Source organism: Streptomyces sp. NPDC048417, from assembly GCF_040651615.1.
GTDB lineage: Bacteria > Actinomycetota > Actinomycetes > Streptomycetales > Streptomycetaceae > Streptomyces.
This window is the reverse complement of the sequence record NZ_JBEZKI010000044.1, coordinates 1-91123: the sequence shown is the minus strand read 5'-3', so window position 1 is coordinate 91123 and position 91123 is coordinate 1. Positions and strand designations below refer to the sequence as shown.

Here is a 91123-nt window from a genome sequence, read left to right as displayed (position 1 = left end):
GCGAGCGCGCAGGAAGCAGCCCACACAGGCCAGGGCGCCGATGGCGACCCAGTAGTTCGGCATGGCCTCGGGACCGTAGAACAGCGTCACCCACAGGGAGGCGAACAGGGCACCGGCCAGGGCCAGGACACGCGGCACGACGTGGCCTCGCCAGACGCGCAGCGCGAAGTAGAGAGCCAGGCCGGAGAGGACGGACAGGTAGACCCGGAGCAGGACGGTGGAGTCGGACCACGACGCGATCGGGGCGACCAGGAGCGAGATGCCACGGGAACGGGGCGCACTGAAGTAGGCGGCGGGAACATGACCGCTGACCTGGCTGACGTAGACGGTCTCGTCCCAGCCGAGACCGAGATCCGGCCGTACGAGGGCGAGCTGGGCGACCGTGAAGACGACCGCGACCGCCGCGAGCCAAGGTTCCCCGCGCAGGCGACGAGGTTCGGCGGACTGCGCCGGAAGACCTGTGCGCGGGGCACCGGTCTTCGTGGCATTCGAGCCGTCGGCCATCTTGCACCTCTCGTCGTCGCACGCCATGGATCCGGAGCCTCCTACAGCTCGTAGGAGAGCACCCCACACTACGGCTTGTAGGGTGAGAGACGGGTGAGAAGACGCCGCCTCCGCGTTTCTCCGCAAAGCGCCCGGCACGGCGTGTTCGGCGCCATGGCCGCAGAGCCGGACCAAGGCCATGACGTACCGTCAGCCCGCTCCCCACCGACGCGATCCGCTACGCGGACTCCACGGTGACCGTGTCCGCACGGCCGATCAAGGTGGGGGCTCCTTGTGGGGTCGTACGGCAGTGCGCTCGCCCGGCGATGGGGGCGAGCGCCCTGCCGGATGGGCGACCGCGACGAGGTGATCGCGATCAACGACCTTGGCGGCGTCAACCTGAACACATCCTGCACGCCGGCCCCGTCCCTGCTCACGCGGCGTGGCGCGCGGTTCGCTGCGGCTGCGCGACGTCCTTCCGGGTCACCGCCAGATACACCACCAGACCGAGGATGACACTGAGGAACAGCGCGCTGGTGACGACTGTGCCCAGGCTAAGGCCGCCGTCACCGGTCGGCTGGGAGAGGTAGTCGCCGATGGAGGCTCCGAGCGGGCGGGTGAGGATGTAGGCGATCCAGAAGCTCCACACCGCGTCCAGGTCAAGCGCGAAGTGCGCGAGGGCGACCGCGGCGATGACCAGGCCGAAGAGGACCGCGGCGAGCCAGTAGCCGAAGTCCACCCGCTCGGAGACCAGGTCACCGGCGGCGGTGCCGAGGGCGAACGTGAACAGGACGGCGAGCCAGTAGAAGGACTCACGGCCCGTGGTGTCGATGCTGTGGATGGACAGCGTGCGCTCGCGGCGGTACCAGACCACGAAGACCACCGCGAGGACGATCGCGAAGACGGTGGTGCTGGTCTCCAGCGGGACGCCCATGTCGTCGGTCAGGTTGTCGCTGACCAGCGTGCCGACGACGCTGATCAGGGCGACGGCGGTCCAGTACACACCGGCGCGGTAGGCACTGGTGCGGAACTGCACGACCAGGACGACCGCCAGCAGGGCGCTCATCAGCACCGACACACCGGTCAGGCCGAGCCCGGCCTTCTCGTTGAGCAGGTCGGCCACGGTCTCCCCGACCGTCGTGCACAGCACCTTGATGATCCAGAAGCAGACGGTGACCTCGGGCACCTTGTTCCAGCGCACCCGGCGGCCCGAGGACGCCTCGGCGCCGGCCGCTGAGGCCGCCGGGGTTTCTGATGTCTCGTGTGCCATGAGGCCCGACCGTGCCACGGACTACCTGAACGCATCCTGACTGCCGTGCGGCATCCGCCGCCCCGCCGTCCGCCGCCCTGGACCATCCCGCCGGCACCGTGCGCCCGTCCTGGACGCGCAGCAGCTCGGGCAGCACCTGGTCGAAGGTGGGCGCGTCGGCGACCATTACGTCACGGATCCCGTGCCCCGAGAGCGTGATCGGCGGCGGTCTCAGGGGAGTCGCCGCCGATCAGGTCCGTCAGCGCATGTCCGTGAGGAGGGTGTTGAGTTCGGCCTCCTGCTGTGCCGGCGACATCGGCGGGTTCGGGTGGTCGATGCCGAAGGTCTTCAGGACCTGGTCCATCTGGGCGTCGAGGAAGGTCCAGCCGGTGTTGTCCAGCGGCTGCAACGAGGCTTGGTCGGCATCCCAGAGGTCTCGCAGCGACTGGGCGGCCGTGTGGGCCCCGGTCGCGTTCCCCGACTGTGCGTCCTTGAGCGAGGTCGATGCGAGTGTCCTCAGTGCGTCTACCTTCGCGGACGGGAACTTCTTCACGGCCTGGCCAGGGGCGAGTTGAACGGTGGAGGTGGCGTCGGTCTCCGGCGCCGGGCCGACGTGCGGCTGGCTGTGGGCCCAGCCCAGCAGTCCCCCGGTGGCGACGGCGAGGAGGCCGAAGCCCGCCAGCGCGATGCGCTCCCTCTTCGGGTTGGCGGTGATCTGCGGGGTGTGCGTGGCGTCGTAGGTCTCGGTCACGTCGGAGCGCGTCACCGTCAGGTAGATGACGGTCGCCAGGATCAGGCCGAGGAAGATCAGGCTGGTGGTGAAGGTACCCAACGCAAGTCCGGTCGGTTCGCCCGGCTGAGCCACCTTCGGGGAGGCGAGCCAGTCGCCGATGTTGGCGCCCAGCGGGCGGGTCAGGATGTAGGCGAGCCAGAAGGACAGCACCGGGTTCGCGCCGAACTTCCGCAACAGCGTGATCGCCGCGATGAGGCCGAGCGGCAGCAGGACCGAGACTCCCGGGCTCCAGCCGGTGAGCTCCAGGGTCCAGTCGCCGGTCGCGGTGCCCAGCGCGAAGGTGACGAGAACGGTGAGCCAGTAGAACGACTCACGCGAAAGCGTCGTGACCGAGTGGATCGAGAGGGTGCGCTCGCGCAGCCACCACACGCCGAAGACCACGGCGAGCAGGACCGAGAACACCGCGGAGCTGATCCACAGCGGCACGTTGAGCTGGTCGGTCAGGATGTCGGTGTACAGCGTGCCCGTGACGCTGACAACGACCACGGTCAGCCAGTACGGGAACGGGACGTACCGCTTCAGCCGCAGCTGGGCGCCCAGAGCCACCACGAACACCGCGGTGAAGATCCATGCCGTGTTCACCAGGCCGACGCCCAGTTTCATGTTGATCCAGTCGGCGAAACTCTCACCGACGGTCGTGCACAGGATCTTGATCACCCAGAACCAGATGGTGACCTCGGGAACCTTGTTCAGCATCAGCCGCCCACTGCGGTGCGTGCGGGCCTCGCTTGTCGTTGTCATGCGGCGAGGTTGGCTCGGCCAACCTGCACACAACCTGACTACGCGATCGCCTCCGGCGCGGGGAAGGTCACCTCGACGCGACCGTGACCATCCGCGATCGCACGGACCGCCACTCCCGCGGACGCGGCGAGACGCTTTACCACGGCCAGCCCCAACCCGTGCCCGTCGCCGCTGGTCACGCCCGCTTCGAAGACCCGGTCGACCTCCGCCGGATCGAACCCCGGGCCGTCGTCGAGGACATCGATCACAACCCCCTGGGGTTGGCTGCGCGCCGTGACCCAGACGCGCGAACTCGCATGCCGCAGGCCGTTCTCCAGCAGGGGGGACAGCACAGCCACGACGAGTTCGGTTGCCACGGCGACGTCGACGTTGGTCGGGACGGCGAGTTCGATGGAGCGGCCGGCGATCGCCTGTCGCGCCGCCGCCCTGAGATCGCAACGGGTACCGCCGTCGATCCGTGTCCGGGCGGTACTCAGAATCGTCGTGATCGCCGCGTTCAGACGGTCGACCTCGGTCAGAACGGACTCCGGTGCCAGATGATGACCGGAGAGTTGCGCCAACTGCGCCTCGCCCCGCAGGGCCGTCAAGGGCGTCCGCAGTTCGTGGGCGATCTCATCGGTGAGCCGGCGCTCGTCCGCGAGCGCGTTGTCCACGCGGTCAAGCAGGCGATCGAGAGTTCGCCCGAGCTCCCCGAATTCATCACGCGGAACACCGAGGTCGAATCGGCGTCCGGGTTCGTGATCGCCCCAGTCGTCGGCGAGAGCGGCCATTTCGTGGACCACCCGCAACGCACGACCCACCACGAGGTGTGCGACGACGCCTGCGAGCAGGATCGAGATGCCGCCCAACATGAGAGACATCGTCAGGCTGCGCTGCTCCGACGTCTCGTACGGCGTCAGATCCACCCTCACGACCGCCATGACGCGGTGGCCTTCGAGCCGGATCGGCTGGGCATACAGCAGGTAACTGCCGACCGTGATGGTTTGGGACTGCCCGGAGCCGACAAGCGCATCGACGCGGCCAAGGACGCTGCCCGGCACGATCCCGTCGATGAGGTGCCCATCGGCATACACCCATGAGACCGTGTCCAGCGCTTCGTTGCTGCTCTCGATCAGTACGACGTGGCCACCGCGTACGGCTACGTTCGCCGCCACCGCCTCCGCACGTGTATGCGCCAGAGCGTTGGCGTCGGCGTCGGTCACCTGGCTCAGCAACACGTGTGAGACCACCACCAGCACTGCGACCACCGCGGTCGCGATCAGAACCGCAAGCGCGACGACCCTTCCACGGAAGCCCGTCACTCCCATCGGTAGCCCACCCCACGGACCGTCGCCAGGTGATCGGCCACGCCCAGCGCACCGAGTTTGGTCCGTAGCCGGCGAACGAAGGAGTCAAGGGTGTTGTCGCTGACCTGCGCGCCATGCGGCCAACCGGCAGCAACGAGGGCGTGGCGGCGTACGGCGTCGCCCTGCGAGGCGATGAGCCTGCCCAACAACCGAAACTCGGTCGGCGTCAGACTCTCGCTTGTCGAACCGTAGATCACGACATGTTTCGCCGGATCGAGAACCACGCCACTTGGTGGGCTCGTCGCGGTCGTTCTGCGGAGCAGGGCGCGGACCCTCACCAGCAACTCCGGGATGTCGAACGGTTTCGTCATGTAGTCGTCGGCTCCCGCCTCGAAGCCGCCCACTTTGTGGTGCATGCCATCCAGAGCGGTGAGCATCAGCACCGGAGCGTCAACGCCACGTGCCCGCAGCGCCAGGCAGACATCGCGGCCATCAGCGTCCGGGAGCCCGAGATCCAGGACGACCAGGTGAGGGACCGGCTCTAGTTGCCGCAGCAGACTGTCCGCCGTAGAAGCGACTGCGATCGTATGGCCGTCGTGCTCAAGTGCACGCTTGAGGACGTCACGTACCGCCGTGTCATCCTCACATACCACAATAAAAGCCACACTCTGCCCCTAGGTACTCCAGTGAGAGTTCTCTCTCCCTGGTCAGCGCCGTGGTGGTACGCGAGATCTGCAACGGCTTCGGCCAGTGCGGTGCACCCGTCGGCGCCCCGCCGCTGCCCCAGGCGCCGATCACCCGCGGCCGTCCCCGGACCTGGCGGCCCGGCGCCCGCGGTACACCTCGGCCATGAGGGGGACCAGCGACACGATGACGATCAGCGCCACCATCGGAAGCAGGTACCGGTCGACGTTCGGGATCGACGAGCCGAGCGCGTATCCCGCGAGGGTGAGGCCGACGCTCCACACGAGCCCGCCGACGACCTGCCACAGGGTGAACGTCCGTACCGGCACCTCCAGCGCGCCCGCCACCGGGTTGAGGACCGTGCGCACCACGGGCACGAAGCGGGCCAGCACGATGGCCTTGGCATACCCGTAGCGCTCCAGGAGCTCCTCGGCGCGTTTCGCCCCTTCGTGCAGTCGCGGGGAGTGACTGCGAGCCAGCAGCGCTCCGCCGGCCTTCCGCCCGAGCAGATATCCGCACTGAGCCCCGACCAGCGCGCCTGCCGCCGCCGCCACGAGCAAGGGGCCGAGAGACAGGTGCAGGCTCCCGTGCGCCGACCCCGTGCACAGCAGTCCGGCGGTGAACAGCAGGGAGTCACCCGGCAGGAAGAACCCGATCAGCAGTCCTGTCTCGGCGAACATCACCACCGCGACACCCAGCACCCCGAAGGCCGCCAGCAGTGAATGGGCGTCGAGCACGTTCACAGCCAGCTGGGACGCCGCCGGAATCGGTGCCGTCATGGGGCAGGGTCCTTTCGGATGGATGAGTTCGGACAAACAACTGCGCGACTACAGCTTTGTAGACACCCTCTGGAACTCTAGACGTTCGTCGGGGACACCCGTTCCCGCACGACACCTCGGGGCAGCTGACGTCAGGCCCGCCGCCACAGAGCGGAGAGGCTGCCCGGCTCCTGCGGCACCCTCACGATACGCCCCACCTCTACATGACGTAGTAGATATTCGCAGATCGTCAGGAACATCACATATCGCCGGGCGATCAACCGCCGGTCATATCATCCTCGCAACCACCCTGACCAGGTCCTTCGGCGAGACGTTCAGGTTGCGGTCAGGTTGACCGCGCGGTGGTGAAATTCATGCACCAGAAGTCCCCAAGCGACGGCAAAACCGTCTGGGGCGACGGGAGATGGCCATGCCATCGTGCGGACCATGACCACAGAGAGTCTCCTCGACGACCGCCCCCTCACCCCCCTGCGCACCATGGCGACCAAGGTGCCGGAAGTGACCGCCTACTTCTGGATCATCAAGGTGCTCACCACCGGGATGGGCGAGACCGCATCCGACCTTCTGGCGCGGGTGCTGGGCCCGGTGCCGGCGGTCGGGCTCGGTGGTCTCGCCCTGGCGGTCTCCCTGGCCGTGCAGTTCGCGGTGCGCCGGTACATCGCCTGGGTGTACTGGACGGCCGTCGTCATGGTCAGCGTGTTCGGCACGATGGCCGCCGACGTGCTGCATGTCGGTCTCGGCGTGCCCTACACCGTGTCCACCCCGCTCTTCCTCGTCGCGCTGGCCGCGGTTTTCGCCCTCTGGTACGCCGTCGAGCGCACCCTGTCCATCCACAGCATCACCACCCGCAGCCGCGAGTCCTTCTACTGGGCGGCCGTCCTGGCCACCTTCGCCCTCGGCACCGCCGCCGGCGACCTCACCGCGACCGCAGGATTGGGCTATCTCGGCTCGGTCGTCCTCTTCGCGGTGGCGATCTGTGTTCCCGCACTCGCCCACCGTCTCGACGCCCTGGCCGCCGTGCCCGCGTTCTGGGCGGCGTACGTCATCACCCGCCCCCTCGGCGCGTCCCTCGCCGACTGGATGGCACTCGGGCACGCCCGTGGCGGCCTCGGGTTCGGCCTCGGCCCGGTCACCCTCGCCTGGACGGTCGCCATCGCCTGCTTCGTCGGCTACCTGGCGGTCTCCCGCAAGGACACGTCCTACGACAAGTAGGAGGCGGACGGGTAGCCTGTGCGCAACGACGGCGAGGGAAGGCGGACGGTGAGGTGGCGGGCCGAGGAGACGAGGAAGCCCACGAGGTATCCGGCAGGCGGGCGCGCGGCGAACTGGAGAGCGATGTGCTCGCCGCGCTCTGGGCGGCCAACGGGCCGCTGACCGCGCGGGATGTCCAGGGACGGCTGCCGGGCGACCTCGCCTACACGACCGTACTGACCATCCTGTCCCGGCTGCACGACAAGGGCATGCTGGCACGGCACCGCGAGGGCCGTGGCTACGCCTACGAACCGGTCCGCGACGAGGCGTCCCACACCGCCCAGCGCATGCACTCCCTGCTGAAGGGCGGCTCCGACCGTGAGGCGGTGCTGGCCCGCTTCGTCTCGGAACTGTCCGAACAGGACGAGCACCTGCTGCACCAGATCCTGTCCGGGCACGACGACACACTCCCCGACAGCCGACGCTCACCTGGGAAGCGGTGAGCCGGTGCTGATCAGCGTCTACATCCCGTTCCTCGTCACGGCGGCGCTCGCCGCGCTCGCGCCCCCCGTGGCGCGTCGACTGCCCCCGCGCCCGGCGGCCCTGGCGCTGGCCTGCGCCGCGGTGGTGACAGCGGCAGGCTGGGCGGGATCACTCGCCCTGCTGGCTTTCACCAGAGTGGCGCAGATCCCGCAGATCGCCGAGGAGGGCCGCTGGTCCGTGTCCGCACTGCGCTCCCAGGACCCCGTCTACGCCGTGGTCGCGGCCATCAGCACCCTGGTGCTCGCGGTCTGCGTCGTCTCCCTCGGCGTGGCCGCCGTCCGGCAGGGCCACCACCTGCTCCGGGCCCGGCGGGAGTGCGCCAGACTGCCCGGGCACACGGAGCTGGCCGTACTTGATGACGACGTCCCGGTGGCCTTCGCACTGCCTGGGGCACCGGGCCGGATCGTCGTCTCCCGGGGGATGCTGCGCCGCCTCGGTGACGCCGAGCGCGAGGCGCTGCTCGCCCACGAGCGGGCGCATCTGCGCAGGCGTCACCACGTCTTCCAGAGCGTATGGCGGCTCACGGCCGCACTGAACCCGTTGTTGCGGCCGGTGGCCGTCGCCGGCGACTTCGTCCTGGAGCGCTGGGCCGACGAGGAGGCCGCCGAGCGGGTCGGTGACCGCAGAGTCGTCGCTCACGCCGTGGGCCGCGCCGCGCTGGCATCCGCCGGTGTGTCCCGTCCCGCCGCGCTGGCCGCGACCGGCGGGGTGGTGCCCCAGCGGGTACGAGCCCTGCTGGCCCCGCCGCCCGCCCGCCGGAGCCTGCCCTTGCTGGTGGGCGGTCTGCTACTGGCGGTCTGCTGCGCGAGCCTGGCCAACGCCGCCTCGGACAGCGACCGGATGCTGGACAGCGCGCAGTGGGCACTGTGCACGGCACATGCCGACCCCACCACCGCCGCGCCGACCGACCACGACGATGACCCTGGGCACGGACCGCACGGCTACTGCGCCGACCCCGATCATCCGGACCATGGACAGCGGCACTTCTGACCTGCCCCGCGCCGCACCTGTTGTGACGCTGCGCTGCCGGACGGGCAGTCATAGTGGATCCCCGGTCGAAGCGGTTTGCCGGGCCGGCTGTGTGGCGGCGATGGGCTCGGTCGTCAGCAACGGGCGCAACACCCCATGACTCAGGGAGCCGACCAGCGGGGCGGCCCAGCGGCGCAGTGCCGAGCTGATGAGGAAGGCGACGGGGAGGGCGAGGGCAGCGGAGCCGAGGACGTCGTGGGGGTAGTGGGCGCCGACGTAGACCCGGCTGAAGCCCTCCAGTACGGCGAACACGGCGGCGACGGCGCTCAGCCGGCGGTCGAGCAGGAAAAGCGCTGCCACGGTCGCGGCGGCGACGGTGGCGTGCCCGCTGGGGAAGGCGTAGTCCGAAGGTGCTGGGCAGGTGTCGACGAGGTAGGCGTGGGGCATCGACCGGCAGGGCCGTACCTCCGCGACGAGCTTCTTGACGACCTCGGTGGCGGCGAAGGCGGTCAGGACGGCGACCGGCGAGGCCAGCGCGACGGTCATCGCCTGCGGGCCACGGCGCCGTGCGGTCCACCACCCCGCGATCATGAGGATCGCGAAGACCCCGAGACCGAGATTGGTCCACATCTCCATGGGTGCGTTGAGCCACTTGGTGTCACGGGCGAAGTCGGTGACCGAGGTGAACAACGAGCCGTCGATGCCGGATCCGTCGAAGGCCAGTTGCGCGGTGGCGGCCGCGGCCATAGGGAGACGTCCTTCCGTCCTGATGAGCGGGTTGAGTGCTCATGGGATGAGCGAGCGGCAATGGGGTTCGGGCTGAGCCACCGGTCGCCCCGCACGTGCGGGGTGACATTTGGATGACATGGCGACGACGCCAGAGTGACCGCCCGCCAAACCTACTACATCTTGTAGATTCCAGGATCTGGGCCACCGCCACACTGTGCGGCCAGGGTCGGGCGACGGTGCGTCCACCGGGTCGGATCGGTCCGATCAAGGGCCAGACCTGACGCCATCGACGCCCCTCCCCTCGGTGAACCATCACTGGCTCTACATCTCGTAGTAACTTGACCGGCATCAACCGGGATGCCGGAGCCCGGGTCACCGCCGGATTCCCGTCCAGCGGCGATCGTTTCCCAAGTTCTACATCATGTAGTAGCTTCGCTTCTCAGCACCCCAGCGGTCGAGTCGTGGCCCTGGCCCGCGCGCAGACGCGGCCTCGGCCTGCCCGCAGCGCCGTCTGGGCCGGGGCATGCCCGGCGTGCCCCGTAGCCCATCAGGAGGCTGATCCACCGTGGTCCACCGTGACGACCTGGTGCCGGAGTCGGCGCCCTCGCTGTCCGCCGCACCGCCGCAGGGCGGTGCCGGGCGGATCGCGATCATCTCGGCCGGTGTCGGCGCGGGACACGACGGTGCGGCCGCGGGGCTGGCCGAGCGGCTGGCCGAGCACGGGTACCTGGTGGACCGGCACGACTTCCTCGACCTGCTGCCCACCGGTACGGGCCGGCTGCTGTGCGGTACCTACCACCGCATGCTGACCTGGATACCGGACGGCTACCAACGCCTGTACGCGGCCACCGACCGGGCCGCACGCCCCGGCGCGGTGTGGCGGGCGCTGTTCCGCGCGGCCGAGCGGCGCACCCTGCGGGCGCTCGCGCCGGACACCTGCGCCGTCGTCTCCACCTACCCGGGAGCCAGCCAGGTCCTCGGCGCGCTCCGTCGGCGCGGCCTGCTGACGGTTCCCGCCTTCACCTACCTCACCGACTTCTCCGTCCACGCCCTGTGGGTGGCCCCCGGCATCGACGCCCACCTGGCCGTCCACCCGGTACCGGCGGCCCAGGCCCACGTACAGGGCGCGGCCGCCGCCACCGTCGTCGGTCCGGTCACCGACGCACGCTTCACCCCCGCGACCGCCGGGCAACGGAGTGCCGCGCGCGAGCGGTTCGCCCTGCCCGCGGACGCGCCCCTGGCCCTGCTGGTCGCCGGATCGTGGGGGGTCGGGCCGGTGCGACGGGCCGCCGCCGAGATACGGGAGACCGGGGTCGCGGTGCCCGTGGTGGTGTGCGGGCGCAACCAGGCCCTCGCGGAGGAGTTGCGCCGGGACGGCGTCGAGCATGCCTTCGGCTGGGTGGACGACATGCCCGGGCTGATGCACGCCTGCGACGTCCTGGTGCAGAACGCGGGCGGACTGACCTCGCTGGAGGCGTTCGCCGCCGGGCTGCCGGTGGCCAGCTACCGCTGTATCCCCGGTCACGGCCAGACCAACGCGGACGCCCTGGAGGAGGCGGGCCTGGCGGCCTGGATCCGCGACCCGGCGGACCTCGGCCCGGTGCTGGCCGAGCTCCTCCACGGACCGCGCGGTCGGGCCCAGCGCACGGCAGGCCTCGACCTGCACCGCCTGGCTCCCGGGCCGGTGACCGCCATCGCCGCCAGAACCGGGCCGCAGCCCACGCCGGACGCACAGCCTTCGGCGAGGCGCTTCCCCGGCCGACGACGGATCGCCCTGACGGCCGCCACCGTGGCGGCCACGGTCTGTCTGGGCGTGGCCGCCCCACTCGCCCACGCCTACAACGAGACGCCCGCCCGCTTCACCGCCGTCGCCCACTACCTGGACGGAGACGGACGATGACCCCGGCCCGTCTCGCCCGTGCCACCGCGCTCGCCTCGGCAGCGGCGGTGCCCGCGCTCGCGGCGCTGCACGCGGCACCGGTGATCTCCACGTTCGGGCCGCTGCGCAACGCGGCCATGCCGCGCCTGGCCGGCCGAGGCCGGCCGGATCACGTCGCGCTCACCTTCGACGACGGCCCCGACCACCTGTCCACCCCGCACTTTCTCAGGCTTCTCGACGCGCGCGGGGTGCGGGCCACCTTCTTCCTGCTCGGCTCGATGCTGGCCCGCTCACCTGGGGCGGCGGAGGAGATGACCGCGGCCGGGCACGAGATCGCCGTGCACGGCTGGCACCACCGCCCCCTGCTACTCCGCGGACCCCGTGCCACCTACGACGACCTCGCCCGCGCCCGCGACGCCGTGGCCGACGCCACCGGCAGGCCACCCACGCTCTTCCGGCCGCCGTACGGGGTGATGAGCAGCGCCGCGCACCTGGCCTGCCGACGCCTCGGCCTGACCCCGGTCCTGTGGACCTGCTGGGGCGAGGACTGGCGCAGGCGGGCCACCCCTCAGTCCGTCCAGGACACCGTCCTGACGGACCTGCGCGGCGGCGGTACCATCCTGCTCCACGACTCCGACTGCACCTCCGCCACCGGCTCCTGGCGCACCACCCTCGCCGCGCTGCCCCGCATCCTCGACACCTGCCAGGAACGCGGCTGGCAGGTCGGCCCCCTGCGCGAACACGGCATCCCCGGCCTGCCCCGTCGGTGAAGCTCGCCACTCGGCGAGGCGGTGTCGCTACGGCGAAGCTCCAGCCGCCTCGGCCGGGCCCTGCACACTGTCCAACGCCACGCCCGCATGCCCGAACCCCCGGCCCTGCGCATCGCTGCGCCTACCGGCCGACCCTCGTCGACTCCTATCGCGACTGTCTGCGTGCCCACCGTGCGGCCGACCCCGCAGTCCCCGTCACCCAACTGCTGTGCGAGATCCGGGAGCTTGGCTACACCGGCAGCGCCAACCTGTTGGTTCGCCACCTCAACCGCGACCGTGCCGAAGGGCGACCGCCCCGCCACCACCCGGCGTCACCACCGGCCACGAGCCGGACCCAAGACCGTACAGACCCCCTCCCATTGGCCAGTTGGGCGGCGCCGGACCGCCATGAGACGACTCAAGGCCCGCCGCGGACGTTTGCCGGCGTCGGCGTACTGGTCGTCGGTGCGGGTGAGGGGGAGGTGTTTCCGCCGGTTGTGCCGCCGAGGAGGCCGCCGCCAGTACCGGCGGTGGTTCCGGTGGTGTCGGTCGGACTCGGGCTGACACAGTGCTTCCCGTGCCCGCGGCACGGTGCGGTGGTGGGGGTCGGGGTGGCCGGCGCGGTCGGGGTGGCCGGGGGTGTGCTCTGGGCCGCGGTGGCGGAGGGGGTGGGCGAGGGCGCGCCGTATTCGTCCGTGCTCTGGCCCAGTTGCGGTGCGGGCGGGAACTGCTGAACGGGTTGTCCCCGAAGGGCGGCTGTCATGTAGCCGGTCCATACCTCGGTGGGCATGTCGGCGCCGAAGACCTTGGCGTAGCCGCCGACACCCTGCATCGACTGGAGGCCGGCGTTCTTCGGGTCCTCCTTGAACATGCTCACGGCCGTGGTCAGCTGCGGGGTGTAGCCGATGAACCAGGCGGACTTGTAGTCGTCGGTCGTTCCCGTCTTGCCGGCCGCAGGGCGCCCCAGGGCCTGGGCGTTGGTACCGGTGCCGTGTTCGACGACGCCTCGCAGGACGTCGGTGACGGTGTCGGCGGTCGAGGAGGGCATGGCCGTGGTGCCCTTGGGCTTGTCGAAGCCGGGCAGCTGCCGACCGTCGGCGACAACCTTGGTGACCGAGTACGGCTCGTGCTGGATCCCGCCGTCGTCGAAGGTGGCGTACGCGTCTGCCATCCGGATCGCCGACGGTGTGGAGGTGCCGATGTAGAAGCCCGGGGTGTCGTACTGCAGGCTTGTGCGCAGGAGCCCCGCCTTCAGGGCCTCGCCCTCCACGTTGTCGTAGCCGACGTATTCGCCGAGCTGGACGTAAGGGGTGTTGACCGACTGCTCCATCGCCTTGCGCAGGGTGATGTAACCCCACTTGGTGGACACGTCGTTGCGCTGGTGCAGGAGCCCAGTGGGGTCCTTCGAATCCGGTAGTTCCTGGCCTTGCCGGTTCTTGACGGTGATGCCGTCGTCGCCGTCGAACTTCGACTCCGGGGTGATCGGTGAGGCCGGCTGCCCCGGGGAGAGGACGGCGCCGTGGTCGAGGGCGGCGGCCAGGTCGATGGGCTTGAAGGTGGAGCCGACCGGCACGCCGGTCGCGTCCGCGTTGTCCGTCCAGTGCCCCTTGTTCCAGCCGGGCCCTCCGTACAGCGCGACGATCGCGCCGGTGGACGGATCGATCGACGCCGCACCGACCTGGACGTCCTTGTCGGCAGAGCGGTGGTGCGGGTCGAGGTGCTTCCGCTCCATCGCCGTGACGGACGTCGACAGGGCGCTGACCCTCTTCTTGTCGAAGGTGGTGTAGATCTGGTAGCCGCCGTGGCCCAGCTGCTGCTCCGTGAGGGAGGTGTGGGCCTCGACGTATTTCTCCGCGGTCTGCACCAGGTAACCGGTCTGCCCGGCCATCCCCGCCGACGGCGTGTACGGCTTGGGCGTGGGGAACCCGGCCGCCAGGTACTGCTGTTCCTGGGCGTCGGTGAGCTTGTGGATCTTGACCATGCGGTCCAGTACGTACGTCCAGCGCGCCTTGGCCTGAGCCTTGGCCTGCGGGTCGGTGTCGGCGTGCATGAGCAGGCTCGGCTCGTTGACCGTTGCGGCGATGAAGGCCCCCTGGCTGACGGTCAGCTGGAAAGCGTGCACGTGGTAGTAGGTACGGGCCGCGGCCTCGATGCCGTAGGCGTCCCGGCCGTAGTAACAGGTGTTGAGGTAGCCCTGCAGGATCTGCTGCTTGGACATCTGCCCGCCGATCTTCAGAGAGATCATGATCTCCCTGAGCTTGCGGGTGACCGACTGGTCCTGACTGAGGTAGGTGTTCTTCACGAACTGCTGGGTGATGGTGGACCCCGACTGCACCTCACCGCCCGTGGCCATGTGGTAGACGGCGCGGAGCATGCCCTGCGTGTCGACACCCGGATCGGAGTAGAAGGTGGCGTTCTCCGCGGCGAGGAAGTCCCATTGCACCAGCTTCGGCACCTGGGCGAGGTCGACGTTCTGCCGGTTGGTCGACCCCTGCGTGGTCATCACCGAGCCGTCCGACCAGTAGAAGGTGTTGCTCTGCGCTTGGGTATTGGGGTTCGCACCGGGAATGGTCGTCGTGGCGTAGGCATAGCCGAACAAGCCCAGCAGGCCGCCGACGAACAGCAGGAAGGTGCCCGACACCAGCTTCCACGACGGCAGCCACCGCCGGAGACCACGTCGGCCGGCCCGCGGGTAGTCGATCAGGCCCCGCCGACCGGACCGTGTGGAGTCCGCACGTCGCGTGCCCGGGGTTCGGCGGGCACGCCCGTCCCGGGACCGCGCAGCCCTGCGCGCCGCGGCCCGGCCACCGTGGTGCACACCGTCAGAGCCGGACGGTATGGTCCTCCCCGACGATCGGCGCCGGTGTTCGCTCATTCTCGCCACTCCTCAGCCAAGGACCCGGCTCCGTCGGCGCCGAGAGGCCACCCACGGAGTGCCCCCTTGGGGTCTGCCGGGGCGCGCTTGCACCCCCCGACAACTCCTACATGTTGTAAGAGTAAGGCGCGCCAGCAGTACGCGTGCAGGCGCCCCCCTGGTCAGAGGCGCAGGGCAGCGGGTCGCCTTTGCTTGAGAAGAGGGGCCGCAGTGGGCAAACCCTGCCGGACACTGGCCGCAACCGACTTGACCTCGAAGGCTGCCGCCCCGGTCGCGGTATCTGCCGGCAGGCCCTCGACCCGCACCGCCGGCGGCGACGACCGAATGCATCAGAGGTCGGGCTGCCGCTCTCCTCTCGGCTGGGCTGAAGCAAAAGGTGAGCTGGTCACAGGTGTCGGTTCCGTGATGCGGATACGCCGTCGGCTTCGGCTTCGGCTTCGGCTTCGGCTTGCGAACGAGACGGAGAGCGTGAGCGCGGTGATGAGCGATATGAAGCCGCCCAGGATCAGACTGGAACGGGAGCCGAGCGTGTCCGACACCAGACCGACCAGCGGGGCGCCGACGGGGGTCCCGCCGAGGAGGACGAGGAAGTAGACGGACAGGACGCGGCCCCGCACATGTGGGTCGGCGTGGAGCTGGATCAGCGCGTTGGCCGTGGTGGTCACGGTCACCGCGGCACATCCGGTGAAGAACAGCAGGGCCAGGAACGAGCCGTAGCTCGGCATGAGGCCCTGCGCGACTTCCAGTGCACCGAAGCCCATCGTGGTGGAGGTCAGACGGCGGGCGGTGGGGGGCTTGCCGTGGTTGGCCCAGTAGATCGCGCCGAGGAGGCTGCCCAGAGCGTAGGCGGCGGAGAGGCAGCCAAAGGTGGCGGCGCCCGTGTGGAAGACCGTGATGGCGACGAGCGAGATGGTGACCTGGAAGTTGAGGCCGAAGGTGCCGACGAAGGCGATGAGGCTGATCGGCAGGAGCAGCTCCGGGGTGGTGGCGATGTGGCGGAGTGCCTCGCGCGCTCGGGTGGGGCCAGGTCGCGGGCGGACAGGGGCGTCCGGTGCGTCGGTACGGATGGTGCTCAGGCCGTAGAGGACGGCCAGGTACGAGGCGGCGTTCAGGAGGAACACCGGGCCGGTGCCGAAGGCTGCGACGGTCAGGCCGGCGAGGGCCGGGCCGACGGCGCGGGCCACGTTGAACTGGGCGGCGTTCAGGCTGACCGCGCCGGCCGTGCGCTCACGGGAGACGAGTTCGCAGATGTAGGCGTTGCGGGCGGGACCGTCCACGGCGGTGGCCGTGCCGAGGGCGAAGGCCAGGGCGTAGACGGACAGCAGGTTCACCGCTCCGGTGACCGTGAGCAGTCCCAGGAGAAGTGACTGGGCGGCCATCGCCGTCTGGGTCAGGAGCAGCGTCCGTCGCTTGGGGTACCGGTCGGCCAGAACGCCTCCGGTCAGGCCGAGCAGGGTCTGCGGCAGGAACTGCAGCGCGGTCACGATGCCGACCGCGCTGCCGCTGTTGCCGGTGGTGTGGAGGACGAGCAGGTCCTGGGCGGCGCGCTGCATCCATGTGCCGATGTTGGAGACCAGCTGTCCGAGCAGGTAGCGCCGGAAGTTCCGGACGGCGAGGACGTGCGTCACCGGCATGCGAAAGACGGCGCTCATGACGTCTGGCGGGCGTACGTGTCGCCTGCGACGGGCGCGTCGGCGTCGTCGAGGTGATGGAAGGTCGGGTGGGGGTGCATGAGGAACGCGTGGTGGGAGATGTTCCATGCGTAGGCGCCGGCCATGGCGAAGGCGACGCGGTCGCCGACGCGCAGCCGTTCGATCATGATCCGTCTTGCCAGTACGTCCTTGGGCGTGCAGAGCTGTCCGACCAGCGTCACCGGCTCGTCTCGGACCTCCGGACGGTTCCAGGGCCGGAGCCAGATGTCGTCGGGGATCACCTCGAAGGGCTGGTCGTGCTGTTTCGCGGCCGGCGTGCGCAGGTGGTGGGTGCCTCCGCGCAGGACGGCGAACGCGTGCCCTCGGCTGAACTTGATATCCAGGACCTGGGTGACGTACCAGCCGCAGTAGGCGGTGACCGAGCGGCCTGGTTCGATCCGGAGCGTGAGGTGGGGGTGGCGGGCGAGGATCCGGCGCAGTCCGGCGCCGAGGGCGGGCCAGTCGAACACTCTGGGCGGATGCGTGTAGTCGACGCCCATTCCGCCGCCGACGTTGACTTCCCTCAGGTCGATTCCGCGATCACGGGCCCAGTTCTCGGCCCAGGCAAGGATCTTGTCGACGAGCAGGAGCTGGGGCTGGGCCTGGAGGCCGCTGGCAAGGTGGAGGTGGAGGCCGCGCAGCCGGACGCCGGGGGCCGACTCCATCACCTTGAGGCAGCGGTCCAGTTGTACGGGATCCATGCCGAACGGCCCGCCGCCCATGGCCAGGGCGACTCGGCCCACGTCGACGGGCAGGTTGACGCGCAGCAGTACCTCCACGGTCCGGTCGCCCAGCACAGTGGTGAGCAGGCGGAGTTCGTGTTCGCTCTCGATGTGCAGGCGCTCGGCTCCTGCGTCCAGGGCGCGGGTCAGCTCCTGCTGCGTCTTGCCAGGGCCACCGAAGGCGATCGGTGCGTCGGGGACGATGGCGCGGACGTGGTCCAGTTCGCCGCCGGAGGCCGCCTCGAAGCCGTGGACGTGTCCGGCGAGGGTTCGCAGGATCCCGGGGTCGGAGTTGGCCTTGGCCGCGTACAGCAGCTCGACGCGTTCCGGCAGTGCGGCCCGGATCGTACGCACGTGCTCACGCAGGTCCGGCAGGTCGTAGACGTAGGCGGGCAGATCGTCGTCGGGCAGTGCGGCGACGAGGTCGGACACCTCGGGCCTCACCGGACCACCTCGCGGGGGAAGTCCTTGCCGAGCGGGCTGGGCACGGGCACGTAGGTCGCGTGCCGGTCGGCCTTGCGGGACCAGCGCAGCAGAAGGTTGGCCTTGGCCGGCAGCGGTACGCCGGACAACAGAGCACGCAGGCGCGGCGGTTCGGCGGCGGTGCGGGCGTAGGCGGCGAGGTGGTCGCGGACCAGGCCCCAGAGGGCGGGTTCCAGCGTCGGGTCGAGGTCGGCCAGGGCGCTGAGCATTTCGGCGGTGTGGTTGACCAGGAGGCAGTACGCGACCCGGTTCCAGCCGTGTTCGGGATCGTAGGTGAGCGGACCTCGCACGTCGGCCGGGAGGTCGGCGAGGGCCTCGCGGTGGCGGCCGGGCAGGAGCTTGGTGCCCTCCAGGTCGCGGAAGAGCATCTGTGCGGGTGTGCCGTCGGTATCGACGCCGACGACGACGTTCTGCAGGTGGGGTTCGAGCACGACCCCGTGTTCGAAGTAGGCGGCCAGCACCGGCGGCAGCAACAGCCGGAGGTACGCGTCCCACCAGGCCAGGACATCTCCGTCGCCGCGGGCGAGCAGGTGCGAGACATGGGCCGCACCGTTCGGGTACTCGTCCGCCACCGCGGCGGCGAGCAGGGGGGTGACCCCGGGACGCAAGTGGTGGCGCAGACCGGAGCGGACGACGACAGCGAAGCCCTCCAGGAGAGCGGTGTCGCCGGCCGTGTCGAGGGTCCGGTAGCCGGGCTCGGCCAGGAGCGCGCATCCCGGGAAACGGCCGGCGAGTTCGGCGAAGACGGGCTGGAGCAGCCGGGTGAGGGCGACCGCGCCGGACAGTTCGTAACTGGCGTGCTTGCGGACGCAGTTGGTGAGGCGGACGTTGAGGCTGAACTTCAGGAACGCGTCGGTCTCGGGGTCGTACAGAGTCCGCACCGACGCGGTCGGCACCAGCTCCGGTCCGCCCGTGCCGGTGTCCACGACATCTCCGGCGGCGACCGCTTCGCGCAGCCGGTCGTGGTCCTTCAGCAGCCGGTACTGCCAGGGGTGCACCGGAAGGACGGCGAACTCCGGGTCAGCCACCGGATGCAGCATGTCCAGCGCGTGCGGCTCGCCCTCCTCACGCACGAGGTCGCGGCGTACGGCCAGATAGCGCAGACGGAAGCGGTTGCCGGTCTCCGGGCCGAATGCCAGCCAGTCCGCGGGGTCGCCGGTACGGGACTTGGGAGTGGGGTGGAAGCGGTGGCCGAACACCAGGGACTGCTCCGAGGCCACGTACGGGTCCGCGTGCGGCTGGGCGGCCGCCCGCTTTTCCAGTACGACGCGGATCGTCTCCCGGCTGTCGGCGACCTGGCTCAGGAACTCCTCGTTGCCGAGACCCGTGCGCTGTTCCAGTTCGTCCTGGATGAGGCCGGCCAGCTCGCGCCAGTCCACGGTCACCCAGGCGTCGCCGTCGAGCCGTCGCACCGAGCCCTGGAAGCGGTGCGCTCCGATCAACGAGACCCGGCGCAGCGCCGTGCGCAGCAGGAGGCCCCGGCGGGGCAGTCGCAGCAGGAGGTGGTCGTCGACGACCGTCACCTGGTGCTCGGGGGCGGACACCTCGCGGATCAGGCAGTTGAGCAGCGTGTGGGTCGTGACGATGTCGGCTGTCCGCGACGGCTCCGCGATCTGGGCAGGTACGGTGGTGGCGATGTCGGTGTGGGGGGCTGCGCTGGTGGTCATGTGGTCGCTCCAGTGGGACAGCGGTCGGTGCCAGAGGTCAACGGCACAACGCCAAGGGGTTGGGAACGGACGTCCATTGCGCGGCGCCCGGGTTCTCGGACAGCCGCATGGCGATGGTCGCCTTCAGCGGCATGGTGTCCGCGAAGAACGCCGCCGCGTCCTCCTGATCCGGCAGGCCGGCGAGAACGCGGCGTCCGACTTCGGCGACCGCGCCCCACAGCGCCCGTGGATCAGCAGCCCGGGCCCGGCCGAGGACGTCGACCAGTTCGCTGAAGACCCCGCTGATCAGGCCGCCGAAGAGCTTGGTGTGCAGGGCGCCCACGTCGTCGCCTGCGCGGGTGCCGAGCAGCGGCGGCAGCGTGAAGCCGTATCGGGCCAGGCGGTGCGGGCTGACCCGTACGCCGTCCAGGTCCCGGTAGAGCACCCGCACCGGCCGCCCGTCTCGCAGGACGACCAGGGTGTTCTGGCCGTGCGCCTCCAGTGCCACCCCCATGGACAGCAGCGTCAGGGCCGGGGGCAGGACGAGGCCGGCCAGGTCCGCCAGCCAGCGCAACGGGTCCCCCGACACCATGGCGGCCCCGGTCGCGTGCACGGCGGTGAGCGGTACCGCGATCTCGTCGGCGTCGAGGTGGCGTTCGGTCGATTCGCGGATCATGGCGGTCAGGCTCGCGGAGGGCTGTCCGTCCACGCACACCGAGCCGCCGCCCAGCTCCCGCAGGACCCGCAGGCTGCCGCTGTGTCCGGCCTTGTCGATGACGGCCGCGACCAGGTCGGACAGTGGGGGCCCGTCGGCGGCCTCGGCCGGGGAGATGGTGCGCCGGTAGTTGGTGACCTGAACGTCGAGCGCGGTCTTGATGTGGCGGCCCGACAGGACGCCCAGCGGTGCAAGGGTACGCAGCGACAGCAGCGGGCGGGCCGGGATCGTCTCCTCCACGACGGCCAGGTCGGGGTGGTGCCCGAGCACGTGGTCCCGCTGCCAGGGGTGCATCGGCAGCAGGTACGCGTCGCCGTCCCGCAGTGTTCGCGGCCAGTCGCCGACGCCCTGCCAGCGGTCGGCCGGGACCCGGAGCAGCGCGAGCCGGACGACCGGGTGGTGCTCGGGCGCGTAGGCGAGCACGTCGGCGACGGACATGCCGGTGCGCGTCCGGCAGCAGGGGTGCTGCGGGTGGCCGTCGACGACCGCCTGCTCAGCATCCGCCGAGTCGGCCGGAGGGACCTTCCGGTCCGCGTTCGCGGCCCTGGCCAGGGCCAGGTTGACGACGCTGTTGTCGAGCTCGGCCGCCAGCCGCTCCGCCGCCGGGGTACGCAGGCCGAGCTGCGCCAGCAGCTCGGCCGGACCGCTGATCGGCCCCTCCGGTCCCGAGACCGCGAAGTCATCGGGGACCTCGGCGAACGGCCGCGCGCCGGCTTCGGCCGCCGACAGCGTCCCGCCCCGCCACAACTCGACGACCAGGGAGTCGGACTCGCGTCGATGCGCGGTCACACCGGGCAGGGGTTCTCGTACGAAGGCGCCCCACAGACGGCTCAGCACGGTGGCGCGTGCTCCTGGGAGTGCGGTCGCGAAGGGCTCCGCCAGGTCCGGGCGGAGGCGGCGTAGTTCGTCAATGGGCATACGTTGTCCCTGGCTCTTGCGGTGTCGGGTTGTCCGGTGGTGCGCCGGTGGCACCGACCGCAGAACCGACGCTACGGGAAGACGATCAAGCGAATTGCCAGAGCAAATACAGTGAGAGGTCCCGGACTCCCCCGAAGCAGCGTTTCGCCTCCCTCGTTTCCGGCCGGTCCAGCCGATCCGACCGAGAAGGACGATGGGACCCGCGGACTGACCTTGGATCAGATTCCGACTGTCACCTGGGAGACCGAGGGCCGACGCCCGACGTCTTAACTCTTGGCTTACGCCACGCTGGCCAGGTCCTTGATGTGGTCAACACTCCGCGCCTCAGTGAATGAGCCGCGCGTGGAAGATCACCGGCTCGGGGGAGCTTGCGGCGTTTGTGCCACGCGCCGTGGCCGTCGTCTGTGAGCCTTTCGGCATGCGTGTCTTGCTGATCGAGGACGACGACCGGGTGGCCGGGCCGTTGGCGGAGGGGCTGCGCCGTTTCGGGTTCACCGTGGAACACGCCAGAACGGGAGCCGAGGGTCTCGCCGCGCCCGAAGTGGCGATGGTGCTGCTGGACCTGGGACTGCCCGACATGGACGGCATCGACGTCTGCCGAGAGCTGAGGTCCCGCTCGTCAGTGCCGATCATCATGATCACGGCCAGAGACGACGAGGTGGACCGTGTCCTCGGGCTCGAACTGGGTGCGGACGACTACGTCTCCAAGCCCTTCGGCGTACGGGAACTCGTCGCCCGGATCCGTGCCGTGACCCGCCGCGCCCGCCCCGCGGTTCCGGACACCCAGTGTGGATCTTCGAAGCCCTCGGACGGCCTCAGGCACCCCGGGACGCCCGACATCCAGCGGATCGGCCCTCTGACCATCGACTGTCGCACCCGGCAGGTGCGCCTGCACCAGTCGTCCATCGCCCTCGCGCCCAAGGAGTTCGACCTGCTCAACTGCCTCGCCGAGGACCCCGGTGCCGTCTGCTCCCGCCGGCAGATTCTCGACACGGTCTGGGAACCGAACTTCTTCGGCCCCACCAAGACCCTGGACGTCCACATCGCCGCGCTGCGCCGCAAGCTCGGCGACGCATCCTGGATCGAGAACATCCGCGGAATCGGGTTCCGCCTCGTCCTCCCGGCATACCTCGACGCCACGTCCGCCGCGGTGCAGGCGCGCGGCGGAGAGATCCGGTGACTCGTCGCCTCCTGCTCAGCCATCTGAGCCTGATACTGCTCGTCCTGCTCGCACTCGAAGTGCCCTTCGGCGTCTTCTACGCCCGAAGCGAGCTGTCCCGCTTCTCCCACACAGCGGAGCAGGGGGCGATGACGCTCGCCGAGGTCTGCGAGGACAAGATGGAGCACGGACTGACAGCCGACCTGCCCGAACTCGCCATCGCGTACGGGCAGCGGACCGGCGGCACCGTGCTTGTCACCGACCGCCGGGGCGTCGTTCTCACCGACACCGCTGCCCACGCCATGGTCGGCAAGGACGTGTCCGGCGAGCCGGACATCTCCTCGGCCCTGCACGATCACCCCGCTGTCGGCACGCGCAGGGCCCCGCCCGCAGACGGTGAACTCCTCTTCGTCACGGTCCCCGGCGGGTCCAACGCCGCCGTCGCATGCGTGGTGCGAACGGTGTACGCGCTGGGCCCGCTGAAGGCAAGGGTGCACACCACCTGGTTGGTCCTCGCCGCCGCCGGGCTCGGGGTCCTCGCCGCCGCCTCCCTGATCGGGTTCGCTTTCGCGCGCTCGATCACCCGACCCGTACAGGCCCTGGAACGCGCCACCGCTCAACTCGCCGAAGGCCGGATCACCGATCCACCGGCCACCGACCACGGGCCACCGGAACTGCGCCGGCTCGCCGCGTCGTTCACGCGGACCGCGACCCGGCTGCAGCACCTGCTCCAGGCTCAGCAGGCGTTCGCCTCCGATGTGTCACACCAGCTGAAGACACCCCTGACCTCACTGCGCCTGCGCCTGGAGAACTTCGAGCCGCACCTCGCCCCCTGCGCCCAGGACAGCCTCGACAAGGCACTCGGGGAGCTGGAGCGCCTCAGCCGCATGGTGCAGGGGCTGCTCGCTCTCGCACGGCTGGAGAACACCGAGATCCGGGCAGAGGCAGCCGACCTCCATACCGTCGTCGCCGATCGCGCGGACATCTGGACCGCCTTCGCCGACGAGCAGCAGGTCGACATCATCGTGTCCGCAGGCACGTCCGTGCCGGTGCTGGCAGTCCCCGGCGCACTGGAGCAGATCATCGACAACCTGCTCTCCAACGCGCTCCGCGTGTCCGCACCGGGAACCGCCGTCACCATGGCCGTCATCACCACCCCGGCACAAGGCACCCGCACCCCGCCCATGGCCGAGCTGCATGTGATCGACCAGGGCCCCGGCATGACCGAGGCCGAACGGCACCGGGCCTTCGACCGCTTCTGGCGAGCTCCCCATGCCGACCACGACGGCACCGGCCTCGGGCTACCACTGGTCCGGCACCTGACCCGCGCCGGAGGTGGCGAGGTCACCCTGGAGGCAGCCCCCGGCGGCGGACTCGACGCCGTGGTCCGCCTCCGTACTGGGTTCTCGGGTGCCCCTTCGCTATCGCCCTAATGACCATCGTATGTACCAGTTTGTACGTCATCTTCAAGCGGCGGGATCGGCTCTGAGCAATCAGCCGCGCGAGCGTGTGCCCCGCGGTTCAGAAGCAACGAGGACGCGCGTCACGGCCTCTCTCGGGCCGCTGCGGAGAATGAGATGCGCTCCGCTTCGGCCGGTTCTACCCGCCGCGGGCCAACGGTCTTGTTGAATCTTCGGGCATCAGCATCAAACCCGGTTCTGATGCCATTTCATCAATAACGACGCGTCAACAGGGATCCCCCCTAAAAGGAGTGGTACAGGCGCTCGCGTCGCAGGATCGCGCCGTTCTCGCTCTTGGGTGCGGCGTCGTATTCGGCCACGATCCCCACGCCCGCCTCACTCGCGGCGGACGCCGCCTCCGCCTGCGGATCTCGGCGACCTGGCCCTGGAGACACGAACTGGCCACGGCCTTCCAACGGTCACGGCCTGCCGTGCCTGGACCTCGGAAAGAACGCGGTCCATTGCGCTGTCGCCCGACGGGCAGGAACACGTCAACCACCTTCGCGCCACAGGGCTGGGTCAGCGGCGTGTCGAGGCCGATGACGGCGGCGGTCAGTTGCTGCCGCACCGGTTGCGGCAGCGGGTCTCCGTGGACCGTGTCCGCCAGGTTGGCCCTGTGAGCGAGTTCAGTGCGCGGATTCTGCGCGGCCTCGCCGGCCGCGGTGCCCTCCCTCAGGGGGTGGCGGCCTGTGGCCGACGCGAGCGAAGACCTCTCACCGCTCTCGTGCTGCGCAGAAGGCGCACGCTCTGACATGTCCGCCGCTCCCCAGGCATCCACCCGACTCTGACCCCATGAGCGTCCGCGCCCTACCGTTCACCCGTCAAGAGATACCGGAAAAACTTTTCACTCTTTTGCATACGTGAAAACTGCGTCTATCCTGAGGTGATGCGTGGAGTACCCGAGTCACACACCGGCTGGACGTTCCTGACCAATCACGCCCGCGTGCTGGCCGCGATCGCCGAGGACCGCACCACCCGCATCCGCGACATCGCCGCGCGATGCCAGCTCACCGAGCGGGCCGTCCAGAAGATCATTTCGGATTTGGAGGAGGACGGGTATCTCACCCACACCCGCCAAGGACGCTCCAACAAGTACCGGATCGAAGAGGGGACCAACCTGCGGCACCCGGCAGACTCCGGGCCGACGGTGGCGGATCTCCTCGCCCTCCTTGCTCAGCACGACGCCGAACACGGCAGCCGGAACCAGCAGTTGCAGACGACACCCCCGCACGCACGAACAACGGAAGGTGACCGGTGACGACATCGGCCCGACCGCCGGGTGACTGACACACCGCAGCGCCGGACCGGCTTTCGCAGCCGGCGTGACGGCGCCGAATTCCTGGGCAGGAGATGAATCGAACTGACGCCGGACTCCCGATACCCCGGAGGCGACGTTGACGTCCGAAGCGGACACGACACAGCAACTCCCCCAGCTCCCCGCGCACCCTGAGACCTCCATGGACACCGTGCTGCGACTGGAGGACGAAAACCTCCAGCTCAAAGAGGCAGTGCGCTCACACGCCGTCGTCGATCAGGCCATCGGGGTCGTCCTGGCAGTAGGACAGCTGACTCCCGACCAGGGCTGGGACGTGCTGCGGAGCACCTCCCAGAACACCAACATCAAGCTGCGGCACGTGGCCGAACTGATCGTCGACTGGGCGCGAACAGGCCAACTGCCCACCGAGATTCGCAGCCAGTTGGAGCACCAGCTCGGCCTTGAGAGCGCCGTGGGTGAACGTGAGTAGCCGCTCGTTTGCACCGCGCGGCGGCCCCGCTTGGCTCACGCTGTTCGAGAGACACCGAGCGGTGATCGTGAGGCCACACAAAGAGGTGCAGGAGCTCATCAATGCCAAGAAGAAGGGCGAGACCGTCGAAAGTGCCGAGCAGCCCGCCGAGTCCACCAACGTGGTGGACCTGATGGACGCGCTGCGGGCGAGCGTGGACCAGGCCAAGTCGAAGGAGCCCGCGTAGGCTGCCCGAGCAGACCGCGGCGCGCGGCCGCTCAACTCCCTCGCTCGAGTCACTGACCAAGGCGGAGCTCTACGAACTGGCGTCGGACGCCGACATCGCCGGCCGTTCGTCGATGAAGCGGGAGGAGCTGATCAAGGCCCTGGCGGCGGAGCAGAGGCAGCACCAAGCCGCCTCTTGAACGACGGACGTGGTGGGTTTCGGGTCCCTGTCGGGTCCTGGACGACAAGGGACGCGCGTTGGGCACGGCACGGCTCAACACATCCGGACGGCGAGGAGTGCTACATCGTCGTGGAACGCGACCTCCCTGCGGCTCAGGAGCCCGTCGCACAGCTCCGCGAGGGGTTCGGTGGCGAGCAAGGCGGCGACGGCGACGGCTTGGTTCATGCCGTCGTCGATGTGCCACGTACGGTGTTCGACCAGGCCGTCGGTATGCAGCAGAAGGGTGCTTCCTGGCTCCAGCACGTCCTCGTGGTCGGGGCGGGGCATGTTCGGGTCGACTCCGAGGGGCAGGCCGGTCTCGGCGGTGAGGTAGCGGGCCTGGTGGTCGGGTGTGCTGACCAGGGGTGGAAGGTGGCCAGCACTTGCCCATCGCAGACGCCAGGCATTCCCGTCGGGTTCGAGCCGGGCGATGATGACGGTGGCCATGGGGCCGCCGTGCAGTTCGTGGAGGACAGTGTCCAGGCGGCGCAGGATGCTGCTGGGCGGTTCCTGTTCGTCGAAGGCGATGACGCGGAGCATGTTGCTGATCTGGCTCATGACGGTGGCGGCTGCGATGCCGTGTCCCATGACATCGCCGAGCATCAGGCAGGGCACGCGATCGGGCAGCCGGATCAGGTCGTACCAGTCGCCGCCGATCCGCGGTGCCTCGGAGGAGGGCAGATAGCGGGCCTGGAGCTCCAGGCCCTCGATACTCGGCATCTCGGGCAGGAGGCGCCGCTGGAACTGCTCGGTAGCCTGCCTCACCTGCTGGTAGAGGCGGGCGTTCTCGATCGCCACACCTGCGGCGCCGGCCAGCGCGGTCAGCAGGCTTCTGTCGTCGGCGTCGAACGACTCGCCGGTGGTCTTCTCGGCCAGGTACAGATGGCCGTAGAGCTTGTCGCGGACCCGGATGGGCAGCCCAACGAGCGTGGCTGTCGGCAGTGGCTCCTCAGGGCCGCTGCCCGTGTGGCGCTGCCCGGCGTGGTTCTCCACGGGTAGCGGGCGTGGGGCACGCAGGAGCCGGCTCAGAAGTGCGGCCCCGTGCGGGGACCCGGATCCGGCGTCGGGCGCGTTGTCCTCGAATCCGGACCTGATCACTTTGGTGAACCGCCCCGTGCCGCCCAGCACGCCGAGTGCGGCGTACCGAGCCCGAACCAGCTCCCGGGCAGTATCGATGATTCGTTGCAGGACCGCATCCAATTCCAGTTCCTTGCTGACCTCCAGGACTGCGTCCAAGAGTTCCTCGGCCCGGCCGGGCGTCCGGGCGGCCTGCCGAAGTCCCTTCTCGATCCGGTCCAGATGTTCGTAGGTCAGCTGAGGAACCGGCGGCACTGTCTCGAAGCCGCGTAGCGGCCCATCCTCAGGGAGTCGCGTCATCGTCGCCGCCCTTCCAGACTTCCTCGCCGCGTTGCTCAGGTCGCTGGGCAGACCCTCAGCGCCCTGGCCGACGGTGGCCGGATCGTGCTCTCCAGGATTCTCCTGAGCCGCGCCGTCGTAGAGGTCGTATGACTCTGCTCTCGGCAGAGGCGATCCTCCATGCACATGACGTCATTGATTTGCACTTACTTGCAGCGTATTCCCCCTGTTACACACATCCCACTCGGCTTCCGTACATCCCACTCGGCCGTGTTCCGGAGGCGACTCACGCAGGCTTCCCCGCGTCCGGTCGATCGACGGCACGCGGCCGGACCCGCAGCGGCGGGTCGGGCGGGAGCGGGTGGGTACTCGGTCCACGTCACCGTGCGCCCCGGCGAGCGCGTCGTGCCGGGGCCGCGTCCCCTGGAAGGCGCGGAAAGGCGGCTCGACGTGGCTGACAAGGACCCGCTGCGAACGTATCGCGGCAAACGCGACTTCGACCGCACGAAGGAACCCCGCGGCCGGCCGGGAGCCGCTGACGAGGAGCCGCGCTTCGTGGTGCAGATCCATGACGCGAGCACGATGCACTTCGACTTCCGTCTCCAGGTCGGCGACGTGCTGAAGTCCTGGTCCGTGCCCAAGGGACCGTCCACCGATCCCGGCGACAAACGGCTCGCCGTGCCCACCGAGGACCATCCGCTGGAGTACGAGGAATTCGAGGGAGTGATCCCCGCGGGCGAGTACGGCGGCGGCACCGTGATCGTCTGGGACCACGGCACCTACCGGCCACTGAGCCATGACCGGCGCGGCCGGCCCGTCCCGTTCGACGAAGCGCTCGAGCACGGACACGTCACCTTTCGGCTCAACGGCTCGAAACTGCGCGGCGAGTACGCGCTCACCCGGTTCCGGGGCGGCAAGGACGCCGGAGCGGACGGCAGCAAGGGTGAGGCCTGGCTGCTGGTGAAGGCCAAGGACGAACGGGCCCGCACCGACGGCCGCGCGACCCCCGATCCGCGCCGTGCCCGCTCGGTGCGCAGTGGCCGTACGCTCCACCAGGTCGCCGCCGAAAGCCACGGAGCTGAGAGGCGATGACCGATCTGCTGGGCACGCTGCCCGCGGCGGAGGCCGCACTGCTGCGTGAGGCACGGCCGGGCTGGGAACTGGCCGCGGATCCCATGCTCGCCACGCTCAGCGACAAGCGGGACTTCCCCGGTGAGTGGATCTTCGAACGGAAACTGGACGGTATCCGTGTCCTCGCCGTCCGCGACGGGGACGGTGTCAGGCTGCTCTCCCGTACCGGCAGACGCCTCAACGCCACGTATCCCGAGATCGTCGACATACTCGCCGCGCAGCAGTGCACGGACTTCACCATCGACGGCGAGATCGTGGCCTTCTCGCAGGGCCGCACGGACTTCGCCCGCCTCCAACAGCGCATGGGGCTCACCAGGCGCCGGGACATCGAAGCGAGCGGCGTCGCCGTGACGTACTACGTCTTCGATCTCCTGCGACTGGAGGGCGCGGACACGAGGTCGCTGCCGCTGCGCACCCGCAAGTCCCTGCTGCGCCGCGCCCTGACCTACCGCGCCCCGCTGCGCATGACCACCCACCGGAACCAGGGCGGCGCCGAACTGCTGGCCGACGCCTGCGCCCGAGGCTGGGAAGGCCTGATCGCCAAACGCGCGAACAGCCGCTACCGGCCGGGCCGTTCCACGGACTGGCTGAAGCTCAAGTGCTCGCTCGGCCAGGAGTTCGTCATCGGCGGATTCACCGACCCGGCCGGCAGCCGCGTCGGGTTCGGTGCGCTGCTGCTGGGCCACTACGAGGACGATCGCCTCCGCTACGCGGGCAAGGTCGGCACCGGCTTCGACCGCCGTACCCTCCTTGGCCTGCGCGCCCGGCTCGAGGAACTGAGCACCCCTGAGCCGCCGTTCGCCGACCGCGTCCGCGAAGCGCGTTCCCACTGGGTCCAGCCGACTCTCGTCGCGCAGATCGCCTTCACCGAGTGGACCCGAGACGGCATGCTGCGCCACCCACGCTTCCTCGGCCTGCGCGACGACAAGGCCGCGCGGGACGTCGTCCGTGAACGTCCCGCCGCACTCACCGCGGAATGAACGGACTCACGGCGGGCCCGCCGACGCCCGGTCCGTTGTGCGGGGCAGTTCGCGATATCGGTGGCACGGCGCACCATTGCCGATGGCCGCCGCCGTACCGACGATCCCGATCTCGCCGATCCTGCTGTCCATCGGGCTGAGATGGAGATCGTCTGGCGGATCTGTCAGGCTGCCTTGGCTGTGGCGAGCACCTCGTCGGCCAGCGGCTTGTCGAGGGCCGCGTGGACCAGGCCGTCCGCCAGCCGCGTCATCTCGCGGCCGGGGACGAGGCCGCCCAGCTTCTCGGGTGAGGTCGGCAGACCGAGCCGTCGGGCACCGTCCAGGGCCTTGCGGTCGATGTACGGCGCGAACTCCGGCCACACGCCCTGCACGTCACGCAGGAAGATATCGGCCCCTGTGGGCCCGATCCCGGGAATGTCCAACAGGGCCTGCTTCGGGTTGGTTTCCTCGCGCAGCCGGCGCAGATCGCCGCCGTAGCGTTCCAGCAGCAGCTCGGCTCCCTTGCCGAGCATCGTGGAAGTCCGCTCGTCGTAACGCCGATAGCCGCCTTCGCCGAGTGCGTCGACGCGCTGTTGCCAGGATGCGCCCGCCATCGACCGCGGGGTACGCATTCCGGCGTCGAACAGCGCTCTGGCCGCTGCCACCGCAATGTCGGCCTTGATACGGGCGCTGAGGAGTAGAGCAAGAACGAGCGTCTGGTACAACGGCGCCGGGGTGTTGCGCAGTCGGATGCCGGCCTGCGCCGTGTATGTGCGCTGCTGTTGGTCGAGCAGCGCACGGACCACTGATCTGTCCGTTACACCGGCCGTCTTCCTGCCGGACTTCCTATCGGCCTTCGTAGTCATCGCCTAATCACCGATTCAACGTTTCCGGTGTCCCAGAGGGCGTCACGTCCTGCCCGTTTCGTCTACCCCCACGGGACCGGTCGATACATCAATTTGCCGCCAACGATCTCGAGAACGCCGGCAACGATGCTGGTAACAGCGGCAAGGTCCGGAGAGTCCGCATCCGGTCGCTCGTCAGGGAAGCACCGTGGCAAGCGCAACAGCGGACGCAAGCCGGAGTCCTCGGGCGGTGCGTCACCCAGTCGGCAAGCCACGTTTCGTGGTCCAGAAGCTTTCGGCCACCGCGCTCCATGACGAGTTCCGTCGAGGTGATTCTGGTCGCCGATCCCCGCGATGTGCGAGGGCTGCGGTATCCGGCCCTCGCGTTGCTGTGCGCCGTCTTGGCGGTGCCGGCCGGGGCGCGCTCGCTCGTCGCGATCAGCAAGTGGATCACGGATGCCCCGCAGCATGTGCTGGGCGTCCTCGGCTTCGCTGCCGATTCACTCACCGGTCTGCGGCCGGTGCCGCATGCCGCAACCGCGCGGCGCCTGCTTGCAGCGTGTGGACGGTGATGCGCTGGACGCGGCGATCAGCCCGTATCTGCAGGCCGGAAAGCCGCCCCCGGTCGAGCCGGAGACGGAGGAAGGGCCGGTGCGACGGGTGATCGCGGTCGACGGCAAGGCGGTCCGCGGATCGCGAACCGCAACGGCCGCGGCGATCCAGCTGCTGGCGGCGATGGACCACCACGGCGCGGTCCTGGCCCAGCCGCAGGTCGCCTCCAAGAGCAACGAGATCCCCTCCTGCGCGCCGTTGCCGGACGGTCTCGAGCTGCGGAGAACTCGGTGGTGACCGCCGACGCCCTCGTCCTACACACCCAGCACGGCCACGGGGCCTGTCTGACCAGTCGCGGCACGCACTACGTGGCCGTCGTGAAGAAGAACCATCCGGGCCGGTATGCCCAGGTCAGAAAGGGCCCCGGCGGGACATCCCGCTCGGGCACCGCACTCGCGATGCCGCACCTCCTCGCTGCTGCCTGCATGCGAGCACGTCCAAGGGGCACTCGCAAAAGCGACTGACAGTCCTTCCAGAGATAGGGATGGAAGGAGGAGCTTATGAACGCCACGGCGAAGACCAGGGACGAGATACGCGTCGGGGACCGGAAGGTGGCGCTGTCCAACCCCGACAAGGAGCTGTTCCCGGACGACGGGATCACCAAGGCCGAGCTGATCGACTACTACCGGACCATCGCGCGCCCCATGCTCTCCCACCTCAGGGACCGGCCCCTGGTGATGGAGCGCTATCCCGACGGGTATCGGGGAAAGTCCTTTTTCCACAAGGACGTTCCTGACTACTTCCCCGACTGGATCCGTACCGTACGGGTGCCCAAGGAGGGCGGCAGCCTCACCATGGCGGTGTGCGAGGACACGGCCACCCTTGTCTACCTCGCCAACCAGGCGTGCATCACCCCGCATCCGTGGCTGAGCCGCGCGGACTGCCTGGACTGCCCCGACCGGCTGGTCTTCGACCTCGACCCGTCCGAAGAGGACGGCCACGGCTTCGAGACCGTTCGGTGGAGCGCCCGCCAGTTGGGCGACCTGCTGACCGAACTCGGGCTCCGCCCGGCCCTGATGACGACCGGGTCGCGTGGGCTGCATCTGCTGGTCCTGCTCGACCGGCGCACCGACTTCGACACCGCGCGGCACTTCGCCCGGCGCGTCGCCGACCTGCTCGCCGCCCGCCACAGCGACCGGCTGACCACCGAGCCCCGCAAGAACAAACGTCGGGGCCGCCTCTACCTGGACACGCAGCGCAACGCCTACGCCCAGACCTCGGTCGCCCCCTACGCCGTACGCGCCCGGCCGCACGCCCCGGTCGCCACACCGCTGACGTGGGACGAACTCGGCGACCCGGAACTGGGCCCGCGCCGGTGGACGCTGCGCACCCTCCCCGAACGTCTCGACAAGTACGGTGACGCCTGGAAGGGGCTGAGCCGCTGCCGACGCTCCCTCAGCGGAGCGGAACGGCGCCTCGACGCCCTCACGTGAGGTCACCGAACATGTCGAGTGCCTGCGGAGGACATGCGGGCGACGACCTGCCCGAGACAGCGACAGGGTGCCTGGGTACCGCGGCCGCGGATACCCCGGACAGGGGGCTGGTCAGCCGTGCCGCATGTCGTCCGGGTCAGCCGGAGGCGCGCCCTGGAGGCCTTGCGAGGTGTCATGGCGCGTGTCCTCGGGACCGACCGGCGCCCCCTCACTGGTCATCCGGGACTGCGGTGTCTCCCCGATCGGGGCGTCGCCGGCGGACGGGCCGGTGTCGGTGCCGGCGGGGGTGATCCGGCCGCGCCAGCCGCCGGTCTCCTGCTCACGCTCTTCGATGAAGCCCTTGAACCGCCTCAGGTCACCCTTCACCTGCCGGTCGAGCACTCCGAGCATGGCCCCCGCCTTCTCCGCCATGCCATGGGGTTCGAACTCCATGGCCAGGCTGATGCGTGTGTGTGCGTCGTCGAGCCGCTGGAACGTGACGAGGCCCATCTGCTCGGTCTCGCCGCCCACAGTGCGCCAGGAGATCCGCTCGTCGGGCAGCTGGTCGACGATCTCGGTGTCGAACTCGCGCCGGGCACCGGCAACCTTCGTCGTCCAGTGGCAGTGCTCGGCGTCGATCTGACGGACCTCCTCGACGCCGTCCATGAAGAGGGGGAACGCCTCGAACTGCGTCCACTGGTTGTACGCACGGTGCAGCGGGACCTCGACGTCGATGGATTCCTTCACGGTGCTCACGGCATCCTCCTTGCATCCGAACAGTCCGTATTCCAGGTCAAAGCGCGCGTTCCCCAGCCGGTGGTCCCTAATCCCGGCGGCCTTGGCGAAGGCCCCCGGGCGGCATCCGCACCTGCAGACGGCAGGTTCCCGCCCTACTTGCCGAGTTTCTGCTTGAGCTGGGCCTTGTTCATGGACGAGCGCCCTTCAATGTTGCGGCGCTTGGCCTCCTCGTACAGCTGGTCGTAAGTAGGGCCTTGAGAGCCGCTGTGCGAGCGCTGACCGCCCCGCTGGGACGACGACTTGTCCTGCGTGGACGTCCTGCTCGCGGTCTTCGACTCACCAGTGCGGGCCCGTTCCTTGTTGACCGTGCGGGAGGCGATCTCCTTGGCCCGCTTCGCGCTCTCGCCGCGCTGCTCGGCACTTTCCTTGATGTGTTCGTACTGCCGTTCCCACTTGGGGCTCGACCCGCGAGGCATGACCACTCCCTGAATGAGTACATGGACGAGGTGCCTTGCTCATCGTGTGCGGCGCCGAGGCGGCGCTGCCACACGGACGTACTCCGTACGGGCCATCCGCACCACCTGTACGGCTGCCGGGTGCCCCGCCGAAGCGTCTCGACGACTTGGTTCCCCTGTCGATACAGACGGATCGGTCGACAGCCGCTCCATCGTGGGTGCGGCAGCGCGCCCGGTCGAGCCTTGGCTCTGCCGGACAGATCCGCGTCACCTGGGTCCTTGTCGCGCGGGCCCTCCTACGCACCGCTGCCGCCCGCATGACCACCTCCGACAACCACGAGCCGACGACATCCCCGGTGCTCCGGGGCCAGAGGCGGGTCACGGAGTCCTGCGCCGACAGCGCACACCTCGAGGAACCGTCACGGCGTGGGACTGTCGCCGCTTGGTGGCACAGGCCCGCTGGAAGGAGGGGTCCAGTCATGGCGTCGGTGGTTCGGGGAGAGCGGGTTGAGTGTTTCGGTGACCGCCGCGTAGACCTGCTGCCGCAGCCGGTCGGGCAGTGGAGCGCCGTTGACCGCCCCGACCATCTCCCGCGCCAGGTGGTGGAGTTTGGTGTTGGTGCGCTGGGAGGTCTCGACCAGCACGCTCCAGGCGTCCTCGGAGTTCAGACCGAAGGAGGCCATCAGGACCCCGCGGGCCAGATCGATGACCGGCCGGGTTTGCATGGCCCGTTTGAGCTGGCCGATCTCGGTGCGCAGGCCCTCCTCGACATCCTCCGGCAACCCGCCCTCCTCCACGGGACTGGAGGTGACACCGGTACGCACGCCCTGGCCGACGGCGGCCAGGCCGGGACCGACGTCATCCGGGTGCGCGAAGAGCGGCCCTGTGCGGGTGAGCGTGAGCAGGCGCTCGACCGCGATCCCCGCGGTCTGGATGCGGGCCGTCTTGGCCTCTGCCAGGGCCAGGCGTCGGATGTGCAGCAGGACGTTGAGGCCGGAGCAGTCACAGAAGTCGACCCCGGCGAGGTCGAGGTCGAGGCCGTGGACGGAATGGGCCAGCGCTTCGCGCAGGGCATGCTGCAGTGCCTGCTCGGTGTCGATGTCGAGTTCACCCGCGACCACCACCACCGTCCGCTCACCGGCCGGGTATGCGGCGACCTTCAGGAACGGCGAGGTGTGGGCTCCAACCGTGCCGTCCGCCAGTGTTTCGTGGACGGCTTCGTCACCGCTTCTCGCCTGGGAAGAAAGGTGTTCTGGCATGGGAGTCGCTCCCGGGGCGTCCACCGGTCCTTGGCTCCTCCAGCGTCGACCTTCCTCACCTCGCACGTCAAGTGATACATGAAAATACTTTCGCCCTTTTGAATGCGTGAAACGCCAGTATTACGCTGAGGCTATGGACGGAGTAGCTGAGGGATACAGCGGCTGGACCTTCCTGACCAACCACGCCCGGGTGCTGGCCTCGATCGCCGACGATCCGGGCACTCGTATCCGTGACATCGCCGCACGGTGCCGGCTCACCGAGCGTGCCGTCCAGAAGATCATTTCCGATCTTGAGCAGAACGGCTACCTCACCCACACCCGGCAGGGCCGCTCGAATCGCTACCGCATCGAACAGGGCACCGTCCTCCGGCATCCGGCCGACGCCGGCCTCACCGTGGCGGGCCTGCTTGCCGCCCTCGACCAGCACGAGAACTCCCACGAAACCCGGCCCGGGCAGCGGGCAGGCCATCAGGGCAGCGACGGGGCGGAAAAGGCGAACGGCGACGAACTGGCCGACAAAGAGCTCGCCGACCACGGCTCGCGTGGAACAGCTCCTTTAGTCGCTGACGAGCCCGTCCCGTCCCGGGTCGAGCAGACCAGGAACGACAACGGGTGGATCTTGAAATCGCGCCCGGCTTGCACCTCTTCAAGCTGGTTGGCAATTACGCAACACGGGGCGATCTGGACGGCAAGAGCAAGATCTTCAGCAGCTTTTTAGCCCACTTTGCGAGCCTTGAGCGGCTCCGTCTCCTCGCCGGCTCCCCGTTGCAGCCCCTGCAGGAACTCCTCCAGGACCTCTCCGGCCGTCCGCTCCGGCCGCCACTGAAGGTCTGCCTGGGCCCGTGAACAGTCCATGAGCGGCAGGCGCAGTACGGCGTCGAAAAGGTGTGGCGAGGCGGGCAGCAGATGCAGTCCCCACGCGGCGGCGATCGCCGAGCGGGCTGCCGGACGCGGCAGCCGCACCGGACGGGCTCCGAGCATCTCGCCCAGCATCTCCGCGTCGACGGGTGGCTCGCCCGCCAGATTGAACGCGCCCTGGACCTGACTGTGTATCGCGAGCTGGTACGCCTTCGCCGCGTCGTCCGTGTGCAGAACCTGGATCCGCAGGCCGGGGATGTCTGGCAGGAAGGGCAGCAGCTCGGGACGTGCCAGCGGACCTGGCAGGAAGCGCCCGCCGAAGATGCGGCGCTGCTCACTGGCCGACTCCCGCTTGAAAAGGAAGGCGGGCCGCATCCGCACCACCCTGACCCCGGGGTGCTCATGCTCGAAGGAATCCAGTGCCCGCTCCAGGTAAGCCTTCTCACGGCAGTACGCGGCATCCGGCCAGCCGTGTGTGGGCCACGATTCGTCCACCGCGTGCTCCTTGGGCCCCGGCGAGTAGGCGCCCACCGACGAGGCGTACACCAGTGCCGACACCTTCGCCGCGGCCACTGCCTCGAACACTCGGATGCTGCCGAGCACGTTGGTACGCCAGGTCGTGGCCGGATCGTGCGTGGGCTGGAACGCCCAGGCCAGATGGACGACGGTGTCGGCTCCCTCGAAGTCCTTGACCAGGTCCGCGTCCTCGGATGCCAGGTCCACCACGGACCACTCGGACTTGGCGGGCGACCAGTCGGGAATCCGGCGGGCCAGACCCCGAACGGATCCGACCTCCGCGTCCTCCGCGAGCAGACGCACCAGGCTGGTGCCCACATTGCCGGTAGCGCCCGTGACGACGATCCTGCCGCCGGACTCGCTGCTCATGATCGGCTCCTCCCTGAGAGGGTCTGGTCCACGCGCCCCAAGGGCGTGGTCTCGTCGAGTACCCAGAGCCTGGGGAAGAAGACGATGCTCACCGCGGCCGGCGTACACCGGCCAGACGGACGAGGTCGCCCAGAGGAGATCTTCGGACCGCTCCTCGCCGACCGGACGCGGCGGCCCGGTGCGGCCGGTGGCGCCGGACACGGCCGCCACCCGGGCGTACTCAGCGCAGCGCGCTGACGGCAGTCGCCGAAGCCGCGTACACCAGCCCCGACGGGCCGCCGCCGGAAGAGCGGCTCACGAAGAAAGAGCAGCACCGGGATGGCCCGGTAGAGCAACCAGCCAGAGGTGGCCGCGCGAGGCGTCGTGCCATGCCGCCGACCACCCGCACCGCAAGCAGTACTACGGCGGCGCGACCACGGTGGCGCCGGTCTGGGCCAACCGCCTGGTCCCCCGCCCTGCTCGACCGATACCTGGCCCGCACCGGCTTCGACGCCCAGCAGACCGACCGGCGGCCGCCGAGAGGCGAGAGCAACCTCTTCGAACCGGCCGACCAGCCGAAAGGCGCCGCCCATGGCACCCACGGCGCCTTCGACCACGCGTCCCACAGCCGGTCCTTCGAGGCCACGCTCTCTCGCCGCCGGACCTGCGTGAAGACCGGCGAACCCACCCACGAGACGGGTCTACGTGCGGACCGACCTGACCAGTCGCCAGGTTCCCCCGAGCGTCTCGCGATGATGTGCGCTCGCAGTGGACCACTGGGAACCGGCTCCACTACGTCCGCGACACCACCTGGGCCGAGGACGCTTCGAGAGTCCGCACCGGCCACGGACCGGAACATGGCCACCCTGCGCAGCTTCGCGATCAGTCCGTGCGACCGCGCGACGGCCACGCAAACGTCGCCGCCGACCTCCGCGAGATGTCCTACGAACCCGTCCGCCGCCCGCCGCTGCGCACGGTGACGCCCCACTCGGTGGCCGGACTGTCACCGCGTATCGGGCCGGGACTCGTAGTGCAGGCTGTGGAAACGACCGTCCTTCTCGCGCCCTGCGGGGTCGCCTCCCAGCGCCCGTACCGCCTCGATCGCATACCGCTGTTCCCGCTCGTCGGTGAAGAGACGCTGCGGATAGGTGTGGGTGACGTCGACGGTGGTGCTCAGACCGTGCGCGGCCAGTGCCCGGACGATCGGGTGGTACGACACGGTCCGCAGAACGAACGCGCTGACCCACACCGGCCTTCTGACGCTGCCGAGCAGGGCCCTGAAGGTGCGGGCGGTGATATAGCTGCCGCCGCCTGTCAGCGTGATGAGACCGACCTCAGCGAGCGCGCGCCTCAGACCGGGACTGGGTGAGCTCTGTTCCAGGTCATCGGTGAAGGCGGCGTCCAGCAGTCCCACCCCGAGCGCGTACTGCACGGCGGGTGCCGCGACGTCCAGGCCGAAGACCGGTACTGCGTCCGGTCGGCGTCGCTCGGCATAGAACTCCTTGTCCCCTGCGGCGAGCTCCGCCGTCGACAGCGTCCGGCAAGCAGGGGAGGTGTACCGCTCGCACATCTCCGCCAGCGTGACGTCGTGGTTGAGCAGCGCGGCGTTGATCCCGTACGAGCAGCACACGTCCAGCATCGCCGGCCTGTCGTGGGGTCCGCCGTCGAGCGCCGCCCGGTCGGTTGCTGCCTGCCGGAAGACCGGCTGGGCATGATGCGGGATCTCGTACTCAAGCGGGGCCAGCCGCTGGAAGTACGCGCGAGGGTCCGGACGGGAGTAGATGTCATCGAACCGCGATTTGCCACCCGTCACACCGCCGGTACCACCAGGGCCGGATTCGACCATTTCGTGCCCTTCCTCCGGAACGGGGATTTACATCCATCATGTCCCGTATTCCGCGCCGGTGGCCGTCCGCCGCGCACGGCGCAGCCCAGAGCACACCGGCTCGCCATGCATCCGCTGCCGGCGCCACAGGGGGATAATCCGTAGCACCACGATCGCCGCTCAGGCGCAATCGATGCTGCGGACCTACGGCGGTCGCATGGGCGCCGACACACCGGGCCGACGTAGCGGAGGAGGGCGAGATGGAGGAACACTCGGCCCGCCCCCAGGATTCCCTGATCTTGATCTTCACGCGGGGAATGTCCTGGTCCTCGGTCCAGTGGCGCAGTTGACGATCCAGCTGGCGCTGGTCGTACGTCGTAAAACCGCCGCTGCCGTACACGGGCACGTCGGTGCGGCTCACGCCGAGCAGCCGTACCAGAGGCAGTTCGAGGAGGCGGGCCTTCAGATCCCACAGGGCGATGTCGACGGCCGCGACGGCGCCGGCGATCAGACCGGGCCGGCCGGCGTCGCGGACCGCCCTGTTCATCGCCTCGTTGGCGGCGGGGGTGTCCAAGGCACACCGGCCGGTCACAACCTCGGCGAGTTGCCGCTCGACGACCTGGGCGGTCGCCGCCGAACCATAGGCGTACCCGAGTCCCGTGGCGCCGCCACCGCTGACCTGAATCACGATCATGGTGGTCGATTCCCAGGTCAGCGTGCCGTCGCCCGCCGGGGCGTCGGTCGCAACGGTGTACACGGCGGTCTCGACCCGGTCCACGAGCGGCTCGCTGTCCCCGGCGGTGTGCGGGACCAGCACTCCTCCGGCTTGTCCTGGCGCTGCTTGCCGCCGGGGAGCATGTCCTGGACCTTCGCCTTCAGCCCCTGCCGGATCATGCCGACCCGGTCGCTGGCGCCCTTGACGACGGCCGAGGCCGCGGCCTCGATCTGGTCGAGACTGGCGTGCGGCGGGATCGGCGGTACGGCCGGGTCGGTCCGGAAGTCGATGACGAACGGACGGTCACCGCCGAGTACCTGATGCCCCGGCGGGTACCCGCCACTGACATCCATCCAGCCGTAGACAGACCAGACCCCGGAGGCCTCCATGTTCCGTGCCATCGCAGACGTGCTCCGCGGTATCGGCAGTGCGATCGCCACCGTCGTGACGCTGCCGTTCAGGGCACTCGCCCGGCTGTTCGGCGGAGCGTCGCGTTCCGCGCACTGACGACCTCCGCGAGTGGGCCGGAAGCCGCTTCGTGACGACCCCTGCCGAACACCTCGCCGAACCGCCCACTGCCGAGCCCTTTGAGAGGATCGCAGTGCGGGACCTGTTCATGAGCCGCTGTGAACAGCTCACGGAGTTGGTCGCGGCCGCCGCGCAGGACCTCTGCCCGGACACGGAGGTGAGGTGGACCGGCCGGTCCGTGAAGGTCCCCTTCTTCGCGGAACACATGCGCGAGGAGCTGATCCTGCATCGCTGGGACCTGACCGGCGACGACCGGCCAGCGGTGCAAGCCCTCAGCGAACCGTGGATGAAGGAGCACAGTGTGGTGTCGGTCGGTCTGGTGGCGTGCCGGGGCGAGGCCGGCTCGGGTCTCGGCCCTGGGTCAGGCCGTTGCGGCCGTCCCGACGGCTGCGATGACGTTGTCCCAGATGGCCAAGCGGGTGGCCGGCTCGGTGGTCGAAGGCTGTCATCAGGTGCCGATGGGGCCGGAAGTGGGGCGAGATGCCGGTGAACGCGGACAGGAACCGCTGGGCCGCGCCCACGCTGCGGGAGCCCTTCATCGCGCGTTCACGCTGCCGCGTGGGCTGGGGGCTGTTCTCCGCCCGCCCGGTTCAGTGAGGGCTTCCGTACTGGACCTCCGGCCTGACCGAGGTGATCACGAAGCCCCTTCTTTGCCCCGTTGTACGAACGCTGCAGCCGACCCGTCCTCGCGCGACCCGATCGCCGCCACAGCGATGGCGGACGCCACACCGGCCCACGCCAGCGGGCCCAGTGGCGTACAGCCGAAGAACTGGCTGACGCCGGGCGTCTGCACGAGGGCGACGAGTGCGACGGCGGAGCCGATGACGGTAAGCATCACCAAGGGGCTGTGCCATCGCCCCACGGCGGTCTGTGTGAGCTGGGCGCCCACGACGCCGCACAAGGCCATCGTGCTGGTGCGGCGCACGGAGCCGGGCGTGACGGTGCCGATCAGCCAGGCCGCACACGCACCGAGTGCGGTGACAACGCCACGGCGCCGGATCTGGCGCATCAGCGGGGCGCCCAGCGTGCCCGGCCCCACCGGCGCCGTGCCGACGCGTCCCACACCCGGCCGGCTGTCCGACTCCTGTGGGGTGACCGCGACCGCCATCGCGGGGAACATGTCGGTCAGCAGATTGACCAGCAGTAGTTGCCGGGTGGACAGCGGTGAGCTGCCGCCGAGCAGGGTGCCGAACAGCGAGAAGCCGATCTCACCGGCGTTGCCCCCGATCAGCACACTGATTGCGTCGGCGACGCTGTGCCAGAGGGCCCGTCCCTCGGCGACGGCCTCCAGCAGCACGGCGAGCGCGTCGTCAACGATCACCAGATCCGCGGCGTTGCGGGCCGCGGCCGAACCATGGGCGCCGATGCCCACGCCGATGTCGGCCGCCCTGATGGCGGCGGCGTCGTTCGAGCCGTCCCCGACCATGCCAACGACCCTCCCGGCCTCCCGGAGCGCCTCGATCACCTGCAACTTCTGCTCCGGTGCGACGCGGGCCACCACGCCGCAGTCACGTACGTGTTCCGCCCGCTCGCCGCGGTCGAGCGCGGCCAGGTCGTCGCCGGTCACCACGCCCGCATCCTCGGGCCAGCCGAGTGTCACGGCTACCGCGCGTGCGGTCTCGGGGTGGTCTCCGGTGAGCATCACCGGCCGTACGCCCGCCTTCTGGAGGCCGGAGACAAGTGCCGCGGCGTCGCTGCGCGGAGTGTCAGCGAGGGCGACGAAACCCACGATGCCGAGCCCCGGCTCGTCCAACGGCCGGTCCATGGCTTCCTCGGACTCGTCGTGGTCCAGGCGCCGCATGGCGACGGCCAGGACACGCAGCCCCTCGGAGGCCAGCCTTCGTGCCGTGTCAGTAGCGGCGGCCTCATCCCCCCGGCACGCCGGCAGGACGACCTCCGGCGCTCCCTTGACCACCAGGAGCCGCGTGCCCTCGGCGTCCTCGCCCGTCGCCGAGGCGTATCCGCGGCTGGCCTCGAACGGCAGGGCGTCCCGAGCCGTCCACCGCAGGTCCTCGGGTGCGGCTTCGATGATCGCGGCGTCCGTGGCGTGGGCGTGCCGCCCACGGTCGTCGGTGTCGCGCGGACAGGTGCGCGCGGCTGTTCGCAGGACCGCGGCAGCCTCGGGAGCGTCCGGGGGGCGGATGTCGCCGTCGACCGCGACCCGTACGACGCGCAGCCGGTTCTCGGTCAGGGTGCCGGTCTTGTCGAAGCACAGGGTGTCCATGCGGCCCAGCGCCTCAAGAGCGCGGGGGGTGCGGGCCAGCATGCCGTGGGCGGTGAGCCGCCGCGCGGCCGCCAGCTGGGCGACCGTCGCGGTCAGCGGCAGGCCCTCCGGGACGGCGGCCACCGCGACCGCCAGCCCGCCACGCACGGCCTCCCGGACCGGGGTGCCGCGGAGCAGCGACACCGCCGTGACCGCCGCGCCGCCCGCCAGCGTCAGAGGCATGACATGGCCGGTCAGTTCGCGCAGCCTCGCCTGGACGCCGGCCGCGGGAGGGGTCCTTGAGGCGAGGTGCGCGGCCCGTCCGGCTTCGGTGTCGTCCCCGGTGTTCACCACGACGGCTCGACCGTGCCCGGCCACCACGGTGGCTCCCTCGAAGACCATGGAACGGCGGTCCGGCACCGGCGCGCCGGGGGTGGCGTCGACCTGCTTGAGGGTCGGCAGCGACTCGCCGGTCAGGGACGACTCGTCGACCTCCAGGTCCTCCACCTTCAGTACCCGCGCGTCGGCGGGCACCACGTCACCGGTCTGCAAGTCGACGACGTCGCCGGGGTGGAGCCGGCCTGCTTCCACGGTGCTCGTGGTACCGGAGTCCATGTCCTCGACGCGGCGGGCCTTTTGACGCTGGCCCATTGCGAGCTCTTCCAGGGCGAGTTCCGCGCGCAGCCGCTGTACGCCTCCGGCGAGCGCGTTCATGCCCACGGCACCGGTGACGAGCAGCGCGTCGACGGTCGAGCCCAGCAGGGCGGAGGCCGTCGCGCCTACGGCGAGGACGGGAGTCAGGGGGTCGTCGAGTTCCGCGCGTACGGCCAGCAACAGCCGGAGCGCCAGCCGCGCCGGTGCGAGCACCGGAGCCCGGGTGACGTTTCCCACGACCCGGCCCGCTGCGGCGGTCGCGCTCTCCGCCTCAGCCGCCTCCTGGTGCCCGAACTCCTGTGCCCGGGAGATGACTTCCCGGGGATCGAGGGCGTGCCACGCCACACGCGGCCGGGGGTGCGGAGCCTGGCGGCAGGTCGCCTTCACGGCGCGGTACCAGCCGAGGGCCATGGCCGCCGCCGCGGCGGCGTTGACGGGGCTGAGCCGCAGTCCGGCCCGCAGCCTGCCGCGCCGGCCCCGGGAGCCTCTGGTGATCACCAGTAGTTCGGAGAGCGCGGCGCCCGCCTCGGCCAGGGTCTTGGCCTGCCGCGCCGTCTTCCGGGCGGCGGGCACGGAAGCGAGGAGCAGCCAGAGCCCATCGAGTCCGTTCAGCACGAACGCGTCCGCGTCCCACACCACGGCGGAGTCGTCGTCCGTGACGGCGACGGCCACGTCGGCGGCGAGCAGACCCCGCAGAACGTCGTCACATGGCCCGTCGGCGGGGAGGCGTGCCGCCACGACGACGAATCGTCCCGCCGCGTGCAGGCGCCGCAACCTCTCCTCCAACGGCTCCTGGGCCGACACCAGTTCGTCGGCCAGCGCACCGAACTCGGCCAGCGACCCGTTGTCGGTCACCACGACGTGGAGTCCGGCTGCGCGCGCCGCGTCCAAGACGGACTCCGCCCGCGGTTCGACTTCCCGGCCCACGAGCACCGTACCGACGTCCCTGCCGTCGGCCGAAGCGATCATCATGTGGACGGCGGTGTCCTCGCCATCGCCGCCGGGCACCGGTCGCAGCCCAACGGCGCCGTCGTCGCCGGACTGCCCACCGTCGTCCAGACGGGCGAGTACGGCCGCGGCGGCCTGCCACAGGCGCGCGTCGCTCCAGTCGTCGGTACTGGGGTGGACCTCCAGGACGGTCCTGCGGTCGCCGCTGAGCACAGAAGAGTGCAGGACGATCGTGTCGACCGCGTCGAGCTGCCGGATCCGATCAATGTGCCGGATGAAGACGTCCTGGCGCGCGAGACGTGTGCCGAGTGCAGCGTTGAACGCCGTGGGGCCGTAGCGGGCCGCCCGGGGCGAGGCGGCGAGCACCGCCTCGGCGGTCTCGCCGACGTCGCGGGTGAACGCGAAGGTACCCGCGGCGCCTCCCAGGGCGCCGGTCATGGCCTGGTCCGCGTACCTGTCGCCGGACGGCACCAGGGCGGGCCGGGCGGTTCCCGTCACCGCGGGGCGTCCGCGCCCGGGTGCGCAGAGTCGGTCGTGGAGGTCGTCGAAGTGCGCGGCCCGGGCCGTTGCCTCGACCAACTGGCCGCCGCGCAGCACCGCGTCGAGGCAGAGCGCGGTCGGGGACTGCCCGAAGCCGTGAGCCGCGGCGTACGAGGCCGCGATGACCAGGTCCGCGGTCGTGACACCCAGATGGCGTTCCAACGCGGCCCGGATCCGGGGGTGTTCGCGAACCGTCGTCACGGCCGCCGTGATCAGCCGCGGCGAACTCCGAAGCCCTAGGGCCCGGCCCGTCACCGCGGCGGCGAGTCCTGCCACGTCGCAGGCGAGCGCGATCGCGTGCGTCCTGGGGCGGCCGCCCCAGGCGGGGTGCGCAGTCGTCAGTGCCGCCTCGTCGATGTGCTCCAGTCCGTGGCGCTCCGCCAAACCGGCGGCCCGTTTCGCCACGGCCTCCGTGGCGGCGTCCTCGACGAGCGTCACGACCAGCCGACCGAGGCCTCCGTCCCAATAGGCGGTCAGGACGTCGGCGTGCTCCGCCAGGGCCTCGGCGACCCTGCCCGCGGCCGCTTCCAGTTCCGCACCGCTCGGGCCGTTCCCTGACGGCACGCGCAGGGCCAGGTGCAGATGCCGCCCGCTGCTCCAGCAGGACGGCTGGGGACGCGTCGCCGCGACCACCGCGCGCCCTGCGCGGATACCCGTTTCCGCCGCCGTCACCGCCCGTCCGGCCGCCCCGGCGGCCACGCCGGCGGCGAGCCGGAACGCGGTGCCGGGCAGGCCGGACACAAGGCCCCGTGCCATCACCGGCTCACATCGCCTGATGGTGCTTCTTGCCGGCGCCCTTGGCCTTGACCTTCGCCTTGCTGGCCCCGCCCACCGGCTCAGGCAGCGGGTCCGCGCCCGGCGGGTTCGCGGGGGCCGGCGCCCTTTCCGTCTCCGGGCCCAGGCTCTGTGCCTGTGCGCGCGGCCGGGGCTGCGTCAGCCAGACGGCTGCCGCGCCGGCGGCGGCCAGCGGCCACTCGACGATGCCTGCGGCGCCGAGGAGCCCGGCGCCCGTGTATGCCATCACGCGCCGTGTTCGTGGTGACACGGCACCCACGGAGTCGAGTATTCCGTCGAAGGCCCCCTTCACTGCGGGGACGCCGGGTACGTGGTCCGCTGTCTCTTTCATGGTGTCCAGGGGGTGCGTCATCGCCTCGGTCACAGCGGTCCGCGAAGTTTCGTATTTATTTTCACCCATTTGTCCCACCTCCTACCCTGTGTAGTGCCCATAAATCGGCCGCTTAAGGCATTCGGCGACCTGGAAGCGGTGGCGGCCGGTCCTCAACGGTGCAGGTCGAGTCCCGGACCGGGCAGTCGGCCGGGCAACTGCGGCTCGGCTGGCCGCGCGAGGTGTATGGATCCGGCACGTGAAGTTGCCACGCTCGGGCCGTGCCTGCTGTCGTCGGCCTGCGCCGCCGTCACGCAGAAGCCGACCTGCTTCACAGCGTGCCGACATGCGTGTCTGCCGTGCGGCCTGCGTGTCCGCACCGGTGGTGCACGTGGGACGGCGGCCCGCGTACGCCCACCGGCAGGCGCATGCTGGTTGCCCGCTTTCCGACGTACCCCCACCGCCGACCAGTGGTCTCTTCGGCCCCGCGTTCCTGTCAAGGTGCCCGAGGGACCGGCGGACGACCGCTTCGTCCACCTGTCCGACGTGCTGCCCACCGCGTGGCAGGCCGCCGCTCGGCGTGGACGACTTCGCCACCCCGCTGGAGGACGCCCCGCACGCGTACGAGATCTTCCAGCGCAAGGAGGACGACGCGGTGAAGATCCTCATGCATCCGTGACGTCCCCCCGGGCGGACGCCCTGCCCGAGGCACGTCGGCTGGTCGGCCTCGCCCGGGACATTGCGGCGAACATGCGACGGGGGCGCGGGTGTGCCCGGTGTTTACGTCGTGTACGCCCCGGGCCCCGTTCGTGGCGTACGCAGGGGGCCTTCGTGCTCGGGTTCCGCGCTCCGTGTGCGGGTTTCGGTGCTGACCGGGGTTCCTGCGCGCGGCGGCGGCCGGTCGTCCGCCGCGCCCGAGTCGGGGCAGCTTCGGCTTCGTCGTCGAGGACGGCGTAGCCGGCCTCGGGTTCGCCCCGCCGCAGCGCGGGCGCCATGCCCCGGTACCCAGGCCGGACCTGCCCACCGAGCCACGGCTACGCCACCGAAGACGACGGATACGTCCTCGCCTACCGTGGCACAGCCCAATAGAGATCTTCCTTGGCTCCGTCGGCGGCGACGAACCGTCTGAAGCCCTCGACCATCCGCTCCAGCATGTCGTCGCCCTCCAGGTTCTCGGCGCGGACGAAACCGAGCCGAGAGCATCACCAGTCCTCGACGTGTCATCGATTCTGGTCGGCTTGAAAGCGCCTGAGCTGCCCCAAAAGCTGCCTGACACGCCATCAGAACGAGACGCATCCCCGACGGCGGCGGACGGCCGGCCCACGGACGCCACTTCGCACAGGCCGAGGAACTACTACCGCGACGCGACGGGCCGTCTGCGCCGGCGCGCCGCCGACGGCGGCGGCATCCGCCTGGAACGCCGCCGGGCGGTGCCTCGCGACCACGACATGTCCGTACTCAGATCCTTTGTCCTGCAGTCCTCAGACATGGCTTCTCAGCCGGAGGAGCAAGCCGTCGGCGGCAGCGGCGGTGAAGATGAGGATGCCGGTGACGATCTGCTGGTCGTACGAGGGCAGGCCGAGCAGGCTCATCCCGTTGGAGAGAAAGCCCAGGAACAGCACACCGATACCGGTGCGCACCAGGCTGCCCCGGCCGCCGAAGAGGCTGGTGCCGCCAAGGACGACCGCGCCGACGATGTTGAGCAACAGCGGGCTCCCCATGCTCGCGCCCGCTCCGGCGAGGCCGGAGGTCAGGACGATGCCCGCCATCGCGGAGGACAGGCCGGCCACGGCGTAGACGCTCGTCTTGGTGTAGGTGACATTGATGCCGCTGATGCGGGCGACCTCGACGTTCGCCCCCACGTGGACGACGCGGCGGCCCCACGCGGTGCACGTCAGGGCGACTTGTGCGATGACGTAAAGTCCGACGGCCAGCCAGACGGCGTACGGAACGCCGCCGGGACCGGCGATGCTGAAGTCGATGAAACCGACGGGCATCGGCGCGATCGTTCGGCCGTGGCTGAGCAGCGTGGTGGCGCCGCTCACCACGTACAAGGCGGCGAGGGTCACGGCGAAGGGCACCACGGGCAGTTTCGCGACGACGACTCCCACCAGCAGCCCGATCGCGGCTCCCGCGCCCAGTCCTGCGACGACGCCCGCGGCGACGCTGTGGGTGACGGTGATGATCCAGGCGCCGGTGACACCACTCGCACCGATCACGCTTCCGGTGGACAGGTCGATGCCGCCGGTCAGCATCACGAAGGTCGCGCCGATGGCCGCGATCGCGACCACCGCTGACTGACTGAACACGTTGGTGATGTTCGACGGCGTCAGCAGGCCGTCGGTGACCAGGCTCAGGAAACCGATCAGCAGGGCCAGTGCGGGCAGCATCGACAGGTCGGCCAACCAGCCGGGACGGTGGGCCGGATCACGAAGCCATGGCATGCGCAGCGGCCGCGGGCCGGGTGCGGCGGCGGGGGCAGGGCGCGTGGGCGAGGGCGTCCGCGCCGGGCCCTCCCGGCGGGTGGATTCAGGCGCCACAGCCCCACACCCGTGCGCTGGTGGTGGCGTAGTTGGTCCGGTTCAGGGGGAGGCCCTTGCTCTGGACGGTCCGGGGCGCGACGGTCCTGCCCGCCAGTGCCGTGGTGATCGCCCGGACCGCCTCTGTGCCGAACTCGTCGACAGGGGTGGCGATGTCGGCGTCGATGGTCTTCTGCCGCAGGGCCTTGCAGCCGTTCTCGTCGCCGTCGATGGTCACGATCACCACGTGCTGGGGATCTCCGACCGGGGCCAGCCTCTTGGCCGAGGTGAGGGCGGACTGCACGGAGGGCAGGAGGAAGTCCGACGGGATGAAGATCGCGTTGATCGAGGGGTTCCTCTGCAACGCGTTGGAGGTCGCGTCCAGGGCCTGCGACGGGTCCCAGTTGGTGGGGACCTGGCTGACGACGCTGACTTTGGGGCTGCCCTTGAGCGCGGCGTTGAACCCGTCCCGGCGGCCGATCGCGTTCTGGTCGGTCAGCGCGCCCACCAACTCGAGAACCTTCAACGGCTCGGACCTGGCCACCCCGACGAACTCCGCGGCCGCCAATCTGCCGTCGGCCACCGGGTCACCGGTGATCTGGAACGTGGTGTTCGCCCGGTCCGCGACCGCGCGGTCGACCGCGACGAACGGGACCTTGCGGGCCTTCGCGAGGGCGATCGAGGAGGCGATCTGCTGCCCGTCCTGGGCGATCGCGATCACCGCGTCGACCTTCCGGGTCTGGATCATGTCCTGGATCTGTGAGGTCTGCTTCTGCGCGTCCTTGTCCGCGACGCTGAAGACGATCTCGTAACCGGCGGCCTTGGCCGACTTCTCGATCGCCGACTTCTCCGCCTGGCGGATCGCGTTGAGGAGATCGAAGCTCACCCCGATCGTGACCTTCTTGTCGGAGTTCGCCGATCCCCCCGAGTTCGCCGTCGAACCGCATCCGGCGAGGACGAGCGCCGACGCGGTGACCGCGGCCGCGCATCGAATGACTGCGAACGGTTTCATCTTGACTCCCTTCGAATGGTGCGCGTGGGCTCAGGCCGTCGCCACGGTCCGGTTCTTGTCCGAGGGCGTCGAAGAGCGACCGGTCAGGCGTGCGGCACGGGCGAGATTCCGCCAGCGCGCTCCTGCGGCGATGACGGCGACGAGCAGGACAGCGCCGCGGACGATGTCGAAGACGTAGGGCGAGGCGCCGGAGAAGACCAGACCGGTCTGGGCGGTCGTCAGCACGAGGGCGCCGAGCACGGTCCCGATGATGCTTCCCCGGCCTCCGAACAGGCTGGTACCGCCGAGGACGACGGCCGTGATGACGGTCAACTCGTAGCCCTGGCCGATAGAGGGCTGGACGGTGCCGAGACGGGCGGTCTGGGTGAGGGCGGCGACGGCGGCGAGCAGGCCGGCGAGTGTGAAGACTCCGGCGGTCACCGTTCTGACGGGGATGCCCGCGTCGAGGGCGGCGCCCCGGTTGGAGCCCACCGCCTGCACGTACCGGCCGAACACGGTCCGGCTGAACACCAGACCCCCGGCGAGTGCCACCAGCGTGGCGAGCAGGACCGGCGCGGGCACGCCGAGCACGGTCCCGGTGCCGATGCCCCGCAGGTTCGCGGGCAGGTTGATGTCCTGCTGGCGGGTGATATGACCACCCAGGCCGCGGTACACCTGCAGGGTGGCCAGGGTGACGATGAGCGCCGGCACGCGGGTCAGCGCGACCGCCGCGCCGTTGACCAGGCCCATGACCAGCCCGGCCGCTCCGACGACGACGAACACGGCGGCGGCCGGTTCACCTCTCAGCGCGCTGCTCGTCTCGATCGCGGCGGCGAGGAAGAGCAGGGAGCCGACGGAGAGGTCGATGCCGGCGGTGATGACCACGTAGGTCGCGCCGACCGCGGCGATGACCAAGGGGCTCGACTGGACGGCGATGTTGCGGAAGTTCGCCGTCGTGGCGAATCCGTCGTAGAGCGGGGCCAGGACGATCAGCAGAACCACCAGGACCGGCAGCAGGGGCTGCCGCCGAACTGCGGCGCGAAGCCACCCATACGCCTTCGCCGGCGGAATCATCGGGCACCGCCCGTGGCGAGGCGGATCACGGCCTCCTGCGTTGCCTGCGACCGGTCGAGGACCCCCGCCAGCCGGCCGTCGTGCATGACCCCGACGCGATGGCTCAGCCCGAGAACCTCCTCCATCTCCGAGCTGATGAGCAGGATCGACGAGCCCGCCGCGGCCAGGTCGACGAGAAGGCGGTGGATCTCCGCCTTGGCGCCCACGTCGATGCCCCGGGTGGGCTCGTCGAGAATGACCAGCCGGGGCTGACCGCTCAGCCACTTGCCGAGCACCACCTTCTGCTGATTGCCGCCGCTCAGCGAACCACCGGCCGCGTTCAGTCCGCCGCGGGCGACCAGGCGCACCTTGGCTGCGAGCTCCTCGGCAAGACGGCGTTCGGCTCCGTTGTCGAGCCATCCGGTCGGCCGGGAGCGGCACACCGAGCCGAGATCGACCATCGACAGGCTCTCGCGAATCGGCCGCTCCAGGAACAGCCCCTCACGACGGCGGTCCTCCGTGACGAACGCGATGCCCGCTCGAACGGAGGCGCGCACGTCGCCGCGCCGGAGCTGCCGTCCGTCCACCTCGATCTGCCCGGTCCTGCCCGCGAGTCCGGCGATCGCCCGGGCGACCTCGGTGCGTCCCGAACCCATCAGCCCGGCCAGCCCGAAGATCTCCCCTCGGGCGATGTCGAACGAGATGTCGCTGACACGGGTGTCGTCGCTCAGGCCGCGCACCGACAGGGCGACCTCCGGCCGGGGCTGCGGGAGGTCCGGGTAGCCCTGCGCGAGTTCGCGTCCCACCATGAGCGACTCGAGCGCCGCACGGCCGAGTTCACTCGTCGCCCGGTCCGCCACGGTGCGCCCGTCGCGCATGACCACGACACGGTGACTGAGTGCCGTGATCTCTTCCAGGTAGTGCGTGATGTACAGGACCGCCACCCCCTCGCCGCTCAGCTGCTGGACGATCCGCATGATCAGTTCCCGCTCGGCGAGGTTCAGCGAGGCGGTCGGCTCGTCGAACACGATGGCTCGCGGTTCAGACGCCAACGCCTTGGCGATCTCGACCAGTTGACGCTGCCCGGCGGACAGGTCGCGCACCATCGCCGCCGGACCGAAACCGGCGCCGACCCGCTGGAGAAGGGGTGTGGCGGCGCCCCGCAGTCGGGCCGGCCGTACCGTCATGGCCCGGGACCCGAGACGTCCGATCAGGAGGTTCTCGGCGACGGTGAGATCCGGGAACAGGCTGGTCTCCTGGTGCACGGTGGCCACGCCGGAATGCCGTGCACCGCCCACCCGTGCGGTGGCGAGTGCGCCGCCGAAGGTGACGTGACCGGAGTCCGGGCGCAGAGCCCCGCTGATGATGTTCTTGATGGTGGACTTGCCGGCCCCGTTCTCCCCGGCCAGCGCGACGACTTCGCCGCTCGCCACGGTGAACGAGACGTCCTTCACGGCTGCGACACCGCCGAATGACTTCGACACGTTGTCGACTGCGATCGCGGGCGCCGGGCTCACGATCGGTGGCTCGCCGTCGCTGTGCCCGGGCAGGCGCACGTCGGTGACGCGACCGCGCCCGGCGCACCGGACGAGCGGTGGGCGCCGCCATCGAGGTCGCCGATCCGTCTGCGGTGGTAAGACATGATCCCTCCTTGCAGTTCCGGTCACGCTTACGGCGATCGGTTCGCGGCGGTCGGCCGTCACGCTCGTTCGGCCTCCGACCTCTCCGGCAGGAGGCGCGCTAGAAGATCTGCCACTTCTGGTTGTCGTTGTTCCCGCAGGACCAGAGCTGGACGTTCTGGCGGCTGTACAGGTCGGCGTCCAGGCACAGGTGGGAGTCGACTCCGCGGACCGTGCCGTCGGAGAAGAAGAACCACTGCTGGTTGGTGCCGCCGTGGCAGTCATGGGTGATGACCCGGGTGCCGTTGGTCTTTCCGAAGCCCTGGGCGTCCAGACACTTCGTCCCGTTGTAGACGCTGATCTCTCCGTTCGCCGCTCGGGTCCACCGCTGGTTCTCACCGTTTCCGCAGTCGGCCACCTGGAGTGGGACGTCGTTGGCCTGGGACGCGCCGGGGACGTCGAGGCACGCGGCGTAGCCGACGTCGCGCAGCCGGGTCGTGGCCGAACCCGACCCGCCCCAGGCGTACTTGAGGCGGTTCACGGCGGTGGGATTCGGCGCCCAGAGCGGCAGGTTCTCGGTGCCACCCGCGAATGCGCCGAAAAGCCGGAGAATGTTCAGCGAGTCGTGGTCCGGGCTGGTGGTCCGGCCGCCGATTCCGTGGCACCAGATCGCACCCAGGTGGTAGTCGTGGATGACGTCGGTGATGGCGCGCAGGAACGCCACTTCCTTGGGAGTGGTGTCGCTCGGAGTGGCGTCGTAGTTGATGCCGTTGTCGGCGTCGGCGCCGAATTCCTCGATGACGGTGCGTGCCGAGCAATTTCCCATGTAGGTCTTGATGTCGTCGACCCACTGGCTGTAGGTCCGGGAGCCATAAGGAAATGCGTAGCGGTGCATCGCGAGATAGACCCCGTCGAAGCGGGAGTCGTTGCAGAACGGCCTCAGATCGGTACCCCAACCGCCGGCGTCGGCCTGGGCGCCCTCGATGAACATCCGGTCTTTCGGGAGACCGGCCGCACTCGCGCGACTGACCCAACGGGCGGCGAAGTCCAGCCACTCGGAGGTGGTGAAACCGACGGGCTCGTTCATGGGATCGATGTAGATCAGGGGATTGGACAGATACCTGGATATGACCGTGTCCCACATCTGGTTCCAGGTGGGCAGGTAGCTGTCGGAGATCTTGTTGCTGCCGTCCTCGGACCAGTAGCTGAGGACCACCTTGAAGCCCCTGGCGGTCGCGGCGTCGATGACGGCGTTGTACGTGTTCCAGCTCGCGGTGGCGGGGTTCATCGGCAGCCGGACGGTGTTGGCACCCAGGGAGCTCTGGAACGCCGCGAACATTCCGTCGGCCTTGCTTCTGGCGGAGTTGTAGTCGTCGTTCGGAGAAAGCCCCTGCAACACGAGTCTGTCGGCGGTGAAGTTGTCCCCGAGGCGCGACCAGTGCACGCCGTGGAACTGGCTGGGGTCAAGGGCGGCGGCGACTGATGAGGTGCCGGCGGCCGACGCGGTGCCGGCAGCGGACGCGGTGCCGGCGGTCGACGCGGTGCCGGCGGTCGACGCGGCGCCGGCGGTCGACGCGGCGCCGGCGGTCGACGCGGTGCCGGCGGCGGTCGCCGAGGCGGTGGCCGCCGTGCCGAGCGGCATCACGGCCAGCGTGGTCAGTATCGCCAGTGCCCAGGCCAGCACGCGGCGGTCGAGGCGTCTGTGGACCGGCGCCGATGCAGGTGCGGTGGGATGGGGACGTGGCATGGCTTCCTCTCCGGCTTGGCGCGCGAGAACGGCCGTAGGCGGCCCGGTTCGGGTGCGGCAACGCACCGTTAGAAAGGTGGACGTGAACGTAGCGGCGGTGCCAGAGGGCGGCGATCGCGTATTCCAGAACGCGCCGATCCGTGTGGCGGATGACCAGGCCCAAGACCGGCTCCACCAGCCCGACTTCGCAGCGGTTGCCACTGGCTGCAGTCCCCTCGCCAGGGTTGGGGGACCGCGGACGGACGAGTCGAGAGCATCGAGCTGAAATCCGGTCGAGCTGAAATCCCAATGGCCGCCATCTGGATGTCTGCTCGCCTTCCCTCTTCGACGCCGGCGTCTCTCCTGGCCTTCGCCACCCTGCGGCCATCCGAATTTCGGATGGCGGCGTCCTGTTACTCGCGCTTCGTCGTAGGACGCACGCCGTTCTAGGTTTGGTCGCATGCCCCCAGGTCTCCGCGTCCGGATTCGACCAATTCCGGGACGGTGCACGCCTCGACGTGTTCCTCACGGTGCCCTTGCTTGCAGATCGGAGAACCTGTCGGCGTTCACGACCGCACGGGTTGGTTCGGTGCTCGGGGCGCGGCCCACTCCCCCTGGCTGAAGGCCAGCACGACAGCTGGGGGGTACGAACGCATGCGCGGTGACAGCGCGTGGTCGTCACCCGGGGTCGGCCGTTGACCCCCCTTCACTCGCTCTTCACTCGGTTCGAGAGGCACGAGAGGTACCAGCATGAGATTCAGCGGGAAGGTTGCCGTGGTCACCGGAGCCGACTCCGGCATAGGCCGGGCGACGGCGATCCGGCTACTGGACGAGGGCGCCACGGTCGTCGCAGTCGACCTGCGGCACGTCCATCCGTGGCCTGACCTGTCACCGGGGCGTCTGCATCGAATCGACGTGGATGTGGCCGACCCGTACGCGGGACAGCGGCTGGAGACCTATCTGCGGGCGGAGTTCCAGCGGCTCGACGTACTGGCCAATGTCGCGGGAATCCTGCACATCGCGCCGTTTCTCAGGGTCACCCGGGCCGACTGGGATCGCGTCGTCGCGGTGAACCTGACCGGCGTGTTCTTCCTGAGTCAGGCCGCCGCCCGCATCATGGTGGACCACGGCACGCCGGGCCGCATCGTCAACGTCTCGTCGGTCCATGCCGTGGTGTCCGAGCCGAACGCGGCGCCCTATACGGCAACCAAGGGCGGGCTCGAGGCGATGACCCGCACGATGGCCTCCGAACTGGCTCACCACGGCGTCACGGTGAACTGCGTACGCCCGGGCGCCACCCGGACCGCGATGAGTGAACCCATCTACACCCAGGAGATCGTGGACTCGCTGGTGGCGAAGATCCCGGTGCGGGAGATCGCGTCGCCGGAGTGGGTGGCGTCGGCCATCTGCTACCTCGCGTCCGAGGAAGCGCGCTACACCACCGGCGCCTGCCTGGACGTCGACGGCGGGTACGCCATGGACGGCTCGCTGCCCGGCACGGCGTACTCGTGAGTGCCGTCGCCGCGGTGACCGGCGCCGCCTCCGGCATCGGCCGCGCCACCGCCGTGCGTCTGGCGCACGAAGGGTACGAGGTCGCGATGATGGACCTGGACGTCGCCGGGCTGGCCAGGACGCATGCGCTGATCCAGGAGGCCGGGGGGCGGGCGCACCCCTTCACCGTGGACCTGTGCGACCCTCTGCAGGTGGGCGCGGTGACCCGGGAGATCGCGGTGACGGTCGGCGCCCCGCAGGTGCTCGTCAACGTGGCCGGCATCGGTGTGGCCGCGACCGTGCTGGAGACGAGCGACGAGGACTGGGACCGCGTCCTGGCGGTGAACCTCACCGGGCCGTTCCTCACCACCAGGGCGACGTTGCCGTTGATGCTCGACCGCAGCAGCGGGGTGATCGTCAACATCGCCTCGGTGGGCGGCCAGGTCGGCCTGGCCCGCCGCGCGGCCTACTGCGCGTCCAAGGCCGGGCTGGTCGGTCTGACCCGCGCGATCGCGGTGGACCACGCCCGCGAAGGAATTCGCTGCGTGGCGATCTGCCCCGGGACCGTCGAGACCGAGTGGATCGGGAAGATCCTCGCGAACGCGCCGGACCCGGTCGCCGCGCGTGCGGCGATGGCGGAACGGCAGCTCGACGGCCGGATGGGAGCGCCGGAGGAGGTCGCGGCGATGGTCGCCTTCGTCGCGGGCCCGGACGGCCGATTCGTCAACGGAGCCGCTCTCGTCCTCGACGGCGGGATGACCGCGGTGTGACGGCCGGCGGATGCCGACCGCCGAGCCGGCCGCATCGGCGGCGCAGGCGGTCAGGCCTTCCCGGCGTTCCCTCATGGGCCGGGTCGGGTCGCGGCGGCATCGTAGATCGCCGCCCTGGCGCAGGATGTGGGTCCAGGCGGCTCACCCCAGGTAGTCGCTGCCGCAGCCTTCACCTCGGGCGGACTCTCATAGCAAGATGGCGGCCACCGGGGCCGTCCAGTCAACGGGCGGCACCGTCGACCCGTGAAGGGGGCGTCCACGTGACACAGCCCGGGACGGAACACCTCGACGACATCGCGGACGCGGCGCGAACGCCGTCCGTGCACCGGTACCGCTCCCTGACCGGCGTGGTGCGGCCGATTCGGCTCGCCGCCGGGGCGCAGGGACCGTCCGGCCGGTGAGCGGGGCGCCGTACTTCACCGAGCCTGGGCCGATGGTTCCGGAGACGTGCGACGAGGACCTCGGCGCGGTCGACCTGCCTCCGCGTGATCCCCGGGACGCCATGTCGCTGCAGACCGCCTGGCTGCGCAGCTTTCTCGCGGTGGCCGACAAAGGCGGGTTCGGCGCCGCCACCCCCGTACTGCACCTGTCGCAGTCGCGGGTCAGTGCCCATATCGCCGCGCTCGAACACGCCCTCGGGGTGACGCTCTTCGACCGCAGGGCACGTCCCGTCTGCATGACCACGGCCGGGGAGCTGTTCCGCGGGCATGCCATGACTGCCCTGCTGGAGTTGCAGCGCGGCATCGACGCGGCACGCAGCACGCTCGACGGTTTCGCCACGCATGTGAGCGTCGGCAGTTATCCGAGCGTCAGCTCGACGTACCTTCCGGCGGTGCTGCGGGAGTTGAAGTCGAAGTACCACGGCCTGACTGTCGAACTGTTCGAGGGGAACGCCTCGACGCTGGAGGAGATGGCCTTCAGCGGGACCGTCGATCTCGCCTTCCGGCCGTTGCTGCCGAAGATGCACGAGACGACGCTCTGCCATCGCCCGATCTGGCGCGAGGACATCGTCGCCGTGATGCGCGAGCACGACCCGCTCGCCGCCCGGACCTCGGTGAGCGTCGCGGACATCCTCGAGCGACCGCTCATCGGCAATCCGGCCGGTAGCGAGGAGGACGGCGGCGGGTTCGATCTGCGCCACACGCTGGGCGAGGCAGCCGGGCGGGCCGACATCGCGTACCTGACCGACCAGCCGACCACCCTGGTCGCGTTGGTCCGCTCCGCCTTCGGTATCGGCGTCATCAATCGCCTGGCCCTCCGGACCACCAGCACCGAGGGGCTGGCCATCCGCGCGATCGACTCGCCCACCGCCTTCCGGGAAGTCGCCCTGTTCTGGACGCGCCGACGCGCCGACACGGCCGGCGTCAAGGCGTTTCTCGAAGTTCAAGGACGAGCACGGCTGCCGGTGGGCGTGCAGGCGATCTCGAGCTGAAGGGGCGCCCGGCCGGCCTTGCCTCCATGACGACACGGGGCACGCCGGGATACCGGGCCGATGGGGTCCTGCACGCCGGGCATCGTGGTGCTGACTCCCCCGCCCCCAGCGTGATCGAGCTCGGTGTGGTCCCCCGGCGATAGCCTCGCGCTTTCCGTCCGCCGTCGCACCGCCGGGGGCAACGGTCTTCCCGATACTGGATCCATGACCGGACTGCACAGGTTGATGACCGGTTCTGAGGCTGCCTCAGGTGTCTATGGCGTGATCGTGACGGGGCCGTAGTCCGAGAGGTTGGTGAGGTGCATCTGGGCGAGCGTGGTCGCGGCCGTGGTGCTGCCCGGCATCACGATGCCGCTCAGGGTGACCCCGGTGATGGGGGCACCGGGCCGGCCGTTGATGCGCGCGGCCGTGGTGCCGGCGTTGCGTACCTTGACGTGGGAGATCGTGACGCCCGTGACCGGGCCGATGCCCTGGGTGTCGCCGGTCATCAGGGCCAGCCACGTCCGGTTGTCGTCGTTGGTGAAGTCCAGCCGCTCGATGTCGATGTCGTCGAAACGGATGTTCGTGGCGCTCGACGTCCCGTACTTGTGATGGACGCCGATGCCCACGGCGGCGTCGTAGACGACGACGTGCTGGAACGTGACGCCGTCCTGCGACTGGATGACGCCCTGCCCCACCTTGACCCCGTAGCAGTAGGTCCAGGAGACCAGGTCGTCGAAGGTGACGTTCTTCAACGGGCGCGCGGTACCGGGGACGGACTTGTAGATGTCGGCGACATCGCCCCAGGTCTTGGTGGAGAACGGGTCGTCGAGCCCGATGCCGATCGCGTGGGTGACGGTGACGTTCGTGGACTCGGTGACGTCGATCCCGTCGTCCTCGCCCATGTCGAACCTGTTGAAGAGCTTGATGTCGCGGAACGTCATGTTCGATGACCGCAGGGGGATGACGGCCCAGCTGCTGGACTCCCGGAAGGTGATGCCGTCGACCGTGAATCCGTCGGTGTAGACGGGCATGAGGAGGTTCACGCCCAGGTTGCCGGGCTTGAGCGAGGCCGCCCCGTTGCCGTCGATGATCCCCCGGCCGTAGATCTTGATGTTCGACGACGAGTAGCGGGTGGAGATGAACCAGGTGAGGTCGCGCCCCTGGGAGTCCTTGTGCCCGTAGACCACGTAGTGGTCGGCCTCCCCGGTGTAGCGGAGCACCGCACCGGGGGCGAGGTAGAGGGCGAGGTTGCTCCGCAGGTACAGGTTGCCCAGCGTGTAGACACCGGCGGGCACGTGGACGATGCCCTGCCGGCCGTTGGCGGAGCCCCACGCGGCGGCGTCGTTCAGCGCGGCCTGGAAGGCAGTGGTGCTGTAGTCGCCGGTGTTCGGCCGCACGTTGTACGGGGCGCTCTGCACGTTGAAGATGCCGGTGCCGGAGGACGACGGGCGGTCGGACTCCTGTGGGTCGGCCGCGATCACCAGGTTGGGGCGGCCGTCCAGTTTCACGATCAGGTAGTCGTCGTGCTGCACGGTGAAGGTCAGGGTCGAGCCGCTGACCGACCCGCTGAGGTTCAGCTTCTGCGGACTGATGCTGTACGAGCCGATGTCGGTGTTGTTGGTCTTGGTCACCGCCATGGTGGCGGTGCCGGTACCGAGGGCGAACTGGGCGATGTCGTACCCCGGGTACTTGGTGACGGGGACGGACGTTCCGTTGACGGTGAGCGTGTAGTCCGTCGACGCCGGGTAGATCGACGCGACCGGGTACACGGTCACGCCCGCCGACGCGGCCTGGGCGGGACGGGGAAGTCCCACCAGGGCCGCGACGGCCAGCAGCAGAGCGGTCAGTCCGAGAGCCAGACCGCGTGCGGCGCGGCGCTCGGCTGCGCCGGTCGTGGGGAACGGTGATCTCATACGGATTCCTTCGGGCTGGGGGCGTGCTGGAGGTGGTGGAGGTTCATGACCGTCAGCTCCTTGTCCACACCTGGTTGGTGCCGCCGTCGCAGGTCCGCAGCTGCAGTCGGGTGCCGTTGGCGGTGCCTCCGCCGATCGCGTCCAGGCAGGTGCCGGAGGCGAGGTTGACGATCGTGCCGTCGGAGCGGACCCGCCACTTCTGGCCGTAGGTGCCGTCGCAGTCGTGGATCTGTACGGCGGTGCCGTCGGCGGTGGCTCCTCCGGCCGCCTCCAGGCAGCGGTTGGCGAAGACGGTCAGTTCACCGCTCACCGTGGAGAACCAGGTCTGGTTGGTGCCGCCGTTGCAGTCCCACAGCGCCGGACGGGTGCCGTTGGCCTGGTTGCCGCCGGGCAGGTCCAGGCAGCGGCCGGACTGCTTCTCCTGGTAGGCGGCGGTGGTGTTGGCGCGGTACCAGGTCTGGTTGGTGCCGCCGGTGCAGGTCCAGATCTGCAGGAGGGTGCCGGTGGTGGTGCCGCCTCCGGTGGCGTCCAGGCACTTGCCGGAGTTGGGGTTGACCACCGTGCCGTCGCTGTTCACCGTCCACTGCTGGGCCGCGGAGTTGTTGCAGTCGTAGATCTGCACCGCCGTACCGTCGGCCGTGGCGCCGCCCTTGACGTCCAGGCACTTCGCCCCGCCGTAGACCGTCAGCTGTCCGGTCGGGGAGGCGGTCCAGGTCTGGTTCGCGTCACCGTGGCAGTCCCACAGCGCGACCTGCGTGCCGTTGGTCCGGCTCGCCCCCGGCACGTCCGCGCACAGGCCGGACTGGCTGCCCTTCAGCGCGCCGGCCTGGCCCCGGGTGGAGCAGGTCGACAGGCCGGACGTGTAGGGGCACAGTGCCGTCACGAAGCCGCCGTTGGTGGCCTCCGGCACCGACAGGGTGTCGGAGCTGGTGACGACGCGGGTGTCGTGGGTCAGGCCGCCGGAGCCGTCGCGGACCGTCTCGGCCAGCCACTGCCCGGTGCCCAGGAAGCTCAACGGGGTCTGGAAGGTCTTGGCGGACAGGGCCGAGATGCCGCCGACGAACCAGCGCCCGCCGGCACGACGGGCCAGGTACGTCTCCTTTCCGGGACTGCCGCCGAGCAGGCGCGTCTCGTCCCAGGCGGTGGGGAGCTGGTCGAGGATGCGCAGCGCCTCGGGGTGTGCCTCATAGCTCTCGGGGCTGTCGGCGAAGTGCTGCCAGCCGGACTCGAACACGACGGAGGTGGCCAGTTCGTGGGCGTCGGTGGTGTCACGGCCGGTCATGCTGAACACCACCGGAGTGAAGTCCATGCTGGAGATCACGTTCCGGGTGTAGGGCAGGATGGTGTCGAAGGCGGCGAAGGTGAGGGTGCCGTTGTCCAGCGTGACCTGTGCGGCGGTCGGGGAGCCCGCGGACGGGCCGGTGACGGTCCAGCCGGTGGCCGCGGCCGCGGCGTGCGCCGGCACGACCAGGAGGGCAAGGGGCAACAGCAGTGCAGTCAGGCAGCGTTGCAGAAGGCGTCTGAGCGGAGTGGGGGGCATGGGTCTCCCTCATCGAGGTGAGTGGTGGTGACGACGGGTGGTGGCGACGGGTGGGGCGGCTGCGGCCCGGCGGGGGCAGGGGTGGCCAGTGCCGCAACAGGCGCGGCACTAGGACAGCCGCCAGATCTGGTTGGCGCCGCCGTTGCAGGTCCAGATCTCCAGCGCCGTGCTGTTGGCCGTGCCGTGCCCGACCGCGTCCAGGCACTTGCCGGCTCCGACGTCGACCACGCTGCCGTCGGAACGCACCCGCCACTGCTGGCCGGCGCCCCCGTCGCAGTCCCAGATCTCCACCGGGCTGCCGTCGGCGGTGGCGCCGCCCGTGACCTCGAGGCACTTGGAGTCGTAGACGGTCAGCTGGTTGGCGGTGGAGGAGGTCCAGGTCTGGTTGGTGCCGCCGTTGCAGTCCCACAGGGCCGGCTTGGTGCCGTTGGTCTCGCTGAAGCCGGGGACGTCGACGCAGCGGCCGGACTCCTGCCCCTTGACCGCCCCCGAGACCGCGCCGCGCTGCCAGCTCTGGTTCGAGCCGCCGGTGCAGGTCCAGAGCTCCAGCAGGGTGCCGGGGGTGGTGCCGCCTCCGGTGGCGTCCAGGCACTTGCCTGAGCCGGGGTTGACCACCGTGCCGTCGCTGTTCACCGTCCAGCGCTGGCCGGAGGCGCCAGTGCAGTCGCCGATCTGCACGGCGGTGCCGTCGGCCGTGGCGCCGCCGTTGGCACCCAGGCACTTCGCGCCCCCGTAGACCGTGAGTTGGCCGGACGGCGTCAGGGTCCAGGACTGGTTGGTGCCGCCGTGGCAGTCCCAGAGCGCGACCTGGGTGCCGTTGGTCCGGCTCGCGCCGGGCACGTCCGCGCACAGCCCGGACTGGCGCCCCTTGAGGATGCCGGCGTGGTTGCCCGGCGGGTTGGCGGTGACGGACAGGTTGTCGAACTGGTCGGTCTGGTAGCCGACCACGCCGATGCCGATCTGGCCCGCCGCGAAGGAACTGTCGTCGGTGGTGCCGAGGGTGGCGCCGTCCGCGGTGGCGGTGATCCGGTCGCCGGAGAAGCCGAGGGCGAGCGTGTGCCACGCGTGTGTGCCCAGCGCCGTCCGGTTTCCGGAGAGCAGGGTGGTCAGGCTGCCGGCCGCCGAGCTCTTGACGATGGACCAGGGGCCGGTGTCGCTCACCCGCAGCAGGTAGGCGGCCTGGTGGCTCTGCGGGCGGTTCTGGGTGCCCGCCCGGCCGAGGAGTTCGACGGTACCGGCCTGTTGCAGGTCGACGTCGGCCTTGACGGTGTAGTCGGTCCACGTCGGGTCGCCGAGCAGCGAGAAGGCGTCCGAGTCGTCCTGCCATTCGATCGGTTTGACCGGGGTCACCTGCTGCACGCACTGCCCGGTCCGGCCGTCGGCGCAGGGGCGCGCCTCGAACGAGCCCTGCATGTCGGACAGGTACGTGGCCTCGGTGCCCGTGGCATCGTTGTCGAACGTGTCGGTGTAGGGCAGCGCGAGGGCGTGGGCTGCGGGCGCGGTGGCGGTGCCCTTGCCCTGGCCGGTGGTCGTGGTGACCGTGTAGATCCAGCCGGGCTGAAGCGTCAGCGCGTACGAGCCAGCGGCCGGGGTGATGTCCTGCGTGTGCACGAAGTCGGTGGACGGGCTCGGGCTGTTCACCCGGGTCGCCCACACGTGCACCGCGCCGGTGGAAAGGCCGTTCTTCACCTGGACGTCGACCGTCTGCGCGGCGGTGGCGGTGGTGGTCTCCAGGACCGTGGAGTAGTCGGACCCGTTCGGCGACTTCAGCGTCACATAGGTGCCGTTGGACTCGCTGCCGCCGAGATAGCCGGAGGCGGAGTCGATGAACTTCCAGCCCGGTTGGGCGAACTGGGTGATCTGGGCGGTGGCCCAGGTGTTCTCGCCGATCGAGTAGTTCCCGGACCACGGCGAGTTCGCGGTGGCCAGGCCGACCGTGCTGAACGGCAGGTTGGAGTAGATCGCCGCGACCAGTGGCCAGTTGAGGTAGGCGGTCATCCGCGCGTCCAGGTATCCGCGCACGATGGAGCGGATCAGCGCCGGGGCCCCGGCGTCCATGTCCAGTGAGCCGTTCTCGGACGCCCACAGCGGTTTGCCGTTGTTCTTCGCCGCGGTGGTGCTGGAACAGGTGTTGGCGTTGCCGCCGTCACCGCCCTGGCAGGGATAGTGCGCTCCGATGACCGACACGGCGGTGTCGAACGAGGCGTCGCTCGCCATGTCGTCCGCGACGCTCCAGCCCGAGTCGTCGGCGACGATCTGCAGGCTGCCGTATCCGGCGCTGTCCAGCGCGGACCGCAACCGGACGTACCAGTCGGCGTCGTGGCCCCGCTCGTTCCAGCCACCGAGGTAGCCGATGGTCAGGCCGTGCTGCTTTGCACAGCCCAGCCAGGAGATCAGGTAGTTGATCGTGTCGGTGGACCAGAACCCGCCGTTGATCCAGCCGGGAGCGGCCCAGGCCAGACCGTAGAACTTGATGTCCGGGTTGCGGGCCTTGGCCTGCTCGGCGAGCCAGAACTCGTAGCCGGCAGCGCAGTTGATCTGTCCCTTGGTGTGCTCGATGGACGGCTCGGAGCCGTCGGTGGAGTTGGCGTCCCCGCCGATCTCCAGCTTCAGTAACTGCAGGTTCGCGCCGTATCCCGGCTTGAACAGGTAGTCGAGGAGCTGCGACCGCTGGGCGGCCGGATAGTCGCGCAGTAGCCGGGAGTTGCCCCCGCCGCCGCTGATCGCGCCGATTCCGTCGAACGTCCGGCCGCCTTGACCGCCGTCCACCGTGATCGTCGTGGCCGTCGCCGCGTGGGCCGGGGGCACACCGGCCACGAGGAGGGCGGCCACAAGAGCCGTGAGCCACAGGGGCAGGAGGTGTTTCAGGGTTCGCTGCACAGCGTCGTCCTTCTCCAGTGGGGGGTGAGGACTGCTCTTGAGAGCGCTCTCAAATGGCCGCGTTGCCGAACCGTGCATGGAGAGGTTTGGGCGTCAGTGTGGAGTCCTGTTGATTTACAGTCAAGGTCTGTACCAGAGAACCTGCATCGACTCCGCCAACAGCATCGCCGGACCGGCCAGTTTGGCAGCGCCGCCCAACCCTCGCACCCAGTCACCCAGTCCCACATCTTGACGGGTGCATGATCGATATCCAACACTGCCAAACAGGTCTACACCAGCGGACGAGGCGAGCAGCCGCACACCCGTTACGCGGCGAGCCCCTGAATCGCTACTCCGACTTGTCGGCCGGTGGCGGCAGGGCCTACCGCGCCGCGGGCCGAGGCCGCGGCCCGCGGCGCGGTAGGCGGGTCGTCAGCGCCGGGTGTGCCGTAGGCCGACGGCCGTGAGGGCCAGTGCCAGCGGGCCGGGGTCCAGGAAGGCCAGGGGCACCAGCATCCAGGCGCACAGGGCCGCCGTCGCCACCGCGAGGAGCACCAGGGCGCTGCCGCCCGGGTCTCGTACGGTGTCCCGGGCGGCCTCGCGCACGGCGGCCGGCCAGTCGGTGAGCGACTCCGGGCGGGCGCAGGCCCTGAGGCCCACGACCAGCGCGCCCGCGCCGATCACCGCGGCCACCACCGCGAACGGTGCCGCTCCCGGCAGCCCCACCCGGGCCAGCCCCAGATCCGCGGCGCACAGCAGCGCGCCGGCCAGGGCGACCAGACCCGCCAGCAGGTCGGCGGGGCGCAGCCGCCGCCGTAGGACCGTGAAGTACCGTCCGGCCGTGGCGGGTTGACCGTCCACCCCGCCGCGCAGCACCTCGCAGGCGCTCGACAGGGCGGCCGGGGCCGTCACCACGGGCAGGCAGACCACGGCGGTGGCGAGGCCGACGCTCAGCATGTCGGCGAACAGGGTCATGCGCGGCCCGAAGACCTCGCCGGGTTCGCGTGTCTGGAGCCCGCTCATCCCTTCACCCCAGAACTGGCCATGCCCTCCACCAGGAACCGCTGGAAGGCGAGGAAGAACAGCACGATCGGCAGCAGGGCGACGACCGACATCGCGAACATCGGGCCGAACGCCGACTGGCTGGAGGAGTCCACGAAGGAGCTCAGAGCGAGGGTGAGCGTGAACTTGTCCGGGTCGAAGAGGTAGATGAGCTGGGTGAAGAAGTCGTTCCAGGTCCAGATGAAGGTGAAGATCGCCGTGGTGATCAGCGCGGGGCGGGTGAGCGGCAGGATCACGCTGAAGAAGCTGCGGAAGGGACCGCAGCCGTCGATGCGGGCGGCCTCCTCCAGTTCACGGGGCAGGCCGCGCATGAACTGCACGATGAGGAAGACGAAGAACGCCTCGGTGGCGAGGAACTTCGGCAGGATCAGCGGCCAGTAGGTGTTCACCAGGCCGAGCCGGTTGAAGAGGATGTACTGCGGGATCAGCACCACGTGGTGCGGCAGCATGATCGTCGCGATCATGAAGGCGAACAGCGGGCCGCGGAAGCGGAAGCGCAGCCGGGCGAAGGCGTAGGCGGTGAGGGAGCAGCTGATGACGTTGCCGACGACCGCGCCGCCCGCGATCAGCAGCGAGTTGCCCAGCAGCCGCCAGATGGAGACGTCGTTCACGCCGTCGAAGGCGGTCTTGTAGTTGGACCATTCGAGGTGGCTGGGCAGGAGGTCGAGGCTCGCGATCACCTCGTTCGCCGGCTTGAGGGAGGTGGCGAGCAGCCAGGCCAGCGGGTAGAGCATCACCAGCAGGGCGGCGACGCAGCCGACGTGCAGGGCGATACGACCCCAGGGAACCGGCTTGCGGCGTGCGGCAGTTGACGCGCTGCTCGATACGGCGGTCATCGGTCCCCCTCGGAGGCGTAGAAGACCCAGGAGCGTGAGGTCCTGAACAGCACCGCCGTGACGGCGGCGATGACCAGCAGCAGTACCCAGGCCATGGCGGAGGCGTAGCCCATGTGGGAGGCGACGAAGCCCCGGTCGTAGAGGTAGAGGGTGTAGACGAGGGTCGAGTCGGCGGGACCGCCCTTGCCGGCGCTGACCGCGAAGGCGGGCGTGAACACCTGGAATGCCTGGATCATCTGGAGCACCAGGTTGAAGAACAGCACCGGGGACAGCATCGGAACCGTGACGGACACGAACTGCCGCCATTTCCCGGCCCCGTCGCAGGCCGCCGCCTCGTACAGTTCGGCGGGGATCTGCTGGAGGCCCGCGAGGAAGATGACCATCGGGGCGCCGAACTGCCACACCGTCAGCAGGGCCACGGACAGCAGCGCCCAGCCCGGCCGGTTCACCCAGCCGCCGGTGCCGAGCAGGTGGGACACCGTGCCGCCGTCGTTGAAGATCGCCCGCCAGACGAGGGCGACGGACATGGAGGCGCCGAGCAGCGAGGGGGCGTAGAACGCGGACCGGTAGAAGCCCTTGCCGCGCTTGATGGGCTTCAGGGCGAGCGCGACGCCGAGCGCGAGCGCCAGTTGCAGGGGCACGGCTATCACGACGTAGGTGAGGGTCGTGAGGACCGAACGCCAGTAGCGCGGGTCCTGGGTGAACATCTGCGTGTAGTTGCGCAGGCCCACCCAGTGCGGGGGGTCGAAGAGGTTGTAGTCGGTGAACGACAGGTACAGCGAGATGGCCATCGGCAGCAGCGTCAGAACGCTCGCGCCGAGGAGCCACGGAGAGAGGAACACCCAGGCGGCGCCCTGGCGTTCGCGCCTGGACCGGCGCTTCGGGGCCGCGGTGGTGGCGGGCTTCGCCGGTGTCGGGATCGCGGTGGTGGTCATGACCTCAGCTCCGCCTTCGCCTCGGTGATGTAGTCCTTGGCCGCCTTGGCGGGCGACATCAGGTCGAAGGAGACCTGGTCGTAGTCGCGCTGGAAGGTGGTCTGGAGGGAGTTGTCGCCGGGCGGCGGGGCCTGCGGCGGGTCGTCGAGGGTGCCTTCGACGGACGCCTGGTAGTCGGCGATGGTCTTGTCGAAGTCCTTCAGCAGGGGTGTGGTCTCCTTGCGGATGGTCTCGTTGACGGGGATGCCGCGGGTGGCGCCGAGGACCTTGGCCGCGTCCTCGTCGTTGATGAGGAAGTCGACCAGCTCGGCCGCCGCCTTGGCGTGGGGCGTGTGGGCGGAGATGCCGAGGAACATCGACGGCTTGTAGTACTGGCCGGGTGTGCCGTCCGCGCCGGACGGCATCGGGGCGAGCGCGATGCCGGTCGGGACGAGCGCGAGGAAACCGCTCGTCGGCGCGTCCCAGTTGGTGTCGGCGACCGCCTTGCCGCGGCCGAGCGGGGTGTTCTCGACCGAGCCGTCGAGCTGGGTGTTCTGCTCGGCCGGGGAGACGGCTCCCTCCCGCTGCAGCCCCTTGGTGAAGGTCCACCATCTGGCGAGATCCTCGGCGCCGAAGCCCAGTTGGCGATCCGTGGTGTACAGGGACCTGCCCTGCCCGCGCAGCCAGACCTCGAAGGCGTCCTCGCTCCAGCCCGGGTCGGTGCCGCCGGGCTTGCCGGTCGCCTTGGCCAGGGCCCGCATGTCGTTCGCCCAGTCGTCCCAGGTCCAGCCCCGCTTGGGGAGGGGGACCCCGGAGTCCTTCCACGCCTTGGCGTCGTACACGACCGTCTCGCTGCCGCGGCCCTGTGGGATCGCGTACTGGGTGTGGTCCACGCGGCCGGTGGCGAGCAGGCCGGAATCGATCCCGGAGGTGCGCAGTACCGCCTTCTGCCGGGCCAGGTCGAGCAGGACGCCACCGGAGGCGTACTGGTCGATCTGCCGGTAGTCGAGTTGCATCACGTCGGGTGCGTCGCCGCCCGTGGCCTGGACGGCGAGCTTCTGCTTGTAGGCGTTGTAGTCGGAGAACGACGTGCGCACCTGGATGTCCGGGTGCCGTTTCTCGAAGAGTGCGAGGGCCTGGTCGGTGCGCTCCGCGCGGTCGGGGTTGCCCCACCACGTGTAGCGCAGCACGACCTTGCCGCCACCGACCGATTCTCCGGATCCTCCACAGCCGGCCAGCACGGTGCAGAGCACCAGTGCGAGGGCCGAAGCGCAGAACCCCTTTGTCCTGTGTCCGGGCATGCCGAGGTCACCTCATCCTTTCCTCGGTCTTCTCGACGACCCCCCTCGCCCCCCTGGGAAAGCTGCTACTCGCCGCCGTAGGGGAGCGTCGTCCCCGGCAGGTTGTACTCGTCGCGGCGGCCGCACATCCCGAATCCCCCGAGCCGGGTGGGCGCGGCCTCGTGTGCGGTCGCCTCGGCGAGATACGACGGCTCTCCGGCCAGCAGCGCTTCGAGCTGGGCGCCGGTGCGCTCGGCGGTGGCCAGCGCGCCGGCCCGCCACAGCTCGCGCCAGCGGGGCACCTTGTCGCGCACCAGCCGGGCGGCGGCCCGCTGGAACTCCGCGTACGGGCCGTTGTCCCCGGCGACCAGCGCCTCGCGCAGGTCCAGGTAGCCCTCGACGGCGAGGTCCCGGCGCCGGCGGGCGGCCTGCTCCACCTCGACTCCCGTGCCGGGTGGCAACGTTGCCACGGCCGCGTATCGCTCGGGGTCGGCGAGCACCTCGGGCGGGAAGGTGAAGACCGCGTCCCCGGCCTCGGGCAGCCCGCTGTTCTGCATCAGCACGGTGATGCGCAGATCGCCGCCCTGCACCATGCGGTGCACGGTGCCCGGCGTGAACCAGGCGACGGATCCGGGCTCCAGCGGGATGTCCCGGTAGCCGTCCGGGCTGAGCGTCTGCACGGCCCCCCGGCCGCCGGTGACGACGTACGCCTCCGTGCACACCAGGTGCAGGTGCGGGCTGCCGCCGCACACGCCGTCGGCGGCCTCCCAGTCGTAGGCGCTGAGGTGGGACAGCCCGACGGCGCCGGGCAGCGGGTGCGGGAGGGCGGGCTTGGGTCCGTTCGCCACGGCGGGCCCTTCAGGGGTGTTCACCACGGCAGGCCCTCCAGGTGGGCGGCGACGCGGTCGGCGTCCCAGGCGCCGTCGGCGAAGACGATCCGGTAGCGGTAGGCGAAGGACTCGCCCGGCGGCAGTTCGAACTCCTCGAAGAACGCCCACGAGAACGCGGCCGTGGGGATCGGTTCCGCGCGCACGAACCAGTGCGACTCGTGGATCGGCGTCCGCCCGTCGAGGTTCTCGGGCGCGTGGGCGAAGACGATCGTGGAGTGCCCGTCGACCCCGTCGTGCTCGGTGGTGTACGCGAGCCAGGGGCCCTGGGTGCCCATCAGCTTCTCGGCGCCGCTGACGGAGTCCGGGCCGAACGCGGTGCCGCCGGTGAAGTCACGGGGGCCGCGCCACTGCAGTCCGGTGTATCCGGCCATCTCGCGGCCTTCGGTGGTGGGGGAACCGAAGGTCAGCGGCTCGTCGCGGACGTTGGTGAGGTGGATCGACCAGTCGAGCGCCCAGGCACCGGCCGCCTCGTCGACGGCGTGGACGGTGAGCCCGCGCACCTCCCGCGCCCACTCGGCGCCGCCGTTCTCCACCCAGGTCAGCTTCTCGGTGAAGGCGAACCGGTCGTCGGCGACGGCGAACTCGGAGAAGCCGTCGTGCCGCATCGAGCCGACCCGCTCCGGCAGCACCTGGTAACCCTGGCCGTGGACGTAGGTGTTGCCGCCCCAGAAGTTCTGCCCGGACAGGTGGCTGGCCGTCATCTGGAGGCCCTTGTGCCAGCGGTGGTCGCTCGGCCGGTAGCCGGTGACGGTGCGTCCGGCGAGGGTGCGCACCGGGTGGGCGTACGGCTTGCGCGCCTCGTACGCCTCGGGGTCGGGGCGGTAGACGTAACGGAGGATCTCGGTGCCGTCCGCCGCCGCGACCGCGATGTGCTCGCCGTGGACGTGGGTGACGCGGATGCTCATGCGCGCTCCTCGGTGGGGGCCCAGTGGGGGTGGTCGCCGTGCATGGCTGCGTAGTAGGGGTCGCCGGGGCCGATCTCACCCGCGTGCACGGTGCGGCCCGTGAACGCCGACTTGTAGAGCGCGGCGGCGAATTCGAGGGTGGCGCGGGCGTCCGGGCCGCTGCCCGGCGGCCGTACACCTGCGTCGTGGGCGTCGAGGAGGGCGCCGAGCTGCGCGGTGTGCGAGCTGGGCACGTCCGCCTCCGGGGTGCGCCAGGCGTCGGCGCGCTCGGCGGGGACGTGCGGGGCCGGGGTGTAGACCCAGTCCTCGTTGCGGTGCCTGTACAGGTGGGTGAGTTCGACGGTGGCGTCCGCGCAGTCGACGCGGATGCGGCTCACCTCCTGCGGGGACAGCACGCTGTTGACGACGGTGGCGAGCGCCCCGTTCGCGAAGCGTACGAGGGCCGTGGAGACGTCCTCGCTCTCGGTGTCGTGGACCAGACGGGCCGCCATGGCCCGGATCTCCGTCCACGGGCCGAGCAGGTGCAGCAGCAGGTCGTACTGGTGGATGCCATGGCCCATGGTCGGGCCGCCGCCCTCGCTGGCCCAGGTGCCGCGCCACGGTACGGCGTAGTAGGCGGCGTCCCGGTGCCAGGTGGTCTGGCAGTGCGCGACCAGGGGGGCGCCCAGCCCGCCGCCCGCGATCAGCTCCCGGGCGTGCACGGCGCCGGAGCCGTAGCGGTGCTGGAAGACCACCGACGCGTAGGCGCCGGACGCCTCCTCGGCGGCCGCGACCTCGTCGTACTCCGCGAGGGACAGGCACAGCGGCTTCTCGCACAGCACCCAGGCCCCCGCCTTGAGCGCGGCGACCGTCTGCTCGCGGTGCAGGGACGGGGGCGTGCCGACGAGGACGAGGTCGGGCCGTACGGCGTCCAGCATGGCGTCGACGGAGGTGTACCCGGCGACCTGGCCGCCGGCGAGTTCCCGGAAGGCGTCGAGCCGGGCCTGGTCGACGTCGACCGCGGCGACCAGTTCGGCACGCTCGGCGTGGGCGGTGAGGGCGGGCAGATGGCTGCCGCTGACGATCGAGCCGGTGCCGACCACGGCGACACGGCGGCGGGTGGGGTGGGGGGACATGCGGTCCTCCTAGGAGTTCCGGGGACCAAGACGCGGAGAAAGCGCTTGCTCTCGAGGGACCCTAGATCCGGAGGAATGTCAGGACAACCCCCCGCACCGCGATGGCGAAGAGAAGCTCCTGGAAAGGTCCTGTGCCTCGATCCTGATCGTCCCGTGTGCTCCGGACACGACGGTGCCCCGCGAAACGGAGCGGCCGGTCGGGCGTCCGGAACCCGCGGGTCTCCGCTCGGGGCGTGCGCCCGTTGCCGGTGAGTACTCCCTGAACATGGGCAGGCCATCGCTGAACATGGGCAGGCCATCGCGCAAGTCCCCCTGGTGAACGGGCAGTTCGCCGGAGGAGCGCACGATGGCCTGGTCCCGGTCCGACCGGATGCGGCTGCCGGAGGTGTCCGCGTACGGCCGACGGAGTCGAGACGATCAGGGTGCTGGGTGAGCGAGGCGGGCGGCCCGGCCCCGTCGGCTACCAGGCGTCCTGCGTGGCGAAGTAACGCTTCCAGAAGTCGACCTTCCCGGGGGACGCCACGCGCATCGGTCCGTACTGCTCACCGACCTCCATCACCGTGGGTGAGGACGGAGTGTGGGCGGGCCATCTGGGCAGACCGCGCCCGTTCGGGTCGCCGGTGGTGATGTAGTTCGCGAGGTACGAGGACATGGTGTCGGCGATCTCGCGGTCCTGGTCGGTCCATCCCTGGGCGGCCGGGTAGAGGTTGCCGAAGAAGTAGACGATCTCGGAGCCGTGGTAGGCGCCCCGGATGTCGTGGTCGGGGCCGGGCGGGCGGTGTGTCCAGAAGTAGGTGTACACCGGCCTGTCGGCGCCCTTGGCCCACACCGTGCCCCACAGGTACGTCGAGACGCGGGAGTTGTCGCGGACCGCGTCGTTGCTGGCGAGGGCCGCCTCGTCGTCCGTGGTGGCCGGGTAGAGGGTGAGGAACTCGTCCGCCATCGTGCCGAACTTCTGCCGCGCGGCACTGACGTAGTCGTCCAGGGTGACGTGGACGGGCGGGGCGCCGGGACGGTCCGGGTAGCCCGTCCGGCGCCAGTAGTCGAAGGCGGTCTCGGGCACGGCCCCGCTCTCGTCGAGGTTGTTGCCGGCCAGGTACCAGACGTCGTTCTGGGCACGGGCCCGGTAGGTGGCCATGTAGCCGGCGGGCAGCACCCAGCCGTCGACGACGGGCCGGAACAGCGGTGGCTTCGCGACGGACTTGGTGTCGACGGTCTCGTCCTTGAGGGAGGCGCCGTCGGTGAAGTCCTGCCAGGGCAGGGCGCGCAGTTCCGTCAGTGTGCTCGCGCCCTTCGTCGCGCCGTACGCGGGTCCCTGCCGGAGGGCGGTGTCCATCTCACGGAGCGACACTCCGAGGTAGCGCAGCTCCGGGTCGCTCGGGTGGCGTACCTGGCTCTCGGCGACGGAGCGCTTGAACAGGCCGGTTGCCAGCGGGGACATCGAGAGCATGTCCGTGGAGCCGGCGCCCGCGGACTGGCCGCCCACGGTGACCTTGTGCGGATCGCCTCCGAACGCGGCGATGTTGCGCCGTACCCACTTCAGGGCCGCGATCTGGTCGAGCAGGCCGTAGTTGCCCGACACTCCGTGCGGGGACTCGGCGCCCAGTTCGGGTGTGGCGAGGAACCCCAGGGCGCCGAGGCGGTAGTTGATGGTGACCACGACGACGCCCTTGCCCGCCAGGACGGAGCCGTCGAAGCTCGGGTCGGAGCCGGTTCCCGCGGAGAAGCCGCCGCCGTAGAGCCATACGTAGACCGGGCGCCGGTCCTCGGTGCTCCTGGCAGCGGTCCAGATGTTGAGGTTGAGGCAGTCCTCGCTCATGGTGAGCGTGGTCGACGCCTGCGGGGGCGCGTCACCGAAGGTGTCGGCCTTGCGGACGCCTTTCCACGACGGCGCCGGCCGCGGCGGGCGCCACCGGTTCTCCCCCGCGGTGCTCGCCGCGTAGGGGATCCCCTTGAAGACGGTCACGCCGGACACCGCGGCGGCCACCCCGGAGACGAGCCCGGAGTCGATCCGCACAGGCCGGCTCGCGAGCGGTTGAGCAGCGGACGAGGCAGGCGCCCCCAGGGCGTCGAGGAGCACCGCTCCCACGGCGGCGCCCGCGGTGCGGCCGAGGAAGTCGCGGCGACCCAACTCGGGTTCCGTGACGGAAGGTTGGCTGTTCTCTGGCACGTTCATACGAACCTCCGGATCGCTCGGTGAAGGATGGTGCGGCGCCGCCTGCGGCGTCCGGCTCGGGCTCGGCCCGCCATGCCGCTCGGCTGCGGCTCGGTCATGAGGGTCCGTCTCGGGCCGGGGGGCCGGACGGGAGGATCCGGCCCGGCCGGTGCCGTCGACGGGGTTCGGGCTCGGCCGGGGAGTCCGGTGACCGCCAGGAACGGGAACTCTCCGGCCCCCCGGTTCCGGCCAGGTCGCGGGAGTCCGCCGCCCGGATCAGTTGCCCTTTCCCCTCGACCGCCGGTCCCCCAGGCCGAGACGCTTCAGGGCCAGCGTGTCCAGCCCGGTGAGAATCCCGTTGAGGATGAGCGTCATCACCACCAGGATGATCAGGCCCGCGAACTCGGTCGGTGCGTCGAGGTTGGTGGCCGCGGTGAACAGCTCGTGGCCGATGCCGTCCGTGGAGGCGATGAACTCACCGCCGATGACGCCGAGGATCGCCAGCGGACCGCCCGTCTTGAGCGCCGCGAAGAACGGTGCGGCCAGCGTGGGAAGCGTGACGTAGCTGAGCACGTGGTGCCGGCGTCCGCCCATCACCTGGACGATCTCCACGAGTTCGCGTTCCCTCAGCCGCAGGCCCAGGTAGACGTTGTAGAAGACCACGAAGGCGACGCCCGCCGCCGCGATCGTGATCTTCGACATGGGGCCGATGCCGAAGAACAACAGGAAGAGCGGCGCGAGAGCGATCTTGGGAATGCCGTTGACGGCCGCGATCAGTGGCTCGAACACGCGGCCGGCGAGCGGCACCGAGCCCAGCACCAGGCCCATCACGGTGCCTATCGCCACACCGATCCCGAACCCGGCCACGATCTCGAACGCCGTCGTCCTGATGTCGGTCCATCCGGTCGACGAGCCGAGCAGCTTCCACAGGGCGTGCGACACGTCGGTCGGCTTGCTGACGGCGTACTCCGGCAGCACGGGGCCGCTCATCACCTGCCAGAGGACGAGGGTCAGGGCGATGACCGCGATGCGCAGGACCACCACCAACGCGGTGCCCCGCCACGCACCGCTCCTGACGCTCGCGGTCCGGGTCGCCTTCACCTCGGTCTTGCTTTCTGCACTACTGGTAGCAGTCGCCATCGTCTGCTCCTTTCGGTTCGCCGGTGCGGCACGCCCGGCCGTCTCACGGCAGGTACTTGTTCGTCCAGTTGTCGGTGGTGACCTTGGCGCCCGCGGGCAGCGTTCCCAGGCTGTCGAGGAACGCCATGGTCTTCTTCCAGCCGACGGCGTCCATGGAGCCGCTGGTGGGCCAGTCGACCTGCTGGAGGCTGGCCTGCACGACACTGTCCGGCACGCCCGTGAGGGACTTCTGCGCCGCCTTCAGCACCGTCTGGTCGTTGCTGTCCTTGAGGTGCGCGTTCATGTAGGCCGTCGCCTGCTGGACCGCCGCGGCGAACTTCTTGACGACGTCGGGGTGGGCGGTGGCGTAGCTCTTCTGTGTGACCACGAGCTGTCCGTAGCCGGCGTCCTCGGCGGCCCACTCGGGAACCTTGAACGGGTCGGCGACCACGACACCGTCCCCGTCGTTCTGGATCTGCAGCGGGATCGGCTCCGAGGTGACGAACCAGTCGATCTGGCCGCTGTTGATGGCGGCCTTGTCCGCGGCCGGGCTCGGCAGCGACACCCACTTCACCAACTTGTCGGGATCGACGCCGTACTTGTCGAGGAAGATGCCGGCCTCGGCCTTGGTGTTGGCCGAGCTGGCACCGCCGGTCGACCCCGACAGCGCCTTGGCCACCTGCGCGGCCGGGCTCTTCGCGGTCAGCTGGTGGGCGGCGGCGAACTTCTTGCTGACGACGAGGCCGAGCGGGTTACCCAGACCGTCGGAGGACACCGCGAGCTGCGGAAGCCCCTTGGCGAGGGCGGACACGAACGCGGTGGGGCTGCTGTCGTAGAACTGCACCGAACCCGACTGGAGCGCCGAGGGACCGGTGGCCGCGGTCAGCGTCACGAACTTCATCTTCAGGCCCTGCTCGCGGAAGTAGCCGTTGGCGTCGGCCACCTGCAGCGGGGTGTCGAAGATGCTGCCTCCGCCACCGACCGTGACCTGGACGAGTCCGTCCGAGGTCGTGGTGGTGCCGGAGTCGCCGCCGCAGGCGGTGAGCAGCGCCGGGGCGAGCACCGCGGCCGAGGCGAGGGCGAGAAGCCGGCGGCTGCCAGCGTGCCGCGGCCGGATTCCTCTGCGGGCCGCGGGAGTGGCCGGGTTGTCGTGGGTCATGAGCGGTCTCCTGTCACCAAGCCTGCTGAGTAAGGAAGAAGCGTTTCCAGAAGTCGAACCGGGGCGGATCCGCCAGCGGGATCGGGCCGAAGCCCGCACCGACCTCCATGACGGCCGGGGTGTCGGGTGTCCACGCGGGCCAGTGCGGCAGGCCCGGTCCGTTGGGGTCGCCGGTGGCCGCGAAGTTGGCCCAGTAGCCGCTCATCGTCTCCGCGACGTCGCGGTCCTCGTCGGTCCAGCCGGCGTGTCCGGGGTGGAGGTTGCCCCACACGAAGTCGATCTCGGAGCCGTGCGCGGCGCGTCGGGCGCGCCGGCCCGCCGGGGCGGCGTAGGTCCAGAAGTACGTGTACACCGGCCGGTGCGCCTGCGCGGCCCAGTCCTTCGCCCACAGCCAGGTGGAGATCCGGGCGTTGTCGCGCACCGCGGCGCAATGGGCGTGCGCCGCTTCGTCGTCCGTGCCGGCGGGGTAGAGCCGGAGGAACTCGTCGGTCATCGCCCCGAACTTGAGCCGGGAGGCGTCGACGTAGTCCTTCCGCGTCAGGTGGACCGGGGGCGCGCCCGGTCTCCATGACTTCCGTCCGAGCGCCCGGTACTCCGCGAAGGCGCTCGCGGGCACCGCCCCGCTCTCGTCGAGGTTGTTCCCGGCCAGGTACCAGACGTCGTTCTGCAGCCCCTCGGTGTACGTCGCCTCGTAGCCGTTCGGGAGCACCCAGCCGTCGACGACCGGGCGGAACGACGGCGGCTTGGCCGGGCCGCCCGTCTCGACGGCGCTGTCGACCGCGGAGCCGTCCCCCTCCACCAGCTTCTGCCAGGGCAGCGACCTCAACTGGTCGAGGGTCCGCGCCCCGCGCTCCGTCGCGTAGCGGGCGCCGGCGGCCTCTGCGTCGGCGAGAGTCCGGTAGGAGGTGCCCAGATACCGCAGGTCGGGGTCGCGGGAGTGGCGCGCGTGGCTCTGCGCCACGGCCCGCTGGAAGAGGCCCTTGGCCAGCGGCGACATGCTCAGGAAGTTCACCGATCCGGCGCCGGCCGACTGTCCGGCGATCGTGACCCGGCCGGGATCGCCGCCGAAGTGGACGATGTTGCGCCGGACCCACTTCAGCGCCGCGATCTGGTCGAGCAGTCCGTAGTTGCCGGAGGCGTGGTGGCCGGACTCCTCACTGAGCTCGGGTGTCGCGAGGAAACCGAAGGCGCCCAGACGGTAGTTGAAGGTGACGACCACGAGGTCCTTGCGGGCCAGGGCCTCACCGTCGTAACGGGGACTGGCCCCCGTGCCGACCCGGAAGCCGCCGCCGTGGATCCAGACGAGCACCGGGCGCAGGTGTCCGTCCGAGGGGTTCGCCCCGGTCCAGATGTTGAGGCGCAGGCAGTCCTCGCTCATCGGCAGGTCGTTGCCGTTCAGCTCGGACCCCGGCACCTGCGGGCAGATGGGGCCGAACCTGACGGCCTCGTGCACGCCGGTCCAGGGCAACGGTGGCTGAGGCGACCGCCAGCGGAGGCTTCCGACCGGCGGGGCCGCATAGGGGATGCCGCGGAAGACGGTGATCGACCGGTCCCGCCCCGGTATGCCGCCGACCAGTCCCGCTTCGGTCTTCACTGGCTGGTGCATGGTCTCCCTTTCTGGTCGTCGCCGGAGTGCGCAGAGCAGAACGGCATCCTCAGTCGTCCACTGCCGAGGCGGTGCGCTCCCGGTGGGCCTGCAGCAGCAGCGCGCGGCGGGCGGAGGCGACGTGGTGGAGCATGGCGGCGACGGCCGCCGGGGGGTTGCGGGTGACGATGGCCAGGAGGATGGCCTGGTGCTCCTCCAGCGATCCGGTACGCGGGTGCGGTGCGGACAGGTTGCGGTACTGGCGCATCACCAGGGGGTACAGGAGGGTGTCGTAGGCCCGCGCCAGGGTCTGCTGGTGCGCGGCCTCCTTCACCTGCTGGTGGAAGCGCCGGTTGCCCCGGGAGTAACCCGTCGCGTCCCCGCGGGACTTGCAGTCCTCCATCAGCTCCAGCGTGTCGCGCAGTTCGCGGATCTCGTCCTCGGTGGCCCGCTCCGCGGCCTTGCCCGCCAGCGCGGACTCCAGCGTCTCGCGGGCCTCCAGGATGTCCGCGGCCTCCTCGACCGAGAAGCTACGGGTGCGCACCCCGCGGTTGACCTCGCTGGTGACGTAGCCCTCCTGGGTCAGCCGGACCAGGACCGCTCGCATGGTGCTGCGCGAGACGTTGAACATCCGGGTCAGGTCGGCCTCGGTGAGCCGGGTGCCCGGTTCGACGCTGCCCGACAGCAGCAGCGAGCGCAGCCCTTCGTAGGCCTGGCTCTGCCTGGTCAGCAGCGTGCGGCTCGCGTCGTCGTCGAAGCCGTTGGAATCCACCATGATCACCCTGTAGGTCTGCTCGGAGAGGACGCCTGCCGACGGGCGGACGGCCGACGTGGCCGGGCCCTGGCGGCAGCGGGAAACCGCGGTCGGACGGTCAGGGACGGACGAGCCCCGGATACAGTCGCCGGGCCGTGCCCGAGAAGATCTCCTGACGGTCCTGCTCCGGCAGCCCGGCGAGGACGTCCTCGGCCAGGGCGCGGAGTTCGGGCAGGGACTGCTCGGCCGCCGGCAGGTTCGACCCCCAGGCGATCCGTCCCGCGCCGAACGCCTCGACGACCGGGCCGAGGAAGTCACCCGCCCGGTCCCCGACGTCCCGCAGCCGCTCCAGGTTGCGGTGGGTGAGCTTGAGGTGCAGGCCCGGGTGTCCGCCGAGTTCCGCGACCTCGGCGCCGGCCCGTGCGGGCGAGCCGGCGATGTCGGGGTAGCCGATGTGGTCGAGAAGCACCTTCACGCCGGGGAACCGCTCGAGCAGCTCGACCAGTTGCCCGGTGGCCGGTCCCAGGCGCATCTGGAGGCAGACCGGCAGGTCCAGTTCCGCGGCCTGTTCCCAGAAGGGGAACGTCTCCGGGGCGACGAACCATTCGCCCTGGGTGGGCACGGTGCTGCCGCTGGTGAACAGCCGTACTCCGGCCAGGCCGCCGTCGCCGACCGCGGCCTTGAGCGAGGCGGCGGCGTCCGGGCGCAGCGGATCGACGGTGCCGACGGCGACGAAACGCTCCGGCCGGCGCCGGCTGCTGTCCAGAACGTAGGAGTTGTCGTAGCCGTAGTTCGTGGTGGCCTGCACCAGGACGGCCTGGGCTATGCCGGTGTCGTCCATGCGGCTGACCATGCCCTCGGCGGTCACGGGCCGGGTGGCGGCCCACTCCGACTGCTTCCCGCCGATCGGTGCCCTGGGGTAGCGGGCCAGGTCCTCGGAGATGATGTGGCAGTGTGCGTCGACGATGTCCACGTCTGGTGCTCCCTTGTCTTCCTTGTCTTCGGTGTGTGCGGTCCGGGCCGGCTCAGGCGTCTGTCTTCGGTGCGTGCGGTCGGGGCCCGCTCAGGCGTCTGTCTTCGGTGTGTGCGGTCGGGGCCCGCTCAGGCGTCTGTCTTCGGTGTGTGCGGTCCGGGCCCGCTCAGGAGTCCGGGTAGTCGCCGGCGGCGAACAGCGAGGGCAGGTCGGCGGAGAAGTCCGGGTCGAGCAGTCCCTGGTCCTTGGCGAACCGCACCATCGCGTTCAGGCTGGGCGCGTTGGCCTCGATGCCGTAGGGGACGGGGTCGCCGCCGATCTGCTGTGCCTGGCGGGCGAGTCGGGGTACCGCCGACCAGGCGGGCCGGTCGGCGAGGTGACGGCGCTTGCTCTCGGCGAATGCCGCGTACAGCCCGGTCGCCAGGCGGGGGTCGCGTTCCACGAGGTCGGAGCGGAGTGCGACCAGCGAGTGCAGCGGGTAGACGCCGGTGCGCAGGTAGTGGTCCACGGCGAGTGTTCCGGCCTCGGGGAAGAGCGGGTACGGGCTGTCGTCGCCACCGGCCTCCGATTCGAACGCCGCCGTCCAGCCGGCCCGGGGCGCGCCCGCCCGTCCGGTCCCGGCGTTGCCGGTCAGTGCGGCGTCGATCTCCCCGGCGCGCAGCAGCTCGCCCAGCGAGCGGCCGTCGGTGACCCGTTCGACGTTGGCGGGGACCCGGCCCTCGACGTGGTCGTCGTCGTCGACCACCCAGGTGATGCTGTCGATGTCGACGCCGTACTCCTCGCGCAGCACGCCGCGCACCCACACACCGGTGCTGACCGAGTAGGCGCGCACGCCGACCCGGCGTCCCTCCAGGTCCCGCGGCACCCGGATGCCGGAGTCGGCGGCGCACTGCACGTCGCCGTGGTGGAAGCGCCGGTTGAGGAACACCGGGACCGCGGTCAGCGCGACGCCTGCCTGGCGTGCCATCAGATAGGACACCGGTGCCAGTTCGCAGACGTCGAACTCCAGGTCGCGGATCATCCTGCGGTAGGCGCCGATGACCGGTTTGACCTCCACCGGTTCCACCGGGTACCCGTCGACGGCCACGTCGCCGTCCAGCAGCGGCTGCGCGTGCGGGTAGTCCCCGAGAACCACGGTGAGCTTGTCCATGCCTTGTTCTCCTGCTCGTGTGTCGTGAGGTCGGACCGTCCGTGCCGCGGTCCTCAGCCGCCGGGCCGGGAGGGCGCGGCGGTCTTCAGCCGCCGAGCCGGGACGGCGCCACGCCGAGTGCCGCGCAGGTCCGCTCGACGAGTTCGTCGTAGTCCACCGCCCGCGGGATCACGTCCTGCTCCAGCGCGTAGGCGGCGGCCTTGGTGAACGCGGCGCGCAGGCCTTCGAAGCCCACGGGGTGCCGGGCGACCGGGCCGCCCTCCTCCTTCGCGGTGAGCACCGCCCGCATCGCGTCGTACGCGGCGAGGACGGCAACGCCGTGCTCCTCGGCAGCCGCCCCGGACACGCCCACGACGTGGTTGACCGGGATGAACCCCTGGTCCCTCGACCACTGTTCGGCGACCTCGTGGGCGTCGTCGACGGCGGTGCGGATACGGTCGTCGGAGGGCAGTTCGTTGCCCATGATCCCGAAGTCGACCCGGCCTGCCAGGAAGTCCGCCGGCAGCTTGGTGCCCTCCGGTGCCCGCCTCACCCAGGACGGGTCCTCGGCGCCGTCCACGTGATGGCCCTCGTAGGTCGTCCAGTCCGCCTTGCGCAGGTCGATGCCGTACTGCTCGGTGAGGAACCCGCGCACCCACACGCCGGTGGTCTGGCTCCAGGCGCGGACCCCGACGCTGTGTCCCTCGACGTCGGCGACCGACAGCCGGCCGAGGGTCACCAGGGTCTGGTGCTGGTGGCGTCCGAGGGTGGTGACGGGCAGCAGCAGCACCGGTTTGCCGTGGGCGACGGCCTGCAGCACGGTCACGATCGCGAGTTCGCACAGGTCCACGTCCGAGGTGTTCACGAAACCGCGGGAGGCCTTGTGCACCGGCTTGACGTCGACCCGCTCCGGCTCCGCACCGGCTTCGCGGGCCGCCGACAGCGCGGCTGCCGCGAGATCGTCGCGGCCGAGCACCAACTTCATGTCTGTCTCCTCTTGCATGGGAACCGGCGTGTCTTGCCCGGAAACCGGCGGGGCGTGTCAGGCCCGCTGGTCGGGGTGTGCCGGACGGGGGCCGTGGTGCCGCTCGTGGTGCCGGCGCAGCAGGTCGACGCCGAAGTCGTTGCCGTTGGGGGTCCGCACGACGGTGTGGATGTGCCGGCGCGAGTGGTAGTCGTTGTCGAAGAGCACGCCGGGCATGTGCTCGAACTCGACGAGGATCACCGGACTGTGGAACCGGTAGTAGAAGGTGCCGTCGGGGTTGCCGATCCAGGCGAAGCGGGTGTCGCCCTCGTGGGCGCGCACCTCCTCCATACGCACCCGGGCGTGCTGGTCGCCGGCCCGGTTCACGTAGAGCCCGAGCAGGCGCAGTGCCGTGTCCCGCTGGCCGGGCGCCAGCTCGCTCAGCCGCAGTCCCTGGTAGTCGAGTTCGAAGTTGTCCCGGAAGGCCCCGACGAACAGCTCCGCCGGCATCGTGTCCGCGATGACGGCCTGTTCCCGCTGCCGCCGGTCGAGCTGGGTGAACAGCTCGTGTCCGAGGGCCTCCTCGCCCCGAAAGGCCACGGTCCCGGCGTACTTGCCGGATCCGGCGATCACCGGCTCGGCGCCGAGGAAGGAGGGGGTGAGGACCATCTGGTCCCCGACGAACACGCAGTTGATGTTGACGTGGTGGCCGTCGAGCTGCCAGCCCCACGGGCCGCCGTTCTCCGGCTCGCCGTAGAGGGAGAACCAGTACAGCCACTCGTTGAGGCCGTGCGTGTTGTCGCTCAGTTCACCGATGGTGAGGTTGAGGTGCATGAGGTCGACCATCTGGCGGTAGCCGTCCGCGCTGAGGCTCTCGCGGACGACGGCCAGGGCCCGCTCGCGCTGCGCGTCGTCGAAGTCCTCCAGCAGCATGCCGTGACGCAGGAAGTACCGGGCGCCGTTGTTCCAGTGGCGCCAGCTCACGTCGTCCATCGGGAACCGGCCCTCGGCGAGCTGCTTCTCCGTGAGCCCGGCCAGGTAGTCCTCCGCCGCCCGGTACACCCCGCGGACGTCCGCGCCGGTGCCGCGCAGCGGGAACAGTCCCGGCCGGACGCCGTCGGACGTGGCCACTCCCCGGAAGGGCTCGTTCGCCGCCTTCACCCGCCAGGCGACCTTGTCGAGCAGGTCGGGTGTCCATGTCTCCGGCTTGCGCGTGGGCGGGTTGCCCCGCTTGCGCAGCCCTACCGGCTCTCCCACCGCTGCTCCTTCCTCGATGTCCTGGACGGGTGCGCCGCCGGGCGGCGCGCCGTGGCCGTTCGCCTCCTCATGTGTCGAGGAAGGCCGTCTCGTGTTCGATCGCCGCGACGTCCACCGGCTCCCTGATGAGGTCCTGTTCCAGGGCGTACCGTCCGGCGATCTCCAGGCAGGCGGTCAGCGAGGTGCTCCACCCAGCCGCGACCGCGCGTCCGGCGGGTGAGTCGTCGCGCTGGTCCGCGGTGTCCGCGATCGCCTGCGTCAGGGCCTGGTAGACGGCGCGCACGGCGTCGGGGCGGTCGCGCAGGACGTCGTCGCGCACCACCAGGAGGTGGTTCGCCGGGATCGTGCCGTGCCGCTCGGTCCACGCCTTCCCGGCGTCCTCGGCGTCCGCCACGAGCGGGACCAGTCCCGCGCCCTGCCCGCCGATCGCCTTCGGACCGAGCACCGCCGCACTGACGTCGCGGGAGCGCAGCAGGTCCCCGACCCGCTCGGCCGTCGACCGCTGCACGTAAGGGGGGTTGACGTACTGGTCGACATGGACGTCCTCGGTGGTCACCCAGGTGATGTCGGAGGCCTTGACCCCGTACTCCTCCCGCAGCCAGCCGCGCACCCACAACCCGGTCGTCTGGCCGTACGAGCGGACCCCGACGCGCCGGCCCACCAGGTCCCCGGGGCCGAACGCCGAGTCCTCCGGCAGCCGGGTCAGGGAGCGGTGGTGGGTGCTGCCCACCAGCACCACCGGCAGCAGCGTCAGCGGGATGCCGGCGTCACGGGCCTGGAGACAGGTGGCCATCGGCAACTCGCAGATGTCGTAGGCCAGGTCGCGGACCATGCGGGCGAAGGCCGGGGGCAGCGGGGCGGACTCCAGATGGCGGCAGTCCACTCCGGCCACGGGAACGGTGCCGTCCTTCAGCGGCCGGGTGTGCGGGTAGTCGCCCAGCAGGACGGTCAGCGGTGCCGCCGGGTGGTTCCCGCTCATGCCGCTCACACGTCCTCGCCGTACTGGATGCGCCGGTACGGGGTGCTCAGCACCTCACGGGTGATGCGGACGTCGACGACGGTCGGCCGGGGGGCGCGCACGTACTCCGCGAGGGCGTCACGCAGTTCCTGCGGGGTGCGGACCGTGGCTCCGCCGCCGCCCAACGCCTGTGCCACCGTGCCCAGTTCGGGCGTGGAGATGGTCGCCAGCTCCGGGTCGAGGCCCTTCGCCCTCGCCTTGTGGTACTCGGCGCCCAGGCCCTGGTCGTTCATCACGACGACCAGCAGCGGGACGTCGTAGCGGCACGCCGTCTCGAACTCGGACAGGTGCATGAGGAAGCTGGCGTCGCCCTCCACCACGAAGCCGGGCCTGTTGCCCTGCGCGATCAGCTGGCCGAGGGCGATCAGCGGGGCCTGGCCGATCGCGCCGAACATGCCGTAGTTGGAGAGCACGTCACGGGAGCGCTGGAAGAGCATGGTGCCGAAGTCGGTCTGGTGTCCGCTGCCCAGCACCAGCCCCATCTCGCCCGGGAGTTCGTGGTCGAGGATCCAAATCGCCTCGCGCGGGTCGAGCCGTCCGGGCTCGCGTACGTACTCCGCCGGCGCCCGGAGCCGGGCCGTCAGGTGCTGCCGGACGGCGTCGGTGTGGAAGCCCTCCAGCCGGACGGACCGCTCCTGCAGAGCCCGGGTCAGTTCGGTGACGCCGGTGACCGCGTCGGCCTGGAGGTAGCAGTCCGCCGTCCTGCCGTTCCCCATCACCAGGTGCGGGGCGGTGTCGATCTGGATGTACTTGGCCTCGGGATAGAGGTAGCCGCTCTCGATGGTGTAGTGGTTCAGGCTGGCGCCCACCGCGATGACGCAGTCGGCCTCCTGGAGCAGCTCCATCGACGCCTTGTCGCCGAACAGGCCCGACAGGCCGACGTGGAAGTCGGTGCGGTCGCACAGCCAGTTCTTCGCCTGAAGGGTGGTGGCCAGCAGCGCACCGGTCTGCTGCTGCAGGGCGAGGATCTGCTCGCCGCAGTCCGCCGTGCGCGCGCCCCGCCCCGCGATGACGACGACGCGCTTGGCGTTGCGGACGAGGTCGCAGGCGGCGTCGACGGCGACCGGGTCCGGCAGCAGCCGGGGCGTGCGGATCAGGGCGGTGGAGGGGACGTAGTCCTCGTCGTAGTCGTCCAGCTCGGCCGTCTGGACGTCGACGGGCGCGCTGATCATGACCGGCCTGGACTCGGTACGGGCCAGGTAGAACGCCTGGCGCACGGCCTCCTGGGCGTTCTCGGGCCGGGTCACGTGGATGAACTCGCACTCGATCGCGGCGGCGAAGCGCCGCTGGTCGAGGTACTGGGTGGCGCCCTCGTCACCCAGGGGGGTCTCCCCGCAGAAGGCGACGAGCGGGGTACCTGCCCTGCTGGCCACGATCATCGAGGTGGCCAGCTGCGAGACACCGGGACCGCTGGTCGTGGTGACCACGCCCGGCCGCCCCGCGCCGCGCGCCCAGCCGTCCGCCATGCCGAGGCCGGAGCCCTCGTGCCGCACCTCGTACAGCCGCACACCGCGGTCGGCGAGCGCGGCCATCCAGTGCATGTTGGCGTCGCCCATCATGCCGAAGACGTCGCTGGTGCCTTCCCGGACGAACGCCTCGGCCAGTGCTTCGTAGACCTTCACCGCTGGGACTCCTTCGTGTTCGCCGCGGCCGTCGCCCGGGCCTTGAGGACGCCGTCGAGCCGTGCGAAGACCCGCAGCGCGTTGCCTCCGTAGACCGCCTGCCGGTCGGCGTCGCTCAGGCTGTCGATGGAGTCGAGGGTGTACTTGGTGTCGTCGAACCGACGCCCGGTCTCCGGGTCCACGCTGCGGACGGCGCCGATCATCTCCGAGGCGAACAGCACGTTGCGGGCCGGGATGACGTCCAGCAGCAGCTCCATGCCGCGCTTGTGGTACACGCAGGTGTCGAAGTAGACGTTGCGCAGGACCGACTCCTCCAGCGGCGGCCGGCCGCGGTCCTGCATCATGCCGCGGTAGCGGCCCCAGTGGTACGGGACGGCGCCGCCGCCGTGCGGCAGGACGAGCCGCAGCGTCGGGAAGTCCCTGAACAGGTCCGACTCGCACAGCTGCATGAACGCCGCGGTGTCACCGGCGAGATAGTGGGCGCAGGTCCCCTGCAGCGCGGGGTTCCTCGACATCGCGACATGGACCATCGCGGGGACGTCGAGCTCGACCATCTTCTCGTAGAGCGGGTAGTAGACCCGGTCGGTCAGCGGCGGGGCCTGGTAGTACCCGTCCGACGGGTCGGGGTTCAGGAGACAGCCGACGAACCCCAACTCCTCGACGCAACGCTCCAGTTCGACGACGGAGTTGCGTACGGAGGCGGGCAGGGCGTCGCCCGGGGACTGGGGGAGCTGGCACACGCCCACGAACCGGTCGGGGAAGAGACCGCACACCCGGGCGATCAGGTCGTTGCTGACGTGCGACCAGTCGAGGCTGGTGCGCTCGTCGCCGTAGTGGTGGGCCATCTTGCCCGCGCCCGGGGAGAAGACCGTCAGGTCGGTGCCCCGCTCGGTCTGCAGCTTAAGCTGCCCGTTCTCGATGGCGCCGCGGATCTCGTCGTCGCCGATGTGCAGTTCGTCGGGCGAGACGCGGGCGCCGGACTCCTCGAACGCCTGGATCTGCCTCTCCCGCCACTTGCCCAGCGCGGGGGGTGCCGTGGTGAAGTGACCATGGCAGTCGATGATCATGAAATGCTCCGAGACTCGCGTAGCGGTGGTGGCGTGGGGTGCGCCCGGGTGGGCTGTGCGACACCGGCGGCGGTGCTGTGCGGCACCGGCGGCGGTGCGGCGCACGTCAGTCGCGGCCGGTCAGCTCGCGGGCTCTGTCCAGGCCGGGGTAGGTGCGCACCGGCGCCGACATCAGGAAGCGGTATCCGTCGTCGAGCACCTGCTTGACGTTGCCGGCGGTGACATGGGGGTGGCCCACGGCGACCCCGCGCTCCCCGCAGATGTCGAGGATCCGGCGCTTGCACTCCAGCACCCGCGGATGCTCGTACTGGCGGGGGAAGCCCAGTTCCTGGCTCATGTCGCCCTCGCCGATCAGGATCAGCCCGATCCCCGGTACCCGGTCGAGGATGTCCGGCAGGTTCCTGATGCCGAGCTGGTCCTCGATCATCAGGCCGACGAGGATCTCCCCGTCCGGGGCGAGCGGCCACACGTCGGCCCTGGCGTAGTACTCGATGTTCGAGATGCCCCAGTAGCGCGTGGCCGCGTGCGGTCCGTCCCCGCGCAGGCCGGCGGGCTCGTGGCGCGGAGCGTCGGGCAGCCGCGGGTAACGGCAGGCGGCGACGGCGTTACGGGCCTCCTCCACCGTGGAGATGTGCGGCCAGACGACACCGAACGCACCGAGGTCGAGGGCCTGCTTGGCGTGCCACTGCGCCTTCTCCGCCCCGTTGGCGGGGATGCGCACCAGCGGGGTGACGGCCGGCGCGAGGCTGTCCGACTCGAAGATCTGACGTCGGCTCAGCAGGTACTGGAAGCTGTCCTTGAGGGCGTTGATGTCCCACGGCTTGTGTTCCATCTCGAACACCACCGCGTCGTAGGCCGAGTTGCTCAGCTCGGTCGCGGACGCCGGGTCGGCCGCCGAGAAGGTCGCGAAGACGTGCTGTCCCGCGTCCAGGGCGCCGATCACCTTGTTGAGCCTGGACGTTGTCATCGCCGACCCCCTTGGCCGAGTGCTTCGGCGGACTTGTTCACCGAGGGCGGCGCCGTCCGAGACGACCGTCCCCGGCGGCCGGAGCGCCGCCCCGCCCACCACGCGCGCAGGCGGTCGAGCAGGCCGGTGGGGCGGCGGGGTGCGGCCGTGGCCGCACCGGCGGGCGCCGCCGCGCGGGGCTCCGTGGACGCCGATGCGAGAGGGTCGGTGGCGTCCGCCGTGACCGGCTCGGCGGGCGACGCGCACGCCTTGACCAGTTCGTCGGTGAACTCCTTCGTCATCCGGGAGACCACCATCCCCGCGCCCGACTCGATCAACTTGGCGAGTTTGCCGTTGAGTTTGATCTCGCCGTCGCAGAAGACCCGTGAGCTGCCGGGGGTCAGCCCCTCGGCGACCCGGAAGGTGGCGCCGGCGCTGAAGCGGGTGGCACCCTGCCCGTCCGCGCCCCGGGCTGTCAGACGGCCCTCATGTGCGGGTTCGTCCAGGTCGAGGGCGACCCGAGCGGCGAACTTGACCCGGAGACCGCCGAATCTGACGGCCAGGGTTCCGTCGAAAGATCCGTCGTCGTGCGACGGCCCGAGCTCTGCGCCACCGATGCACGACACGACGGCGGAGGGGTCGGAGATGACCTCCCAGACACGCTGGGGCGGACTCGGGACGAGGATCTCTTCCTTGATCGATATCAAAACTGTGAACCTTACTCGGCGGCGGACATGACGTCACGGGGAAGCTGTGGAGGCATGACGGCATGACCGCTTGGCGGCGTGAGGGCATGTCGGCTTGGCGGCGTGGGGCGTGGCGGCGTGGGGCGTGACGGCGTGGGGTGTGACGGCGTGGGCGGACGACCGCTGGTATCGGACTCACCGGCCCACGTGCGCGACCGGCCTCTGCGGCAGGCTGCTCGGCACGCTACGCGCCGGGGCTACGCGGCGGGCTTCCGTTCCGCGGCGAAGAGACCCCAGAGGTCGTTGTAGAGCTCCGAGAAGTCGGGGGACTCGACGAGCGAGCCGATCTGGCGCGGGCGCTCGAAGGGAACCGGGATGACACGACGGACCGTACCGGGCCCCTTCGACATCACGACGACCTCGTCGGCCAGGTAGATGGCCTCGTTGAGATCGTGCGTGACGAAGACGAGGGTGCCGTTCTGCTCACGCCAGATGTTGAGCAGTTCCTGCTGGAGTTCGAGCCGCGTGATGGCGTCCAGCGGTCCGAACGGCTCGTCCATCAGCACGATGGACGGGTTGTAGATCAGCGCACGCGCGATGGCGCAGCGCTTCTGCATACCGCCGGACAACTCCCGGGGGTAGTGGTCCTCGAAGCCGGTCAGGCCGACGAGCTCCACCCAGTGGGCGACGCGCTCCTCGCGTTCGGCCTTGGGGACCTTGCGGAACTTGAGTGCCAGGCCGATGTTGGCCTTGACGCTCAGCCAGGGCAGCAGATGCGAGTGCTGCGTCACGTAAGCGGCATCGGAGTTGACTGTGGTGACGCGCTCGCCGGCGTAGTGGACCTCGCCCCGGGTGGGAGTGAGCAGTCCGGCGGCCAGGTTGAGGATGGTGCTCTTCCCGCACCCGCTGGGCCCTATCACGGCGACGACCTTGCCGCGATCGACCTTGAACGACACGGCCTCGATCGCAGGTCGATGAGTGCCGGGGAACTGCAGGGTGACGTCGTCGAGACGGAGTGCCTCCGGGTGGAAGGTGCGCTGACTGGTCGACATGGCTGTCTCCTCGGCTCCCTCACCGCGAAGAGACGAAGCGGGGGCCGTGCGCTCGTGCCGGTAGGGGCGTTGGTGCGTGACGTGAACGGGTGACCGTGGGGTGATGGATGCCTCGGAAGGAGCGCCGGGGTCGGCTGGATCCTTACGGCGAGGCCGTCTCGGTGACATCGCGTGTCTCCAAGATTGTCCGACAAGCGGTGATGGGAACGTAACACCACGGACTTCGGCGGACAAGAATCGCGTAAAAAAAACATCCTTCTCTCATCTTCAGCGACACTCCCACCTCATCATTGTTGGACAACATGAGTGCCGACGCCTCGCCACGCTCTCCGCCGCGGGTGCCCGAAGCCACGCACCACCGCCTGCTGGGCGCTGCCCGATCCGCCACCGGGGCTGTCGCGCGGCGGGCCGAGCGAGGGCGGCGACGAGGCGGCCGAGGCCGCGGCGGTCGGAATCGGCGTTCCACACCGCCCAGGCGCGGCGGATGTTCGGGTGTCCGGCCAGGGGGTACCAGCCCGCCCCTGCCGGACAGCGGCTCGGTACCGGACGGGGGTCGCGCGCTCAGAGCACACCGCGGATAGGCGCACGCGGTATGGATTGTCAGGCAATCCTTACCCGCGACTGAACACTTGGACCCTTGAAACAGGTTTCTGGTGCGCACTCCTTGTCGGGACGAGCCCCGCAGGCTACCTTCCCGGGAAACATTGTCAGACAACTCGCAGAGCTCGTCCTCCGGGCAGTCGGCACGGCCAGAGGACTGGAACGCCCGCGTCCCGCTCCTGAGAAAGGCGTCGCTAGATGAACGACTCTCCCCGGTCTCAGCCCCGACCGCACCCCGCGGGGGACGGCGGACCAACTCCACCGCGCCCCTCCCGCAGAACCGTGCTGACAGCCATGACGATGTCGGCCGCGGCGGCCACACCCCTGCTCTCCGGCACACCGGCCGCCGCCGCCCCGGATCGGCCGAGCGACCTGCTCTACATCGGCACCTGGGGGCAGGGGCAGGTGTACGCGGTGCGGTTCGACCCCGGCCGCGGGACCATGACCTCACTGGGATCCGTGGCCCACGTCAGCTCGAACTGGGTCGCCGCGCACCCCACCCGCCCCGTTCTCTACGTCGCCGGCGGTGAGCAGGGCGGATACATACGCGTCTTCCGGATCGACGACGCGTCGGGGGCGTTGCGGCAACTCGACGAGATCACGGTCGAGCCGGTCCCGACGGGCAGCGGCGGGCTGTCGTACATCGGACTGACCAGGAAGGCGGACGCTCTGCTGGTCGCCGACTTCGCGGCCGGCTCCGCGGTGACCGTTCCGGTCGGCCCGGACGGCGGCCTGCGTGCCGTGGCCTCGGTCGTCCAGGACGTAGGGTCCGGCCCCAGTCCACGCCAGTCGGGTCCGCACCCTCACTACGTGATCGTCGACCCGAGCCGCAGGTACGCGTTGGTCGCGGACTTCGGCGCGGACCGGGTGTTCGTCTACGACTACGACCCGGCCACCCACCGGATGTCCGCCGACGCGTCCGAGGGGCCCGGCTCCTTCGCGACCGCACCGGGCTCGGGCCCGCGGCGGCTGGCCTTCCATCCGAACGGCCGGACGCTCTACCTGCTGAACGAACTCACCGCGGACATACAGGTGTTGCGGTGGGATGCGAAGCATGGCGTGTTGACGGCCCGTCAGATCGTGCCGACCAACTCCGCTGACCACACCGGGACCACCAGCGCCGCCGAGCTGGCCGTCAGCCGCGACGGCCGGCATGTGTACACGTCCAACCGCGGCGAGAACGCCCTGGTCGTCTTCTCCGTGGACCCCGCGACCGGTCTGCTCGCCGAGACCCAGCGCCTCCCCTGCGCCGGCGTCACGCCGTGGAGTTTCGCCCTGCACCCCGAGGGACGGTGGCTGTTCGTCGCGAACGAGGCGAGCGGAAGCGTGAACCTCTTCGCGGTCGACCGGGCGTCCGGGCATCTCACGGACACGGGTGCCTCGGTTGCCGTGCCCAATCCCGACTGCATCGCCTTCCGTACCCGGACGGAAGGACCCGGCGCCGGACCTTCGTGACGGACGGGTCACCGCCGGGCAGGGGTGAGGCCGGGAGCGTGTCCGCCGGCGACGCCTGCCGTGGCCCGCCGTCGCCCGCCGTCGCCCGCCGTCGCCCGCCATCTCGTCTTCCGCTCGTCGAGGCGACCGCCCTGGTGATCACTGTCGAAGCGGTCGTGTTCACCGCCCTCCGCAGCATGGGTGACACCTCCTGCGCGAGGCGACGCCTCCTCGGTCGCCAGCCATACTGCTCGATAGCCGGCAGACGTTCCCCGAGCCACAGGTGATCATGTGAACCCGAAGCAGCACGACGACACGGCCGACTCCGAGAAGGGCCCGTCGACGCGGCACAGTCAGGCTTACGAAGGCCTGCGTTCACTCCTGCAGTCGGGAAGCTTCGCGCCGGGCACCCGGCTCACCGAAGCGGACCTGACACAGCGGTTCGGCGTCTCGCGCAGCACCATGCGGTCCGTACTGGTGCAGTTGACGCAGGAGGGTTACGTCACCAGCGAGGTCAACCGGGGAGTCCGTACCCGGGACTTCACGGCCGAGGAGGCCCTGGACATCCTGGAGGCGCGAGAGACGCTCGAAGCGGCCCTGGCCGGCAAGGCCGCCGAACGCGCGACCGAGGAGGAGATCGAGGCGCTGCGCCGTACGCTTCAGTTCATGGCGGACTGCCAGGCGAGCGGTGACCAAGCGGGCTACTCCCAGGGCAACCGGACCTTCCATCAACAGATCAAGCGCGCCGCTCACCAGCAGACGCTGGCCCGTGCCTACGACACGCTGCTCTATCCCCTCGTCATGAGGCAGTACCGCGACCTCACCGCGCACCATCCGCGGACCGGATCGCTCGAGGAACACCAGGCGATCTTCCTGGCCGTGCTCACCCGCAACCCTGACGCGGCCGTCGCCGCGATGCGCCACCACGTCGGCGCCGCCCGCAGAGCCCTGCTGCTGCGGTCGACCCGGGATGTCGCCGAATGACGGAGGAGCGCGGCCGGCCGAAGGAGCGCGGAGAATCCGTCGAGTGTCCGTGGAGTGTCCGCGCCGCCCGGGGCGCGCGGGGAGAACCGGGCGCACCACACAGCACGACGGTGAAAGACACCGAAAGGTGGCTGAGGCCGTAGCGGCCTCGGTCCCACCAGCTCCTGCTACCGTCCTTGAGCCGGACGGCTACGGCACTCGCCCCCGTCTTCCCGGCGGAGGTCACGGTGTCCACAGCGGCTTCGTCCCGCGCGCCGGTGGCCAGGACCCAGCGCGCGGGGAACGGCCGCGGGTGTCTCGCCCGGCTCAGCGATGATCACGTCGCTGACGTCGGCGTCCTCCCCGGCACCCCAGACCACGGCAGCGCCGAGCGCCGTCGCAAGAGCACGGAGGGGTATCACAGAGGCGTTCTCATCGCCGCCGCCCAGCAGATCCATGGCGCAAGACAAGCACGGGCGTCAGGACTCGACCATCGCTTCGGTCACACCGGAACGCCCGACCCGCCCAGGACACTCCGTGTCCGCCACGGCTGCGATCCGGCTGCCCCTGTCGCGGCAGGCGTGGCATGCGGTCACCTCCCCTGCCGTACACCGGGTGACGTGTACGCCCGGAGAACGCCGACCCGCTCCTTGGGCCAGGTGCGTGCGTACGCGGGCGGACGTCTCCCCGGCGGAACGAGGACGGCGAAGGGTGTGCGGTGGGCGGCGCGCGTCAGCTCGGCCATGGTGATGCTGGCGTCGTGGCCTGCCGTCTGTGCGGAGTCGCAACCGGTGTAGTAGGCGATCGGGACGGCTTCGTAGCC

General features: G+C 70.2%; 73 protein-coding genes and 7 pseudogenes. 25 read left to right on the top strand and 55 right to left on the bottom strand.

Annotated elements, in window-relative coordinates:
- The 6 genes and pseudogenes from AB0D59_RS45640 to AB0D59_RS45615 all read right to left on the bottom strand — a co-directional run.
- Window positions 1–504 (bottom strand): annotated as a pseudogene (locus tag AB0D59_RS45640) (hypothetical protein); the annotation flags it as partial.
- Between the two features lie 412 nt (window positions 505–916).
- Complete coding sequence (locus AB0D59_RS45635; protein ID WP_362577604.1) at window positions 917–1753, bottom strand: hypothetical protein; 837 nt, start codon at window positions 1751–1753, stop codon at window positions 917–919.
- A 238-nt stretch (window positions 1754–1991) separates the two neighbouring features.
- Window positions 1992–3266 (bottom strand): hypothetical protein, encoded by a 1275-nt coding sequence (locus AB0D59_RS45630; protein ID WP_362577603.1) that lies wholly within the window; start codon window positions 3264–3266, stop codon window positions 1992–1994.
- Window positions 3267–3304: 38 nt separating this feature from the next.
- A complete protein-coding gene (locus AB0D59_RS45625; protein ID WP_362577602.1) occupies window positions 3305–4573 on the bottom strand; it encodes a HAMP domain-containing sensor histidine kinase in 1269 nt (422 codons plus the stop codon).
- Window positions 4564–5217: a response regulator transcription factor gene (locus AB0D59_RS45620; protein ID WP_362577600.1), complete on the bottom strand. Its 654-nt coding sequence runs from the start codon at window positions 5215–5217 to the stop codon at window positions 4564–4566. Before AB0D59_RS45620 ends, AB0D59_RS45625 begins: the two co-directional genes overlap by 10 nt.
- Before the next feature lie 129 nt (window positions 5218–5346).
- The gene (locus AB0D59_RS45615) at window positions 5347–6015 is read right to left on the bottom strand and encodes a DedA family protein (RefSeq protein ID WP_362577598.1); all 669 of its coding nucleotides are present in this window, start codon (window positions 6013–6015) and stop codon (window positions 5347–5349) included.
- A gap of 426 nt (window positions 6016–6441) precedes the next feature.
- Between AB0D59_RS45615 and AB0D59_RS45610 the strand changes: the two genes are divergently transcribed.
- From AB0D59_RS45610 to AB0D59_RS45600, 3 genes are read left to right on the top strand one after another with little or no spacing between them, the layout of a single operon-like run.
- The gene (locus AB0D59_RS45610; protein WP_362577597.1) at window positions 6442–7227 is read left to right on the top strand and encodes a hypothetical protein; all 786 of its coding nucleotides are present in this window, start codon (window positions 6442–6444) and stop codon (window positions 7225–7227) included.
- Window positions 7228–7280: 53 nt separating this feature from the next.
- Entirely contained in the window at window positions 7281–7709 is a 429-nt protein-coding gene (locus AB0D59_RS45605; RefSeq protein ID WP_362577595.1) for a BlaI/MecI/CopY family transcriptional regulator, read from the top strand.
- Window positions 7710–7713: 4 nt separating this feature from the next.
- Window positions 7714–8739 carry a M56 family metallopeptidase gene (locus AB0D59_RS45600; RefSeq protein WP_362577593.1) on the top strand — a complete coding sequence of 342 codons (1026 nt, stop codon included), beginning with the start codon at window positions 7714–7716 and terminating at the stop codon, window positions 8737–8739.
- Window positions 8740–8787: 48 nt separating this feature from the next.
- Here the strand turns inward: AB0D59_RS45600 and AB0D59_RS45595 are convergent, their stop codons facing one another.
- Window positions 8788–9465, bottom strand: a complete 678-nt coding sequence (locus tag AB0D59_RS45595) for a phosphatase PAP2 family protein (protein WP_362577592.1) — start codon at window positions 9463–9465, stop codon at window positions 8788–8790.
- Between the two features lie 547 nt (window positions 9466–10012).
- Between AB0D59_RS45595 and AB0D59_RS45590 the strand changes: the two genes are divergently transcribed.
- The 3 genes and pseudogenes from AB0D59_RS45590 to AB0D59_RS45580 all read left to right on the top strand — a co-directional run.
- Window positions 10013–11347 carry a glycosyltransferase gene (locus AB0D59_RS45590; RefSeq protein ID WP_362577591.1) on the top strand — a complete coding sequence of 445 codons (1335 nt, stop codon included), beginning with the start codon at window positions 10013–10015 and terminating at the stop codon, window positions 11345–11347.
- Window positions 11344–12096, top strand: coding sequence for a polysaccharide deacetylase family protein (locus AB0D59_RS45585; RefSeq protein WP_362577589.1), 753 nt, complete (start codon window positions 11344–11346; stop codon window positions 12094–12096). The genes AB0D59_RS45590 and AB0D59_RS45585 overlap by 4 nt, the downstream gene beginning before the upstream one ends.
- A 39-nt stretch (window positions 12097–12135) precedes the next feature.
- A pseudogene (locus tag AB0D59_RS45580) lies at window positions 12136–12398 on the top strand (ISL3 family transposase); the annotation flags it as partial.
- 95 nt (window positions 12399–12493) lie between these two features.
- Here the strand turns inward: AB0D59_RS45580 and AB0D59_RS45575 are convergent.
- From AB0D59_RS45575 to AB0D59_RS45555, 5 genes are all read right to left on the bottom strand, one after another.
- A complete protein-coding gene (locus tag AB0D59_RS45575) occupies window positions 12494–14716 on the bottom strand; it encodes a transglycosylase domain-containing protein (protein WP_362577588.1) in 2223 nt (740 codons plus the stop codon).
- Between the two features lie 563 nt (window positions 14717–15279).
- The gene (locus AB0D59_RS45570; protein ID WP_362577586.1) at window positions 15280–16602 is read right to left on the bottom strand and encodes an MFS transporter; all 1323 of its coding nucleotides are present in this window, start codon (window positions 16600–16602) and stop codon (window positions 15280–15282) included.
- A complete protein-coding gene (locus AB0D59_RS45565; protein WP_362577584.1) occupies window positions 16599–17807 on the bottom strand; it encodes a type III PLP-dependent enzyme in 1209 nt (402 codons plus the stop codon). Before AB0D59_RS45565 ends, AB0D59_RS45570 begins: the two co-directional genes overlap by 4 nt.
- Window positions 17804–19513 carry an IucA/IucC family protein gene (locus AB0D59_RS45560; RefSeq protein ID WP_362577583.1) on the bottom strand — a complete coding sequence of 570 codons (1710 nt, stop codon included), beginning with the start codon at window positions 19511–19513 and terminating at the stop codon, window positions 17804–17806. Before AB0D59_RS45560 ends, AB0D59_RS45565 begins: the two co-directional genes overlap by 4 nt.
- Before the next feature lie 37 nt (window positions 19514–19550).
- A complete protein-coding gene (locus tag AB0D59_RS45555) occupies window positions 19551–21125 on the bottom strand; it encodes an IucA/IucC family protein (protein ID WP_362577581.1) in 1575 nt (524 codons plus the stop codon).
- A gap of 418 nt (window positions 21126–21543) precedes the next feature.
- On the opposite strand from AB0D59_RS45555, the gene AB0D59_RS45550 reads away from it, so the two are divergent.
- The 6 genes from AB0D59_RS45550 (at window position 21544) to AB0D59_RS45525 (ending at window position 25893) form a co-directional block, all read left to right on the top strand.
- On the top strand, window positions 21544–22305 hold the full coding sequence (locus AB0D59_RS45550; RefSeq protein ID WP_362577579.1) for a response regulator transcription factor: 762 nt from the start codon (window positions 21544–21546) through the stop codon (window positions 22303–22305).
- Entirely contained in the window at window positions 22302–23717 is a 1416-nt protein-coding gene (locus AB0D59_RS45545; RefSeq protein ID WP_362577577.1) for a HAMP domain-containing sensor histidine kinase, read from the top strand. Before AB0D59_RS45550 ends, AB0D59_RS45545 begins: the two co-directional genes overlap by 4 nt.
- Window positions 23718–24630: 913 nt before the next feature.
- Window positions 24631–25002 (top strand): winged helix-turn-helix domain-containing protein, encoded by a 372-nt coding sequence (locus AB0D59_RS45540; protein WP_362577575.1) that lies wholly within the window; start codon window positions 24631–24633, stop codon window positions 25000–25002.
- A gap of 199 nt (window positions 25003–25201) precedes the next feature.
- Window positions 25202–25489 carry an ANTAR domain-containing protein gene (locus AB0D59_RS45535; protein ID WP_362577607.1) on the top strand — a complete coding sequence of 96 codons (288 nt, stop codon included), beginning with the start codon at window positions 25202–25204 and terminating at the stop codon, window positions 25487–25489.
- A gap of 67 nt (window positions 25490–25556) precedes the next feature.
- A complete protein-coding gene (locus tag AB0D59_RS45530; protein WP_362577573.1) occupies window positions 25557–25715 on the top strand; it encodes a hypothetical protein in 159 nt (52 codons plus the stop codon).
- Window position 25716: 1 nt separating this feature from the next.
- The gene (locus AB0D59_RS45525; protein WP_362577606.1) at window positions 25717–25893 is read left to right on the top strand and encodes a Rho termination factor N-terminal domain-containing protein; all 177 of its coding nucleotides are present in this window, start codon (window positions 25717–25719) and stop codon (window positions 25891–25893) included.
- Window positions 25894–25967: 74 nt separating this feature from the next.
- On the opposite strand, the gene AB0D59_RS45520 is transcribed toward AB0D59_RS45525, so the two are convergent.
- Window positions 25968–27290: a GAF domain-containing SpoIIE family protein phosphatase gene (locus AB0D59_RS45520; protein ID WP_362577571.1), complete on the bottom strand. Its 1323-nt coding sequence runs from the start codon at window positions 27288–27290 to the stop codon at window positions 25968–25970.
- Between the two features lie 429 nt (window positions 27291–27719).
- Here AB0D59_RS45520 and AB0D59_RS45515 point away from each other — a divergent pair, with 429 nt between their 5' ends.
- Both AB0D59_RS45515 and ligD (AB0D59_RS45510) read left to right on the top strand, forming a co-directional pair.
- Window positions 27720–28361: a DNA polymerase ligase N-terminal domain-containing protein gene (locus AB0D59_RS45515; RefSeq protein ID WP_362577569.1), complete on the top strand. Its 642-nt coding sequence runs from the start codon at window positions 27720–27722 to the stop codon at window positions 28359–28361.
- Window positions 28358–29380: a non-homologous end-joining DNA ligase gene (gene ligD, locus AB0D59_RS45510; RefSeq protein ID WP_362577568.1), complete on the top strand. Its 1023-nt coding sequence runs from the start codon at window positions 28358–28360 to the stop codon at window positions 29378–29380. The genes AB0D59_RS45515 and ligD (AB0D59_RS45510) overlap by 4 nt, the downstream gene beginning before the upstream one ends.
- Before the next feature lie 164 nt (window positions 29381–29544).
- Here ligD (AB0D59_RS45510) and AB0D59_RS45505 read toward each other — a convergent pair whose 3' ends face one another.
- Window positions 29545–30225 (bottom strand): endonuclease, encoded by a 681-nt coding sequence (locus AB0D59_RS45505; RefSeq protein WP_362577567.1) that lies wholly within the window; start codon window positions 30223–30225, stop codon window positions 29545–29547.
- A gap of 290 nt (window positions 30226–30515) precedes the next feature.
- Here AB0D59_RS45505 and AB0D59_RS45500 point away from each other — a divergent pair, with 290 nt between their 5' ends.
- The 3 genes from AB0D59_RS45500 (at window position 30516) to ligD (AB0D59_RS45490) (ending at window position 32249) form a co-directional block, all read left to right on the top strand.
- Window positions 30516–30776: a transposase family protein gene (locus AB0D59_RS45500; protein WP_362577565.1), complete on the top strand. Its 261-nt coding sequence runs from the start codon at window positions 30516–30518 to the stop codon at window positions 30774–30776.
- Window positions 30766–31053: a hypothetical protein gene (locus AB0D59_RS45495; protein ID WP_362577564.1), complete on the top strand. Its 288-nt coding sequence runs from the start codon at window positions 30766–30768 to the stop codon at window positions 31051–31053. Before AB0D59_RS45500 ends, AB0D59_RS45495 begins: the two co-directional genes overlap by 11 nt.
- Before the next feature lie 263 nt (window positions 31054–31316).
- A complete protein-coding gene (ligD, locus tag AB0D59_RS45490) occupies window positions 31317–32249 on the top strand; it encodes a non-homologous end-joining DNA ligase (protein WP_362577562.1) in 933 nt (310 codons plus the stop codon).
- 282 nt (window positions 32250–32531) lie between these two features.
- Here the strand turns inward: ligD (AB0D59_RS45490) and AB0D59_RS45485 are convergent.
- The 3 genes and pseudogenes from AB0D59_RS45485 to AB0D59_RS45475 form a co-directional block, all read right to left on the bottom strand.
- Window positions 32532–32984 (bottom strand): annotated as a pseudogene (locus tag AB0D59_RS45485) (SRPBCC family protein); the annotation flags it as partial.
- Between the two features lie 134 nt (window positions 32985–33118).
- Window positions 33119–33442: a plasmid stabilization protein gene (locus AB0D59_RS45480; protein WP_362577560.1), complete on the bottom strand. Its 324-nt coding sequence runs from the start codon at window positions 33440–33442 to the stop codon at window positions 33119–33121.
- A 398-nt stretch (window positions 33443–33840) separates the two neighbouring features.
- Window positions 33841–34680: an ANTAR domain-containing protein gene (locus AB0D59_RS45475; RefSeq protein ID WP_362577558.1), complete on the bottom strand. Its 840-nt coding sequence runs from the start codon at window positions 34678–34680 to the stop codon at window positions 33841–33843.
- A gap of 133 nt (window positions 34681–34813) precedes the next feature.
- Here AB0D59_RS45475 and AB0D59_RS45470 point away from each other — a divergent pair.
- Window positions 34814–35110: pseudogene (locus AB0D59_RS45470) on the top strand (helix-turn-helix domain-containing protein); the annotation flags it as partial.
- 284 nt (window positions 35111–35394) lie between these two features.
- Here the strand turns inward: AB0D59_RS45470 and AB0D59_RS45465 are convergent.
- From AB0D59_RS45465 to AB0D59_RS45450, 4 genes and pseudogenes are all read right to left on the bottom strand, one after another.
- Window positions 35395–36423 carry an SDR family oxidoreductase gene (locus AB0D59_RS45465; protein WP_362577557.1) on the bottom strand — a complete coding sequence of 343 codons (1029 nt, stop codon included), beginning with the start codon at window positions 36421–36423 and terminating at the stop codon, window positions 35395–35397.
- 982 nt (window positions 36424–37405) lie between these two features.
- Window positions 37406–38215 (bottom strand): hypothetical protein, encoded by an 810-nt coding sequence (locus AB0D59_RS45460; protein ID WP_362577556.1) that lies wholly within the window; start codon window positions 38213–38215, stop codon window positions 37406–37408.
- Window positions 38187–39005, bottom strand: coding sequence for a hypothetical protein (locus AB0D59_RS45455; protein ID WP_362577554.1), 819 nt, complete (start codon window positions 39003–39005; stop codon window positions 38187–38189). The genes AB0D59_RS45460 and AB0D59_RS45455 overlap by 29 nt, the downstream gene beginning before the upstream one ends.
- 44 nt (window positions 39006–39049) lie before the next feature.
- Window positions 39050–39247 (bottom strand): annotated as a pseudogene (locus AB0D59_RS45450) (thiamine pyrophosphate-requiring protein); the annotation flags it as partial.
- 82 nt (window positions 39248–39329) lie between these two features.
- Between AB0D59_RS45450 and AB0D59_RS45445 the strand changes: the two are divergent.
- Window positions 39330–39449, top strand: a complete 120-nt coding sequence (locus AB0D59_RS45445; RefSeq protein WP_268817735.1) for an LPFR motif small protein — start codon at window positions 39330–39332, stop codon at window positions 39447–39449.
- Window positions 39450–39831: 382 nt separating this feature from the next.
- Here the strand turns inward: AB0D59_RS45445 and AB0D59_RS45440 are convergent.
- From AB0D59_RS45440 to AB0D59_RS45405, 8 genes and pseudogenes are all read right to left on the bottom strand, one after another.
- Window positions 39832–40054 (bottom strand): annotated as a pseudogene (locus tag AB0D59_RS45440) (IS6 family transposase); the annotation flags it as partial.
- Window positions 40055–40104: 50 nt separating this feature from the next.
- Entirely contained in the window at window positions 40105–44571 is a 4467-nt protein-coding gene (locus AB0D59_RS45435) for a cation-translocating P-type ATPase (RefSeq protein ID WP_362577552.1), read from the bottom strand.
- Window positions 44572–44578: 7 nt separating this feature from the next.
- A complete protein-coding gene (locus AB0D59_RS45430) occupies window positions 44579–44836 on the bottom strand; it encodes a hypothetical protein (protein ID WP_362577550.1) in 258 nt (85 codons plus the stop codon).
- A gap of 1565 nt (window positions 44837–46401) precedes the next feature.
- Window positions 46402–47325 carry an ABC transporter permease gene (locus AB0D59_RS45425; protein WP_362577548.1) on the bottom strand — a complete coding sequence of 308 codons (924 nt, stop codon included), beginning with the start codon at window positions 47323–47325 and terminating at the stop codon, window positions 46402–46404.
- A gap of 124 nt (window positions 47326–47449) precedes the next feature.
- Window positions 47450–48451, bottom strand: a complete 1002-nt coding sequence (locus AB0D59_RS45420; protein ID WP_362577547.1) for a sugar ABC transporter substrate-binding protein — start codon at window positions 48449–48451, stop codon at window positions 47450–47452.
- Between the two features lie 30 nt (window positions 48452–48481).
- Window positions 48482–49504 carry an ABC transporter permease gene (locus tag AB0D59_RS45415; protein ID WP_362577545.1) on the bottom strand — a complete coding sequence of 341 codons (1023 nt, stop codon included), beginning with the start codon at window positions 49502–49504 and terminating at the stop codon, window positions 48482–48484.
- Entirely contained in the window at window positions 49501–50967 is a 1467-nt protein-coding gene (locus AB0D59_RS45410; RefSeq protein WP_362577543.1) for a sugar ABC transporter ATP-binding protein, read from the bottom strand. The genes AB0D59_RS45415 and AB0D59_RS45410 overlap by 4 nt, the downstream gene beginning before the upstream one ends.
- 256 nt (window positions 50968–51223) lie before the next feature.
- Complete coding sequence (locus AB0D59_RS45405; RefSeq protein WP_362577541.1) at window positions 51224–52849, bottom strand: ricin-type beta-trefoil lectin domain protein; 1626 nt, start codon at window positions 52847–52849, stop codon at window positions 51224–51226.
- Between the two features lie 729 nt (window positions 52850–53578).
- Here AB0D59_RS45405 and AB0D59_RS45400 point away from each other — a divergent pair.
- From AB0D59_RS45400 to AB0D59_RS45385, 4 genes are all read left to right on the top strand, one after another.
- Window positions 53579–54340, top strand: coding sequence for an SDR family oxidoreductase (locus AB0D59_RS45400; RefSeq protein ID WP_362577540.1), 762 nt, complete (start codon window positions 53579–53581; stop codon window positions 54338–54340).
- Window positions 54337–55089 (top strand): SDR family oxidoreductase, encoded by a 753-nt coding sequence (locus AB0D59_RS45395; RefSeq protein ID WP_362577538.1) that lies wholly within the window; start codon window positions 54337–54339, stop codon window positions 55087–55089. The genes AB0D59_RS45400 and AB0D59_RS45395 overlap by 4 nt, the downstream gene beginning before the upstream one ends.
- A gap of 260 nt (window positions 55090–55349) precedes the next feature.
- A complete protein-coding gene (locus AB0D59_RS45390) occupies window positions 55350–55490 on the top strand; it encodes a hypothetical protein (RefSeq protein ID WP_362577536.1) in 141 nt (46 codons plus the stop codon).
- A gap of 32 nt (window positions 55491–55522) precedes the next feature.
- Window positions 55523–56521, top strand: a complete 999-nt coding sequence (locus tag AB0D59_RS45385; protein ID WP_362577535.1) for a LysR family transcriptional regulator — start codon at window positions 55523–55525, stop codon at window positions 56519–56521.
- A 254-nt stretch (window positions 56522–56775) separates the two neighbouring features.
- On the opposite strand, the gene AB0D59_RS45380 is transcribed toward AB0D59_RS45385, so the two are convergent.
- The 25 genes from AB0D59_RS45380 to AB0D59_RS45260 form a co-directional block, all read right to left on the bottom strand.
- Window positions 56776–58416, bottom strand: coding sequence for a glycosyl hydrolase family 28 protein (locus AB0D59_RS45380; protein ID WP_362577533.1), 1641 nt, complete (start codon window positions 58414–58416; stop codon window positions 56776–56778).
- Between the two features lie 52 nt (window positions 58417–58468).
- A complete protein-coding gene (locus AB0D59_RS45375) occupies window positions 58469–59956 on the bottom strand; it encodes a ricin-type beta-trefoil lectin domain protein (protein WP_362577532.1) in 1488 nt (495 codons plus the stop codon).
- Window positions 59957–60064: 108 nt separating this feature from the next.
- A complete protein-coding gene (locus tag AB0D59_RS45370; RefSeq protein WP_362577530.1) occupies window positions 60065–62836 on the bottom strand; it encodes a ricin-type beta-trefoil lectin domain protein in 2772 nt (923 codons plus the stop codon).
- Window positions 62837–63247: 411 nt separating this feature from the next.
- Entirely contained in the window at window positions 63248–63838 is a 591-nt protein-coding gene (locus AB0D59_RS45365; protein ID WP_362577529.1) for a hypothetical protein, read from the bottom strand.
- On the bottom strand, window positions 63835–64713 hold the full coding sequence (locus AB0D59_RS45360; RefSeq protein WP_362577527.1) for a carbohydrate ABC transporter permease: 879 nt from the start codon (window positions 64711–64713) through the stop codon (window positions 63835–63837). Before AB0D59_RS45360 ends, AB0D59_RS45365 begins: the two co-directional genes overlap by 4 nt.
- Window positions 64710–65648 carry a sugar ABC transporter permease gene (locus AB0D59_RS45355; RefSeq protein WP_362577525.1) on the bottom strand — a complete coding sequence of 313 codons (939 nt, stop codon included), beginning with the start codon at window positions 65646–65648 and terminating at the stop codon, window positions 64710–64712. The genes AB0D59_RS45360 and AB0D59_RS45355 overlap by 4 nt, the downstream gene beginning before the upstream one ends.
- The gene (locus AB0D59_RS45350) at window positions 65645–66928 is read right to left on the bottom strand and encodes an ABC transporter substrate-binding protein (RefSeq protein ID WP_362577523.1); all 1284 of its coding nucleotides are present in this window, start codon (window positions 66926–66928) and stop codon (window positions 65645–65647) included. The genes AB0D59_RS45355 and AB0D59_RS45350 overlap by 4 nt, the downstream gene beginning before the upstream one ends.
- Window positions 66929–66993: 65 nt before the next feature.
- Window positions 66994–67755, bottom strand: a complete 762-nt coding sequence (locus AB0D59_RS45345; RefSeq protein WP_362577521.1) for a cupin — start codon at window positions 67753–67755, stop codon at window positions 66994–66996.
- Window positions 67756–67775: 20 nt separating this feature from the next.
- Window positions 67776–68702 carry a PmoA family protein gene (locus tag AB0D59_RS45340; RefSeq protein WP_362577519.1) on the bottom strand — a complete coding sequence of 309 codons (927 nt, stop codon included), beginning with the start codon at window positions 68700–68702 and terminating at the stop codon, window positions 67776–67778.
- Window positions 68699–69817, bottom strand: coding sequence for a Gfo/Idh/MocA family oxidoreductase (locus AB0D59_RS45335; RefSeq protein WP_362577517.1), 1119 nt, complete (start codon window positions 69815–69817; stop codon window positions 68699–68701). The genes AB0D59_RS45340 and AB0D59_RS45335 overlap by 4 nt, the downstream gene beginning before the upstream one ends.
- 460 nt (window positions 69818–70277) lie before the next feature.
- Window positions 70278–71993: a carboxylesterase family protein gene (locus tag AB0D59_RS45330; RefSeq protein WP_362577515.1), complete on the bottom strand. Its 1716-nt coding sequence runs from the start codon at window positions 71991–71993 to the stop codon at window positions 70278–70280.
- A gap of 255 nt (window positions 71994–72248) precedes the next feature.
- A complete protein-coding gene (locus tag AB0D59_RS45325) occupies window positions 72249–73112 on the bottom strand; it encodes an ABC transporter permease (RefSeq protein ID WP_362577513.1) in 864 nt (287 codons plus the stop codon).
- A 43-nt stretch (window positions 73113–73155) separates the two neighbouring features.
- Window positions 73156–74250 (bottom strand): ABC transporter substrate-binding protein, encoded by a 1095-nt coding sequence (locus AB0D59_RS45320; RefSeq protein ID WP_362577512.1) that lies wholly within the window; start codon window positions 74248–74250, stop codon window positions 73156–73158.
- A 13-nt stretch (window positions 74251–74263) separates the two neighbouring features.
- Window positions 74264–75856: a carboxylesterase family protein gene (locus AB0D59_RS45315; RefSeq protein ID WP_362577510.1), complete on the bottom strand. Its 1593-nt coding sequence runs from the start codon at window positions 75854–75856 to the stop codon at window positions 74264–74266.
- A 49-nt stretch (window positions 75857–75905) separates the two neighbouring features.
- Entirely contained in the window at window positions 75906–76610 is a 705-nt protein-coding gene (locus AB0D59_RS45310; RefSeq protein WP_362577509.1) for a GntR family transcriptional regulator, read from the bottom strand.
- Window positions 76611–76707: 97 nt separating this feature from the next.
- On the bottom strand, window positions 76708–77562 hold the full coding sequence (locus tag AB0D59_RS45305; protein WP_362577507.1) for an amidohydrolase family protein: 855 nt from the start codon (window positions 77560–77562) through the stop codon (window positions 76708–76710).
- A gap of 166 nt (window positions 77563–77728) precedes the next feature.
- Window positions 77729–78712, bottom strand: a complete 984-nt coding sequence (locus tag AB0D59_RS45300) for an ABC transporter substrate-binding protein (protein ID WP_362577505.1) — start codon at window positions 78710–78712, stop codon at window positions 77729–77731.
- Between the two features lie 85 nt (window positions 78713–78797).
- Window positions 78798–79676, bottom strand: a complete 879-nt coding sequence (locus AB0D59_RS45295; RefSeq protein WP_362577504.1) for a hypothetical protein — start codon at window positions 79674–79676, stop codon at window positions 78798–78800.
- 57 nt (window positions 79677–79733) lie between these two features.
- Window positions 79734–80912, bottom strand: coding sequence for a DUF3500 domain-containing protein (locus AB0D59_RS45290; protein ID WP_362577503.1), 1179 nt, complete (start codon window positions 80910–80912; stop codon window positions 79734–79736).
- 67 nt (window positions 80913–80979) lie between these two features.
- Window positions 80980–81891, bottom strand: a complete 912-nt coding sequence (locus AB0D59_RS45285) for a hypothetical protein (protein ID WP_362577501.1) — start codon at window positions 81889–81891, stop codon at window positions 80980–80982.
- 5 nt (window positions 81892–81896) lie between these two features.
- Window positions 81897–83552, bottom strand: coding sequence for a thiamine pyrophosphate-binding protein (locus AB0D59_RS45280; protein ID WP_362577500.1), 1656 nt, complete (start codon window positions 83550–83552; stop codon window positions 81897–81899).
- On the bottom strand, window positions 83549–84619 hold the full coding sequence (locus AB0D59_RS45275; protein WP_362577498.1) for an amidohydrolase family protein: 1071 nt from the start codon (window positions 84617–84619) through the stop codon (window positions 83549–83551). Before AB0D59_RS45275 ends, AB0D59_RS45280 begins: the two co-directional genes overlap by 4 nt.
- A gap of 106 nt (window positions 84620–84725) precedes the next feature.
- Window positions 84726–85586 (bottom strand): aldolase/citrate lyase family protein, encoded by an 861-nt coding sequence (locus AB0D59_RS45270; RefSeq protein WP_362577496.1) that lies wholly within the window; start codon window positions 85584–85586, stop codon window positions 84726–84728.
- Window positions 85583–86272 (bottom strand): SRPBCC domain-containing protein, encoded by a 690-nt coding sequence (locus AB0D59_RS45265; RefSeq protein ID WP_362577494.1) that lies wholly within the window; start codon window positions 86270–86272, stop codon window positions 85583–85585. The genes AB0D59_RS45270 and AB0D59_RS45265 overlap by 4 nt, the downstream gene beginning before the upstream one ends.
- A gap of 236 nt (window positions 86273–86508) precedes the next feature.
- Window positions 86509–87303: an ABC transporter ATP-binding protein gene (locus AB0D59_RS45260; protein ID WP_362577492.1), complete on the bottom strand. Its 795-nt coding sequence runs from the start codon at window positions 87301–87303 to the stop codon at window positions 86509–86511.
- Window positions 87304–88197: 894 nt separating this feature from the next.
- On the opposite strand from AB0D59_RS45260, the gene AB0D59_RS45255 reads away from it, so the two are divergent.
- Window positions 88198–89358, top strand: coding sequence for a lactonase family protein (locus AB0D59_RS45255; protein ID WP_362577490.1), 1161 nt, complete (start codon window positions 88198–88200; stop codon window positions 89356–89358).
- A 270-nt stretch (window positions 89359–89628) separates the two neighbouring features.
- Window positions 89629–90321 (top strand): GntR family transcriptional regulator, encoded by a 693-nt coding sequence (locus AB0D59_RS45250; RefSeq protein ID WP_362577488.1) that lies wholly within the window; start codon window positions 89629–89631, stop codon window positions 90319–90321.
- A 571-nt stretch (window positions 90322–90892) separates the two neighbouring features.
- On the opposite strand, the pseudogene AB0D59_RS45245 reads toward AB0D59_RS45250, so the two are convergent.
- A pseudogene (locus AB0D59_RS45245) lies at window positions 90893–91123 on the bottom strand (hypothetical protein); the annotation flags it as partial.

What these genes read in the sequence shown, in the direction of transcription:
- AB0D59_RS45275 (WP_362577498.1), bottom strand. Translation starts at nt 84,619, where the DNA reads ATGATCATCGACTGCCATGGTCACTTCACCACGGCACCCCCCGCGCTG.
- AB0D59_RS45325 (WP_362577513.1), bottom strand. Translation starts at nt 73,112, where the DNA reads ATGGCGACTGCTACCAGTAGTGCAGAAAGCAAGACCGAGGTGAAGGCG.
- AB0D59_RS45400 (WP_362577540.1), top strand. Translation starts at nt 53,579, where the DNA reads ATGAGATTCAGCGGGAAGGTTGCCGTGGTCACCGGAGCCGACTCCGGC.
- AB0D59_RS45595 (WP_362577592.1), bottom strand. Translation starts at nt 9,465, where the DNA reads ATGGCCGCGGCCGCCACCGCGCAACTGGCCTTCGACGGATCCGGCATC.
- AB0D59_RS45500 (WP_362577565.1), top strand. Translation starts at nt 30,516, where the DNA reads ATGACGAGTTCCGTCGAGGTGATTCTGGTCGCCGATCCCCGCGATGTG.
- AB0D59_RS45540 (WP_362577575.1), top strand. Translation starts at nt 24,631, where the DNA reads ATGCGTGGAGTACCCGAGTCACACACCGGCTGGACGTTCCTGACCAAT.
- AB0D59_RS45350 (WP_362577523.1), bottom strand. Translation starts at nt 66,928, where the DNA reads ATGCCCGGACACAGGACAAAGGGGTTCTGCGCTTCGGCCCTCGCACTG.
- AB0D59_RS45405 (WP_362577541.1), bottom strand. Translation starts at nt 52,849, where the DNA reads ATGCCACGTCCCCATCCCACCGCACCTGCATCGGCGCCGGTCCACAGA.
- ligD (WP_362577568.1), top strand. Translation starts at nt 28,358, where the DNA reads ATGACCGATCTGCTGGGCACGCTGCCCGCGGCGGAGGCCGCACTGCTG.
- AB0D59_RS45420 (WP_362577547.1), bottom strand. Translation starts at nt 48,451, where the DNA reads ATGAAACCGTTCGCAGTCATTCGATGCGCGGCCGCGGTCACCGCGTCG.
- AB0D59_RS45570 (WP_362577586.1), bottom strand. Translation starts at nt 16,602, where the DNA reads ATGAGCGCCGTCTTTCGCATGCCGGTGACGCACGTCCTCGCCGTCCGG.
- AB0D59_RS45520 (WP_362577571.1), bottom strand. Translation starts at nt 27,290, where the DNA reads ATGACGCGACTCCCTGAGGATGGGCCGCTACGCGGCTTCGAGACAGTG.
- AB0D59_RS45560 (WP_362577583.1), bottom strand. Translation starts at nt 19,513, where the DNA reads ATGACCACCAGCGCAGCCCCCCACACCGACATCGCCACCACCGTACCT.
- AB0D59_RS45335 (WP_362577517.1), bottom strand. Translation starts at nt 69,817, where the DNA reads ATGTCCCCCCACCCCACCCGCCGCCGTGTCGCCGTGGTCGGCACCGGC.
- AB0D59_RS45255 (WP_362577490.1), top strand. Translation starts at nt 88,198, where the DNA reads ATGACGATGTCGGCCGCGGCGGCCACACCCCTGCTCTCCGGCACACCG.
- AB0D59_RS45355 (WP_362577525.1), bottom strand. Translation starts at nt 65,648, where the DNA reads ATGACCACCACCGCGATCCCGACACCGGCGAAGCCCGCCACCACCGCG.
- AB0D59_RS45365 (WP_362577529.1), bottom strand. Translation starts at nt 63,838, where the DNA reads ATGAGCGGGCTCCAGACACGCGAACCCGGCGAGGTCTTCGGGCCGCGC.
- AB0D59_RS45610 (WP_362577597.1), top strand. Translation starts at nt 6,442, where the DNA reads ATGACCACAGAGAGTCTCCTCGACGACCGCCCCCTCACCCCCCTGCGC.
- AB0D59_RS45300 (WP_362577505.1), bottom strand. Translation starts at nt 78,712, where the DNA reads ATGGACAAGCTCACCGTGGTTCTCGGGGACTACCCGCACGCGCAGCCG.
- AB0D59_RS45435 (WP_362577552.1), bottom strand. Translation starts at nt 44,571, where the DNA reads ATGGCACGGGGCCTTGTGTCCGGCCTGCCCGGCACCGCGTTCCGGCTC.
- AB0D59_RS45475 (WP_362577558.1), bottom strand. Translation starts at nt 34,680, where the DNA reads ATGCCAGAACACCTTTCTTCCCAGGCGAGAAGCGGTGACGAAGCCGTC.
- AB0D59_RS45385 (WP_362577535.1), top strand. Translation starts at nt 55,523, where the DNA reads ATGGTTCCGGAGACGTGCGACGAGGACCTCGGCGCGGTCGACCTGCCT.
- AB0D59_RS45360 (WP_362577527.1), bottom strand. Translation starts at nt 64,713, where the DNA reads ATGACCGCCGTATCGAGCAGCGCGTCAACTGCCGCACGCCGCAAGCCG.
- AB0D59_RS45625 (WP_362577602.1), bottom strand. Translation starts at nt 4,573, where the DNA reads ATGGGAGTGACGGGCTTCCGTGGAAGGGTCGTCGCGCTTGCGGTTCTG.
- AB0D59_RS45340 (WP_362577519.1), bottom strand. Translation starts at nt 68,702, where the DNA reads ATGAGCATCCGCGTCACCCACGTCCACGGCGAGCACATCGCGGTCGCG.
- AB0D59_RS45295 (WP_362577504.1), bottom strand. Translation starts at nt 79,676, where the DNA reads ATGAAGTTGGTGCTCGGCCGCGACGATCTCGCGGCAGCCGCGCTGTCG.
- AB0D59_RS45555 (WP_362577581.1), bottom strand. Translation starts at nt 21,125, where the DNA reads ATGCCCATTGACGAACTACGCCGCCTCCGCCCGGACCTGGCGGAGCCC.
- AB0D59_RS45330 (WP_362577515.1), bottom strand. Translation starts at nt 71,993, where the DNA reads ATGAACGTGCCAGAGAACAGCCAACCTTCCGTCACGGAACCCGAGTTG.
- AB0D59_RS45630 (WP_362577603.1), bottom strand. Translation starts at nt 3,266, where the DNA reads ATGACAACGACAAGCGAGGCCCGCACGCACCGCAGTGGGCGGCTGATG.
- AB0D59_RS45505 (WP_362577567.1), bottom strand. Translation starts at nt 30,225, where the DNA reads ATGACTACGAAGGCCGATAGGAAGTCCGGCAGGAAGACGGCCGGTGTA.
- AB0D59_RS45310 (WP_362577509.1), bottom strand. Translation starts at nt 76,610, where the DNA reads ATGGTGGATTCCAACGGCTTCGACGACGACGCGAGCCGCACGCTGCTG.
- AB0D59_RS45375 (WP_362577532.1), bottom strand. Translation starts at nt 59,956, where the DNA reads ATGCCCCCCACTCCGCTCAGACGCCTTCTGCAACGCTGCCTGACTGCA.
- ligD (WP_362577562.1), top strand. Translation starts at nt 31,317, where the DNA reads ATGAACGCCACGGCGAAGACCAGGGACGAGATACGCGTCGGGGACCGG.
- AB0D59_RS45550 (WP_362577579.1), top strand. Translation starts at nt 21,544, where the DNA reads ATGCGTGTCTTGCTGATCGAGGACGACGACCGGGTGGCCGGGCCGTTG.
- AB0D59_RS45635 (WP_362577604.1), bottom strand. Translation starts at nt 1,753, where the DNA reads ATGGCACACGAGACATCAGAAACCCCGGCGGCCTCAGCGGCCGGCGCC.
- AB0D59_RS45285 (WP_362577501.1), bottom strand. Translation starts at nt 81,891, where the DNA reads ATGAGCGGGAACCACCCGGCGGCACCGCTGACCGTCCTGCTGGGCGAC.
- AB0D59_RS45270 (WP_362577496.1), bottom strand. Translation starts at nt 85,586, where the DNA reads ATGACAACGTCCAGGCTCAACAAGGTGATCGGCGCCCTGGACGCGGGA.
- AB0D59_RS45535 (WP_362577607.1), top strand. Translation starts at nt 25,202, where the DNA reads ATGGACACCGTGCTGCGACTGGAGGACGAAAACCTCCAGCTCAAAGAG.
- AB0D59_RS45315 (WP_362577510.1), bottom strand. Translation starts at nt 75,856, where the DNA reads ATGCACCAGCCAGTGAAGACCGAAGCGGGACTGGTCGGCGGCATACCG.
- AB0D59_RS45320 (WP_362577512.1), bottom strand. Translation starts at nt 74,250, where the DNA reads ATGACCCACGACAACCCGGCCACTCCCGCGGCCCGCAGAGGAATCCGG.
- AB0D59_RS45415 (WP_362577545.1), bottom strand. Translation starts at nt 49,504, where the DNA reads ATGATTCCGCCGGCGAAGGCGTATGGGTGGCTTCGCGCCGCAGTTCGG.
- AB0D59_RS45465 (WP_362577557.1), bottom strand. Translation starts at nt 36,423, where the DNA reads ATGAGCAGCGAGTCCGGCGGCAGGATCGTCGTCACGGGCGCTACCGGC.
- AB0D59_RS45445 (WP_268817735.1), top strand. Translation starts at nt 39,330, where the DNA reads ATGTTCCGTGCCATCGCAGACGTGCTCCGCGGTATCGGCAGTGCGATC.
- AB0D59_RS45380 (WP_362577533.1), bottom strand. Translation starts at nt 58,416, where the DNA reads ATGAGATCACCGTTCCCCACGACCGGCGCAGCCGAGCGCCGCGCCGCA.
- AB0D59_RS45615 (WP_362577598.1), bottom strand. Translation starts at nt 6,015, where the DNA reads ATGACGGCACCGATTCCGGCGGCGTCCCAGCTGGCTGTGAACGTGCTC.
- AB0D59_RS45585 (WP_362577589.1), top strand. Translation starts at nt 11,344, where the DNA reads ATGACCCCGGCCCGTCTCGCCCGTGCCACCGCGCTCGCCTCGGCAGCG.
- AB0D59_RS45480 (WP_362577560.1), bottom strand. Translation starts at nt 33,442, where the DNA reads ATGCCTCGCGGGTCGAGCCCCAAGTGGGAACGGCAGTACGAACACATC.
- AB0D59_RS45260 (WP_362577492.1), bottom strand. Translation starts at nt 87,303, where the DNA reads ATGTCGACCAGTCAGCGCACCTTCCACCCGGAGGCACTCCGTCTCGAC.
- AB0D59_RS45430 (WP_362577550.1), bottom strand. Translation starts at nt 44,836, where the DNA reads ATGGCATACACGGGCGCCGGGCTCCTCGGCGCCGCAGGCATCGTCGAG.